This is a genomic window from Pedobacter sp. GW821-FHT01D05 (assembly GCF_059422505.1).
The window spans coordinates 666,813-782,155 of the sequence record NZ_JBWKXA010000002.1 but is presented as its reverse complement, the minus strand read 5'-3'; the positions used below and the strand labels follow the sequence as shown (position 1 = coordinate 782,155).

90 protein-coding genes (2 of these 90 cut by a window edge) are annotated in these 115,343 nt (G+C 38.5%); 36 read left to right on the top strand and 54 right to left on the bottom strand.

The window, feature by feature from the left end; all coding sequences use genetic code 11:
* From leuC to AC07VK_RS11425, 8 genes are all read left to right on the top strand, one after another.
* Positions 1-1,002: the 3' portion of a 3-isopropylmalate dehydratase large subunit gene (gene leuC, locus AC07VK_RS11460; RefSeq protein ID WP_492954801.1), read on the top strand. It extends 411 nt beyond the left edge of the window; the window shows 1,002 of its 1,413 coding nt (coding positions 412-1,413); its start codon lies beyond the left edge, outside the window; it ends in the stop codon at positions 1,000-1,002.
* Between the two features lie 25 nt (positions 1,003-1,027).
* Positions 1,028-1,381 (top strand): antibiotic biosynthesis monooxygenase family protein, encoded by a 354-nt coding sequence (locus tag AC07VK_RS11455; RefSeq protein WP_492954800.1) that lies wholly within the window; start codon positions 1,028-1,030, stop codon positions 1,379-1,381.
* Between the two features lie 121 nt (positions 1,382-1,502).
* Positions 1,503-2,090: a 3-isopropylmalate dehydratase small subunit gene (leuD, locus tag AC07VK_RS11450; protein ID WP_492960521.1), complete on the top strand. Its 588-nt coding sequence runs from the start codon at positions 1,503-1,505 to the stop codon at positions 2,088-2,090.
* A gap of 120 nt (positions 2,091-2,210) precedes the next feature.
* Entirely contained in the window at positions 2,211-3,680 is a 1,470-nt protein-coding gene (locus tag AC07VK_RS11445; RefSeq protein WP_492960519.1) for an ATP-binding cassette domain-containing protein, read from the top strand.
* A gap of 110 nt (positions 3,681-3,790) precedes the next feature.
* On the top strand, positions 3,791-4,882 hold the full coding sequence (leuB, locus tag AC07VK_RS11440) for a 3-isopropylmalate dehydrogenase (RefSeq protein ID WP_147224934.1): 1,092 nt from the start codon (positions 3,791-3,793) through the stop codon (positions 4,880-4,882).
* Between the two features lie 10 nt (positions 4,883-4,892).
* On the top strand, positions 4,893-6,053 hold the full coding sequence (locus tag AC07VK_RS11435) for a 2-isopropylmalate synthase (RefSeq protein WP_083488690.1): 1,161 nt from the start codon (positions 4,893-4,895) through the stop codon (positions 6,051-6,053).
* A 272-nt stretch (positions 6,054-6,325) separates the two neighbouring features.
* Entirely contained in the window at positions 6,326-7,576 is a 1,251-nt protein-coding gene (ilvA, locus tag AC07VK_RS11430) for a threonine ammonia-lyase IlvA (protein ID WP_492960517.1), read from the top strand.
* A gap of 242 nt (positions 7,577-7,818) precedes the next feature.
* Positions 7,819-8,169, top strand: coding sequence for a cupin domain-containing protein (locus AC07VK_RS11425; RefSeq protein ID WP_492960515.1), 351 nt, complete (start codon positions 7,819-7,821; stop codon positions 8,167-8,169).
* Positions 8,170-8,351: 182 nt separating this feature from the next.
* On the opposite strand, the gene AC07VK_RS11420 is transcribed toward AC07VK_RS11425, so the two are convergent.
* The gene (locus tag AC07VK_RS11420) at positions 8,352-8,912 is read right to left on the bottom strand and encodes a DUF4230 domain-containing protein (protein ID WP_492960513.1); all 561 of its coding nucleotides are present in this window, start codon (positions 8,910-8,912) and stop codon (positions 8,352-8,354) included.
* A 136-nt stretch (positions 8,913-9,048) separates the two neighbouring features.
* Here AC07VK_RS11420 and AC07VK_RS11415 point away from each other — a divergent pair, with 136 nt between their 5' ends.
* A complete protein-coding gene (locus tag AC07VK_RS11415; protein WP_492954794.1) occupies positions 9,049-9,459 on the top strand; it encodes a hypothetical protein in 411 nt (136 codons plus the stop codon).
* A gap of 63 nt (positions 9,460-9,522) precedes the next feature.
* Here the strand turns inward: AC07VK_RS11415 and AC07VK_RS11410 are convergent, their stop codons facing one another.
* Entirely contained in the window at positions 9,523-10,731 is a 1,209-nt protein-coding gene (locus tag AC07VK_RS11410; protein WP_492960511.1) for an ATP-binding protein, read from the bottom strand.
* Between the two features lie 92 nt (positions 10,732-10,823).
* Positions 10,824-11,816 carry an ABC transporter ATP-binding protein gene (locus AC07VK_RS11405; protein ID WP_492954792.1) on the bottom strand — a complete coding sequence of 331 codons (993 nt, stop codon included), beginning with the start codon at positions 11,814-11,816 and terminating at the stop codon, positions 10,824-10,826.
* Positions 11,817-11,948: 132 nt separating this feature from the next.
* On the opposite strand from AC07VK_RS11405, the gene AC07VK_RS11400 reads away from it, so the two are divergent.
* Positions 11,949-12,113, top strand: a complete 165-nt coding sequence (locus tag AC07VK_RS11400) for a DUF6364 family protein (protein ID WP_184463623.1) — start codon at positions 11,949-11,951, stop codon at positions 12,111-12,113.
* Positions 12,114-12,413: 300 nt separating this feature from the next.
* On the opposite strand, the gene AC07VK_RS11395 is transcribed toward AC07VK_RS11400, so the two are convergent.
* From AC07VK_RS11395 to hemA, 15 genes are all read right to left on the bottom strand, one after another.
* Positions 12,414-13,199 (bottom strand): outer membrane beta-barrel protein, encoded by a 786-nt coding sequence (locus tag AC07VK_RS11395; protein WP_492954791.1) that lies wholly within the window; start codon positions 13,197-13,199, stop codon positions 12,414-12,416.
* A gap of 94 nt (positions 13,200-13,293) precedes the next feature.
* Positions 13,294-14,049, bottom strand: a complete 756-nt coding sequence (locus AC07VK_RS11390; protein WP_492960509.1) for a hypothetical protein — start codon at positions 14,047-14,049, stop codon at positions 13,294-13,296.
* Positions 14,030-14,599, bottom strand: coding sequence for an RNA polymerase sigma factor (locus AC07VK_RS11385; protein WP_025146912.1), 570 nt, complete (start codon positions 14,597-14,599; stop codon positions 14,030-14,032). Before AC07VK_RS11385 ends, AC07VK_RS11390 begins: the two co-directional genes overlap by 20 nt.
* Before the next feature lie 353 nt (positions 14,600-14,952).
* Positions 14,953-16,110, bottom strand: coding sequence for a lipid A deacylase (locus AC07VK_RS11380; RefSeq protein ID WP_492960507.1), 1,158 nt, complete (start codon positions 16,108-16,110; stop codon positions 14,953-14,955).
* Positions 16,111-16,319: 209 nt separating this feature from the next.
* A complete protein-coding gene (locus AC07VK_RS11375; RefSeq protein WP_492960505.1) occupies positions 16,320-16,880 on the bottom strand; it encodes a CopD family protein in 561 nt (186 codons plus the stop codon).
* Positions 16,881-16,895: 15 nt separating this feature from the next.
* Positions 16,896-17,183: a type II toxin-antitoxin system RelE/ParE family toxin gene (locus AC07VK_RS11370; RefSeq protein WP_492954786.1), complete on the bottom strand. Its 288-nt coding sequence runs from the start codon at positions 17,181-17,183 to the stop codon at positions 16,896-16,898.
* The gene (locus tag AC07VK_RS11365) at positions 17,171-17,350 is read right to left on the bottom strand and encodes a hypothetical protein (protein ID WP_492954785.1); all 180 of its coding nucleotides are present in this window, start codon (positions 17,348-17,350) and stop codon (positions 17,171-17,173) included. Before AC07VK_RS11365 ends, AC07VK_RS11370 begins: the two co-directional genes overlap by 13 nt.
* Before the next feature lie 92 nt (positions 17,351-17,442).
* On the bottom strand, positions 17,443-18,468 hold the full coding sequence (gene hemE, locus AC07VK_RS11360) for a uroporphyrinogen decarboxylase (RefSeq protein ID WP_190326472.1): 1,026 nt from the start codon (positions 18,466-18,468) through the stop codon (positions 17,443-17,445).
* A 190-nt stretch (positions 18,469-18,658) separates the two neighbouring features.
* The gene (locus AC07VK_RS11355) at positions 18,659-19,174 is read right to left on the bottom strand and encodes a hypothetical protein (protein ID WP_492960503.1); all 516 of its coding nucleotides are present in this window, start codon (positions 19,172-19,174) and stop codon (positions 18,659-18,661) included.
* Positions 19,174-19,878, bottom strand: coding sequence for a response regulator transcription factor (locus tag AC07VK_RS11350; protein ID WP_025146905.1), 705 nt, complete (start codon positions 19,876-19,878; stop codon positions 19,174-19,176). The genes AC07VK_RS11355 and AC07VK_RS11350 overlap by 1 nt, the downstream gene beginning before the upstream one ends.
* Positions 19,879-19,886: 8 nt before the next feature.
* Positions 19,887-20,753 (bottom strand): sensor histidine kinase, encoded by an 867-nt coding sequence (locus tag AC07VK_RS11345; RefSeq protein ID WP_492960501.1) that lies wholly within the window; start codon positions 20,751-20,753, stop codon positions 19,887-19,889.
* Positions 20,754-20,870: 117 nt separating this feature from the next.
* Entirely contained in the window at positions 20,871-22,241 is a 1,371-nt protein-coding gene (gene hemL, locus AC07VK_RS11340) for a glutamate-1-semialdehyde 2,1-aminomutase (protein ID WP_492960499.1), read from the bottom strand.
* 174 nt (positions 22,242-22,415) lie between these two features.
* The gene (gene hemB / locus AC07VK_RS11335; RefSeq protein WP_492960497.1) at positions 22,416-23,384 is read right to left on the bottom strand and encodes a porphobilinogen synthase; all 969 of its coding nucleotides are present in this window, start codon (positions 23,382-23,384) and stop codon (positions 22,416-22,418) included.
* A 219-nt stretch (positions 23,385-23,603) separates the two neighbouring features.
* The gene (gene hemC / locus AC07VK_RS11330) at positions 23,604-25,184 is read right to left on the bottom strand and encodes a hydroxymethylbilane synthase (RefSeq protein WP_492954779.1); all 1,581 of its coding nucleotides are present in this window, start codon (positions 25,182-25,184) and stop codon (positions 23,604-23,606) included.
* A 347-nt stretch (positions 25,185-25,531) separates the two neighbouring features.
* Entirely contained in the window at positions 25,532-26,758 is a 1,227-nt protein-coding gene (gene hemA, locus AC07VK_RS11325) for a glutamyl-tRNA reductase (RefSeq protein ID WP_492954778.1), read from the bottom strand.
* A gap of 685 nt (positions 26,759-27,443) precedes the next feature.
* Between hemA and AC07VK_RS11320 the strand changes: the two genes are divergently transcribed.
* Together AC07VK_RS11320 and AC07VK_RS11315 are read left to right on the top strand one after the other, a co-directional pair.
* Positions 27,444-28,271: an alpha/beta hydrolase family protein gene (locus AC07VK_RS11320; protein ID WP_492960496.1), complete on the top strand. Its 828-nt coding sequence runs from the start codon at positions 27,444-27,446 to the stop codon at positions 28,269-28,271.
* 27 nt (positions 28,272-28,298) lie between these two features.
* On the top strand, positions 28,299-28,832 hold the full coding sequence (locus tag AC07VK_RS11315; protein ID WP_492960494.1) for a hypothetical protein: 534 nt from the start codon (positions 28,299-28,301) through the stop codon (positions 28,830-28,832).
* A 10-nt stretch (positions 28,833-28,842) separates the two neighbouring features.
* Here the strand turns inward: AC07VK_RS11315 and AC07VK_RS11310 are convergent, their stop codons facing one another.
* The 6 genes from AC07VK_RS11310 to AC07VK_RS11285 all read right to left on the bottom strand — a co-directional run bounded on the left by AC07VK_RS11310 (position 28,843) and on the right by AC07VK_RS11285 (position 35,854).
* Entirely contained in the window at positions 28,843-30,117 is a 1,275-nt protein-coding gene (locus AC07VK_RS11310) for a mechanosensitive ion channel family protein (RefSeq protein ID WP_492960492.1), read from the bottom strand.
* Between the two features lie 292 nt (positions 30,118-30,409).
* Positions 30,410-32,386, bottom strand: coding sequence for a (E)-4-hydroxy-3-methylbut-2-enyl-diphosphate synthase (ispG, locus tag AC07VK_RS11305; protein ID WP_492960490.1), 1,977 nt, complete (start codon positions 32,384-32,386; stop codon positions 30,410-30,412).
* Positions 32,387-32,746: 360 nt separating this feature from the next.
* Positions 32,747-33,358, bottom strand: a complete 612-nt coding sequence (locus tag AC07VK_RS11300; protein ID WP_492960488.1) for an RDD family protein — start codon at positions 33,356-33,358, stop codon at positions 32,747-32,749.
* Positions 33,359-33,462: 104 nt separating this feature from the next.
* Entirely contained in the window at positions 33,463-34,443 is a 981-nt protein-coding gene (locus AC07VK_RS11295) for a toast rack family protein (RefSeq protein WP_492954772.1), read from the bottom strand.
* A 5-nt stretch (positions 34,444-34,448) separates the two neighbouring features.
* Positions 34,449-35,144, bottom strand: a complete 696-nt coding sequence (locus tag AC07VK_RS11290; protein WP_492960486.1) for a PspC domain-containing protein — start codon at positions 35,142-35,144, stop codon at positions 34,449-34,451.
* Positions 35,145-35,164: 20 nt separating this feature from the next.
* The gene (locus AC07VK_RS11285; RefSeq protein WP_492960484.1) at positions 35,165-35,854 is read right to left on the bottom strand and encodes an SDR family oxidoreductase; all 690 of its coding nucleotides are present in this window, start codon (positions 35,852-35,854) and stop codon (positions 35,165-35,167) included.
* 146 nt (positions 35,855-36,000) lie between these two features.
* Between AC07VK_RS11285 and AC07VK_RS11280 the strand changes: the two genes are divergently transcribed.
* The 5 genes from AC07VK_RS11280 (at position 36,001) to msrA (ending at position 40,476) form a co-directional block, all read left to right on the top strand.
* Positions 36,001-36,735 carry an MlaE family ABC transporter permease gene (locus tag AC07VK_RS11280; RefSeq protein WP_057932019.1) on the top strand — a complete coding sequence of 245 codons (735 nt, stop codon included), beginning with the start codon at positions 36,001-36,003 and terminating at the stop codon, positions 36,733-36,735.
* Positions 36,735-37,487 carry an ABC transporter ATP-binding protein gene (locus AC07VK_RS11275; RefSeq protein WP_086547603.1) on the top strand — a complete coding sequence of 251 codons (753 nt, stop codon included), beginning with the start codon at positions 36,735-36,737 and terminating at the stop codon, positions 37,485-37,487. Before AC07VK_RS11280 ends, AC07VK_RS11275 begins: the two co-directional genes overlap by 1 nt.
* 105 nt (positions 37,488-37,592) lie before the next feature.
* A complete protein-coding gene (locus tag AC07VK_RS11270) occupies positions 37,593-38,474 on the top strand; it encodes an RsmD family RNA methyltransferase (RefSeq protein ID WP_131031678.1) in 882 nt (293 codons plus the stop codon).
* Between the two features lie 97 nt (positions 38,475-38,571).
* A complete protein-coding gene (locus AC07VK_RS11265; RefSeq protein WP_492954768.1) occupies positions 38,572-39,621 on the top strand; it encodes a hypothetical protein in 1,050 nt (349 codons plus the stop codon).
* A gap of 312 nt (positions 39,622-39,933) precedes the next feature.
* The gene (msrA, locus tag AC07VK_RS11260) at positions 39,934-40,476 is read left to right on the top strand and encodes a peptide-methionine (S)-S-oxide reductase MsrA (protein ID WP_492954767.1); all 543 of its coding nucleotides are present in this window, start codon (positions 39,934-39,936) and stop codon (positions 40,474-40,476) included.
* On the opposite strand, the gene AC07VK_RS11255 is transcribed toward msrA, so the two are convergent.
* Both AC07VK_RS11255 and pnuC read right to left on the bottom strand, forming a co-directional pair.
* On the bottom strand, positions 40,477-41,565 hold the full coding sequence (locus tag AC07VK_RS11255) for an acyl-CoA dehydrogenase family protein (RefSeq protein ID WP_492960482.1): 1,089 nt from the start codon (positions 41,563-41,565) through the stop codon (positions 40,477-40,479).
* 19 nt (positions 41,566-41,584) lie between these two features.
* Entirely contained in the window at positions 41,585-42,217 is a 633-nt protein-coding gene (gene pnuC / locus AC07VK_RS11250; RefSeq protein WP_492960480.1) for a nicotinamide riboside transporter PnuC, read from the bottom strand.
* 454 nt (positions 42,218-42,671) lie between these two features.
* On the opposite strand from pnuC, the gene AC07VK_RS11245 reads away from it, so the two are divergent.
* Positions 42,672-44,534: a Xaa-Pro dipeptidyl-peptidase gene (locus AC07VK_RS11245; RefSeq protein WP_492960478.1), complete on the top strand. Its 1,863-nt coding sequence runs from the start codon at positions 42,672-42,674 to the stop codon at positions 44,532-44,534.
* A gap of 171 nt (positions 44,535-44,705) precedes the next feature.
* Here the strand turns inward: AC07VK_RS11245 and AC07VK_RS11240 are convergent, their stop codons facing one another.
* The 3 genes from AC07VK_RS11240 to AC07VK_RS11230 form a co-directional block, all read right to left on the bottom strand.
* Positions 44,706-47,603, bottom strand: a complete 2,898-nt coding sequence (locus AC07VK_RS11240; RefSeq protein WP_492960476.1) for a DNA gyrase/topoisomerase IV subunit A — start codon at positions 47,601-47,603, stop codon at positions 44,706-44,708.
* A 1,013-nt stretch (positions 47,604-48,616) separates the two neighbouring features.
* Positions 48,617-50,302, bottom strand: a complete 1,686-nt coding sequence (locus AC07VK_RS11235; RefSeq protein WP_492960474.1) for a PNGase F N-terminal domain-containing protein — start codon at positions 50,300-50,302, stop codon at positions 48,617-48,619.
* 209 nt (positions 50,303-50,511) lie between these two features.
* A complete protein-coding gene (locus AC07VK_RS11230) occupies positions 50,512-51,000 on the bottom strand; it encodes a cytidine deaminase (RefSeq protein WP_492954761.1) in 489 nt (162 codons plus the stop codon).
* Positions 51,001-51,109: 109 nt separating this feature from the next.
* On the opposite strand from AC07VK_RS11230, the gene AC07VK_RS11225 reads away from it, so the two are divergent.
* From AC07VK_RS11225 to AC07VK_RS11215, 3 genes are read left to right on the top strand one after another with little or no spacing between them, the layout of a single operon-like run.
* Complete coding sequence (locus tag AC07VK_RS11225) at positions 51,110-56,140, top strand: translocation/assembly module TamB domain-containing protein (RefSeq protein ID WP_492960472.1); 5,031 nt, start codon at positions 51,110-51,112, stop codon at positions 56,138-56,140.
* Entirely contained in the window at positions 56,124-58,439 is a 2,316-nt protein-coding gene (gene tamL, locus AC07VK_RS11220) for a translocation and assembly module lipoprotein TamL (protein WP_492960470.1), read from the top strand. Before AC07VK_RS11225 ends, tamL begins: the two co-directional genes overlap by 17 nt.
* Positions 58,440-58,446: 7 nt before the next feature.
* Positions 58,447-59,469, top strand: coding sequence for a YihY/virulence factor BrkB family protein (locus tag AC07VK_RS11215; protein ID WP_057932033.1), 1,023 nt, complete (start codon positions 58,447-58,449; stop codon positions 59,467-59,469).
* A gap of 329 nt (positions 59,470-59,798) precedes the next feature.
* Here AC07VK_RS11215 and AC07VK_RS11210 read toward each other — a convergent pair whose 3' ends face one another.
* Positions 59,799-61,670, bottom strand: a complete 1,872-nt coding sequence (locus AC07VK_RS11210; RefSeq protein WP_492954758.1) for a DNA topoisomerase IV subunit B — start codon at positions 61,668-61,670, stop codon at positions 59,799-59,801.
* A gap of 411 nt (positions 61,671-62,081) precedes the next feature.
* Between AC07VK_RS11210 and AC07VK_RS11205 the strand changes: the two genes are divergently transcribed.
* Together AC07VK_RS11205 and AC07VK_RS11200 are read left to right on the top strand one after the other, a co-directional pair.
* Positions 62,082-63,419, top strand: a complete 1,338-nt coding sequence (locus AC07VK_RS11205; RefSeq protein ID WP_492960468.1) for an APC family permease — start codon at positions 62,082-62,084, stop codon at positions 63,417-63,419.
* A 69-nt stretch (positions 63,420-63,488) separates the two neighbouring features.
* Entirely contained in the window at positions 63,489-64,823 is a 1,335-nt protein-coding gene (locus tag AC07VK_RS11200) for an MFS transporter (protein ID WP_492960466.1), read from the top strand.
* An 81-nt stretch (positions 64,824-64,904) separates the two neighbouring features.
* Here the strand turns inward: AC07VK_RS11200 and AC07VK_RS11195 are convergent, their stop codons facing one another.
* Positions 64,905-66,617 carry a RagB/SusD family nutrient uptake outer membrane protein gene (locus tag AC07VK_RS11195; protein ID WP_492960464.1) on the bottom strand — a complete coding sequence of 571 codons (1,713 nt, stop codon included), beginning with the start codon at positions 66,615-66,617 and terminating at the stop codon, positions 64,905-64,907.
* Positions 66,618-66,632: 15 nt separating this feature from the next.
* Positions 66,633-69,863: a SusC/RagA family TonB-linked outer membrane protein gene (locus tag AC07VK_RS11190; protein ID WP_492960462.1), complete on the bottom strand. Its 3,231-nt coding sequence runs from the start codon at positions 69,861-69,863 to the stop codon at positions 66,633-66,635.
* Between the two features lie 598 nt (positions 69,864-70,461).
* Between AC07VK_RS11190 and AC07VK_RS11185 the strand changes: the two genes are divergently transcribed.
* Positions 70,462-71,763 (top strand): DEAD/DEAH box helicase, encoded by a 1,302-nt coding sequence (locus AC07VK_RS11185; protein WP_492954753.1) that lies wholly within the window; start codon positions 70,462-70,464, stop codon positions 71,761-71,763.
* A 341-nt stretch (positions 71,764-72,104) separates the two neighbouring features.
* Here the strand turns inward: AC07VK_RS11185 and leuS are convergent, their stop codons facing one another.
* A complete protein-coding gene (gene leuS, locus AC07VK_RS11180) occupies positions 72,105-74,933 on the bottom strand; it encodes a leucine--tRNA ligase (RefSeq protein WP_492960460.1) in 2,829 nt (942 codons plus the stop codon).
* 229 nt (positions 74,934-75,162) lie between these two features.
* On the opposite strand from leuS, the gene AC07VK_RS11175 reads away from it, so the two are divergent.
* Entirely contained in the window at positions 75,163-75,333 is a 171-nt protein-coding gene (locus AC07VK_RS11175; protein ID WP_492954751.1) for a hypothetical protein, read from the top strand.
* Between the two features lie 486 nt (positions 75,334-75,819).
* Here AC07VK_RS11175 and AC07VK_RS11170 read toward each other — a convergent pair whose 3' ends face one another.
* On the bottom strand, positions 75,820-76,248 hold the full coding sequence (locus AC07VK_RS11170) for a lipocalin family protein (protein ID WP_492954750.1): 429 nt from the start codon (positions 76,246-76,248) through the stop codon (positions 75,820-75,822).
* 199 nt (positions 76,249-76,447) lie between these two features.
* On the opposite strand from AC07VK_RS11170, the gene AC07VK_RS11165 reads away from it, so the two are divergent.
* From AC07VK_RS11165 to AC07VK_RS11120, 10 genes are all read left to right on the top strand, one after another.
* The gene (locus AC07VK_RS11165; protein WP_029275800.1) at positions 76,448-77,326 is read left to right on the top strand and encodes a cell division protein FtsX; all 879 of its coding nucleotides are present in this window, start codon (positions 76,448-76,450) and stop codon (positions 77,324-77,326) included.
* A complete protein-coding gene (locus AC07VK_RS11160; RefSeq protein WP_029275801.1) occupies positions 77,326-77,553 on the top strand; it encodes a DUF3098 domain-containing protein in 228 nt (75 codons plus the stop codon). Before AC07VK_RS11165 ends, AC07VK_RS11160 begins: the two co-directional genes overlap by 1 nt.
* An 80-nt stretch (positions 77,554-77,633) precedes the next feature.
* On the top strand, positions 77,634-78,428 hold the full coding sequence (locus tag AC07VK_RS11155; protein WP_492954749.1) for an undecaprenyl-diphosphate phosphatase: 795 nt from the start codon (positions 77,634-77,636) through the stop codon (positions 78,426-78,428).
* 235 nt (positions 78,429-78,663) lie between these two features.
* Complete coding sequence (gene truB / locus AC07VK_RS11150) at positions 78,664-79,395, top strand: tRNA pseudouridine(55) synthase TruB (protein WP_492960458.1); 732 nt, start codon at positions 78,664-78,666, stop codon at positions 79,393-79,395.
* Positions 79,392-80,252 (top strand): YitT family protein, encoded by an 861-nt coding sequence (locus AC07VK_RS11145; RefSeq protein WP_426325829.1) that lies wholly within the window; start codon positions 79,392-79,394, stop codon positions 80,250-80,252. Before truB ends, AC07VK_RS11145 begins: the two co-directional genes overlap by 4 nt.
* 12 nt (positions 80,253-80,264) lie before the next feature.
* Entirely contained in the window at positions 80,265-81,251 is a 987-nt protein-coding gene (locus AC07VK_RS11140) for a bifunctional riboflavin kinase/FAD synthetase (RefSeq protein WP_492954747.1), read from the top strand.
* Positions 81,252-81,960: 709 nt separating this feature from the next.
* Positions 81,961-84,174, top strand: a complete 2,214-nt coding sequence (locus AC07VK_RS11135) for a monovalent cation:proton antiporter family protein (RefSeq protein ID WP_492954746.1) — start codon at positions 81,961-81,963, stop codon at positions 84,172-84,174.
* A 104-nt stretch (positions 84,175-84,278) separates the two neighbouring features.
* Positions 84,279-85,313 (top strand): DUF2157 domain-containing protein, encoded by a 1,035-nt coding sequence (locus AC07VK_RS11130; protein ID WP_492960456.1) that lies wholly within the window; start codon positions 84,279-84,281, stop codon positions 85,311-85,313.
* 69 nt (positions 85,314-85,382) lie between these two features.
* Positions 85,383-85,991 (top strand): DUF1016 N-terminal domain-containing protein, encoded by a 609-nt coding sequence (locus AC07VK_RS11125; RefSeq protein WP_492960454.1) that lies wholly within the window; start codon positions 85,383-85,385, stop codon positions 85,989-85,991.
* 4 nt (positions 85,992-85,995) lie between these two features.
* Positions 85,996-86,418, top strand: a complete 423-nt coding sequence (locus tag AC07VK_RS11120; protein ID WP_492960452.1) for a secondary thiamine-phosphate synthase enzyme YjbQ — start codon at positions 85,996-85,998, stop codon at positions 86,416-86,418.
* A 6-nt stretch (positions 86,419-86,424) separates the two neighbouring features.
* On the opposite strand, the gene AC07VK_RS11115 is transcribed toward AC07VK_RS11120, so the two are convergent.
* From AC07VK_RS11115 to AC07VK_RS11095, 5 genes are all read right to left on the bottom strand, one after another.
* Positions 86,425-87,393, bottom strand: coding sequence for a YihY/virulence factor BrkB family protein (locus AC07VK_RS11115; RefSeq protein WP_492960450.1), 969 nt, complete (start codon positions 87,391-87,393; stop codon positions 86,425-86,427).
* Positions 87,394-87,553: 160 nt separating this feature from the next.
* Positions 87,554-88,873, bottom strand: a complete 1,320-nt coding sequence (locus AC07VK_RS11110) for an alpha/beta hydrolase (RefSeq protein WP_492960449.1) — start codon at positions 88,871-88,873, stop codon at positions 87,554-87,556.
* A 157-nt stretch (positions 88,874-89,030) separates the two neighbouring features.
* Positions 89,031-89,408 (bottom strand): DoxX family protein, encoded by a 378-nt coding sequence (locus AC07VK_RS11105; protein ID WP_492960447.1) that lies wholly within the window; start codon positions 89,406-89,408, stop codon positions 89,031-89,033.
* The gene (locus AC07VK_RS11100; protein ID WP_492960445.1) at positions 89,405-89,824 is read right to left on the bottom strand and encodes a VOC family protein; all 420 of its coding nucleotides are present in this window, start codon (positions 89,822-89,824) and stop codon (positions 89,405-89,407) included. Before AC07VK_RS11100 ends, AC07VK_RS11105 begins: the two co-directional genes overlap by 4 nt.
* 5 nt (positions 89,825-89,829) lie before the next feature.
* Positions 89,830-90,240 carry a transcriptional regulator gene (locus AC07VK_RS11095; protein ID WP_492960443.1) on the bottom strand — a complete coding sequence of 137 codons (411 nt, stop codon included), beginning with the start codon at positions 90,238-90,240 and terminating at the stop codon, positions 89,830-89,832.
* 143 nt (positions 90,241-90,383) lie between these two features.
* On the opposite strand from AC07VK_RS11095, the gene AC07VK_RS11090 reads away from it, so the two are divergent.
* The gene (locus AC07VK_RS11090; RefSeq protein WP_492953945.1) at positions 90,384-91,370 is read left to right on the top strand and encodes a GlxA family transcriptional regulator; all 987 of its coding nucleotides are present in this window, start codon (positions 90,384-90,386) and stop codon (positions 91,368-91,370) included.
* A gap of 529 nt (positions 91,371-91,899) precedes the next feature.
* Here the strand turns inward: AC07VK_RS11090 and AC07VK_RS11085 are convergent.
* From AC07VK_RS11085 to AC07VK_RS11015, 15 genes are all read right to left on the bottom strand, one after another.
* Positions 91,900-92,289, bottom strand: coding sequence for a LiaF transmembrane domain-containing protein (locus AC07VK_RS11085; protein ID WP_131031106.1), 390 nt, complete (start codon positions 92,287-92,289; stop codon positions 91,900-91,902).
* Between the two features lie 458 nt (positions 92,290-92,747).
* Positions 92,748-93,437, bottom strand: a complete 690-nt coding sequence (rpiA, locus tag AC07VK_RS11080; RefSeq protein WP_492960441.1) for a ribose-5-phosphate isomerase RpiA — start codon at positions 93,435-93,437, stop codon at positions 92,748-92,750.
* A 495-nt stretch (positions 93,438-93,932) separates the two neighbouring features.
* Positions 93,933-95,894 (bottom strand): hypothetical protein, encoded by a 1,962-nt coding sequence (locus AC07VK_RS11075; protein WP_492960440.1) that lies wholly within the window; start codon positions 95,892-95,894, stop codon positions 93,933-93,935.
* 11 nt (positions 95,895-95,905) lie between these two features.
* A complete protein-coding gene (locus AC07VK_RS11070) occupies positions 95,906-97,309 on the bottom strand; it encodes a 3-keto-disaccharide hydrolase (RefSeq protein WP_492953949.1) in 1,404 nt (467 codons plus the stop codon).
* 90 nt (positions 97,310-97,399) lie between these two features.
* Entirely contained in the window at positions 97,400-99,688 is a 2,289-nt protein-coding gene (locus AC07VK_RS11065; protein WP_492960438.1) for a GH92 family glycosyl hydrolase, read from the bottom strand.
* A 35-nt stretch (positions 99,689-99,723) separates the two neighbouring features.
* Entirely contained in the window at positions 99,724-100,395 is a 672-nt protein-coding gene (locus AC07VK_RS11060) for a basic secretory protein-like protein (RefSeq protein ID WP_492960436.1), read from the bottom strand.
* Between the two features lie 284 nt (positions 100,396-100,679).
* Positions 100,680-101,660, bottom strand: a complete 981-nt coding sequence (locus AC07VK_RS11055) for a basic secretory protein-like protein (RefSeq protein ID WP_492960434.1) — start codon at positions 101,658-101,660, stop codon at positions 100,680-100,682.
* An 80-nt stretch (positions 101,661-101,740) separates the two neighbouring features.
* Complete coding sequence (locus tag AC07VK_RS11050; RefSeq protein WP_492960432.1) at positions 101,741-102,712, bottom strand: hypothetical protein; 972 nt, start codon at positions 102,710-102,712, stop codon at positions 101,741-101,743.
* A gap of 58 nt (positions 102,713-102,770) precedes the next feature.
* Positions 102,771-104,603: a RagB/SusD family nutrient uptake outer membrane protein gene (locus AC07VK_RS11045; RefSeq protein WP_492960430.1), complete on the bottom strand. Its 1,833-nt coding sequence runs from the start codon at positions 104,601-104,603 to the stop codon at positions 102,771-102,773.
* 10 nt (positions 104,604-104,613) lie between these two features.
* Positions 104,614-107,835, bottom strand: a complete 3,222-nt coding sequence (locus AC07VK_RS11040; protein ID WP_492960428.1) for a SusC/RagA family TonB-linked outer membrane protein — start codon at positions 107,833-107,835, stop codon at positions 104,614-104,616.
* 128 nt (positions 107,836-107,963) lie between these two features.
* Positions 107,964-108,524, bottom strand: coding sequence for a discoidin domain-containing protein (locus AC07VK_RS11035; protein WP_492953956.1), 561 nt, complete (start codon positions 108,522-108,524; stop codon positions 107,964-107,966).
* Between the two features lie 729 nt (positions 108,525-109,253).
* Positions 109,254-110,129 (bottom strand): ROK family protein, encoded by an 876-nt coding sequence (locus tag AC07VK_RS11030; protein WP_492960426.1) that lies wholly within the window; start codon positions 110,127-110,129, stop codon positions 109,254-109,256.
* A 69-nt stretch (positions 110,130-110,198) separates the two neighbouring features.
* Positions 110,199-112,466 carry a GH92 family glycosyl hydrolase gene (locus AC07VK_RS11025; RefSeq protein WP_492960424.1) on the bottom strand — a complete coding sequence of 756 codons (2,268 nt, stop codon included), beginning with the start codon at positions 112,464-112,466 and terminating at the stop codon, positions 110,199-110,201.
* A gap of 110 nt (positions 112,467-112,576) precedes the next feature.
* Entirely contained in the window at positions 112,577-115,021 is a 2,445-nt protein-coding gene (locus AC07VK_RS11020; RefSeq protein ID WP_492960422.1) for a glutaminase family protein, read from the bottom strand.
* A 265-nt stretch (positions 115,022-115,286) separates the two neighbouring features.
* Positions 115,287-115,343, bottom strand: partial view of a RagB/SusD family nutrient uptake outer membrane protein gene (locus AC07VK_RS11015; protein ID WP_492960420.1) — the end only. 1,584 nt of this gene lie beyond the right edge of the window; only the last 57 of its 1,641 coding nucleotides appear in the window; the start codon falls outside the window, past its right edge — the gene reads right to left on this strand; the stop codon is at positions 115,287-115,289.

Below are 115,343 nucleotides of genomic sequence, written 5' to 3'. Positions count from 1 at the left end.
GGTGCAATTGCATTTGGTATCGGTACTTCGCAGGTAGAGCAGGTTTTTGCAACGCAATGTTTATTGCAGTCGAAACCTAAAACCATGAAAATTGAGGTAAACGGCGAGCTTGGAAAAGGTGTTGGCGCGAAAGACATTATCTTATATATTATTGCCAAAATCTCTGCCGCAGGCGGTACAGGTTATTTTATAGAATATGCAGGTTCGGCAATCGAAGCTTTAAGTATGGAAGCCCGTATGACGATCTGTAACATGAGTATCGAAATGGGTGCACGTGGTGGATTAATTGCACCAGATCAAACCACTTTCGATTACATTAAAGGAAGAGAATTTGCTCCTGCCGGCGAAGAGTGGGATAAAGCCCTGGCCTATTGGAAAACATTATATAGTGATGCTGATGCAAAATTCGATAGTGTTTTAACTTTCGATGCGGCAGATATTGCACCAATGATTACCTATGGTACCAACCCTGGAATGGGTATGGGTATTCACGAACATATTCCGGCCACTGGCGCACAACCAGAAAAAGAAAAACTTTCGTACCAGAAAGCGTTAGATTATATGGGCTTTGATGACGATTCTTCATTAATTGGGAAACCGGTTGATTATGTGTTCATTGGAAGCTGTACCAACTCACGCATTGAAGATTTACGCGAAGTTGCCGATTTTGTTAAAGATAAACGCAAAGCAGATAATGTGACTGTTTGGATTGTTCCAGGTTCAAAACAAGTTGAGCAACAAGCTAAAAACGAAGGTTTGGATAAAATTTTCGAAGCCGCTGGTTTCCAGTTACGCGAACCGGGTTGTAGTGCCTGTTTAGGAATGAACGAAGATAAAATCCCTGCAGGTAAATATTGTGTATCTACATCAAACAGAAACTTTGAAGGCAGACAAGGACAAAATGCACGTACCTTATTGGCCAGTCCGCTTACCGCAGCAGCAGCAGCCGTAACCGGAAAGATTACTGACGTAAGGGATTTTTTGGAGAAGGTTAACCCCTAAATCCCCTAAAGGAGACTTTAGCAAGATGAATAATAATATTACCAGCACTCAATTTAAAGCCCCCTTAAGGGGGTTGGGAATTTTAGAAGTTGCCATATTAAATGTAAAAGCCGGGTTATCGGCTGATTTTGAAAAAGCTTTTAGCGAAGCGCAAAAAATCATTTCTTCGATGGAAGGTTACATTTCGCATCAGCTTCAAAAATGTGTGGAGGTAGAAAATAAATATATCCTGCTGGTAAACTGGAAAACACTGGAGGCACATACCAAAGGTTTCAGGGGATCTGCAGAATACCAGGATTGGAAAAAGTTATTACATCACTTTTATGATCCTTTCCCAACAGTTGAACACTTTGAGATGGTAGAGGGTTGTAGGGCTTAAGGCGGAGGGTAAAAACTTAGAGCATAAAATTACCAGGATTAAGCAAAAGGCTTAAAGATTAAAGATAAAAAGTGGAATACAAGTCTCGCTACTTGGTACTCCCTACTTGATACTAATTGACATGAAAAAATTCACAAAATTAACATCGGCAGTAGTGCCTTTAAATATAGAGAACATCGATACCGATCAGATTATCCCTGCGAGGTTTCTAAAAGCGACCACCCGCGAGGGTTTTGGCGAAAACTTGTTCCGCGATTGGCGTTATGAAAACGATAACCAGCCTAAAGCTGATTTCGTAATGAATAACCCAACCTACAGCGGTCAGGTTTTAGTAGCTGGAAAAAACTTTGGTTGTGGCAGTAGTCGCGAGCACGCTGCATGGGCTATTCAAGATGCTGGTTTTGATGCAGTAATCAGCAGTTTCTTTGCCGATATCTTTAAAGGAAATGCTTTGAACAATGGTTTATTACCCATTCAGGTAAGTGACGAATTTTTGGCTCAGATTTTCAAAGCGGTTGAAAACAATCCAAAATCGGCCCTAGAAGTTGATCTGGAAAATCAAACGGTTACCATTGTAGAAACTGGTGCTCACGAATCGTTCGAGATCAATCCTTACAAAAAATCATGTTTGATAAACGGTTATGATGATATCGATTTCATCTTAGCCCAAAAAGAATTAATCACAGAATTTGAAGAAGGTAGAGGGTAGAAAGGTTGAAGGCCTGAAAAAGGTAAAAGACTAAAGCAGAAAGACCAAAACAGAAAGACTAAAGTAAAAAAATCCAGTGTAATCGCCTAATCAGTGTAATCATCCCGAAAGGAAAAAATAATGTTTAAACCATTTGTCTATATACAAAACCTAAACTTAAGTTACCGCAATAAAGCGGTGCTAAAGGATTTGTATTGGGAAGTAAATGTGTGCCAAAACTGGGTTTTATGGGGTGAAAGTGGCAGCGGAAAAACTTCTTTGGCTAAAGCCATTGCAGGTTTAATTCCTTCACAGGGCAGTATTGAAATCAATTACGACGCCCAAAGTAAATTACCGGCCGAAGTTTTATTTGTAGAAAGCTGGTATCAGTTTAAAAACCTCGAAGGTGTTGCAAACTTTTATTATCAGCAACGCTACACTAGCTTACAGGCCAATGATACTTTAACGGTACATGCAGAACTGGTAGCTTACGGCAAAGAAAAAGGACTTCATTTCGATTTGGTTGAACCCATTTTAGAAGCACTGGGCTTTACTACTTTTGCCAGTTCACAGCTAATCGAATTATCAAGCGGTGAACATAAAAAACTGCAGTTGGTTAAAGCCTTATGGTTAAAACCTCAATTGTTAATTATCGATCAGCCTTATACCGGTTTAGATAAAGCATCGCGAAAAAACCTGAATACACTTTTGGATCAGATTACAGCAGAGGGTGTACAATTAATTTTAATCTGTAACGATTTAGAATTCCCTGCAAGCATCGATTGTTTTGCGGAGATTATAGACGGGCAGATTGTAACCTCATTTTCAAGAGAAATTGGAGATCTTCCACCTGAAATACATAAAAGGAAAATCCCCGCTTTTTTAAAGGAGTCACCAATTTACTCATCAAATGATATGGTGAAAATGGTTGATGTTAACATCAGTTATGGCGAAAAACAGGTGCTGAAAAATATCAACTGGGAAGTTAAAGCTGGCGAAAAATGGTTATTGCAAGGTCCTAATGGCTCTGGAAAATCCACTTTATTGAGTTTAATAAATGGCGATCACCCGCAATCTTATGCCAACGAGCTTTATTTATTTGGTAACAGGCGTGGAACTGGCGAAAGCATTTGGGATATTAAGCAGCACATTGGTTTAATATCACCAGAGTTTCATTGGTACTTCGATGCCACTTCAACCGTTTGGAAATGTATTGCTTCGGGCTTTTATGATACCGTAGGCCTGTTTCAGCAATTGCCTTATACCAAAAGCGCACAAGTTGATGAGCTGATTGAATATTTTGGATTAGCCGAAAACAAAGATGAATTATTAACCGCACTTCCACTCGGCAAACAACGATTGGTATTATTAGCGCGAACAATTATAAAAAATCCGGAACTATTAATTCTGGATGAACCTTGCCAGGGTTTGGACCAACAGCAAACACGGTATTTTAACCAATTGGTTGATGAATTGTGCAGTAATGGGATGACCTTAATTTACGTTGGCCATTTTGAATCGCAGCTGCCAACCTGCATAGAAAAAAGAATATTGTTAGAAAAAGGCGAGGTGAAAGTCGTCGAAAGTTTAAACACAGAAATATTAAGCTGATGCAAGCTTAGCCACTGAAACACGGTGAACACGGAAACAAAATTTTTCTGTGATTTCTGTGCCTCCGTGGTAACCAATAAGCAAATTGCAAAGCAAAAGAGGAGTCAACAATGAAGAAGAACATTTTAGTAATACCTGGAGATGGTATTGGGCCCGAGGTTACCACTTGGGGAAAAGCAGCATTAGAGAAAATTGCCGAAATTTTTGGCCACGAATTTGTATTCGAAGAAGCTTTAATGGGCCATGCGGCTATTGAAGTTACTGGCGAGCCTTTGCCAGATGAAACTTTAGAAAAAGCAAGACAAAGTGATGCTATCCTTTTTGGCGCAATTGGTCACGCCAAATACGACAATGACCCAAGTTTAAAAGTTAGACCAGAACAAGGCCTGTTAAAAATCCGTAAGGAACTGGGTTTATTCGCTAATCTCCGCCCGATATTACTATTTGATGAACTTCTTCAAGCATCGAGCATTAAACCGGAAATTTTAAGAGGAACCGATATTTTGTTCTTCCGCGAATTAACCGGGGATGTATACTTTGGTGAAAAAACCCGCTCTGAGGATCGTAATACGGCTTCAGATTTAATGATTTATCACCGCTATGAAGTAGAACGCATTGCACATAAAGCTTACCAGGCCGCACAGCAACGTAACAAAAGATTATGTTCGGTAGATAAAGCTAATGTTTTAGAAAGTTCCCGCTTATGGCGCGAAACCGTTCAGGAAATTGCCAAACAATATCCTGACGTAGAAACAGAACACATGTTTATCGATAATGCAGCCATGCAGTTGATCAAAAACCCTAAAAAATTCGACGTGGTTTTAACCGCCAATTTATTTGGGGATATTTTAACAGATGAAGCTTCGCAGATTGCAGGTTCAATGGGTATGCTGGCTTCGGCATCTGTTGGCGAAAGCACAGGTTTCTTCGAGCCAATCCACGGTTCGGCACATGATATTGCAGGTAAAGATTTAGCTAATCCATTAGCCTCTATCCTATCGGCAGCGTTAATGTTAGAAATTGGCTTCGGACTAAAAGAAGAAGCCAAATTATTGGTTGATACCATCGACCAGGTATTGAAAGAAGGTTTTAGAACACATGACATTGCCGACCAAAATACAAACCGATTTAAAGTTTTAGGCACAGCCGAAATGGGCAAATTGGTTCTTAAATTCTTATCACAAAAATTAATCACTTCCTAAACTTAAGATTATGATTCACGACCCGAACAAAGTTTATATTTTCGACACGACATTGCGTGACGGCGAGCAGGTTCCAGGCTGCCAGTTAGATACAAACCAAAAAGTAGAAATCGCTAAATCACTTGAGCTTTTAGGTGTTGATGTGATTGAAGCTGGTTTCCCGGTATCTAGTCCTGGAGATTTTAATAGCGTAATTGAGTTATCAAAAGCAGTTACCAACCCGATTATCTGCGCGTTAACCCGTGCAAATAAAAATGATATCGACGTTGCTGCAGATGCTTTACGTTATGCAAAAAGACCACGTATCCACACTGGGATTGGTTCATCCGATTTCCACATTAAACATAAATTTAACAGCACCCGCGAAGAAATCTTAGAACGTGCTGTTGAAGCAGTAAGGTATTCGAAAAAATTTGTGGAAGATGTTGAATTCTATGCAGAGGATGCCGGCCGCGCAGATATCGAATTTTTAGCTAAAATGGTTGAAGCAGTAATTGCTGCCGGTGCCACCGTGGTAAATATTCCAGATACCAACGGTTATTGCTTACCAGACCAATATGGTTCGAAAATTCTTTTTTTGAAAGAGAATGTAAAAAATATCGATAAAGCCATTATCTCTGTGCATTGCCACAACGATTTAGGCTTGGCTACAGCCAACTCTATCGCAGGTTTACAAAATGGTGCCCGTCAGGTAGAATGTACCATAAACGGCATCGGAGAGCGTGCAGGCAATACATCTATGGAAGAAGTCGTCATGATTTTGAAAACACACAAGATTTTAGGCTTAAACACCCAAATTGATGCTACCCGTTTCTATGAAATGAGCCATATGGTGCGTAACCAGATGAATATGCCGGTACAACCAAACAAAGCAATTGTTGGTGGAAACGCATTTTCACATAGCTCAGGCATTCATCAGGATGGTTTCTTGAAAAACCGTGAAAACTACGAAATTATTAAACCAGAGGATGTTGGTTTCCCTGATGCAACCATTGTATTGACTGCAAGAAGCGGACGCCATGCCTTAAAACACCATTTAGACCGCTTAGGCCATAAATTGGAAAAAGATCATTTAGATATTGTTTACAAACAATTTTTGGTTTTAGCCGATAGTAAACAAGGTATTAACGATTACGATCTAAACCAATTGGTTGCTTTGCATTTGGCGTAAAAGCTGAAACGTTAAAGACTAAAGCGAATTGCCTTAGAAACTTTGAGGGGTGGTCCCCCTTTGGAGGGGCAGGGGGGGATTTAAGTTTGAAACACAAACCTTGCTTCCTAAACCTGATCCGATAGCTATCGGATGAAATGGGCATGAAGCGCAGTGGAATAAAATGTAAAGCAGGACTGCTGCAACCGATGGAACACCAAACCCTGCTTTACAAAAAAATACAAGTGAAATATTAGTCTCGATACTCATATCTCTCTTCTTGATACTAAATTATGAATACTACAACACCGAATACATTAGATTTTTTATCTGCATCGCAACGGTTAAAAGGCGTGGTAAAACGCACGCCTTTAGAGTTTAACGCCGGACTTTCTGCGCATTACAATGCCAATATTTATTTAAAGAGAGAAGACCTGCAGATTGTACGCTCATACAAATTACGTGGTGCCTACAATAAAATCAGCACATTGCCACAAGATGCATTAATTAACGGTGTAGTTTGTGCAAGTGCGGGTAACCACGCGCAAGGTGTGGCCTATTCATGCAAAAAATTGGGCATTAAGGGTGTTATTTTTATGCCAGAGATTACGCCGAAACAAAAGGTTAAACAGACTTACATGTTCGGTGGTGATCATGTTGAAGTGGTTTTAGTGGGCGATACTTTTGATGATTGTTTAAAAGAAGCTTTAGCTTACAGTGCAGAAAAATCAGCCACTTTTATTCCGCCTTTCGATGACGAAAAGGTAATTGAAGGCCAGGCAACGGTTGGTGTAGAAATTTACGAAGACCTACCTGATCTGGATATCATTGTAATGCCTGTAGGTGGTGGCGGTTTGGCATCAGGCGTGAGTGCTTACATGAAAACCGTTAAACCCGAAGTGAAATTGGTAGGTGTTGAGCCGCTAGGTGCACCATCAATGGTTACGGCGATGGAATACGGTGGTCCGTTTACCTTAGAAGAAATAGACCGTTTTGTGGATGGTGCCGCTGTAAAAAGAATTGGCCATATCACTTACGAATATTGCAAGGAACTGCTTGATCAGATGCATTTAATCCCTGAAGGAAAAATCTGCACAACCATTTTAAAATTGTATAACGAAGATGCCATTGTGGTTGAACCTGCCGGAGCACTATCTGTGGCTGCATTAGATCAGCTTAAAGACCAGATTGCTGGTAAAACGGTAGTTTGTATCGTAAGCGGTGGAAATAACGATATTGAGCGTATGCAGGAGATTAAAGAGAAATCTTTGCTTTTCGAAGGCTTGAAACATTATTTCATTGTACGTTTCCCACAAAGACCAGGGGCTTTAAAGTTATTCGTGAATGAGGTTTTAGGTCCACAGGATGATATTACCCGTTTCGAGTTTATTAAAAAAACAAATAAAGAAAATGGCCCTGCATTGGTTGGTATCGAGCTTTCTAATAAAAACGATTATGCAAGTTTATTACAACGCATGAAAGATTTTAAATTCGAAATTATCGAACTAAACCAAGACCAGACTTTGTTTGAATATTTGGTTTAAAGGTTTAACCGCAAAGCGCGCAGAGTTTTTCACAAAGCACACAAAGTATAATTTAATTCCTTTGTCATCCTGAGCCTGTTGAAGGATAACCGCAAAATCAAATCCGTCATTTCGAGCGAAGTGCAGCGAAGTCGAGAACCACGAAGTGCTCAGCGAAGCTAAATCTACCTCGAGACAGATCTCTCCATTCCACTGCGTTCCAGTCGAGATGACGATTTTTTTTTAACGCAAAAATATAAAATATGAATTTCAAAGACTTAAGCAACAAAGCATTAATTTCTGACAGCGATATTGATTGGGAAGATTTAGGAGCAGGCGTTAAACGCAAAATTATGGCTTACGATGATCATTTGATGCTGGTTAAGGTAGACTTTGAAAAAGACGCCATTGGCTCTATCCACAATCATCCTCACCTACAAATGAGTTACGTAGCAAAAGGAAGTTTTGAGGTTAGCATGGGCGATGATAAGAAAATTTTAAACGAAGGCGACGTTTTCTTTGCCCCGTCAAACGTATTTCATGGTGTGGTTTGCTTAGAAGCTGGATTATTGATCGATGTTTTTAATCCGTATCGGGAAGATTTTTTGAAATAAGACCGAGGCTGGCAGTTCAAGGTATGGTCATTTCGAGCGCAGTGCAACGAAGTTGAGAACTCGCAGGCTCAGCGAAGCTAAATCTGTCTTGAGATAGATCTCTCCGCTACACTGCGTTTCTGTCGTGATGACGGGATCTAGTGTGTCGATCGCGAGGAACCTTCCGCCTTAAACCTTCCACCTCATTCAAAGGTAAACCGCACATTCTTATAGCCCAATCCTTCTATAATCGGTTTAAGTACGGTTGTAGCATTGGTTTTAGTCTGTGTTAAAATACTCGATTTTTTAACCTCAGCAGTTACCTGTCTTTCGGCCGCTTTATATGCTTCATCTACCAAACCCGCTTCCCGAAAGAAAGCCATTTTTGTATCGTAAACACGCGAGTTTTTATGGTCTATTTTCACATAGCATATTTCGGGCTGTGGTAAATTTACTACAGCGGTGTCCGCATCAATATCAATATCTTCACGCGCAATTTTTGTTAAATCGATACAGCCTACCGCTTCGGCTTTAACAATCAATAAAACACTGGCTTCGGGTAAAAAGTCTGTTTTATTTTTGTGTTCTAAAACATCGCTGATCTGGTACCTTACCAGCTCCAATTTACCAATTGCCTCAATTTTTTCTACCAGAAGCTGATGTTTGCTTTCTACAGAGGTATTAATACTAAACTTTTTGGAGATAAATAAATACCCTGCTACGACTAAAATTAACCAGGGTAAGAGACGAAAAAAGAGCTTCATATTTTTAAAAAATAGGGTGCCTACATTTGTGTATTTAATCTGTTGCACAATAATTAATCCATAAATCTTCAATTATATTTTTTTGGCAACAGATTTGTAATACCAATATCACACACACAAATAAACACTAATCAACATGAAAAAACTTACCATCTTAATGCTTTGCATTGCCACACTAGGTCTGGCTTCCTGCAAAAAAGACACGATTGTTCAACCGGGCAATGCCATTTTAACTGTAGTTAAAGATATATCTACTAACGCGTGGGTATTAAGCAATGACGGAAAAACATTTACTGCAGATATTTCTGTTCCGGAAATAGATCAATATCATATTGATAATGAAGGCACCTTAGTTTACATTTCTTACAATAGCGGTGCAAGTTATATCGCGTTACCATTTGTTTATAATGTTGATGCATACAGCTTCGAAGTATATAAAGGCGGGGTATCTATCGACGTCCAAAGTTCAGATTACCAGGCAACAACTCCGATAAAACCTACATCAACAGTAAGGGTAAAAATAGTTCTTGTTGGAAACGATTTGTAGCTAGCACTTAAAATTCTAAAAAACGACTAATGTTCAATTGAACGTGGTCGTTTTTTTTATGTTCTAATTTTCCCACATTAAAAAGTCGCGGATGTAAACATGTTGTATCCCTTGATATGTATTCCCATTAAATTGACTATTGGTAATTACATATTTTGGATAGTTGTTGTCTATCAGAAGCAAGTTTTCAAATTCACGCTTGATGGTTGACTCATCTTCTAATTTTAAGGCTACCTGGACATAAATAAATTCACGTTTGCGCTCACCAATAAAATCAATTTCCTTTGTATTCATTGTGCCAACTTTTATTTTGTAGCCCAAATATAGGAGATGATTATATACTACATTTTCGAGTAGTTTGCCTAAGTCCTGCAGCCTATATCCAATAATGGCATTTCTAATGCCCGTATTTTCAAAATAAAATTTACTGCCTGTTTCAAAAATCCTTTTCCCAATAATATCATAACGGTCTACCTCATGAATAATATATGCATTTACCAAATACCCTGTATAAGTCTGTATTTGATTCGGTGCTATTTTTGTTTGTTGAGATTTAAGAAAATCACTTATTTTTTTGGCAGAAAACAAACTTCCAATATTATCTGCCAGGAAAAGAACAAGTTTCTCTAAGAAATTACTATTTCTCAGATTATATCTGGAAACAACATCCCTAAACAAAATAGTTGTATAAATGCTATTAAGATATTCAAATGCCTGCTCATTTAAAGTTAAATTAATCAGATAAGGTAACCCACCATACTTAAAATAGTGCTCCATATTTTTGTCACTATTCTTCAATTTATGAAACAATAAAAACTCAGAATATGACAAACTGTAAATGGTAAACTCAACATATCTCCCGCTTAAGTAAGTAGCCAATTCTCCAGAAAGCATTTTAGCATTGCTACCTGTAATGTATATATCATTATTTTGATCGAGTAAAAGTGATCTTAACGCTTTTTCAAAATCAGCAATATCCTGTATTTCATCTATAAAGATATAATTATGCAAATCAGGTTTTACTCTTGATAGGATGTAATCATTCAGATCATTTGCATTTCGAATAAAATCGAACTGTAAATCTTCTTTATTAATGTAAATAATATTTGCATCCTTATCCTGTCCAATAATATTGTTTATAATCTGAAAAATCAGATAACTCTTTCCCACCCTACGTTGCCCAGTTAATACCTTAATCAGGTTTTTACGTATGAAAGGTCGTATTTGGGATATGTATTTATCGCGATTTAAAATGTCAGCTGGTATATTCATGTTATAATTATAATTACAATCATATCAAATATACTAAAAAGTTATAATTATAATTATAACTTTTTAATTAAAACATAAAACTATAACTACAATTAAAACTCCAAAAAACGACTGATGTTCAATTGAACGTGGTCGTTTTTTTTATGCTCTCCCTTGTTCAGTTGCAAGGCACGAATGTTCACGCCATTTCTTTCTAAAAGCAGTTCATCATAAAAGCCTTTGTAGTACACATCCTTTACCTCATAGCGCCTACTGCTCCAACTATTGCTTATTTCGGCCCATTCGGGGTAAAACACAACGAATTCTTTTTCCGTTTTTAAACCAATTTTTTCGGCATCGGCTTTCGATAAAACCACAGCATTGCCTAAAATCTGAGCGGTGTAAATGTGTTTTGGGTGCTGGTAAATTTCTACCGGTTTTCCTGTTTGCAGCAGTTCGCCATTTTTCAGGATCAGTAACTGGTCGGCCAGGAATAAACCATCGGCTGGATCGTGAGAAACCAAAATTACAGTAACACCAGTTTCGGAGGCTACCCGTTTGATATCGGCACGCAGCTGATTTTTAAGTAAGGCATCAACCTGGCTAAAAGGTTCGTCTAAAAGTAAAACCTGTGTATCGGCAACCATTGCTTTAGCTATGGCCACACGTTGCTGCTCTCCGCCGCTCAGTTCGATAATTTTTTTGTTCTGGAGTGGCGAAATCCGGAGATGTTCCATAATCTGGAGCGTTTTCTCGGCTTTCGTTTTAAGATCGGTATTGGAGAGTTGTGAGGCAATATTATCGTAAACTTTTGCATAAATATTTAACGAAAAATCCTGCGTAACCATTTTCATCTGCTTATGGCCTGGAATGAGTTGTTCATCAGGGCCTTTAACCCTTTGATTTTCGAAAAAGATTTCACCTTCATCGGTTTTCAGCAATCCGTAAATGGATTTAAGTAAAGTCGATTTTCCACTTCCACTCTCTCCGATTATGGCCACTACATCGCCTCTTTTGATCTCGAAACTTACATTTTTAATCCCCCCGGCCTGTTCTGCCTGATATTGCTTGGTTAAGTTTTTAACGCTGATTATGGTATTGCTCACACGGTAAAGATAATAAAAAGGTGGAGGGTTTTGAGGTGGAAGGTATAAGGTTAAACCCGGTGTAATTGTTAATATTTTATTTAGAAATTCAGCGAAACTGTATTTATCTTTAAATCAACAAAATACAAAGACATGAAAGCTAAAATCACACTAACACTTGATGATGCTGTTATAGAGCAGGCCAAAATTTATGCGCAAGAGCAAGGTATAAGTTTGGATGAATTTATAGAGAATTGCTTAAAATCTTTAATCGATGAGAATAATCTTACCAAAACTTTAGAACCTGAATTCGATTAATACTTATGTATTTCGATCAGTTTTTTCCCTCTTTTTCTAACGCGATCGTCACCCTGAATTTATTTCAGGGTCTTTCATGCTAAAAAGATGTTGAAATAAATCCGATAGCTATTGGATCAGTATAAGGAATCGATCTGGACTAGACGTTTTTAAAACACTTTTAACAACTAATTACTGAATTTAAGCTTATATCAAAAAATCCTGTCTCGCCTAACCGAAACAGGATCTGTCTTATTTGTGTGTTGACGCCCTACATTTCCAAGAGGGTTTAATTAAGTCCCCTTTAGGGGATTTAGGGGTTTAGTTTAATCCGAAGGTAACCCCAAAGCTCATGTTTTTCAAGCCAGCTTGTTGAGCGGTAGTAAACATATCGTTAAAGTAATATTTGGTAAATAATCCTATACCACCATAGCCAAATCTAACTGTACCACCGTAACGAACTGATTGAAAGTGGTAGCTATCGTATTGTTTTTCTTTACCACGTTCTTCACTTACCTGTTTAATTTTTCCGTTTAGCAAAAAGCTAACCTCCGGACCTAAAACCAGGTAAAATCTTTTGCTGTTTTTGTTTTCGCTGGTACGGAATTCGAAGTTTAAGGGAATATGTACATAACTGCTCGAGAAACGGTTTTTTGAAAAATGTACAGGCGCCTGATCGGTATATACAAATTCGTTAGAATTTTTAGCAATAGTAATGTCTTTCCGCAAACGGATCAATGTCCAGTCGAACCCACCGGCTACATAAACCTTAAAGTTTGAATTAAAACGGTAGCCTAATTGCAGAACATCGAAAGAGAAAGTACTGGTTTTACCACCTTTATAATCCAAAAAATCGTTGTTTGGAGATAAGTTGAAGCTTCCATTATCGATTAACCTGGAGAAACCTAAATCAACCCTGGTAAAAGTAATTCCGCCCACAAAACGGCCTTTTTTAACTGAATCTGTAGATTTGGTTTTAATGATGATACCATGTCCTTCACTATAATCCATTTTCTTTTTGGTACTATCTTGTTGTGCAAAAGCACCTGGAGCCATAACACCGGCAAGCCCGCTTACCAAAAGTGTTGTATAAATTAGACGTTTCATATATGTGTGTTTGTTATGTTAATTGTTGTAAAGTTTAAATGTTTAATGTTAGACACTGTTAACTGATAATTGCCAACTGATCATTAAAAACTGTTTATTTCTTATTCCGTTTACCTATTTTAAATGGGCCTATATTGATCGATGCCAAAGAAGAATCATCATCATCTGTACGGAACTGGATCAGCTTATCTTTTCTTTTGTCCATTTTATTAACGATGAGGTTTACCACATCACCAACATTACGGATACCTTTATTTTGTTCGTTATCGTTAACAGGTTCATCCGTTTTAACTGGCGTTGCAACAACCGCAGTTACAACCTCTTCTTTTGGCTGTAAAATCGCCTCTTCAATTCTTGTTTTGATATCTTTTTTAGGTTCTTCTACTTTAGCTACAATTGTTTCTTGCTTTTGCATTTCAGGGGCTGTAACTATGTGCGGTTGCCCTATAACAGGCTTAACTTCTCGTTTCACCTTCGTTTTGGCAATAGCACTTACTGCCTTAGGTCGAACTGGCACAACTGGTGCGATATTTTCAACTGGTGCAACAATTGTAGCCGACGAATCTTTAACAACTGGCTCTTGTACCACTGGTTTCGCTTTTTCAATCGTGTTACTGGCCAATTGTTTACCTCCGCTGCTGGTATTTTGCTGTTGATATACCAAAACCCCAATCGTAGCGATCAATAATACAGCGGCCGCAGACAACCAATAAATCGGTATGATTCTTTTTTTCTTAGGTGTTATTTCGCTTTCAATGCTGCTCCATAAATCCCTAGAAGGTGTTACTTCTGCATCAGCAAAAGCATCCTTAAATAACTGATCAAAATCCTTATCCCGTATAGGTTGCATAACCAAATCCCTCCATTTTAATAATTTCTTCTTTTAATATTGCCCTTGCTCTCGATAGTTGCGATTTACTTGCACCCTCTGAGATCCCAAGCGTTTCTCCAATTTCTTTGTGCGAATAACCTTCAATTACGTACATGTTAAAAACCATGCGGTAACCATCTGCCAATTTTTGTATCACCTTCATTAAATCCTGCATCCCTAAAGTGCCAAAATCAAATCCGGTTGACGGTTGCTCGTAAGCTTCATCTATTTCTACCACATTTAAGCTGCGTAAATTTTTACGGTAACTTTCAATTGCAGTATTCACCATAACCCTTCTAATCCAGCCTTCAAAAGAACCATCGCCCCTGTACTCTTTTATTTTCTGGAAAATTTTAATGTACCCCATCTGCAGTACATCTTCTGCTTCCATCCTGTCTTTGGCGTAGCGCATACAAACGGCCAACATCTTCGATGCTGTTTGCTTGTAAAGCAACTCTTGCATCTTCCGGTCGCCAGCTTTGCAGCCTTCCATCAAATCGTTTATCGTATAGCTCCGCGTCAATTTCATTGTGTGTTTGTATATAGAAGATGGCGGATTACAAACAATGGTTGCATGAGGTGAGAAAAAAAGTTAAATAAAGTTAAAAACAGAATCATATCTATTGACTATCAAATAGATATGATTAAAATATTTTTTAAGAAAGATATAGATTTTTATTTGAAAATGAATATTCAGCATTTCATCGGGAGCAGCGGTCCCGCTATCCGCTTCAAAGCCTTGGTTCGTTCCTCACCTTCGTGTTTTTCGCTGTTATCGGGTTTAGTTGGCAGGGACAATGCTTAAATAACAAACCCCGTAGGTTTTAAAACCTACGGGGTTTGAAATTGTATGAACTTAATCACCCTCAACCTTTCCACCTTCTACCTTCCATCCTTTTTCACCTTAAACAATTTAAAATCCTGTTTGTAGGTTAAAAAGAATGAATGGTTAAACTGAAGTTGTTTATCGGTATTGTCTAAATCGATATGCGGTTCGAAACGAACATCAAGGTATAAATGTGGAATTAACTCTTTTTGGTAAGCATAACGCAATGAAACAATATTTCTTGCACTCTGCTTTAAGCCCGGACTGTACAGATTATCTGAAACCGATTCATAAAGCGGCATACCTTTAATTGAAATAAAGTTATTGCCTTTCCAATAAGAAGCCACCAAACTGCCCCATTTACTTTCTACACCTGCATTTAACCATAAACCAAAGCCACCTTCGTAAGCTTTTCTTTTATCAGGTGAAAAATCTTTATACACCGCAATATAATTGTCGGTATACACCTGTTTAATGTTGGTATTAATTGCTTTGTGCAGTTTTAACCCAGTCGCACCGTTAAACATGGTGGTAATGGGAATTTCTTTTAGCACATCAATCTGCCCACCTTGATGGAAAGCCAAAAATTGGGCAGGCAAACTAAATTTCCATCCATTACCTTCTGCAATGGTGCTTTCGGTAGATAAACCACCAATAATTTCTTCTTTGGCAGGATCACCCTTATAAATCATTTTCTGCCAGGCTATCCAGGCATCTAAAGTAAACTTCTTGCGCTCAACCAATAACTGTGTTCCATATTCAATTGGTGTGGTTAGGGTTCTTTCGAAATCGTATAATGGTTCGATGTACTTATGCTGAATATTACCTTCTAAACTTCCAAAAATTAAAGTAAGATTTCTTTTATGGTATTTTACACTGAACAAAGGCTTTGCATCGGAAATTCCGTTCCGCCCGAAATCCTTTCTGATAAAAGCACCAGCGGTAATCGCCAGATTAGGATGCGCGTAATAAACAATTTGAGGCTGCAACTGTGTTCCGTACAATGTATAACCATCGTGAAAATCGTTGGTATACTCGTAATTACGAACGTAGTTTAAATTATAAAAGTTGAAGTGAACCTCGTTGGTTAAGCTGCTATCGGGACGGATACGATTTTCGAAAGCCGATTGATCAAACTGTGCCGAAGCGAAATAAGTACTAAAAAGAAAAGATATTAAGAATAAGGTCTTTTTCAGACCTGTAGATGTAAACATGCGCTTGAATTTTATCGCCCAAATTTAGAATAGTTTTTTATTAAATTATCAAGTACAGGGTATCAAGTATCAAGAAGTCGGTGCAAGTTTACGCAAAGGAAACAAAGTTATTTACGAGTTGACCACCAAGGCACAAAGAACACAAAATTTTTTAATACCTTAATTACAAACAATATTCTTGATGCCCAAGTGACTTTGTGGCAGAATGATTATTCACCACGCTTTTTACGATAGTTCTTGTACAGCTTAACCCCAATCATAATGGCCATAGCTACACCCATTATACCAATTAAACCATAAATCCAGTTAATGGCACTTTTAAGAATGACCACAAATACAATGGCGATCATAAAAATGGTAGCAAGCTCACGCCATAACCTCAACTGAAAGCTGCTTAGCTTATATTGATTGTTTTTAAGCTGTTTAACGATGTTTTGGCAGATGAAATGATAAATGAGTAAGCTAACAACAAAACCTAGCTTAACCCACATCCAATCAGCTTGAAGCAAACCTTGGTTTAAAGTCAGCATAGATACACCTGCCAAAACAGAAATAATCATCGCTGGGGTGGCAATAATTTTCCATAAAGTAGCCTCCATTTTAATAAACTGTTTCTGGAGGATAGTTTTTTCAGGTTCGGGCTTATCGTTTGCCTCAGTGTGATAAATAAAAAGACTAAGGATATAAAACAATCCCGCCATCCAGCTAATTACAAATACAATGTGTACTGCAAGAAAATAGTGGTAATATGGCTGTAAGGTTTCTATCATTTAATATTTAGAGGATTATAGAAAGGGTTGAGCGGCATGATGAACGGTAATGATCTCAACAGTATCAATTCCCTTATCGAAAAAATAAATAATCCGGTAATTACCTTCTATAAGTTCACGGATTGCTTCATTATCTCTTTCAGGAACGATCCTTCCCAATTCGGGCATTTCCTTTAAAATTTTAGGTTTGTTAAAGAGTTTCTTAATTATAGCTGAAGCAAAGTTATGAGAATACTGACTATGAAAATTTGCAATATTATTTAAATCATCAATGGCTATTTCTGTCCAGACTATTTTAGCCATTTCTCTAATTTTTTCTCGGCCTCCTCTTCAGAATAAATTTTACCCGTTTGAACTTGATTCAATCCTGCATCAATTTTTTGAAGTAATAAAATCCTTTCAATTAATTCATCTGCAGAAAATTCATCTGGCATCTCTTTCAACGTATCTATAACTTCGATCTTCTTCATTAGAAAAATTTTAGGATAAGCTCTAGCCCTTATATATCCAAATATAACAATTTGTATTCGCTGTTCAAAGTCCCCTTTAAGGGATTTAGTGGTTAATACCTAAACTCCTTAACCACCTCAATTGCATACTTCACATTATCGAAAGGAATATCTGGCATTATACCATGTCCTAAGTTGAAGATAAAACCTTCAGTACCACGCATGCGCTCGAACAATTTATGGATCTGTGCCTTGATTACAGCTTTATCCGCATATAAAATATGTGGATCTAAATTTCCCTGTACAGCAATACCTTTTGGCAAAGCATTTTTAATATTCAATAAATCAGCATTCCAGTCAACCGAAATTACATCTGGTTTAGCTTCTGCCATAATTGGTGCAAAAACCGAACTTCCTTTACAGAAAGAAATCACCGGAATGTCTTTTCTGTTTAAGTTAGCAATGATTTCCTGAATGTAACGGTGAGAAAACTCCTGGTAATCATTCCAGGATAAAGCAAGTGCCCAGCTATCAAAAATCTGAACAGCATTAACTCCGGCAGCAATCTGAAGATTCAGGTAATCTGCCGTTACTTTAGCAATTTTAGCCAAAAGTTTATGCGCCAATTCTGGCTGATTGTGTATAAAGAGTTTGGTTAATTTAAAATCTTTAGAAGAACCTCCTTCAATTAAATAACTCATTACCGTAAATGGTGCACCTGCAAAACCGATCAATGGAATTCTGCTATCCAATCGTTGTTGAATCACTTTAATCGCATCAGCAACATACTGCAATTCGTCCAGGCAATCAACATTTAAGTTTTCGATATCTTTAGCGGTACGCACCGGATTTGCAAACTTAGGTCCAACGCCTTGAGTAAAACTCAAATCACCACCCATAGCCTCGCCGGTTACCAAAATATCACAGAATAAAATTGCGGCATCAATATCCAACAAATCAACGGGTAACATGGTCACATCTGCAGCAATTTCTGGGTTTTTACACATCTCTAAAAAAGAGTATTTGTTTTTAATTTCCCAATATTGTGGCATAAAACGACCTGCCTGACGCATCATCCATACTGGTGGGCGTTCGGTTTGTTTTGAAAATGCTGCGTCTAAAAATAAGTTATTCTTCATGATTGTATTTGGTGCCGCGTATCGTCACCCTGAATTTATTTCAGGGTCTAACTAAGGAAAGATGCTGAAACAAGTTCAGCATGACGACCGAGCTAAAATTTTAATTTTGCAAAGGTATAAATAAAAAAAAAACGAAGTACCTTTTTATTCCTAAACTGGTGCTTCGTTATTCAAAATGACAATATTAATATTATAATTTGCTGATTTCTTTTTCAATTTTAACGATAATGTCTTTCGAGCGTTGCGTTTCGGCAAGTTCTTTCGCCAATTTCGTATAAGCTTCTGCCCTTTCTTTATCTTTCTTCCGCAAAGCAAGGTTAGCCAAATGGATCAATACGTACGATTTTTCATTTTTACCTCCCACAGGAAAGCGGCTAGCCAACTGAAAGTGATACTCCGCCTTATCGTAGTCTTCTTCCTTCAAAGCCATATTGCCCTGCATAAATTCGTAATAACCCCTTCGGCTTTTGGCCAAGCGCTCTGGCTTAACCACCTCTGCCAATAGGGCTTTGGTTTTACCGAATTCGTTATTCTTAAAATGTTTCGATGCCATTAAAACTGAACTGTGCTTAAAATGACTCCAAACAACAAAGGCAAACAACAGCCCTGAAACAGCTGCCAGCTGATATTGATTGTAAAATACACAAACCAATGCAGCAAGCAAAAAAACTGCCATTAAAGCATATCTGCCCTTATTATTGTACATTAATGACTATCAGTAAATTTATAGCCTACACCACGAATTGAATGGAAATAAACAGGATTTTTTTGATCTGGTTCGAAATACTTGCGGAACGTTAAGATGAAGTTATCAATCGTTCTCGTTGATGGATAAACATCATAATTCCAAACGGTTTCTAAAATCTGCTCTCTAGAAACGGCATCGTTTTTACGCTCGATTAACAGTTTCAACAACATCGTTTCTTTTTTGGTTAATGGTGTAATGGTACCATCATCGTGTTTTAATTCGAAAGAGTTAAAATAAATTGTTTTATCACCGATTTTGTAAGAATTCAATTCTTTTAAATCATCAGATTTTAAACTGCGTTTAACCAAAATACCCACACGAAGAATTAATTCTTCTAAGTTGAAAGGTTTAACCAAATAATCGTCAGCTCCTTTTTTCAAACCTAACACACGGTCTTCCGACGTGTTTTTAGCTGTTAAAAACATAATTGGAACTTCTGCATTCTCTAAACGGATTGTTTCGCAAACCTGGAAACCATCCATTTCAGGCAGCATTACATCTAAAATAATTAGATTGAAGCGTTCTTCTTTAAAAATTTTAAGAGCGGTTTTGCCATCTTTAACGGCGTGAACTTTATAACCCTCAAGTTCCAGGTTTAATTTGATAGCATCTAACAAGTGATCCTCGTCTTCTACCAATAGAATTCTTAATTTTTGTGACATAATTGAGATTAACTAAATGTTACTTCAAAAATACTTCCTTGAGGCAAATTGTCTTTTACTGTAATATCTGCATCATGGTATTGTAAAACCTCTTTCACAATAAACAAGCCTAAACCTGTTCCTTTCGCTTTTCTGACATTCTCGTTACCAACACGGTAAAACTTATCAAATATCAACATTTTTTCGGCATCTGAAATACCTGGCCCCTTATCAATAACACTTAACTGAATATGTCCATCCACTTCGTTTAAATGCACATTTATCTCATCGCATGGGCTCGAATACTTTACCGCATTCTCTATCAAATTGGTTACAACTGACGATAAGGCAAATTTGTCACCCATTATCTGCAAATTTGGCTGAATTTGCGTACTTATTAATTGTTCATTGCCACAAGAATGAACCTGTAAACGATCGGTAATTTTATATACCAGCTCCGAAAAGTTAAATTTTTCTTTGGGAAAAGTGTAAGATCGGTTTTCAATTTTGGTGGCCAACAACATATTTTCGACCAGATCATCCAAACGCTCAATGTCTTTTAACGAATTATTTAATAATGAAGTTTGACGTGCTTTATCCAAATCCCGTTTAACAATTGTTTGAATAGAAAGTTTTATAGCAGCTAAAGGCGATTTAAGTTCATGTGTTATCGACATCAGGAAATTTTGCTGCTGCTCTCTTAATTTATCCTCACGTTTTAACGATTGATGCAGGAAATACCCGCCGATACAAAGCAAAAATAAAAACACCGAACCTTCACCCATAATCATCGTCATGCGGCTTGGTTGCAAACGCACCACCAGTGTTCCCCACGAAATGAGTTGAATGAGTGCGTAAAGCAATAATGCGTAAAATATAATTATAGATTTCTTCATTCGTCGATTTTTCCTTCGGGTTGATTACACAGATTTCTGGATTTCACAGATTGTTTTTCCCATGGTTCGTGTCTCCACGAACCATCATAAATCATTATGTCGTAGCTTAAAAAAGCCTTACTTCTTAAACACTAAATCTAATGCTTCAAAAATAGCACGTTTTGCTTTCTCCAATTCGATCTTAGTATGTGCTGAAGATACGAAACCAACTTCATATCCCGATGGCCCTAAGTAAATTCCTCTGTTCAATAATTCACGGTGCATAATTTTGAATTTCTCCATGCTGCCAGCATCAATATCATCGGCCGATTGGATTTTATCCTTATCAGTAAATGCAAACCAGAAGATTGAGCCAATGGTAAATACTTTAAATTTATAATTGCGTGCGGTTGCAAAACGCTGAATACTGGCTACAAATTCTTGTGCTTTCGCATTCAGATCTTTATAAAAGCTCGATTTGTTCAGTTCTGTTAATGTGGCGATTCCTGCTGCCATGGCCACAGGATTTCCAGATAGGGTTCCGGCCTGATACACACCACCATCAGGAGAAATATGCGCCATAATTTCGGCACGTGCACCATACATCCCAACAGGTAAGCCGCCACCAATAATTTTACCATAAGTAACAATATCAGGTGTAACACCATAATGTGCTGCTGCCCCTTCAAAACCTATCCTGAAACCGGTAATAACTTCATCAAAAATCAGAAGGGAGCCGTTATCCGTACAAATTTTACGTAAGAAATGAATATATTCTTCATCTTGAATAATCAAACCATTATTTGCCGGAATACCCTCAATGATTACCGCAGCGATTTGATCTTTGAACTGAGCAAAAGCTTGTTCAATAGCTGTTTTATCATTTAGGGGTACAACGATGGTTTCTTCAGCAAAAGATTTTGGCACACCCGCAGAAGAGGTTTCACCAAAAGTAACCAAACCAGAACCGGCTTTAACCAAAAGCGAATCGCTATGACCATGGTAACAGCCTTCGAATTTTAAAATCTTATCGCGGCTGGTAAAACCTCTTGCCAAACGTATCGCCGACATTACCGCTTCCGTCCCCGAACTCGTAAAACGTATTTTCTCAACAAAACGGTTGTTTTTAATAATCAGCTCAGCCAATTCATTTTCCAAAGCTGTTGGCGCACCAAAGCTCATTCCGTTCTGCATTACCTCGGTAACTTTATCGCGGATTTTAGAATTGTTATGACCTAAAATTAGTGGTCCCCAGCTACCACAGAAATCGATAAACTGATTACCATCAGCATCCCAGATAAAGCAGCCGTCACCTTTTTCTATAAAAAGTGGTGTACCATAAACAGATTTAAAAGCCCTTACCGGAGAGTTTACCCCACCTGGGAAATACGTTTTTGATTTCTCGTACAATTCGGCAGATTTTACTCTCGAAATATCAGGTTTACTACCCGTATTTACCGGAATATCAGCTTCGTTGCCTGAAAACATTTTCTTTAATGAATCTAACATTTTTGTTAAGGTTGAAGGCTAAAAGGTAGAAGGTAGAAGGCTCTGGGCGCATAACCCATAGCCAATAAGCCATCAATCTTTTACCTCATTATATTTGTAGGTTTTAGAACGAATTGTTAAGGATCTAGATTGTGGGGATAAGCCCTCAACCATTAAGCCTTCTACCTTCCGCCTCTAAAGCCAGTTGTTATTTAAAATATCTTTAATATGGTAAGTGGTAATAATACTTGCGCCTGCACGGGCAAAGGCATGCATGGTTTCCATTACTACTTTTTGTTCATCTATCCAACCGCGTTCGGCAGCTGCTTTTACCATCGAGTATTCGCCTGATACATTATAAACCGCAATTGGCAAATTGGTATCTTGTTTTAACCTTTGGATAATATCCAGATAGGCTAAACCTGGTTTCACCATTAACACATCAGCACCTTCTTGTTCATCCAGCTGCGCTTCTCGTAAAGCTTCCAACGGGTTTCTGAAATCCATCTGATAAGCCTTCCTATCGCCTTTGCTTGGTGCACAGTCTGCAGCCTCTCTAAAAGGACCATAGTATGCAGAAGCAAATTTTGTAGCATGGCTCATAATTGCTGCATTAACAAAACCGTTATGATCTAAAAGATTACGAATGGCCTCAATACGTCCATCCATCATGTCAGACGGGGCAAACATATCAGCACCAGCTTCAGCATGTGTTAAAGCCATTTTAGCGATTACCTCTACTGTTTTATCGTTTTGAACATAATCGTTCTCTAAAATACCGCAATGACCATGGGTAGTATAAGAACAAACGCAAACATCGGTAACTATATATAAATCGTCTCCGAATTGTTTTTTGAGCTCGCGAACCGCCGTTGGCACCAAAGAATGATCGTGATAGGCTGACTTAGCATCTTCCGATTTTTCATCGCCAACGCCAAATAGCATAATTTTGTTGAGTCCTTTTTTCATTCCGGCCTCAACATCTTTAACAAGGGTATCAACCGAATAATGGTTTACCCCTGGCATTGCATCAATGGCGTGGGTAACATTGCTGCCTGGCACTATAAAATAAGGGTACACAAACATATCTTTCGATAACCGGGTTTCGGCTACCATCTCTCTCACCAATGGGTTTTTCCTTAATCTACGCGGACGGTTTAACATTTTATTTGTATCAAGTATTTAGTATCAGGTATTTAGTATCAAGTATCGAGACCTGAATATCTTCTATTTTTCCTTACGTGGTGATTACACAGATTAGATGATTACACCGATTTTTGGATTTCGCAGTGGATATTTCTTGCAGGGGTAATCGGCTTTGCGCTTTAGTCTTTACCCTCTCAAAACCTTCGGCCTTCCAACCCTCTACCTTCCGCCTCAAACCTATCTTATCTCTATCCCAAAAACAGCTTCAGCTAATCCAATTTCATCAGGCGAATAAGGCAAAGCATATTTCACGCCCATTTCATCAAATTTCTTACCGGTAGAGTTTCCTATAGCAATTACCTGTTGGCCTGGTTCCAATAAATTATCAGCGAAATAGGCATCAACATTTGATGGACTGGTAAAAATCAGCACATCGGCATAACTTTGGTCAATATCATCTTCGATTACCGTTTCGTAAATCGGCAGATCGATTATTTTAGCATCAGCTGGCAATGATTTTTGAATCGATTGTAAAGAATCCTGTGCTCTTGGGAACAGTATTTGCTGACCACCAACCAATTGCGCAAAATCTTCAGCAACTTCGGTAATATCGCCACTCTCGCCAACAAAATCGGCAATATGGCCAAATTTACGCAAGGCATCTTCTGATCCTCTTCCTACCACGCCAAACCTTGTTTTCTTTGGCAATACCGGTTTTAAGTTGAAAAAATATTCAACACTATTGCGGCTGCTGAAGAAAACCCAGTCTACATGCCTTAAAATAAACTGATCTAAAACCGTTACTATCGGGAAGGTACGGATCAATGAACGTCCTTCTATTTCAATATTATTATTTTCTAATGCTCTACGGAAATAACTGTGCTCGCCAATTTCGCGTGAAATGAAAACCTTTGCTGGTTTCTTCCTTTCTACATTAAACTTGGCCACAATTTTTTCTGCCAAACCTTCGGTACTTTCTGCGCGTAAAAACAAACGTTCTGGAAAATGGTCGGCCGTTTCGGCTTTTGAAGTCCATATTTCGAATTTTCCGTTTTCTTTTTTGCAGTAACAGCCCAAAGGCATGTGGCAACCACCTTCGAAAAGGTTTAAAACCTTACGTTCTACAGTTACAGTCTCTGCCGTTTCAGGATCGTGCAATTTTTGCAATGCATCAAAAAGCTCGGTATCATTTTCCCTGATCTGAATAGCCAAAGCGCCCTGGGCGGGTGCCGGGATAAACTCGGTAGTTTCTAATTCTTCCACATGTAAATCGCTCACATCAAGATTTAAGCGCTTAACACCAGCTTTTGCGATCAGAATGGCATCATAATCTTCATCGCGAAGTTTTTGGATACGGGTGGGCACATTTCCGCGTAAATCTTCAACCTCTAAGTCAGGGCGTAAGCCCAGTAACTGGGCTTTGCGACGGTTGGATGAAGTGCCAACCATTGCACCTTTTTTTAACGAAAGCTTCTGCGAAACATCTACACAATCTTTTAAAATCAATAGGTATTCGCTTGCTTCTTCACGTGGTGGTAAAGCAGCGATAATCAATCCTTCAGGGTGTGTAGTAGGTAAATCTTTAAGGCAATGTACAGCCAGATCAATTGTTCCACCTAAAAGCTCCTCTTCCAATTCTTTGGTAAAAAAGCCTTTGCCTTCCAGTTTATCCAATCTTAAATTCAGGATTTTATCGCCCTGCGTTTTAATGATTTTTATTTCTGCTTCTATTCCAATTGCAGCCAATTCATCTTTTATATGATTTGCTTGCCATAAAGCCAGGTCGCTACCGCGTGTTCCAATGGTTAATTTCTTCACTATAAAGGTTAAATGAGTTGCAAATTTAATTTAATTAGTGGTTTATACCATGAATTGTTTAAAAATGAGACAGTGAGGTTACAGAATAGGGAATTTAAAGGATTTCTGTGACATTACACAATCGGTTTGTCATTCTGAGTGCAGCGAAGAATCTTAAGCCACACAACGCTCCCCATAAATAAAATTTAAATGTTATTTATATTAGATGGCAGTTAAACCATGTAAGAAATTAAGTTGAGTGCAAGAAAGATGCTGAAACAAGTTCAGCATGACGAAAAGGGAATTGGTTTCAGGATTTAGCTAAAAGACAAAAGATATCTGGGCTTAGTGTTTTTTGCGGTAAAACCTTAAGATTGATTGACCAAAATTTCTTTGGCCATTACCATCGGAACACTGATGTATTTTTTCTCCATGTAGTTCATTACACGTTCTAAAACTTCGCGTGAGGCTTCATCCATCTGACTAATTTCATCAGCAAACACGCCATTTATGGCTGTATTTTTGATTTCTTTAATCTTTCTTGGTACTTCCTGCATCGCCAGTTCGATACGGCGTTGTTTTAAAACAGAGAAAAATTCGGTGATGTTATTGCTGATAATTTCTTCGGCATGTACCAGTTCGTTATAACGTTCCTGGATATTTTTGCGTGCTACCTCTTTTAGCGATTCTACTTCGATATAATGTACAGGGTTGTTATGGATCACTGCAGGCGTAACATCATTCGGAATGGCTAAATCTACAATTACCTTTTTGCCCTGATCGCCGTTTAAAAGTTTGGCATATAAGGCTTCGTTAATAATTGCCTCCGTAGAGCCAGTACAGGTAATGATTACATCAAATCCTTCATTAAAATCTTCAAGTGCTGCTAAAGGATAAGCCTTACCACCTAGCTCTTGTGCCAAAGATTCGGCCTTAGAAAACGTACGGTTGAAAATCGAGAAATTCGAGTATTTATGTTTGTTGAGGTACTTTGCAATGTTCTGATTGGTTTCGCCAGCGCCAATAATCAAGATACGTGAGTTGCCACACATATTTAACTCTTTTAGTTTGCGGTAGGCCAATGAAACAACAGAAACGGGATTCTTTGAAATATTGGTGTGGGTATAAACTTCTTTTGCGGTTTTAACCACACGGTCCATAATCATACGCATGTAATCGCCAGTAAAACCTGCATCGCGGCAGTTTTCATAAGCTTTACGGATCTGGGCAAGAATTTCCTTTTCACCAACCACCAAACTTTCTAAAGAGCACGATGTTCTGAGCAAATGGTTAAAAGCTTCTTCGTTTTCGTATACCGTAACATTATCCAGAAAACGCTCCATAAATTCAGGAGGTAGGCCCATGTCTAAAACAGTAAGGAACCTGGTTACAAATTCCTTGTCGGTTTTCTCTTTGGTAAGGAAAACAAACTCCACCCGGTTGCAGGTTCCGATATAGAAAATTTCGCTAACGGGAAGTTCTGCCTGAACATTCTTCAACCTGCTATCTAAACTCTGATCACAAATAACTAATTTCCCTAAAGATTTCAGGTCGATGTGGTGATGCGTAAAAGCTATTACTTTTAAATATTCCAAGTGCTTCCGTTATTAACTATTATCGGGATACAAAAGTAACAGGGTGAACGCATGTGACTGTCATTAACCTGTAATTTACATCAATTTAGAACGGTTTTAAATAAAGAGCCCAAAGATTAATCAAACCATATTGATTTATATGAACAAACCAATCTGCATAATTTTCCTCTTGATTTACGCCCTTTTCTAGGTCCTGGCTAGATGTAACTACTTTTTATCCACCGCAGTATATTACGTTATTATGCCAAAATGGTTGCCTGCACCTGGCTTTTTAATTTATTTCTTAGGGATATTAGAAATCTTTTTTGGATTATATTGACCGGAAAGCTAGCGGTACTATTAATTATATTGATCATAATTGCATGAATAAGGTTGCCTTGGCGGTTATTGTTTATGATTGGGCCACGCATTATTACTTAAAGAATATTTATTATTCAAAATATTATATATCCTTTTTTTGAAGCGCAGTTCCGGTGCGAGTGGGAAGGGTACTGTCCTGCTGTACATTCCAATCCTTTTGGATAAACCTCGCTAAACAACAATTTAACCTATCCAAAAGGGATTTCCATTTCCATCAGGGCTATTATACTCACGGCTGTGGTCAATATCCTTCTATTCTAAACACAAAAAATGCACAACAAAATAAGATTTCGTAGGTTTATAATCTGTACCAATTCCTTAAATTATGATTACACAAAGCAATTTTAGCCTGATCGGTGCTGACAGAAAATTAATTATCGGCGATATTACTTTCGATGAGAAAAACCCTAATACGCCCATTGTACTTTTTGTGCATGGCTTTAAAGGTTTTAAAGATTGGGGGGCACACAATTTAGTAGCCAGGCATTTTGCCAGCAACGGTTACCGTTACGTTAAATTCAATTTATCGCATAGTGGTGTGCCAGTTGATGACCCGAAAGATGTAACCGATATGGATGCCTTTGCTAACAATACTGTATCGAAAGAACTTTTTGATTTAAATGCGGTACTCGATTTTATCGAAAAAGCATACGGTAAAGACACAAAGGTGAATCTGATAGGCCATAGCCGCGGCGGTGGATTATCGATCATTGAGGCTGCAAACGATTTAAGGATTAACAAACTGATTACCTGGAGTGCCATTGGTGATTTTACCAGCCTGTGGAAAAAAGAACAAGAAGCTGAATGGAAAAAGAATGGAAAAATCTTTGTGACCAATGCCCGTACGAAAGAGCAGATGCCTTTAAATGTTGGTCTATTGGAAGATCTGGAAGAGAATGAAGCAGCATTGGATATTATAGCTGCAGCAAAACGGGTAAACATCCCGTGGTTGATTATCCATGGCGATGATGATGTAAATGTTCCTTTTGAAACTGCACAAACTTTGGCAGAGGCCAATCCTGGCAGCAGGTTAGTTAAAATTGAAGGTGCTAACCATGTTTATGGTGCTACACAGCCCTACACCAACGAAACTTTACCACCGCTGTTGTTTAAGGTTTGCGAAAAGGTAATCACTTTTATAAGTGAAGTATAAATTAATTATCTTGGGCCATCATAAATTATGGCTCAAGATAGAATCAACTTCTCAGGCTTCAATCAAGCTCTATTTAAGAAGAGCTTAATTGGATTAACATTATTTTTCTGTTTTATCATTTTTCTTGACAGTAATTTCTCGCCCGTAAAATCAAATGCTGAATTTATTGTTGATTTTGAGGGCTATCGCTCCAAAAACAGAAAAGAACACATTTTTAGTGTTCAAACCCTTCATGAAAAATATAGGATACCACCTAAACTTTTCAATGAAATAAATGAGAAAGATTCCCTGCTAATCTATAGATCAAAAATAACCGGCATTATCTTATATTTTGGTTTGCGGAAACCTGATGTAACTATTGTTTGTAAAACCCGGTTTTTAAAGGATGATTTTTTTGGATTAGTTACCAGTGCTTTAGGTGTTTTTCTAGCGATAATTCTTTATTTTAACAGCAAACTAGAACAAAACGTCACCCTTCAAGGAATTTTAGTCTTTTTGATTATCATTTCTTTGGTTTTCCTAAGAAACTACTTTGGTGGAAATTATTTATGGGAGTTCTAATTTTTCAATACTAATCGTCCCCTCTTCTCACAAAATTGCGCATATCGCTGCCGCTAGGACTTTGGAAAATTTCCAGGTCGAAATAGGGTACAGCAGCTAATAAATGATCAAAAATATCAGCAGCCACTTCTTCGAAACGCTTCAATCCTTTTTCTTTCGAGAATACATAAATCTCAATCGGTAATCCGTTTTCTGTGGCCTGCAACTGGCGCACCATAAAGGTTAAATCGGTATTAATGTGTGGATTACTTTCGAGGTATTTCTCTGCATAAACCCTAAAAGTGCCAATATTAGTCATGTGGCGGCCGTTAACCAGATTATTGGGATTCACCGTATTTTCGGCATTATACCTTTCTATAAAAGCCTGTGTTTCTTTAAGGTAATCTTTCAAAAAATCGATACTCTGTAGTCTTCCAATCAATTCTTCATCGCAGAATTTAATACTCGAAATTTTGATGTTGATATGCCTTTTAATCCTCCTCCCCTCACTTTCTTCCATTGCCCGCCAGTTCTTAAACGACTCACTAACGATGGCATAACTAGGGACAATGGTTACCGTTTTATCCCAGTTACGCACCTTAATGGTAGTTAAATTTATTTCAGTTACCTCGCCATCGGCACCATACTTCTCTACGGTAATCCAATCACCTACCCTTACCAGGTCAATAGCGCTCATTTGTACGGAAGCTACAAAACCTAAAATCGGATCTCTGAAAACCAGAATAAAAACAGCGGTAACCGCGCCAAAACCACCAAAAACATAAAGCGGCGATTCGCCAAGAATAATCGACAGGATGAGTACAAAACCAACAATATAAAATACAATTTTGGCTACCTGTTTGTAACTTCTAATGGGTTTATCGGCATATTTCTTTGATGATTCCATAATGGATACCAAAGCATTAAGAAATGCATTTACAGCAAACATTACGGCTAAAACCATGTAGATTTTAGCAAATATTAAAGCATAAAATAACCCGTTTTTAAAATCGATAAAAAGATAAGGAACAACATTATAGATGATGTAGGCGCCAAATATTAAGGCAAATGCCCTGAACACCCTAAATTCAAACAGCGCCTTTTGCCAATCGGATTTGGTTTTTGCACTTTTTACCACACCGATAAAAAGCTGTCGGGTTAAAAATATGGTGATGAACAGAAATAAAATAACCCCAATAAGCCCTATAAAAAAATAAGAATAAATGAGTTCGCCACTGGCAAGGCCTTTGCCGGCGAGCCAGTTTCTAAGTTCGGTAAACAGGGATTGAAACTCGGGGATGTTCATTAAGGCAATTTAGGATTTATTGATCAGAAATTTAAATGGTTGTGTGACTTGTCCATAATGTATCATTAACCACAGATAAAGAGGAACACACAGATAAAATTCAAACTCCTCGGTCTGTATTCTCACATACCGAAATAAAAAACGAGTTAATTTATAAAAGTGGTTTGTGGGGACGCAAACCAAGGCGGATAATTTTAACTCCTCGGTCTGTGTCCCCACAGATCGAAAGTAAAAATATGTAAATTAAAATCTTTATACTGGTCTGTGAGGACACAGACCAGGGATAATTTAATTAAACCTTTTCTACCCAGTTGCCATCATCTTTAATGATGTCGATCAGTTCGTCTAAGGCATAAGCGGTAGTTACATTTTTCTTTACTACTTCTTTACCACGGTATAAAGTGATTTTATCAGGCCCGGTACCCACATAACCGTAATCGGCATCGGCCATTTCACCTGGTCCATTAACAATACAGCCCATGATACCGATTTTTATCCCTTTTAAATGGTCAGTACGTGAACGGATCAGTTGTGTAGTTTCTTGTAAATCGAAAAGTGTTCTTCCACAGCTTGGGCAAGAAATATATTCTGTTTTACTGATGCGTGTACGGGTAGCCTGTAAAATCCCAAAACTTGTAGAGTTAATCAGCGAAAGGTTTTGACCTCCTGCATCAATCCATACCCCATCTCCAAAGCCATCGGTAAACAAAGCGCCAATGTCGGTTGCAGCATAAAGCATTAAATGATCAGCATCTACATCCTGGTAGGTTCTCTTAATGATTACCGGAATCTGAATATTTTCCTCCTGCAAAGCCACAAAAAATGCCCGTTGTTCAGCCATTCCATGCACTGCTGATGTTTCGAGAATTAATACAACATTGGCTAACTGGTTAATTGTTAAATTGGTCAATTGCTTGGCATCAACTTGAACAAAGTTTAAAAATTCGTCTTTAGCTTCTGCCTCTTTAAAAGCTTCCAAAGAGAATAAAGGATGGCAGTTGTTTTTATCTTTAAGTTTTAACCAGGTTTCGTAATTGTAAACTTGCTTTAAATTCCCTGGAAAAGAGAACGATGGTAAATTATCACCTAAGAAGGCTAAATCGCAAGCCTGATCGGCTAAGTTATATTTATCTAAACCTGCGCTATAATTGTAACCAACTGAACTTAAAAAGTAAGGGTCTTTTAAATTTTCTTTCGAAACATCGATCATTACTACCGGATGGTGATGGCCACCAATATGCTGTACAGCAGTGGTAATGCGCCGATTGTACTCGTAAGGGCTATAAGTTTGGCGCTGGGCGTGAAGCGTTGGGAGGAGTGAAATCGACTCCTGACTTCCGGCTTCAGACTTCGGACTCCTTAAAGCATATCGGTCTGCCAAAGCCTTAGCAACTGGCGCTTCAAATTCAGGGTCTTCAGTTAAGGAAACACGGATAGTATCACCTAAACCGTCTTCTAATAGGGTTCCAATACCAACGGCTGATTTAATACGGCCATCTTCGCCATCACCAGCTTCAGTGACACCTAAATGTAAAGGATAATTCATCCCCTCTTTCGCCATGGTTTCTACCAATAAGCGATAGGCTTGAACCATCACCTGGGTATTACTGGCTTTCATCGAGATCACCAGGTTATAGTAATTCTGGTCTTCGCACATACGGATAAATTCCATTGCCGATTCAACCATTCCGCGGGGCGTATCGCCATAATGGCTCATAATCCTGTCTGAAAGCGACCCGTGGTTAGTGCCGATGCGCATGGCAGTGCCATACTCTTTACAGATTTTAACTAAAGGGATAAACTTTTTGTAAATCCTGCTTAACTCCGCATTGTAAGCATCTTGTGTGTATTCTAAATTTTCGAATTTCTTTTTATCTGCATAATTGCCTGGGTTAACCCTTACTTTTTCTACAATACGTGCAGCCATTTCGGCAGCATTAGGCGTAAAATGGATATCTGCAATTAATGGCACATTATAACCACGGAAACGTAGTTCTTTTTTAATATTGGCCAGATTTTCGGCTTCTTTAATGCTAGGTGCAGTGATACGAACATACTCGCAACCCGATTCTACCATGCGGATGGTCTGCTCTACAGTACCCAAAGTATCCATGGTATCGGTGGTTGTCATCGATTGAATCCGGATTGGATTGTGCCCACCTAAAGCAATATCACCTATGTTAACTTCTCGGGTTAAATACCTAGAATAAGCGGTTAAACTGTTGCAATATCCGCCTGCCAGATCATGTTTTGCCAATATATTTTCCATCTGTTTGCAAAGATAAGGATTGTTGGAATGTTTTGATGTTGTAATGTTGTAATTAAATCGCCCCGATCCTAATGGCAAAAATTCAAAGTTTTTTTTGGAAACGGAAGAGCCGCATTGCTTGGCAAATGCAGCCCTGCTTTCGGCTTTAGTCCCGATTAGAAGGAAATCGGGCGCTACCGCCTCAATCAGGTTTATTTTTTAACGGTGGGTGGGTTTGGCATCATTGCACCCGGCCCAGGTCATAAACGGGTGGAAGCGGCATCCTTTGACTGTCAGCCTGAGTGTAGCCGAAAGGCCAGCCAAAGATATAGCGTACAGCCCGGCTAACGAAAATAGTTGTATTGACTTCGCTTTTCTAACTTATATCAACCTGTCTTTTATCACCAGCGTATTGGCTGCAATATCGTGCCAGCATTGGTTTTTCTTATTGAGGAAACTGTACAGGTAACCAAAGAAAACTGGAATTACGGATAAGATTTTAGAAAAATTCCTCACCAGGGAAATTCCAAAAGAAACCCGGCTGCCTTCTAAATCGGTTACCTTAATATTGAGGAGTTTTTTACCGATAGTGGCCTGACTGGCTGATGCTTCGGCAATGCTGCCATAAATGAGCTTAATGATAAATATGGAGGGAAATGGGATTAAAAAAGCCATAATCCGCTGATCTTTACCTTCGATAAAAATATAGCTCGTTAAAATAATGATGCTATATATTCCAAAAATAATAAAATGATCAATTACCGAGGCCAACAACCTTTGATCGAAAGCTGCAAAATATTGGGGTGCTGTTTTTTGATAACTAAAACCCAAAAGCTCACGCAATTCGGGAATTGCATGAGCTTCTTTATAATCGTCCATTCCGGGCTTACGTATAAAAGTATTCGCACTGATGTTTAAATCTTTCAGTTCGGTTAAACTATATGGCCCTTGTGGCTTTCCATTAATTACAACTATATATTGATCAGGATTCATTAGATTGGATCAGGATTATGAGATTTTAGGATTGTAAGATCAGCATTTTATAAAGATTCCGTTAATGAAGCCTTACGCCTTCTACCTTCTAACCTTCAACCTCCCTAATATCTGCTTACTTCAAAGTTACTCAATCCGCCATCTAAATTGATAAAGATTTTTTTGGTTGAGGCCTTATAGTTTGAAGTTTCGTAAACACCATCGCTCAATTTTTCAAAACCATCGAAATCTTTGGCTGATAAACCTGTTTTGGTTTTAATTCGGCAACCTGAATTGGTAGGCACTTTAATTTTCACATCGGCCACCCCAGATTTCACAATTACGTCGGTTATTGGCAATAAATCTCCGAATTTAATATCCAGAGCTGCTGCTCCACCATCAAAGCGGAAGGTGCGAACTTTGTAATTGGTAAAATCAAAGTTTGCTTCGCCAGCGCCCAGTTTCATTAAAATATCCCAGTTGGCTTCTTTATTCAATTTAAAATTAACATCGTTACCGCCATCACCAAAATTCCACTTGCTCTTTTTATCTTCCATTTGGAAAGTAAGTACGGTAGCACTATCGGTAAGCAATTTCTTTAAAGAGAAGTTACCATGCCTTTTCTTCACGTCAGCATTAATCAACTCAGCTGTTTCACCATCAAGATTAAATGAAATGCCACCTCCAGAAATATTTAGTACCGTTTTTTTCGCATTATCTGCCGCTACAAATGGCTCAGACAAACTTAAATGATTATACGAAGTGTCGTTATCGTTATCATCATCGTTGTCGTCATCGTTATGTTCGATATTAATGTCGACATCTTTTTTAAAGTGGCGCCCCCACCAATTACCGCGTTCGGGAACCTGCTGCCCTTTATAAAAAAGGAACGATAAGGCTACCACTAAAACGCCAATAGAAATGATACTCCCAGTTTGCGAATTGTTTTTATTAAACAGGATATTTAAACCTGCTATGATTAAGAATACCGGCCAGAAGCTCCAAACGTTGCGCCAATAAAAATTGATTACGCCAAAGTTTTCGAGTAGAAGTACACCGCCAATAAAAAGCAGGATAATACCCCAAATTAATCTATCTAATTTCATTTTATTTATACTTGAGGGTTAGCGGATGTTGAATTATCATCTTTGTTAGCTGGTGTTGCAGGTTCATTTTCTACAATGGTTTCAGAAAAATCAGCTGTTTTTTGTTGTTCAGCTTCCTGTTGATGCTGAAAAGCAGCCCAGTCGTTCTTTCTTTTTGATTTGGCTATGATACTTACCCCTAAAGCAATAAATATCAATGGCCACATGTACCTGAATAAATTGCGGATACTAAACCAATCGGGGATAAAATCCATTTCCCGCATCAGGAAAAAACATCCTATCACTAGCAATACCAATCCGCCTATGGTGCGGCCGGTATCGTTAGATTTATTGAATTTATCGAAGTTGGGCTGTGTTTCGAAAGGTGTTTTCTGCCCGCCATCAACAGGTTGCGTCCAATTCTGGTTTCCCTGGTTCGCTGGTCCTGCAAAAGGATCGGCAGTTCCAAAGGGTTGTGCATTTGGGTTTTTCTTGCCAAAGTAATCGTTAAATTTAGAAAATCTTGCTGCCGGATCATCATTAACCGGAACAATAATCCACATTACTATATAGGCAACTAAGCCACCTCCAGCCATAAATATAGCCGATAATGCAAACAATAATCTAATTATGGTAACCTCCACCTGCATGTAATCTGCAAGTCCCGAAGCTACACCGGCAATCATCTTATCGTGTTCGTTTCTAAAAAGCTTCTTTTCCATAACGTTGTTCATTTTTGTGTTTAAAAATCAAGCGGAGTAATCAAAACCTCGTCTACATTTACCCCTTTACTTAAGTTTAAAATGGTAAACAAAGTTTCTGCAATATCTTCAGGCTGTACAAATTTTTCATCCGGAATTGTTGTTCCTTCCCAAGATGAAGTTTTAGTAGAGCCTGGCAAAAATGCAGTTACTTTAACATTGTGAGGTGCTAACTCTTGCCGCAATACATGATTAAGACTTAACATCGCTGCTTTTGTTACACTATAACTGCCTCCATTTTTTACAGGTGCTTTACTGGCCACCGAACAGATGTTGAATATATGGCCCCGCTTGGCCAACCGCATTTTTTTTCCGAAAAATTTACTGATGTAATAACAGGCATTTGTATTTAAATGCTGCTGTTTTTCGAAGGTTTCGTCATCCTCATCGAGCATGCTACCCGGCAAAAAAATCCCCACGTTGTTTACTAAAACAGCTACATGATCAAAATCTACATCGGTCGAATTTAAAAAAGCATACACTTCTTCTTTAACTGAACAATCTGCTACCTGGGTAAAAATAGCATGCCCATAAGGGGTTAATTCCTGTCGAAGCCTGTCGAGTTCATCTCTCCCCCTTGCTACCAAAACCAAATCGTACCCATTTTGGGCAAATTTAGTCGCAATAGCTCTACCAATTCCTTTAGTTGCACCGGTTATTACAGCTTTCATTGTTTATGGTTTAAATTTTGTTAACAAAAAACCATATTTATATTCAAAACCACGAATATTTTTACAATTAGCAAAGCGCTCCAACTTTTTTATCGTTTCTTTGTAGTATTATAAATGATCATTTAAATTAAGCAAATACATACGGAATGAATTTTACCAATTTCGGCAGATACATCCTGCTACTCAAGTCTGTATTCAGAAGGCCGGAAAAACTGAAAATTTACCTAAAAGAAATCGCCAAACAAATGGATTATGTTGGCGTAGGCTCTTTAGGTTTAATTGCTATTATCTCCACTTTTATTGGTGCAGTAATGACACTACAAATTGCTTTCCAGCTGGTTAGTGATTTTATTCCAAAAACAATTATCGGTTCTGTAAACCGCGACTCGAGTATATTGGAGTTAAGCCCAACCATTAGTGCAATAGTACTGGCAGGAAAAATCGGATCGGCCATTTCATCAGAAATTGGTTCGATGCGTGTTACCGAGCAGATTGATGCTTTAGAAATTATGGGTATAAATGCACCTGGATATTTAATTCTACCTAAAATTATTTCGGGCATCACCATGGTGCCCATGTTGGTAATCATTTCTATGTTTTTAAGCATTACCGGTGGATATATTGGCGGTTCTATTTCGGGTGCTGTTACTCCTGCAGAATATATTCAAGGTATAACAACTGATTTTAATCCTTACACCATCACAGTTGCTTTGGTAAAGGCATTTGTATTCGGTTTCATTATTACATCAGTTCCGGCTTACGAAGGTTTTTACGTTCGTGGTGGTGCTTTAGAAGTTTCGCAGGCCAGTACAAGAGCGGTTGTAATTAGCTGTATCTCTATTCTAGTTTGCGATTATTTAGTTACTCAACTTTTATTGTAATGATCGAAATTAAAGATATCTATAAATCTTTTTCCGGAAATGATGTACTACAAGGCATTTCTGGAAAGTTTGAAGAAGGTGTAACCAATTTAATTATCGGTGGTTCCGGATCAGGAAAAACAACGCTACTGAAATGTATGGTAGGTTTACATCAACCAGATTCGGGCTCGGTATTGTACGATGGCCGCGATTTTACGCCGATGACCTACGAACAGCGCATTGAAGTGCGTAAAGAAATTGGTATGTTGTTTCAAGGTTCTGCCCTGTTTGATAGTATGACAGTTGAAGAAAACATCATGTTTCCCTTAAATATGTTTACTGATCAGAGCAGAAAAGAAAAGCTTGAAAGAGTTGATTTTTGTTTGGAACGGGTAAACCTTGCAGGTAAAAACAAATTATTCCCGGCAGAATTATCGGGAGGAATGAAAAAACGTGTAGGTATTGCACGTGCCATTTCGATGAACCCGAAATATTTGTTCTGCGATGAGCCTAACTCGGGTCTAGACCCAAAAACCTCGATCGTAATTGATGAACTAATTCAGGAAATTACCGAAGAATATAAAACCACAACTATTGTGGTAACGCATGATATGAACTCGGTAATGGGGATTGGCGATTACATTTTATTCTTACACGAAGGGAAAAAATTCTGGGAAGGCAGCAATAAAGAAATTGCACATACCGATATTAAGGAACTAAACGATTTCGTATTCGCCAGCCGCTTCATGAAAGCTGCAAAAGATAAGTTTTAAACTAAATAAAATCGTCATTGCGAGGCACGAAGCAATCTCCTTCTGTATATTTATCGCATTAAGATTGCTTGGTGCCACACAATGACGGACTATACATAATAATACATGATACAATTACTTGCCCCAACCCACTGGAAAGATTATGAACTGATTGATTGCGGGGATTTTGAAAAATTAGAACGTTTTGGAAATGTAACCCTTATCCGTCCTGAACCACAGGCGGTATGGAAAAAAACATATTCAGAACAGGATTGGAAAAAAACGGCCAACATTACTTTCAGGGGCCGTTCGGCTACTTCTGGCGAATGGGTAAAGAAAAATCAATCTATTCCTGATCGTTGGCATGTAGAATATAAAAATGATGAAGTGGCCATTAAACTCCGCCTAGGTTTAACTTCTTTTAAACACGTGGGCGTATTCCCTGAGCAGGCAGTAAACTGGGATTTCATCTCTTCGTCGATTAAAAAATTTAAAACGCCACAGCCCAAAGTTTTAAATCTTTTCGCTTATACTGGTGCGGCATCACTAATTGCCAATGCAGCAGGTGCTGAAACCACGCACGTAGATTCGATTAAACAGGTAGTTACCTGGGCAAACGAAAACCAGGAGCTTTCAGGATTGAAAGATACCCGTTGGATGGTAGAAGACGCCTTAAAGTTTGTAAAAAAAGAATTAAAAAGAGGCAAAAAATACAACGGAATCATTTTAGATCCTCCTGCTTATGGCCACGGCCCTAATGGCGAAAAATGGAAACTGGAAGATCATATTCAGGAAATGATGCAGGATGTAGTACAGCTGCTGGATGAAAAAGAACACTTCTTAATCCTAAATACTTATTCATTAGGGTTTTCGTCGGTAATTGTAGAAAACCTAATCCGCACCTCATTCCCATCTGTTCAAAACCTCGAAACTGGAGAACTATTTTTACAGGCTACTTCGGGCATTAAATTGCCCTTGGGTGTTTTTGGTAAATTCTGTAATGTGTAAATGTTGATTACTTTATTTTAAACTACCAGATTTCCACCCTACTTTCATCAAAACAGATTCGGAAACTGTCTAAACTTTAATTATCTATATAATATCTATGAAATTTCCTCAATTAGCAGGCACACTAATACTTGGTTTTGCCGCAATCAGCTTATTTGCCAACTGTAATTCAGACGGTAAGAGCAGTAGCGGTATCGGTAAAATCTTCTCTTCTGATTCGACTAAAAAGAAAACAGACTCAACAGTAAACGTAATGAAACCGGTTGATCCAAAGCTTTACGATTCGTTGGTGAAAAAACTAGCAAACGGAGATACTACGGGAAGATGGCCGGTAAAAAAACAACCATATCCTTTAGCGGGCGCTATTTTACCTTTTAAACGCATAGTTGTTTATTACGGAAACCTACATTCGAAAAAAATGGGGGCACTTGGCGAATATGCACCTAAAGAAATGTGGCAGCGTTTAAATGCAGAGGTTAAACATTGGGAAAAAGCCGATCCTTCTACCCCTGTACAACCAGGCTTACACTATATTGCTGCAGTAGCAAGTGGAACACCAGGAAAAGACGGAAAATACATCAATAGAATGGGCAATAAACAGATTGATTCTGTTTTGAAAATTGCCAAAATGCAGCCTAACACGATCGTATTCTTAGATCTTCAGGTAGCTTTAAGTACCATTAAAGCCGAGTTACCTCATATTGCAAAATACCTTGAATTGCCATACGTTCACTTGGGTATAGATCCTGAATTTTCGATGAAAGACGGAACATTGCCTGGCAAAAAGATCGGCACCTATGATGCTGCCGACATTAACTATGTAACCGGATATTTAGCAGATATTGTTAAAAAATACAATTTGCCTCCAAAAGTATTTGTATTGCATCGTTTTACTAAAAAGATGGTAACCAATTCGCCTAACATTAAATTACGTCCTGAGGTGCAGGTTGTAGTGCATATGGATGGATGGGGTGAACCTGAATTAAAAAAAGGCACCTACCGCCATTTTATACAAGGCGAACCTGTACAGTTTACCGGCTTTAAATTATTTTACAAAAATGATTTAAAGAAAGAACCAAAGCGTTTGATGACTCCGGAAGAGCTGTTAAAGCTTACACCAAAACCGATCTATATTCAATATCAATAAGAATTTTAAAGCCTGTAATTCGATTACAGGCTTTTTTGTTTTCATGCTATATAGTATACACTTTGTGCTATATCTCCCGTTTAATTAAGTTGAACCACAGGTGCATCCAGATAAACACGGATTTTTAGTTCTGTACGGATCCTTTTTATGTATATCATCTTAAAGACATTAAAGTATTTACCCTAAATGCTGCCTAAACTGCCTCTACTTAAAACTTATAGGAATAATCGGTAATTAACCAATCTTTAATATCAAAAAAATGTCTTTTTTTGATTGATTAAAAAACTGGAATAGATTTTATATAAGGAGGATATGCAAACAGCAACATTTGGCGGAGGCTGCTTTTGGTGCACCGAAGCCGTTTTTCAAACGTTAAATGGAGTAAGCCAGGTTACGTCAGGCTACATGGGGGGAGATTTAAAGCATCCTACCTATATGGAAATCTGTAATGGCGATACCGGACATGCAGAAGTAATTCGGATCTCATTCGATGAAAATGTTATTTCTTTCAATGAGCTTTTATTGGTGTTCTTTAAAACCCATAATCCAACAACTTTAAATAGACAGGGTAATGATGTTGGTACACAATACCGCTCAGTGGTTTTTTACGTAAATGAAGATCAGAAAAAGCAGACGGAGGAAATGATCGAAGATTTAACCCAACAACATATTTTCGACAAACCCATTGCAACGGAAGTTTCCCCTATAGCCGAATTTTATGAGGCTGAAGATTATCATCAAAACTATTTTAGCAACAACCAGGGAAAACCTTACTGTGCATTTGTGATACAACCCAAACTGAATAAGTTTGCTACTGAGTTTAAAAATAAAATTAAGCCAGCGCTTTTGGAATAATTAAATTTCGAAAGTAAGTAAAGCATGTTGGCTTGCCGTATGAATATCTCTCCAAACCCTATTTATTTCCGATTCTTTTTTTGCAGCCTCTAAACCACAGTATGGGAATAAAGTAGCTGCCGATTTCCAACAGGCATGGGCCAATTTACGACTGATTGAACTCACCTCCATTAAAATATCTTCAGCAATTTCTCCTTCATTCATTAACTGCCTCCAGGATTTATCAAACATATGGTAAAATTTTGTACGAAGGCCCAGTACTTCTTCTTTACAACGGTTAAGTTCGCTGTTAAAAAACAAAATCTGCGCCTCGCTATATCTCCCCAAACCCGAACGGGAGTAAAAAGATTGCGCTACCAGTTTAATAAAGTGATTGGTCATTCCTAAACTATTTACCGTTAACGTAGTTTCTGCGAGTTGTAAAAAGGGATAATCAAAGCCAGAATCTGCTACTTCGATATGCTGGTTAATTTTAAAGGTTCTATTTTCGTCAACGTTTAAATCGCAAACTTCAAAAGCATGACTGCCTGTTGCCATTAAACCAAAGTAAGACCAACCGGGTAAAATATTTACTTCCTCTTTCTTAAGGATGAATGATTTAATTTCAGGTTCTCCGTTTTCATCCAAAACATCATCGCCATTTTCGTTCTTAAGCGTACAGTTGGCTGTAAATATAGTAGCGTGTAATGCACCACTGGCATAACTCCATTTTCCATTGAGCAGATACCCCCTTTGCGTTTTAATGGCTACGCCACCAACAGCACCGCTCCCGGCAAAACAAACTTTACGATCTGCAAAAATCTCTGCAGCCAATTCTGGATTTAAAAACCCTGCAAACCACCCTGCACCAGCACAAAGTGTAATGGTCCAGCCTAAACTCCCATCGGCCTCTGCCAATTCTTCTTCCAATCTTAAAATTTCAGGAAGTTTTTTATTCGGTCCTCCATAAATTTCGGGTACAAAAAGCTTAAACCAGTTTTCCTGATAGGCCAGTTCTAAAATTTCGGGATGAAGTTTACCCATTTCTTCAGAAAGCGCTGCATAAGCTTTTACTTTTTCCTGCCAGGTGATGCTTAATGTTTCTTGCATAATTATTTTTTTGCTTTGCCTAGGAAGGTAATTGAGCTAATTTGACGCGGCTTTTGTTAATGATTTTCTTCCAGTCTAAAAATCCAAATATGGCTACAGTGAACAAAAACGTAGTTAAACAGGCCATTAGTGGAAGCTTTTTATGAAATAGCAAAGGAATGGCCACAATATTAGAAATGTTCAAGAATATCCAGTTTTCTATTTTACGCTTGGCCAATAGCCACATACCTGCCCATGCAGTAGCAGAAACAAAGGCATCAAAAACAGGCACATCCGAATCGGTATAATGCCTCAATACAAGGTAAAGCACCCCGAAACCAATCACAGAAATTAAAATCGCAATGGTTAATTCTTTATTGCCCGACCATGAAACCTGGTTTTCTCCCTCCTGTTTTCTTTTCTTCCAGATTATCCATCCGTAAACGCTCATCACCAGATAATAAATATTTAAAAGCACCTCAGCATATAATTTAACGCCTAGCAATAAAAACATCCACAATAGAACAGAAATTATTCCTGTTGGATATAACCAAATGCTGTTCTTTTTTGCCAATAAAACTTCGGAGATCCCGAACCCCACAGCCAACCATTCGATTAATGAGGTGTGTAAAATCTGCTCCTGAAAAAGCTTAAACCAATCTTGAAAATTCATTTACAATAATTTGCCCTGCGGCCGGTAAAAATAATTAGATACCGTTTTCGGGGCGAAACAGTTTTGTAAATTTTAACCTCTTCCTACGGCGGCATTACCCGCATCAGGTTCATTTAAGGTTGAGGGCGGGAGGGCTTTAAGCTTGAGGGGAAACCCTCTGCCTTTTACTTTTCTACCTTTTGCCTTAAAATGGGTATAATCTCAGCAAATTGATGGCAACAGGCATTGCAACATCAAAAGCACCCCTTTGAGCAAAGCAAATATAAGAAATAATAATCAGTGGCCACCTATCTGTTCTGTTTCATCCAGATTATTAATATCACCACATGTATTTTAAAAATAGCATTATGTAACCATAATTAATTAATTTCGAAGCAGCAAATCTCAAAAAAAAACTTGTTTTTTGTTTACAACACAAAGGAAACAACCATAAACTATTTTAAATCTAAAAACCATGATAAACCTTAATTTAAAAAAAGGTAAATTATTTAAACTTCCTTTTTTATTATTTTCAGTGGCTTTTTCTGCTTTTGCACAAGAAAAAACTGAAGCGGCTAAAACCCTTCCTATATTTAAAGATGGCGAAGCACAGATTGTAAACTTGTTTGACACTCCCGACAAGTGGATCCGCACCGATTTATGGGTAGAAACAACATTTGATACCGATGGCGATGGAAAGCCTGACCGTATGCATGTTGATGTTACACGGCCTTACCAAACCGAAACCGAAGGATTAAAACTACCTGTTATTTATGAATCAAGTCCATATTACGCAGGAACAGCCGGAAATGATAAAGATGTATTTTGGGATGTAAAGCACGAAATTGGTGAAAAATCATCTATAGCCCGTGTACACCCTGAGGTAATACGTACCGGCAAAAGACCAATTATATCGAACTCTTTAATCAGAGAATGGGTTAAAAGGGGTTTTATTATCGTACACTCTTCTTCACCCGGCACTGGACTTTCACAAGGATCTCCAACGGTGGGTGGAATAAATGAATCGCTGGCTCCAAAAGCAGTGATCGAATGGCTTGGAGGGAAAGATAATGGTTACACTAGCCCTGATGGAAATGAAAAAGTTAAAGCTTACTGGAGTACGGGAAATGTTGGAATGACAGGAACTTCTTATAATGGTACCATCCCGCTTGCAGCGGCCACTACCGGCGTTGAGGGACTAAAGGCCATCATACCTATCGCACCAAATACCTCTTACTATCATTATTATCGTTCAAATGGCTTAGTAAGAAGTCCCGGAGGTTATTTGGGAGAAGATGTTGATGTTTTATACGATTACATACACAGTGGCGCAGAAGATAAAAGAGCCTATGCAAATAAAACAATAAGAGATGAAGAAATGGCCCAGGGAATGGATCGTGTAACTGGTGATTACAATAAATTTTGGGCAGGTAGAGACTATTTAAATGCCATCAAACCGATGAAAGCGGCCTTACTAATGTCGCACGGCTTTAATGACTGGAATGTAATGCCCGAACATAGCTATCGAATTTATAAAGCGGCTGAAGCCAAAGGTTTACCCGTACAGATTTTTTATCATCAGCAAGGGCACGGTGGCCCACCTCCAATGAAAATGATGAACAGGTGGTTTACGCGTTTTTTGTTTGGAATTGAAAACGGTGTGGAAAAAGATCCCAAAGCCTGGATTGTGAGAGAAAATCAACCAAACTCGAACCCAACACCCTACGCCGATTACCCAAACCCAGATGCCAGTAATGTAAAACTTTATCTGGGAGCTGGAGGAAAGAACCAAGGAAACCTATATATCAGTAAACCACAGAAACAATCTGCAGAAACTTTAGTAGATGATGTTTCTTTTTCGGGCAGTGACCTGGCAAAAGCTGAAAATTCAGAACACCGCTTGCTTTATGTAAGTACTACATTAAAAGAAGCAGTTCATTTATCGGGCCTAACACAATTTACAGTTAAGTTGGCCAGCAATAAACCAGCAGCCAATTTCTCTGTTTGGTTAGTTGCTTTACCCTGGACAGAGGGAAATGGCGCAAAATTAATGGACAACGTAATTACGCGCGGATGGGCCGATCCTCAAAACAATAAATCGTTAACTGAAAGTGCGCCTTTAATTCCTGGTAAATTTTACGAACTCAAATTTAATCTTCAGCCAGATGATCAAATTATACCTGCAGGTAAGAAAATTGCCCTGATGATTTTCTCGAGCGATAAAGAATTTACGCTTTGGCCAAAAGCCGGAACTCAGCTAACCATTGATTTAAATGCAACCACACTTACTTTACCTGTAGTAGGTGGAATTAGTGCATTTGAAAAAGCGATAAAATAGTACCGCTTCATTAAAATAAGTTTAGCCGATATAGCACCATCAATCACAAGATTGCTGATGCTATATTGGCTTTTATTATCTCCTAACTGTTATTTAACTGCGTTCACTTAAGAGTGCTCCTCCAAAGGAGTTCTTCTGAACACTACGGCGGGATAAAGATCTTGGTAATATTTAAAATAATCCCAGCTGCCCCTTATCGTCAATATCTATATCATCCGGATTGGTGATTTCGAAATCTATCTTTTTAACGGGTTTTTCTTCTACTTCGGGTTTATCTACAGTTTTAACTTCTTCTTTTTTAACAGGTTCGGCTTCTGGCTTAGGTTTTTCTACCAATGGCTTTTCTACAGTAACAGGTTTTTCTTTTACCTCTGGTTTATCAGGCTTAACCACAGGAACTTCTGCACGCTCGAATTTTGGTTTTGGTTGCGCTACAACAGGTTCATCAGTTACTTTTGCTTCAGGCCCTTCAACATCGCTTACTGTTTCTTCATTGTTCACTTCTTCATCAGCCGTTAACTCCTTACCCTCAATTTCTTCGATGTTGATTTCCTCTGGTTCCTCAACGGCTACCTCAGGCTCTTCTAACACCACTTTCTGTACGTCATGCGGCGATAATCGATTGCCATTTGCCTTTAGTCCTTTAACATCAATCAGTTCTGCTAAGGTTAAATCCAATGTTTCCGGAATTTGGGTTTTACCCTTTAAAACATCAACAATAATTTTCGCTGCCGGATTTGAAGTAAGGAACAACAACCTCGATTTTTGCTCTTCACTAATAAAAATGGTTTTCCTGCCATTAGCTTGCAGTTCGAATGTAAAACGTTTAATAAAATAATTTTGTGCCTTACCTTCAAAATGGACTGCAGCAAAAATCTTCTCCGGATCAAACTTCTGGATCAAGATCAGGCCATCATCAAAATGGTTACTCAATTCAAAAGAACTTAACTCGTAAAAGCCATCTTTGTGTACCTGTAAAATGCGGTCGTCGCCATCAAATTCGCCCAGGTATTTTCCACGGCCATCAACATTTAAGCGTTTTAATAAATCATCATACCAAATTTTTAGTCCTGATAAGGTAGAAACGCCTTTGCTCTTCAAGATGATCTTTTTGACCGGATATTTCGAAATGATATTCCCCTGCGATCCACGCCCCTTAATGGCCACTTCTGCAAAATCCTGATCGAACTGAAGCTTGCGCAATTTAGAATGCGGTTTCAGCGCAACATTCACTACTTCAGCCTCACCATTCGGGTTCGCGGTAAAATATAAAACCTTTGAGCCTTTCGATCCCTTGGTTAAATCGTATTCCTTATCGCGTGTTACCCCAACTACGGCAAACCTTTTAATATATGAAGTACCACTTGCACCATCTTTATAAATCATGTTGTAAATGGTACGCTCGTCGTTTTTCTTAAATACCTGGGCGTGAATAATGCCTTTGCCTACAAAGGTTTTATCGGCCACCTTGGTAATGATGCATTTACCATCTTCACGGAAAACAATTACTTCGTCTATATCCGAACAGTCTGCTACGAATTCATCTTTACGTAAACCCGATCCGATAAATCCATCCTCACGGTTCATATACAGTTTCACGTTCGCCAATGCTACTTTCGATGCTTCTACCCGATCGAACAAACGGATTTCGGTTTTACGTTCTCTTCCCTTTCCGTATTTATCCTTCAGTTTCTGGTACCAGGCAATAGCATAATCGGTAAGATGTTTTAAATGATTTTTAACCACCTTAATTTCATCTTCCAGATTTTTCATCTGTTCATCGGCCTTTTTCACATCAAAACGGGTGATGCTACTCATTGGCTTATCAATCAGTTTCTTAAAATCCTCAGGCAAAATTTCGCGGTAAAGCGACGGCTTAAACGGATCAAATAAAATGTGTAATACCTCAACTACGGTATCAAAATTGGTTGAGTTTTCATATTCAGGATTTTTATACATGCCCTCCTGAATAAATATTTTAAGTAAAGAACTAAAGAAAATCTTTTCCTGCAACTCGTGCAAGCGAATCTCCAGTTCTCTTTTTAGTAAATTTTTAGTGTGTTTTGTATTTTCAATCAGGATATCGTTTACACTCAAAAAGAGTGGCTTATCGCCTTGAATAATACAGGTATTTGGCGAAATCGATACCTCGCAGGCTGTAAAGGCATACAGTGCATCAATGGTTACATCAGGCGAAATACCCGGTGCCAGGTGCACTACAATTTCTACGCTGGCCGCCGTGTTATCCTCAATCTTTTTAATCTTGATTTTGCCTTTATCATTGGCCGATAAAATGCTATCGATAACAGAACCTGTTGTGGTGCTAAACGGGACTTCGGTAATCACCAAAGTCTTTTTATCCTTCTCGGTAATTTTCGCACGCACGCGGATTTTACCTCCACGCTGCCCTTCATTATAATTCGAGAAATCGGCCATACCGCCCGTAAAGAAATCGGGCAATATATTTGGGCGCACACCTTTCAGCGCTTCTATCGAGGCATCCAGCAATTCGATAAAATTGTGTGGCATTACTTTGGTCGCCAACCCCACAGCAATACCTTCAGCCCCTTGCGCCAATAACAAAGGGAATTTAACCGGTAAAGTTATTGGCTCGTTATTACGCCCGTCATAACTTAACTGCCACTCGGTAGTATCAGGGTTAAACACCACATCGTTGGCAAATTTTGATAAACGTGCCTCGATATAACGTGGTGCCGCAGCACTATCGCCCGTAACCGGATCGCCCCAGTTACCCTGCATATCGATCAATAAATCTTTTTGACCGATCTGCACCATCGCATCGCCAATAGATGCATCACCATGCGGGTGATATTTCATGGTATTACCGATTACATTCGCCGCCTTATTAAAACGTCCATCATCCATCTCTTTAAGTGAGTGCATAATGCGCCGTTGAACAGGCTTTAGTCCATCGTTAATGTGCGGAACTGCCCTATCGAGAATTACATAAGACGCATAATCGAGAAACCAGTTTTCGTATAAACCGTTGATTGGGGTTATGGTATGTTTGTGCTCTTCGTTTACGTTTTGATCTAATTCTTCACTCATTTATTTACAAAAATTGGCAGCCGTAAATATAATAAAAATGATTTCATAGAATGAAGAGAGGTTATTCACATTTCGGAATGGGAAATTTGTTTTTAATGACCTGACGTTTATGTATTGGCCACGGAGGCACGGAAACCACGGAGTATATTTCGTCATCTCGACCCTAGTGTTCCAATGGAATTCCTTTGGAGGAGAGATCTTAAAATTTAATTTAAATAATTTGATTCGAAGATCTCTCCTCGCCTCTATGGGCAGGCATTGGCGGCCTGTCGAAATCGAAAATTGTTTTAAGGGTTTTGGAAAGCAGGGGCCGGTAGGGTTTGTTTAGTGTTTCTTCCGGCTTTCCGATACGATCTTTTTTGCTCCAAGCCCCGCCTAAGGCAGCAAAAAAGGATCTCCTCTTCAATCCGGTTTAGAAAAATAGTTTCGTGCTGCTATTGAGGGTTGCACAGTGCATAGGGTCACCTCCAGCCCCTCCTTGAAAATAAGGAGAGGAGCTGGATTATGTGATAAGTTTAGCCCACACGTCATTCCCGCGCAGGCCTAACGTGTGGACACATCTTTATATCGTAGATTTATAGGGTGTTATGCTAAGCTAACTTTAATAGCCCATAGGTTTTACCGAAGAACGCTGTCAATCCCAAGTGGCAGGAGAATCAAAAAAACAGGTGCACAATAATATATTTAGCACTACCAAACCTGAAACGCAGTGGTTTTGTGTTCAATAATCATGATTCCCAGCGTTTAAAGGGTATTGAACACAAAACGAAGTGCCGCTGTTTTTTTGATGAGCCTGAGGCAGAGAGAAGCCACCTTGCCGGATTGACAAAGCGCTTTGGCTACTTTGGCGCTCCAAAGTAGCATGCCCCTGTGGCATAGAGCAGAAAAAACTTTATATTATCTGTGTCAATGCGGCAGGAAGTCGAATCAATAGAGAAATCTACAAGATAAAAGCTTTAATCATAGATTTCTCCACTGCGGTCGAAATGACAATTGTAAGAAAAATATTATAACTATTCTACACCTAACAACACACCCGAAACATTCCATGCGCTCGAACTCGAGCCCTCAGGTTTTCCCATCGGGATGGTTACTTTGATGGTATGTGCACCAGCTTTTAAATCGCCTAAACTGATCCATTCGGGATTGGTAACCGTGCCCAGGCACCAGTTAGAACGGCTTAAATCTGAGGAGGAAAGACCCGTTTCGAAATTTCCAGAGGCAGGATTCGATAACCGGTACGAACCACAATCCTGGCGCCATGGTGTAAAAGTGAATGTTTCTTTTTCATCCAGCCAGATGGTGTTTTTCCGGGGCACAAACTCATCGCCATTTCCCCAGCCACCATGGCCGGTTGTAATGTAGCGCAGTTTTGCATCTTTAAGGTCTTTTGCTAAGGTAAAGGAAACTTCCAATCCCTTATCGCTGCTAAACATGGTTGCATACTCCTGTCCAGCCATCTCCATCACATTTGTTGAATTAAACAAAGGCAAAATCACTTCTTTAGCTTCTTTCTCTCTTCCTCCATTATGCAGGGTTATATTTAAAGAAACTTTATGGCCACCTTTATCATAGTTGCCAATAAAAACGGCTACCCAAACTTCTTTTCCATTTATCAGCGGAAATAATTCAGAAACATCCTGTCTATAGTAAACTTTTTCAGCCCAATTTTTATCCTTCAATTTTAAATTATTGTATTTACCAATACCAAAAGGGGTAAAAAAGCGCATTAACTCTATAACGGGATTATAATTTGCTGTGGCCACAACCCCCTGGTATTTCTTTCCATTACCATTATCATAAACCGGTAGGTTTTTAACAGAATTTTTAAGTGCATCCATTAAACTGATCTGTTTATCGGTTGTGATGATAAATACCGATCCTGTTCGATCGTAGGCATCGCCGTTCGATTGCTCCGTTAAATCGACAAAAACATTGGGGCCGGACTGAAATTCAGGGAATTTAACTTTCCTGGCAATCACCGTTCCCCCCGCAAAGCGGAATACAGAATCGTTCGATTGTGGTTTATCTATAAAATTAATTGTTTCGTTATTAAAAACCCCCAGCGTGGTAAACCTGCTTTTCCAAAGCAAATCTTTATATGTTAATCCATCGCTTAGCTTAGCACTTATTTTTTGCAGATCGATCGGTTTCGAATTTTTAACTTCCTCAATTTTTGTAGCCGTTACAAAGCTACTACCGTTACGCACCTGTTCTAAAACCAAACCAAGGTTCTGGCCCAAACTGGTGGGTGCAGCTTTAATACCAGCATCGCTTGTATACCATAAATCTATTCTATTGGAATTGACAACCGTGGTGGCCTTTTTGCAGGTATAACCCAAAATCACTTTGGTTTCGTTGCTCAACTCAAAGGTTTGCTTACCAATTGCAAGGCTATCGGCCGTTGCAATCTGCTTATCTGTGCCTAAATCAGCAACCTGAAATAAAATCTGCGCTGGCTTAGCAACAATGCTCTGTTCGTAAGGATACTTTGCTTTATGATCGAGAACAGCAACATTGCTGATTAAATTCTGATTTGCTGAAGCGATTACCACAGTGGCATTACGGTCTTCTTTCGGCTTCCCATCAGCAGAACGGAAATAAACTATTTTATAAACTACATTACTTTTAAGAACGGTTTGGGCATTTGCGCCAAAAGAAATAAAAAGGGAGAAAATAAGGATATAGAGGTGTTTCATTGTGGTTTAAAAAAACCAAATATAGGGAATAAGACAAGAATATTATTTTAGCCTCATTTAAAGAGAAAAGTCGTCATTTCGACTGAAGCATAGTCCCAAACCTTCGGGAGAGAGATCTACCTCGATAGATTTAGCTTCGCTGAGCCTTCGGGTTCTCGACTACGTTGCACCCGATAGCTATCGGGGTCCGCTCGAAATGACGGCCGGCCCTATCGCTCCAACCGATCCTCTACAAAAGCAAAAGGCAGTAAACTCTTTACACTGGGTACTTTTAAAACCTCACCGTTTAAGCAATAAAAAATCACCTCAATCGGCGTATTTTGCTTGCGTTCAAACTCTGCCATCACCTGCAAACAGCCTCCGCAAGAAGTAACGGGCTTTAAAATCTCAAAATTATCAGTTTGGGCAGTAATAGCCATACTTTCAATAACTGCATTTGGATAGGTAGCGCCAATAGTAAAAAGGGCAACACGCTCTGCACAAAGTCCAGATGGGTAGGCTAAATTTTCTTGATTGCTACCCAATACCGTTTCGCCAGAAGCCAAACGGATGGCCGTACCAACCCTAAATTTAGAATAAGGAGAATATGAAGTATTTAAAGCCTTCTCGGCAAGCTCGCAAAGCGTTCTATCTGCCAATGTTAATTCTGTAATACTTTCGTATTGTTCAAAAGATATATTTAGATTTATTGAATTCATTTTTAACTAATTAGGAAACCGCCTATGTTAAATTTTTATAGCGGGCGAACAATTTAAGTTATTTTTTGTATTATTTAATAAAAACTGCCTTAAAATTAATTTTAATGGCATGCTTTTGGCATTTATCAAACACCAAACACGCTTAGCTTTGAATAAATACGTACGTAAAAGTCTAAAAATTTTATTGTGGGTAATTGCTTCCATCATCATCCTGGTTGTTGGTTTAGCCTTGTCTTTAAATATTCCGGCAGTTCAGAATTTTGTTAAAGACAAAGCCATAAATTACCTTAAAAACAAAACCAAAACTGAGGTAAGGTTAGAAAGCATTAAAATTGCATTGCCAAAAGACGTGGTTCTAAATAAATTCTATATCGAAGATCGCAAAGGCGATACCTTATTATATGCCGAAAAACTGGCGGTTGATATTAGCTTATTTAAACTCTTAAAAAACACCATTGAGGTTAACAATATTGAGCTGAAAAACATACGCGCAAATGTTAAGCGTATTAGTCCCGATACAACATTCAACTTTTCGTTCCTGGTTGATGCTTTTATGAGCGATCAGAAAAAGCCTGAAGAAAAAGTAGATAAAGACACCACCTCTACCCTTAAATTCTCTGTCGATAAAGTTTCATTTGAAGATATAGGCATTAACTATCGTGATGATGTAGCCGGTAATGACGTGAAATTATATCTCGGTGCCTTTAAAACTAAAATCAAAGATTTCGATTTAGCCAACCAGCATTATGTAATTAAAGAATTAAGTTTAGTAAACACTTCTTTACGTTATCTGCAACAAAAACCACTAGTTCACCTGGTGCAGCACATTACAAACAGTGTTGACAGCACCGAGAAAGAACAGGGCAAACTGCCATTAATAGAAGTGCAGAACCTCATTTTCAGTAAGGTAAAGGTAAATTACGACGATCAGTTATCCACTACCAAAGCCGTTGCCGATGTAAACGACCTGGGTTTGGTAAACCTTAAAGTAGATTTAACCAATAGTAAATATTCGGTTGATGATGCCCATTTAAATAAATCAAATATTCTTTTTGCTTTTAAACCAGCGCCAAGTAATGATTTAAAAAAAGTTAAAGATACCGTAGTACCTGAGAAATCTAATTTAGGCCTGATCATCAAAAACATCAGTTTAGCCGATAACAATGTACAGTTCGATAATGTTGGGGCAAAACCTGCTGCCAAGGGCATAGACTTTAATCACCTAAAAATTAACCAGCTCAATTTAGGCGCAAGTGATGTGTCTTATAGCGCTGCAGGTATAAAGGCCAATGTTAAAAATGGATCATTAAAGGAAAAAAGTGGCTTTGTACTGGATCAGCTGAGGGGCGATGCGGTGTATAACGACAAACAGATCAAACTGAGCAATTTCATTTTAAAAACACCTAATACTTCAATCGAAAATGCGACTGAATTAAATTTTACCTCGATGGAGGATTTAACCAAACATCCTGAACGCGTAAAATTGAATTTGGCCTTTAAGAACACCACCATCGGCTTAAAAGATGCTGGCTTTTTCAGCGATGCCATACCAGCCAATTACCGCAACGAAAAAATAAAACTGACTGCTGATGTTAATGGCTATCTGAATAACCTGAATATCCCAAAACTGCAGATCAGTGGGCTAAAAAATACGCAGATAGATATCAGTGGAAAAGCGAAAGGTCTACCTGACATCAAAAAAACTTATCTCGATTTAAATATTAAAAAGTTACATCTAACCAAAGGAGATATTTTGGTGGTTGTACCCAAAAAATCGCTGCCGCCTACGATCGAATTGCCAAATGTAATTGATGCGAAAGGCACATTTAAGGGTTCAATGACCGATTTTAACACTAACCTGAACATCAACACCGATATGGGTGGAGCAATTTTGGTAGCAGGTATGAAAGGACCAAAAGGTAAGGAAAGTTATAAGGCCAATATTAACTTAAACAACTTTAACGTTGGCAGGCTTTTAAAAATGCAACCGAAACTCGGTCGGATTTCGGTTAAGGCAAATGTGGCCGGCACAGGCCTCGATCCTAAAAAGATTAACGCCAAGTTTAACGCTAAGGTGATTAGTGCTTATTATAACAAATATACCTACCGTAATTTAAGCCTTGCCGGCAATTACAGCAACCAAAACATCAGCATTAAAAGTAGCATGCCCGATAGCAATGCGAACTTTAATTTAGATGCCAAAGTGAATCTGGCAGGAAAATATCCTGCGGTGAAAGCTGACTTAAACTTAAAGCAGGTAAACTTACAGGCATTAAACTTTAGTCCAACAGTATTAAGTGCGGCAGGTATAGTTAAAGTAAACCTCACTACCGCCGATGCTGATTATTTAAATGGATCGGTTGATATTACAGGCTTACAATTGGTAAAGGATAAACAAAGAATTAATGTTGATACGATTTCCATCCGTGCAAAATCGACCGCTACCGAAAATGAACTGACCTTAAAATCTGAAATACTATCAGCAAAAATTGATGGCAAATACCAGCTTACCAAAGTTGGCGATGCCATTATCAACGAAATTAATAAATACTATGCCTTTGGTACCGTTGCTAAAGTTCCCGACCAAAGGCTAAGGTTCTTCGTTCAGGTTTACGATTCTAAATTATTGAAGGAGTTTGTACCAGAGTTAACGGTATTTAAACAATCGCAGTTTTATGGATTGATCGATACGCAAAAAGACAGCTTACAGATTAAAGGGAATTTCCCACAGGTGGTTTATGGCGATTTTAAGGTAGATACTACGGTTTTAAACATCAATAACGATAACAATAAACTGGCTTATAGTTTAACCGTTAAAAGTCTCCAAAGCCCGGCCATTGCACTCTTTAATACAGAAGTAAGTGGCGATGCTTCGAATAATAATTTAGGCGTTAACATCTTCCTTCGCGATAGGCAGCTTAAAAACAAATACGTTATTGGTGGTACTTTCCAATCGATTAATAAGGATTTCAAATTCACTTTAGATCCGCAAAAACTATTGCTCGATTATCAAAAATGGGTGGTTTCGCAGGATAACTATATTCAATTTGGCGCATCAGGCATATTGGTTAACCAGTTCCAGATTAGTAACAGCGGTCAATCGCTTTCCATCAATAGTAATCCCACCGAACCAAATGCCCCCCTGGCTGTAGAATTTAAAGATTTCCAGCTAGAAACTTTAACCAAATTTGCAGAAACCGATACTACTTTGGTTGGTGGCCGTTTAAATGGAACCGCAAACGTTAAAGATTTGGCCGGCACGCCAAAATTTGAAGCAAATTTAACCGTCGATCAGCTGCGTTATCAAAAAGATCAACTGGGCACTTTACGTCTGGCCGTAAACAACAATACCGAAAATGCTTTCGAGGTAAATGTTGCTTTAACAGGCGTGCACGAGTTAAGGGTTAACGGCTTCTATTATACTGCACCAGAAAGCGCTTTAGATCTTAAGGTAAACATCGATAAGATTGAAATGAAAAATATAGAAAGTTTATCTGCTGGTCAGCTTAAACGTGGTACCGGAACCTTAACGGGCGCATTAACGGTTAAAGGTGCGCTAACAGCTCCGAAAATACTGGGCGATTTAACTTTCAATAATGCAGGATTTAATGTGGCTTATGTAAATTCATATTTCCGCATGCCTAACGAAAAGATTTCATTCACAAACGAAGGCATCAGTTTTAACAATTTTACACTCCTTGATTCCTTAAATCAGAAGGCAACCGTAAACGGAAAAATTTATACCACCGATTTTAAAAATTACCGTTTCGGTTTAGACATCCGAACAAACAATTTCAGGGCAATTAATTCGACCGCAGTTGATAATGACATGATTTACGGGACGGTATTCTTAACAAGCAATATTAAAGTACGCGGAGATTTAAACCAACCTGATGTGAACATGAACGTTAATGTGAATAAGGGTACAAAATTTTTCTTCGCTTTGCCTTCAAGTGACCCTGCGATTATTGACCAGGAAGGTATAGTACAGTTTATTGATGCCGATGCACCTCCTTTTAACGGACAAAAAGCACTTAAAGTTGATAGCATCAGTAAATCTCCGATTAAGGGATTAAACCTGGTGGCAACAGTTAAAGTAGATCCGGAAGCGGAACTGAATGTTGTTGTAGATCCATCTACTGGCGATAATTTAAAAGTTAGAGGTGATGCAGACTTAAATGTAACGATGGACCCAAGCGGTAAAATCAGCATGACCGGTCGCTATGAAATAGTTGATGGTTCATACAATTTAACGCTGGCTGTTGTAAAAAAAGAATTTAAACTGGTTAAAGGCAGTACCATTGTGTGGACAGGTGAGCCTACTTCTGCTACGGCCAATATTACGGCTTTATACGAAGTTAACGCTGCTCCCATCGATCTGTTAAACCAGCCGGATCTCTACGAGGCGAGAACAAAATTGCCTTTCCAGGTTTATCTGATGATAAAAGGCGAATTGTTAAAGCCAACCATTTCATTTAAGCTCGATCTGCCAGAAAATGAGCGTGGCGCTTTAAATGGCCAGGTTTATACCAAATTAATTAATGTAAACCGCGATGAAAGTGAGTTGAACAAACAGGTGCTTTCTTTACTTGCCCTAAACCGGTTTATTGCCAATAATCCTTTCCAAAGTCTGGCCGGCGGTGGTGGCGGTGTTTCTACCCTTGCCCGTTCGAGTGTAAGCAAACTGTTAACCGAACAATTGAATAATTTAACCTCCGATTTAATTCAGGGTGTTGATCTTAACTTCGGTGTAAATTCATCTGAAGATTATTCAACAGGTTCGATGCAGCAAAAAACAGATCTGGAGGTTGGCTTATCTAAAAAACTGCTAAACGATAGATTAACCGTTAGCGTAGGAAGCTCTTTTGCTTTAGAAGGGCCACAGGCACCAGGAGAAAAATCGACCAATATTGCCGGAAACGTAAACGTAGAATATGCACTTTCTGCCGATGGGCGGTACCGCTTAAGGGCTTACCGCAGAAACCAGAACGATATGATTATACAGGGACAGATTGTTGAAACAGGCTTAGGCTTTACCCTGGTAGTAGATTACAATAAGTTTAGAGAGATTTTTCAAAAGAAAAGAATCAGAAGAATAAGAAACATTGAACAGAAAGCACAAGATGAGAAAACTAACTAGACCACTTTTATTTTTATTGGCCTGTTTAGTTTGGGCGGCCTGCAGCAGTACCAAATCGTTAAAACCAGGACAGATTTTGTATACCGGTGCTGAAGTAAAAATCAATCCAGACTCATCGGGAAAAATTGACAATGAAAAACAGGTTAAAACCGATCTGGAAGCTAAAACAAGACCACGCCCCAATAAGTCTATACTTGGCATTAAATATAAACTGGGCATTTACAATCTTGCTGGCCAACCCAAAAAACCAAAAGGTTTTAGAAACTGGTTACGCAGACAAGGAGAACCACCTGTATTATTGAACGATGTAAAGCTGAAATACAACAATGATGTATTATCCAGTTACCTCATTAGCGAAGGCTATTTACAGGCAAATGTTACCGGCGATACCGTTATCAAGGAAAAAAAGGGTAAGGCCATCTATACTGCACTTACCGGACAACGCTATAAAATCAACAAGATTAATTTCCCTCCGGATACTGGGGTACTGACCAAGATCATCAATGCCAACAAAGACAAAACCTTGCTAAAAGTTGGCGATTATTATGACATCGATACCTACAAAAATGAACGGATCAGGATCGATAACGACTTAAAGGAAAGTGGCTATTTCTATTTCAGTCCTGATTATTTAATTATGCAGGTAGATAGTACTATAGGTAAAAACCTGGTTAATGTTTCGGTTAAGGTAAAAGATATTGCGCCCGATGCAGCATTAAAACCCTATACCATTAAAAACATCAATATATATCCTAATTATTCGTTAAGGCGAGATAGCACATTGAGAAAACTGAAACCCTTGCAGTATAACGATTTCAATATATACGATGACCGAAATACCTTTAAACCAAGGCTTTTCGATCGTTTAGTGTTTTTTCAAAAAGGCGAGCCCTATAACCGTAAAGATCATAACCAATCGTTAAACCGAATGGTAAATGTAGGTGCTTTTCAGGATGTAAGGGCCGAATTTTTACCCGTTGATAGTTTCAGAAACAATCAGCTCGATTTAAATATCTATTTAACGCCTTTAAAGAAAAACTCACTCACCTTTTCGGTTGTAGGAACGAGTAAATCAAACAATTTCGTTGGCTCAGAGGTAAAAGTAACGCAAACCACCAGAAACTTGTTTAGAAATGCAGAACAATTAGATTTGAGTGTTAGTGGTGGCTTCGAAACGCAAACCAAGGGAACTTCTCTAGGCAAAAACTCTTTATCATTAACTGCTGAAGGAAAATTGACTTTCCCGAGGTTTATTGTTCCCTTTTACAAACCGAATAGTACCAATGCTTTCATCCCGAAAACCATTGCCTCGCTTTCTTACCAGATGCTTAACCGTGGTTCTGAATATACTTTACATGCTTTTAAAGGGCAATATGGTTACAACTTTAAAGAGAATTTATACAAAGAGCATAATTTCAACCCCATATCGATTAGTTATGTTTCAACAAGTTTTCCTGATTCACTCACAGAAAAAAACATATACGAACAGAATCCATTATTAAGAACCACTTTAGAAAGCCAGTTTATTATTGGCAGTAACTATAACTTCACCTATACCAACCAGATGGAGGATAGCCGCAGAAATAATACCTATTTCTTTGGCGGGTTAGAAACGGGTGGTAATGTTTGGGGGCTGTTTACCCCAAAAGATGAAAATGGCCAACGATCTATTTTTAACAGACCATTAACGCAGTTTATCAGGGCAGAAGCCGATTTAAGGGATTATTATAAAATCACCAGAAACTTAATCTGGGCAAACAGGTTAAACCTGGGTTATGGTTATGCTTACGGTAACTCTACCTCACTCCCATTTGTTAAACAGTTTTTTGCTGGGGGCAGTAACGATATCAGGGCTTTTCCGGCCAGAACTTTAGGCCCTGGGACTTATAAAGTTCCGGATGATGCAATTTTTGCCGATCAGGGTGGTGATATTAAGTTAATGCTTAACTCAGAACTAAGGTTTAAGATAGTAAGTGTACTCTATGGTGCCTTATTTGTAGATGCCGGAAATATCTGGCTAAGAAAAGAAGATCTTGGAGAGCCCGGCAAACCTGAGACGGCAAGACTTGGATCTGGTTTTAAGCTAAAAAATGCCTTTAGCGAGCTGGCAGTGGGTACTGGTGCAGGCTTACGGGTAGATGTAAGCATCTTCGTAGTCCGCTTAGATGTGGCCTTCCCCGTACGTAAACCTTACCTGCCGGAAGGACAGAGATGGGTATTCGATGATATCGCCTTCGGCAATAAAGACTGGCGTAAACAGAACTTAATTTTTAACATTGGGATAGGATATCCGTTTTAATTTTTCTATGAGAGTTATCCATAAGATCAAACATTTCTTCATTGCGCTATATCATCTTTTCGTTGCTGCCGGGAAAGGTTTTATGGAAGATAGGGTAACTAAATTAAGTGCTTCGCTTGCTTACTACACCATTTTTTCACTTACTCCACTCATCATTATCATGCTATCTGCCGCTACCCTATTTTTTGGCGACAAAAGAAATGAGGAAACAAGAGGTCAGTTTTATGGGCAGGTTACGAAAATGGTTGGCAAAGAGGCGGCGACGCAAATCCAAGGTTTTGTAGAACATGCAAACAAATCCGGGCAATCTACCATTGGTTTAATTATTGGGATTTGTACATTGATTATTGGTTCAACTGCTATTTTTATTGAGATACAAGATAGTATCAACATGATCTGGAAAGTAAAGGCTGTGCCCAAAAAAGGCTGGATAAAAATGCTTTCTAACAGGTTATTGTCTTTCTCTTTAATTGTTTCGATGGGCTTTTTGTTGCTTGTTTCACTAGTGGTTAACACTGTAGTAGTTGGTTTGGGTTCTAAATTGGCCAACCTGCTTTCGCAAAGTAAGATAGATGAAGTAATCCCCGTTGCAAACGATACAATGGCCATTCTAATTTATATTTTAAACAATGTAATAACCCTTGCTGCCGTTACAGCGGTATTTGCTGTTATATTTAAGGTATTACCCGATGTGATCATCCGATGGAAATCAGCCATAATCGGTGCTTTATTTACTGCGGTTCTTTTCAGTTTGGGTAAATACCTGATCGGGATTTATATCGAAAAAGGTAATCCGGGCTCGGCCTTTGGCGCAGCCAGTTCCATCATTGTGATTTTATTATGGATTTATTATACCTCAATAATACTCTACTTCGGTGCCGAATTTACACAGGCCTATGCGGAAAAGTACGATAATGGCATTTCACCTAGTAAATATGCCGTGTTTACAAAAATTACTATCGTAGAGAAAAAGGTAGATGTATTGCCGCCACAACACCCGGAAGATACGGTGAATGTACCTAAAGAATAAGACGGTCGTCATCCTGAACTTGTTTCAGGATCTTTCCAACACGCGGTCGTCATTCCCGCACATGCGGGAATCTTAAAGCTATAAAACGGTTATAACCAAGAAAGCCATGCTTTAAAAGCTTAATTTCCTTTTTATAGATAAAGCTGGTTCGTGAAGGCACGAACCACGGCATAACAAGATAGATGCTGAAACGAGTTCAGCAGGACGCCAAGAGTGATTTAACCGCAAGCATTCAAACGCGATTGTCATCCTGAGCGGAGTCGAAGGATCTTTTCAACGCAACGCATTAAACAAAAAAGTCAAGTTCTTTTCAAACTTGACTTTCTCTTTTATGCTACTTCTTCAGTAATTACTTTAGGTTCTTCAGTTACCTCATCCTTTTCTATCCGTAGGTTACGGATAATGTGCTGCTGCCTATCAGGCGTATTTTTACCCATGTAATACTCCAGCAAACTTTTAATCGTCTGATCTTTCAAAATAACCGGATCTAACCTGATATCCTTTCCAATAAACAAACCGAATTCATCAGGAGAAATTTCTCCTAAACCTTTAAATCGGGTAATTTCTGGTTTATTGCCCAGTTTTTCGATGGCGTTTTTACGTTCTTCATCACTATAGCAATAAATCGTTTCTTTTTTGTTCCGAACCCTGAAAAGCGGCGTTTGTAGAATATACACATGCCCTGCTTTTACCAGATCGGGAAAAAACTGAAGAAAGAAGGTCATCATCAACAAACGGATGTGCATCCCATCCACATCGGCATCAGTTGCAATTACAATATTGTTATAATGTAATCCTTCTAAACCATCTTCAATATTTAAAGCATGCTGTAGCAGATTAAATTCTTCATTTTCGTAAACTACCTTTTTGGTTAGTTCGTAACAGTTTAGTGGTTTACCCTTTAAACTAAACACCGCCTGACAATCTACATCGCGCGATTTTGTGATCGAACCCGATGCTGAATCTCCCTCGGTAATAAACAAAGTAGTTTCGTAACGTTTCTCGTGTGTAGTATTAAAATGCACCTTACAATCGCGCAGTTTTTTATTGTGTAACGATGCCTTTTTCGCTCTATCGTTTGCCAGCTTCTTAATGCCCGCAATATCTTTACGCTCGCGCTCCGACTGCATAATTCTTTTTAACAAGGCATCAGCAACATCTGGATTTTTATGCAGATAATCATCCAATTCTTTTTTAACAAAATCGTTGATAAAAGTGGCTACCGATGGCCCTTCTGGTCCCATATTCTGCGAACCCAGTTTTGTTTTGGTCTGCGATTCGAACACGGGCTCCTGTACACGCACAGAAATTGCTGCAATAATGGATGAACGAACATCGGCTGCATCAAACTCTTTTTTGAAAAACTCTCTAACGGTTTTCACCACCGCTGCCCTGAAAGCCGCCTGGTGCGTTCCGCCTTGTGTGGTGTGCTGTCCGTTTACAAATGAGTGGTAATCTTCGCCATATTGTTGGCCGTGGGTCATCGCTATTTCAATATCCGGCCCAATCATGTGGATAATTGGATAACGGATTTCTTCTGGCTTATTAAATTTAGAAAGCAGATCGTAAAGACCTCTTTCTGAAAAATATTTCTGGTTATTAAAATTTACGGTTAAACCTGTATTTAAGAACACGTAGTTCCACACCATACTCTCTACAAAATCAGGGATGTAATGGTAGTTTCTGAAAATGGTTTCATCTGGATAAAAAGTAATCGCCGTACCATTACGCTGAGTAGTATCAATAATTGGCTGCTCATTTACAATTTCTCCTTTAGAAAATTCTACCTTTTTTGTTTTTCCATCACGGTACGATTGCACCGTAAAACTAGTAGAAAGTGCATTTACAGCCTTAGTACCTACCCCATTTAAACCAACAGATTTCTGGAAAGCATTGCTATCGTATTTACCACCGGTATTAATCTTGCTTACACAATCGATTACCTTGCCCAGTGGAATGCCACGACCGTAATCACGTATATTTACCTTTTGCTCAGAAACAGTAATTTCGATGGTTTTTCCGGTACCCATTACAAACTCATCGATAGAGTTATCTACAATTTCTTTTAACAAAACGTAAATACCGTCGTCCTGCGCAGAACCATCGCCAAGTTTACCAATGTACATCCCCGGACGAAGCCTGATGTGCTCTTTCCAATCTAATGAACGGATACTATCGTCGTTATAAATTACTTCTGCCATACTGTTTTTATCTGTTCTTCAATGAAAAACCCTGCATTTTTTTGGTTTGCAAAGCGATGAAGAATTTGTAGAAATAACCCTGATGATTGAAATAAAAATAATTTCAAATACGTTCTTCAGAATTATTATACAATAATAGATTTATTCTGTGAGGCTCGCAAAAGAAAATTTCCACATGTGAACAGTGAGTTGTATAGGGTGATGGTTCATGGTCTTTTTGTCAATAGCCTGATAATCGATGGCTCATGGCCAATAGGCTTATGGGCCATCAACCATGAGCGATCAAACTATGAACCATTTTTCCACATCCCCGGAAACCAATTATACCTAATTCAATAGCCCTCTTCAATCATTCCTCACTCAATCATTCAAATTTGCCTATCTTCAACCCAATATTCATAATTCTATTTAATGCAACAAAAGAAGCAACTTTCGCTATTCGATTTATCCATGATTGTGGTGAGTTTGGTTATTGGCATGGGCGTTTTCCGTACGCCTGTAAACGTAGCAGCTAAGGCACAAATTCCCGAACTGTTTTATTTGGCCTGGTTTATCGGTGGTTTTGTAGCCTTTTGTGGTGCATTAACTTATGCCGAAATTGGTTCCCGTTTTCCGGTAACAGGAGGGTACTATAAAATATTTTCAGCCGCTTATCACCCATCCATTGCCTTTGCCATTAATTGTATTGTAATCATTTCGAGTGCGGCATCTGTAGCGGCCATTTCGATTATTGGGGCAGAATACCTGAGTAAAATTATTTTACCTATCGATAAACAGAATGAAACCTACCGCGTTGCTATTGCCATTACCACCATTTTGGTGTTTTATTTCATTAACCTGTTAGGCTTAAAAGCGAGTTCTAAAACACAGAATGTGTTAACGGTAATTAAAATTGGGATGATTTTAACGCTCATCTGCGCTGTATTTTTCGGCGGACAAACACAAACCGTTACCCCGATCTTTAAAACAGCAACTGGTGCTTTACCAACCTGGTCTGATTATGGGAAAGCCTTAGGCCTGTGTTTAATTGCGGTTTCTTTTTCTTACGCAGGTTATGCGCAAACCATCAACTTTGGCGGGGAAGTTAAAGAAGCCAAAAAAGTAATTCCACGTTCAATTATTATCGGCTTAACCATTATTGTAATCCTTTATCTGGCGATCAACTATGTGTATGTAAAGGTCATCGGTTTTGAAGAATTAAAATCAGCGGAAAGCATAGCCGCGATACTGGCTTCGAAGATATTTGGTCCTGCCGGATTTAACGCACTTTCCATAATTATCTTTTTTTCGGTAATGGGTTATGTAAACGTAAATCTATTGAGTAACCCAAGAGCCATGTTTGCCATGGGCGAAGAAGGAGCACTGCCAAAAATATTCAGCAGGATGAACAATAAAACAGAGGTAATTACCATTAGTTTAACGGTTTTTACGTTAATTGCCGTTGTAATTATTTTCTATGCCAAAACCTTCGACAAAATTTTAAACTATACTATCTTTTTAGAAAGCATTAGCATGGCCAGTTCGGCAGCAACGATTTTCATTCTTAGAAAAAGAACGGCAGATCTTGATAAAAAAACCATCTATACTGTTCCTTTATATCCTATATTGCCTATCATATTTATTGCCGCTTATACTTTCGTGGCCTTTAGCATTTATGCTGATGACCCGAACGCGGCATTGAACGGATTATATATTTTTGTAGGCTTTCTGGTCATCTATTTTGTGAGCAGGTGGTTTAAGAAAAAATAGCAAACTGGGTATTCAAACCTCACAGGTTTTTGAAACCTGTGAGGTTTAGAAACAACTTTAAAATAATTAATGAACAAAACACTCTCCTTAAAACAAGAAATTGCTTACGCTGCTGGTATGATTGGATGGAGCACGATGACAAACATTATCATCGTAATGCTTCCCTATTTCTATCTTCCTCCAAGCAACGCTGGCCTGCCGCCTTTGGTACCACAGCTCGTTTTATTGGGTGCATTTAATATCCTTTCAATTATTGCTGCTTCAGGAAGGTTGGTGGATGCCATTTACGATCCGTTTATTGCCGCTAAAAGTGATGCATGCACCAATAAAAATGGTCGAAGGATGCCTTTTATGAAATGGGCAATTGTTCCTGCTATGCTTTTTTGCGGACTGGTTTTCTACCCGATCCAAAAAATGGAGACCCTGCATAATGCCTGGTGGTTAACCATCACACTTTGTTTGTTTTTTGTATCAGTTACCACTTATATTATTCCTTATAACGCGCTGCTGGCCGAAGTAACCAATACACCAAGGCAAAAAGTTAAGTTATCCAGTTATCAACAGGTTGGTTTTGTAATCGGAATCATTCTATCGGCCTGTACCAACAACTTTGCCGATCTGGTTGAGGCTCATTTTCATGTAGCCAACCGCAGCGAAGCCATCCAGATTGCAATATGGGGTTTGTGTATCTTATCCGGACTGGTAATGTTATTGCCAATTTCTTTCATCAACGAAAAGGAATTTTCGGTTGCAAAGCCTACTCATATCCCTTTATGGCCAGCAATTAAGAGTACCTTTAAAAACAGCAATTTTAAATATTACCTGATATCTGATTTTGCTTTTTATACGGCCCTGAGTATTATTTCAAGCGGTTTATTGTTTTTTTGTACGGTTTTGTTGGGCTTACCAGAATCAGAAGGCGGAAAATTTATGGGTGCAATGGTTTTTGCTTCCTTGCTATTTTACCCGCTGGTTAATTTTGGTTCGGCTAAAATCGGCAAAAAACCTTTTGTATTACTTGCCTTTGGCGTGTTGTGCTTAATTTTCGTTACCATTTTCTTTTTAGGCAAATTACCATTTGGCCCACACACACAGATTTACATCCTGGTACTATCCGCTTCGTTTCCATTAGCGGCACTTGGCATTTTACCTACAGCGATTTTAGCTGATATTGCGCAAAGAGATACTTTAGAAACCGGAGAAAACCACGAAGGTATGTTCTTCGCCGTCAAATATCTTTTTGTAAAACTCGGACAAACCTTAGGCATCGCCATTTTCGCCATGCTTACCATTTACGGCAAGGATCCTGGCAACGATTTCGGACTACGCCTAAATGGAATTGTAGGTTTCGGGCTCTGTTTAATTGCCCTATTATTTTTTAGCAGGTTTAAGGAGGAGAAATAATCCATCTGTAAAATAACTATAAAAAAAAACGCATGGAAGGCTAATGCTTACTCCATGCGTTTTCATTAAAACAAATCAGAATTAATACCCCGGGCTTTGTTTTAGGGTACCATTACTCCTATCAATCTGATCTTGCGGTAAAGGGAAATAATCATCTCTGGTTTCGATGGTAATGCCTTTTAAGTAATTAAAGTATCCACCTTCAAAAGAAAAATAACTTTCCAGTGTTTGTTTGGCTATGCCCCAACGTACCAAATCAAAGAAGCGGTGACCTTCTAATGCCAACTCTAACCTGCGTTCGAAACGCACCGCATTTCTTGCATAGGTATCATTTGGAAATGAGGTATACTGGCTAACTTTGTAAGCCGCCGCCGGAGTCCCATTTATATCACGAGGGGTAATTTTAGCCGCACGGGCTCTAACAGCATTAACCAATATTAAAGCTCTGCCCAAATCGCCTTTTTCTACTGCACATTCTGCCGCCATCAGGTAAACATCAGCTAAGCGGATCAGGTTTACGTTTAATCCGGTTACGTTGGAACTTCCCGGGGCTGTTCCGCTCGAAATCTGAGCCGCATCAATGGTATTCTTAACAGCCAGAAAAGGGCCGCCGTTGCTGGCGTCGCGAATCCAGGTATCACCAGGCATTAAACCCCAATCGCGATATGGAACGCCACGCCTTCCTATTGTCGATTCAATTCGTGGATCTAAAGGTAAAGTCTTATCTACGGTGTAGTTTGTTTTATCCGTTCCGGTTAATCCATAATCAGATTTATAGGGATTAGTACGATAGCTGCCATCCAGTAGCGGTAAGCCAAGGGCGTTTACCTTAAATGAGTTGGCCAGATCGATAGTTGGCTGGAAGAAACCGCAACAGTTAATCGGTGCATTACCATATGGAAAGTTGAGCATATCGCCCACGTTGCCGTTATCTCCGCCGGTACCATCTGTTCCAACTGAATGTTGAACAGACATAATGGTTTCAGGTCCGTCTTCTTTGGTGATATCAAAGTTGTCTGAATAGGGCATATCGATCAAACTTGGTTTTGCCAATATTACCGCATTTAACAGATCATAAGCCTCTGTATATTTCTTTTGGTATAAAAGTACCTTTCCAAGATAAGCCTGAGCAGCATATTTATCAACCCTACCTTTTTGATTTTTTGGTTTGGTTGTGCTTAAGTTGGCAACGGCAAACTGAAGATCATCTACAATATTTGGATAAATATCTTTATCATTTGGAACAAAAGCACCACTATTGGCCTCGGTAACATAAGGCACAACTTTAAATATACGAACCAAAAAGAAATAATAATGTCCACGTAACAATCTGGCTTCACCTTGAATTTCTTTTGCTCGGGCATCATCAAATTTGGCTGATCCCGAACCTGCCTGTAAGCTGGCAAGGACTTTTAGCGTACGGTTACAGCGTTGAATTCCTTCAAAACACCTGTTCCAAATATTCGATAAATTATCATTTGTACTGGTTGGCGAATGCTGTTCAATGGCATTCATGGGCGGCTGATCTCCTGTGCTACTCCCTTTATGGGCATTATCAGATGCAACCTCGCCAAATAGCCATTGGCTTGGTGCTGCCCCATAATTACCCCATGTTCCGTCTAAATTGCCATTAAGTAAGCTATAGGAGCCTATTAAAAGTCCTTCAACCCCCTCTTGGCTCATTAACTGTTCCTCGGTGAGTTCGCCCTGCGGTTGCAATGCTAAAAATTCCTTCTTGCAGGAAAACGTACTGCAAATTAATAAGGAAAGAAGAATATATTTTATATGTTTCATTTTGATAACTTTTAATTAAAATCCAACATTAATACCGATTAAAAACTGACGTGGTGATGGGTAAACACCCTGATCTACTCCTGGCGCCGAGAAGCCATCTACAATTTGACTGATCTCTGGATCCAATCCTGTGTATTTAGTGATGGTAAATACATTGGTTGCACTAACATACACCCTAATCTTATTGATGCCAGCATTTGGCCCAAAAGCCTTAGCTGTAGGGATGGAGTAGCCGATCTGCAAATTTTTCAACCTTAGAAAACTTCCATTTTGAATGTAATAACTTGAAGAAGCAAACTCCAGATCTGAGGCCCCGGCATAAGCCGAAGGAATCAGACTTGATGTATTGTTTGGGCTCCAGGCATCAAGTAATCTAACACTTTTAGCTCCATCAAAGGAAGGGAAATCTGTAAAATAGCGCGTAGCTTCGAATATATCATTTCCTTTTACACCATATAAGAAAGCTGAAATATCAAAATTCTTGTAAGATGCGTTCAAATTTATACCATAAGTAAAATCAGGATGTGGACTTCCAATAATGGTCCGATCTTTTGGATCAATAATACCATCACCATTAATATCCTGATAACGTAATCCACCAACCCTGGCACCTGAATAAGAAGGGCTATTCTGAATATCAGCAGTACTTTGATAAATTCCTGCGGTTTTATATCCAAAAAATGAACCCAGTGGCGCACCCTCTTGTAAAACACTGGTTTGTAAGCTCCTATAATTGCCATAAACCTGATTGAGAATACCTGGTGCCAACCTTACGATTTTATTGTTATTTTTGGAGAAATTTGCACCAATATCAAATTTAAAAGGGCTATCAGCGCTTCTTCCATAATGATAAGCGACATTAAATTCGACCCCTTTATTGCTCATATCGCCAATATTTACAAAAGGTGAACTTCCCATTCCCACAATACTTGCTGGTAGCGGTACCGGGTAAAGCATATCAGTCGTTTTCTTGTTGTACCAATCTACCGATCCATCAACAGCCCCACCTAACAAAGTAAAATCAAGACCAATATTTAAAGAATTTACAGCTTCCCATTTTATGTCAGGGTTTTGATAGGCATTTTGTCGCACACCAGTGGTAAGACCATTACCGCCACCAAGCGCATAAGCTGAATTAACAATAGAACTTTGAAATCTATTGATATACTGATACCCCGGTATCCGTTGGTTTCCGGTTTGCCCGTATCCAACACGAAGTTTCAAATCGCTAACCCAATTGAGACTTTTCATAAACTCCTCTTCCGATAACCTCCAAGCCACACTTGCTGCCGGAAAATTACCATACTTATTAGCAGAACCGAAGTTAGATGAACCATCCCTACGGATGGTAAAACTGGCGAGATAACGATCATTAAAGGAATAATCGAGCTTTGCAAACACGGAAAATAGTGACCCTATTGCTCCGGTACTGGCATTGCTAATGTTTGAAGAACCTGTATTTAAATAATAATAATCCGGATTACCTAAAAGAAAGAAATCATTTCTTCCACCAGTTAATTGTCTGGTTCTGGATCTGATCGCTTCAGTACCGATTAATGCATTTAAACTATGTTTTTCAGCAAATTTTTTGTTATAATTTAAAGTATTAGTCCAGGTCCATTCTGTATTATATCCCTGAGTTTCGCTTAAATTATTTGAGTTATTGCCTTCAGAGAATTCCAAATTTGGATAACGCATAGATAAACTATTATAATTCTCGTAACGTATCCCAAAATTGGTTTTTAATACTAAACCCGGAATAATATCACCCTCACCGAAGATATTCCCAAAAAAGAAGTTGTTTTTATTAACATTATCCTTTGCCCTGAATAGAAATGCGAGTGGATTCTCTGCATTTCCCAACTGGCTACCACGGCTACCGGCAAAGTTTCCGGCAATGTCGTAAACAGGGATAATTGTTGGGATCCGGTATGCCCATCCTAAAGCACTTCCCTGATCCTGATAACCACCGGGAGTATTCGGGTTAACGCCAAATCCAACACCCTCAGAATAACTGTATTGCGCATTTTCTCCAAAACGCACCCTTTTATTAAAAGCAGATATCGCCGTATTCGATCTAAAACTATAACGTTTAAAACCGGTGTATTTTATCGTTCCTTTTTGGTTCAAGTATCCGGCACTAATAGAATAGGTTGCATTGTCTGAACCACCCAGCGCACTAATATTATAATTCTGAACTGGTGCAGATCCGGTTATCTCATCAAACCAATTGGTACCTTGTTTATTTGCTTTTGTAATTTGATAAAACAGATTTGGATCACGGCTATAATTGTACTTAGAAGGATCCGCATCTGCGGCAGTAACATTCTGACCAAGTTTTAAACCTGCCACCAAATATTCAGGCAATACTGGTACTGTGCCCGAACCATAGTTATCTCCGGCAGCAATAGGCTTTCCGGCATTAGTATACCCATTAAATACATATTGTGCATACTGTTGGGGGTTCATCATTTTCGGGAAGCTATTTTTTCTTGGCGATTGCGTGCCATAGTAAGAATCGAGCGTAATTTTTGGTACTCCGGCTGAGCCTTTTTTAGTGGTAATGATTACCACACCATTATTTGCTCTTGAACCGTAGATAGAAGCCGAAGATGCATCTTTCAATACCTGCATACTTTCGATATCATTCTGGTTAAGCCATGATAATTTACCTTCAAAAGGAACGCCATCGATAACATAAAGTGGATCGTTGTTATTAATGGTACTAAAACCGCGGATTCTGATCTGTGGTGTTGAACCTGGAGCCCCGTCATTTACAATTTGTACACCTGTTGCTTTTCCTTGCAATGCTTCCACAGCACTTGCTGCCGGCTGGGCCTTTAACAGTTCCATGCTTACCACAGCCACTGCGCCGGTTAAATCTTTCTTCCGTTGAGCAGAATAACCAGTCACTACAACCTCTGTAAGGTTATTATTGTTGGCTTGTAATACAATTGAAATGTTCGTTTGGGTACCCACGGTTACTTCTTTACTGCCGTAACCAACAAAAGAAATAACCAACACATCGGTAGGTTTTACGCTCAGTGAGAAGGCTCCATTTGCATCAGTAGAGGTACCACCACTACCATTTTTAATTTTGATTGTGGCGCCAACTACAGGCAGTTTATCATCACTGGCGATAACTTTACCAGTAATTTTTGATTGGGCCATTGCACCGAGGGCAAATAACATCCCCAAACACAAGAGAAGAAAGCTCCTCTTGATACAAGATAGATTTTGTTTCATAGGTTATAAATGATTAGGTGAAATAATGCGTACTCAATACGGCTGATGTACTTCTAGGTCAATAAGCTAGCAGTATCAGTTTATCTCCGTCAGTCATGACGACGTGGTTAAGTGGTTCAGTTTTTTGCCGGATTATGCCAGTGCACCAAAAAAGGCAGGCACGCAAGAAGAATGGATTTCTCCCGAAGAATAGTAGTTTTTTTCTCATAAGTAAGTGGTTAGATAGGTTGCCGGGTATTTGATTGATGATTTACATAATGATATTTTTTTAAATAAATAATGAATTAGTGTATAACATACACTATATTAAAATTAAATATACATATAAAAATAATAATACTACAAAAAATACATAAACAAACAGACTAAAAAATACTAACTAAATTGATTAATGCATTAGACCAGTAGCAGATATGAATAATAGATAATGATTTGAGGTTACATTTATCAATTAGTAAATTCTCATACATTTTTTGTATCTTTGCCGCCGAAGCAGGAATAAGGGCTTGCCATTCTGAATGGCATATTCTCTCCGCAAGTTAGTCCTTCAACAATTGATTGTTCTAGCTTCTTCGATAAATATTACACAGAAACATACATGTTATTCAAAGAATTAAACCTCATTGAGCCAATTTTAAAGGCCCTTGAGACCGAAGGTTATACACAACCTACACCAATACAGGAGCAATCCATCCCAACGATATTAAAAGGTAAAGATTTATTAGGCTGCGCACAAACCGGCACCGGAAAAACCGCTGCCTTTGCCATCCCCATGTTGCAGCTATTGCACGAAAAACACGTCAACACTAAAGCAACCAAAAACATAAAGGCTTTAATTTTAACGCCAACACGCGAGCTTGCCATCCAGATTGAAGAGAGTTTTAAGGCTTATGGCCGTCATTTAAATTTACGCCATTTAGTAATTTTTGGTGGTGTAAATCAACACTCGCAGGTAGAAGCTTTAAGAAAAGGTGTTGATATTTTAGTTGCAACACCCGGCCGTTTATTAGATTTAATGAACCAGGGTTTCATTAGCTTAAATACCATCGAATTGTTCGTATTGGATGAGGCCGATCGTATGCTCGATATGGGCTTTATTCACGATGTGAAAAGAGTTGTAGCTAAATTGCCTGCAAAACGCCAGACTTTATTTTTCTCGGCAACCATGCCTGATGAAATCCAGAAGCTGGCAAATACGATTTTATCTAGTCCGACAAAAGTAGAGGTTACCCCTATTTCTTCTACTGCCGAAACAATTGTTCAATCGGTTTATTTTGTTGATAAACCGGATAAGAAGAAATTATTGATCCATCTTTTAGAAGATAAAAATATCCAAACGGCGCTGGTTTTTACCCGGACCAAACATGGTGCAGACCGTATTGTTAAGGATTTGGCCCATGCTGGTATTAAGGCCGCTGCCATTCACGGCAATAAATCGCAAAATGCCAGACAAAGGGCATTAACGGATTTTAAAGACAGGAAAATCCGTGTTTTGGTAGCTACCGATATTGCTGCACGTGGTATTGATATTGATCAGTTATCGCACGTTTTCAATTTCGAACTGCCAAATATCCCCGAATCTTATGTACACCGGATTGGCCGTACAGGCCGTGCTGGTGCAAACGGGATTGCCATTTCTTTCTGTGATGCGGAAGAAAACGAATATTTATTGGATATTCAAAAACTGATTAAAATTACACTTCCGGTTGTTGATGACCATCCTTATCCATTAAGCTGGGAAAGTATGCTGGCTAAAAACCAGGTTAAACGTAAACCACAAGCCCAATCTAAAGGCGGTGGCGGTGCTAAAAAAGGTGGTGATGGCAATATGAGCGGCAAACCACGCAATGCCAGCAACAACAGAAGATTTGGCGGGAACAGAAAAAGAGGAGAAAGATAGGATTTTGAGGTTGAGGGCTGGAAGGTTGAGGGTTAATTTATCTTTAACAATAAAATCCTGAACGATTATATAGCTGAATAAGCATTTTATTTACAAAATAATATCCACGCACTCGTCATTTCGAGCGCAGCCGAGAACCCGAAGAGGCTCAGCGAAGCTAAATCTGCGAAGTAGACCTCTCCATTTCACTGCGTTTCAGTCGAGATGACGACCGTTCTATTGGATCTGTCCCAGAAACACAAAAAACCCGGATTACGAAATGTAACCCGGGTTTTTATATTTCTAGCTTAGGCAAGCGCAAGGAAAACCCTCCACCCTATTACCTTCTGCCTTCTACCGCTCTACACCACTACATTAATAATCTTTCCTTTAACGAAAATGATCTTTTTGGTTGGTTTCCCATCCAAAAATTTCAGGAATTGCTCATCGGCCAATAAAATGCTTTCTACCTCTGGCTGCGCTAAAGTTAAGCTCAAGTTCAGGTTCATTTTCATTTTACCGTTGATTGAAACCGGATAGGCGAACTCATCTTCTACGAGATACTCTGGTTTAAATGTTGGGAAAGCCGTATACGATAAAGTTCCGGCTTCGTTACCTAACAATACCCAAAGCTCTTCGCAGATATGTGGCGCATAAGGTGAAAGGATAATCACCATATCTTCCAAAATCTGACGGTTTTTGCATTTCAGGTCGGTTAACTCGTTTACTGCAATCATGAAACTCGATACAGAAGTATTGAACGAGAAACGCTCGATATCGTCCTGCACCTTTTTTATAATTTTATGCAGCGATTTTAACTCGGCTTTTGTAGGCACAGCATCGTTTACGTGGAAAGTCCATTCTTCGTTATGGAACAAACGCCAGAATTTACGCAAGAACTTAAATACACCTTCAATACCGTTCGTATTCCAGGGTTTACTCTGTTCTAACGGACCTAAGAACATTTCGTACATCCGCAAAGTATCAGCTCCGTAACGTTCAATCAAATCATCGGGATTAACCACGTTGAATTTTGATTTTGACATTTTTTCTACTTCAACACCGCAAATGTATTTCCCGCCTTCAAGAATAAATTCTGCGTTGGCATATTCTTCTCTCCAGGCTTTGAACTTAGCGATGTTTAAAGTATCGTTTTCAACAATGTTCACATCAACGTGCAATGCTGAAGTTTTGTATTCTTTTCTTAATCCAGCTGATACGTAGGTATTAGTAGGTTTTCCGTTCTCATCGTTAATGCGATAAACAAAATTACTTCTCCCCTGGATCATACCCTGATTAATCAGTTTCTTGAAAGGTTCTTCTTCCTTGGTATAACCCAAATCTTTCAAAAATTTATTCCAGAAACGGCTGTACAATAAGTGACCGGTTGCATGCTCTGAGCCACCAATGTACAAATCCACATCTTTCCAATATTCAACAGCTTCCTTTGAAGCAAAATCGTTATTGTTATTGGCATCCATGTAACGGTACCAGTACCAGCTGCTTCCTGCCCAACCCGGCATGGTGCTTAACTCATAATGTCCGCCATCTTTTGGAACCCAGTCTTCGGCCCTGGCCAAAGGTGGTTCACCAGTTTCGGTAGGCAAATATTTATCAATTTCTGGAAGCAACAGCGGCAATTCTTCTTCTTTTACCAAATAAGGTAATCCATCTTTAAAGTAAACCGGAATCGGCTCACCCCAATAACGCTGGCGACCAAAAATCGCATCACGCTGACGGAAGTTTACTTTTGCTTTCCCTACTTTCTCTTCTTCCAACCAGTTGTTCAAAAATGGAACAGCTTCTTTATAAGTCATTCCGTTTATGAAACCAGAATTAATGTATTTCCCTTCTTTGGTTGGATCTGCCTGAACATCAATATCCTTTTGTCCGTCCAAAATCTGGATAATTGGTAAATTAAAATGCTTCGCGAATAACCAATCGCGTTGATCGCCACTCGGAACGCCCATTACCGCACCAGTTCCGTAACCTGCCAACACATAATCGGCAATCCATAACTGTACGCGTTCGCCACTTACAGGGTTAATTACATAGGTACCTGTAAAAGCACCAGACACCGTTTTGGTATCGGCCATACGGTCTAATTCTGATTTCTTTTTAGTTAAAGCGATGTAGTTTGCAATGTCCTGTTTTTGTTCTGGAGTAGTTAATTCTGCAACCCACTCGTGCTCCGGAGCCAAAACCAGGTAAGAAACCCCAAAAATGGTATCTACACGGGTTGTAAAAACTTCTATATATTTTTCAGTTTTCAGTTTTGAGTTTTCAGTTTCTTCAACTGTCAACTGTGAATTGTCAACTGCAAACTTCACTGATGCTCCAACGCTTTTACCGATCCAGTTGCGCTGCATTTCTTTAATCGGCTCGGGCCAATCGATGGTATCCAAACCTTGCAAAAGCCTGTCAGAATAAGCGGTAATCCGCATGCTCCATTGCATCATTTTCTTTTGCTCAACAGGAAAACCGCCACGTTCCGAGAAACCATCTTTTACCTCATCATTCGCCAAAACGGTTCCTAAAGCCGGGCACCAGTTTACAGTACTCTCGCGAAGATAAGTTAATCGATATTTTAACAATTCAACCTGTTTCTCTTCATCGGTAAAGGTTGCCCAATCGCTCGGCATAAATTCTTTAGTATCTTCATCACAAACTGCTTTAACATCAGCTGTACCAGAGGCATTGAATTTTTCGATCAAAGTGGTAATATCTTCTGCCCTATCGTTTTCGATATTGTACCACGAGTTGAACAATTGCATAAAAATCCACTGTGTCCATTTATAATAAGATGGCTCGCTGGTGCGTACCTCTCTGCTCCAATCGAAAGAAAAACCAATTTGGTCTAACTGCCTGCGGTAGGTTGCAATATTTGCCTCGGTGGTAATGGCTGGATGCTGTCCGGTTTGTATAGCGTATTGCTCTGCAGGTAACCCAAACGAATCGTATCCCATTGGATGCAATACGTTAAAGCCTTTAAGGCGTTTATATCTTGAAAAAATATCTGATGCAATGTAACCCAGTGGGTGACCAACGTGCAGACCTGCTCCTGATGGATAAGGAAACATATCTAACACATAATATTTTGGTTTTTCAGAATTGCTTTCGGCTTTAAACGTTTGATGATCTGCCCAAAATTTCTGCCACTTTTGTTCTATTTCTTTGAATTGGTAATCCATTGCCAGTTTTAAATTTTTAAAGGGGCGAAAATACGGAAATTAAGGGGCTTAAAAAAGCAGATTCAAGATAATATTTTACCAACAGAAATGCAGAATTAGAAGAGGTTAGGAATAAAATTTGGTGTTTTTTGTGCAGTCAGGTGTTACCATCTGACTGCACAAAGAAACTAAATCCAAGTAAATGCATTAATTTATTATTTAGTATCTTCGTATACCAAAAATGAGTGTTATGACACATCTTACAATTGAAAATAAGAAATACGTACTCATCCCAGAAGAAAGTTACCAAGAGTTACAAAAAAATGCAGCTTTAAAACATCATCCTGAAAAAACATTTTCTATTAATGAAGCGCGGGCTCATAGTAAAAAGTTAATCAGGAAATGGGCGGCAGAAAAATAACAATTAAGTAATCTGTTGCAGAAAGTATTGCAGAAGTTTCTTGGTATTTAGAATCTGAGGGTCTTCCTGCCACAGCAGAAAAATTTGCTGACGACATCTATGATTTCATTGAAAAATTAGGAGACAGCAGAAAAAGATACAGAACTTGCAGGGAACCACAAAGAATTTTGATGGGCTTTAAATGCATTTCTTACAAGAAAAAATATACTATTGTTTTCATCGAATTGGATACAGAGATCGTTGTATGCGAATTTATTCCATCGAAAATGATTTACTGGTAATTTCTTATCTCCGATTATGCATAGTGCAGTCAGATGTTACCATCTGACTATCGATTATTTTAAAATAAGAGAATACTTAGAATATGTTTTTTTAGTGTCAGTTGGAAACAACTGACACCATAATTAGCCGCCCACATCACCACAAAAAAATGCGCCATTGATGTTAAAAACCAATGGCGCAGCAAATAATCGGGGGATTAAGATCTTATCTTGATAAAGAATATACTTTAGTAACGTTTGTTTTATCAATTTTAGCAGTAAACTCTAATTTATTTGCAGTAATGCTATTTACTTTACAATAATTCAATCCGTCGTTAATATCCATACTGAACTGATCAGAGTAAATGATCACATAAGTTCCGATTGTTCTGTTACCAGATAAACTCAACTCTACCTGATCATCGTTATTTGATTTGTAGTCAACATAATCACTTGTTGTACCATAGGTAACAGTTCCATTAATTTTTTTCGGATCTTTCAATGTTTCTTCAGCAGTGTAGCCAGAAGTTACGATTTTATTTAACGTCCATCTCCCTAACATCTGGGCTTTTAAAGAAGTATCATCTTTCTTACAAGAAATAATTGTAGAGGCGATAAGTAAGAATAGGCTCAGAATAGTAATTTGTCTTTTCATAGTTAAATTTAGTTTTAAGATATCCATAATTAACGCCGTTTCAACAAATTTCGTACCGCGTTTTCAGAAAAAGTAAATTTAATTAAAGAATTAATACTCAAACTAAAAGCAAAAGCTTTCCGTTAATATTCATTTAGCAATCATTAATTGGTGTTTATCAGGTATAATTTATATTTTCGCAGAAACAAAAATGAAATACATGGAAGAATTCGAAGTAAGTGATGCATCTAAGAAAACCAAAACCGTTTATATCTCCACTATAATCAGTATTGCATTGGTTTTATTAATGCTGGGGCTGCTTGGTTTGGTACTTGTACATGCCAAAAACCTGTCTAACTACGTTAAAGAAAACATTGTTTTAAACATTATTGTTGATGAAGGTGCCAAAGAAGCCGATGTTTTAGCGTTTCAGAAAGAGTTAAATGCCAACCCTGCTGTAAAACAAACTCAATATGTAAATAAAGAGCTTGCAGCCAGAAATTTAACACAGGATTTAGGTGAAGATTTTGTTAACTTTTTAGGTTACAACCCGCTAACTTCTACCTTCGATGTGTATTTAAAAGCAGAATACGCGAACAATAAAAGCATCGATGCCTTAAAAGCAAGTATTTCTAAAAATCCTGTTGTTAAAGAAGTGGTTTATCAAAGCTCTTTAATTGATATGGTAAACAAAAATATCAGCACCATTGGCTTAATTATTTTAGCCTTTGCCGCGCTACTACTAATCATCTCTATCGCACTGATTAACAACACAATAAGACTAGCAATCTACTCACAGCGCTTTTTAATTAAAAGTATGCAGCTGGTTGGTGCAACAAAAAACTTTATTCGACGTCCTTTCTTACTGTATGCTGCTTTGCATGGCTTAATTGCTGCATTTATTGCCATCATAATTTTATTGGCAACTTTAATTTATGCCCGCAAAGAGGTACCTGAGATTATTATTTTAAATAACTACCAGGAATTTGGCTTCGTATTTATAGGCCTTTTAATTGTGGGTATTTTTATAACAGGCATTAGTACATGGTTTGCAGTAAGCAGATATTTACGTTTAAAATCTTATCATCTTTATAGATAATGGCAGAAAAAAAAACAGGTCCGGTTGTAAAGGACGTTAAAAGCGAATTGGTTTTCACCAAAAAAAACTATCAGTTATTGTTAATCAGCATTGCAATTGTAGCCGTTGGTTTTATATTAATGATGGGTACCACTGGTGATATTTATGACTTCAGAAGAACCTTATTGGCACCGATAGTGGTGTTGGCGGGTTTTGCTTTTGGCATTTATGCTATCCTAAAAAAATAATTTTATCCTAAAGGACTATACTTAAAGACGCTTAATTTATTGGTTAAGCGTTTTCTTTATTTCTTATCTTTTCTAAAAATATGAACTCTTTTGAAGCCATTGTCCTTGCGATTGTTGAAGGATTAACTGAATTTTTGCCTGTATCGAGCACCGGACATATGATTATAGCCTCGTCTTTTATGGGCATTGCATCAGAACCATTTGTAAAGCTTTTCACTATTGTGATACAATTGGGTGCAATACTTTCAGTGGTTGTACTCTATTTCAAAAGATTTTTCAAATCGATAAATTTCTACATTAAATTACTGGTTGCATTTATCCCAGCTGCCATATTTGGTCTGTTATTAAGCAAGAAGATAGACGAATTATTAGAAAGCCCAATGGCTGTTGGTATTTCGCTATTAGCTGGTGGTATTATCTTATTATTTGTAGACAAATGGTTTAATAAACCAACCATTAATGAAGAGGAGGAAGTAACTTATTTAACGGCACTGAAAATAGGCTTCTTTCAGTGTATTGCCATGTTACCGGGTGTATCGCGCTCGGGAGCCACTATAGTTGGTGGTATGAGTCAGAAATTAAGCAGAAAAGTTGCAGCAGAATTTTCATTCTTTTTGGCTGTACCTACCATGTTTGCTGCAACAGCAAAAAAACTTTACGATTTTTATAAAGAAGGGCACGCTATTACCCATGAGCAGACTAACCTTTTAATTATCGGTAATGTTGTTGCTTTTGTAGTGGCACTTTTGGCGATAAAAAGTTTTATCGGATACTTAAACAAAAATGGTTTCAAGGTTTTTGGATGGTATAGAATTGCTGCTGGTTTAATTATTATCATCTTATTGCTGAGCGGACACAACTTACAGATTATATAGTCCAGGAATATTAACCACAGATTTACACGGATGATGTTGTATCATAAAAACAATTCCTTCTAAGATTATGTCATGTTGAGCCTGTCGAAACACCTTAAAAGGTATTTAAATAAGTCCTTCGACAAGCTCAGGATGACAAATCTATAATTATGACATAACCTTATACTTTGTATCTGTGGTTAAAAAAAACTTAAGCAACCGACATTGAATCCGTATCTTTGCGCAAAAAAGATTTGTGAGTACCGAAAATTCAAAATTCAAAGATTTCAATTTTGCTGAAGGCGAATTGCTTTTAATCAACAAACCATACAAGTGGACTTCATTCGATGTGGTGGGCAAAATCCGTAATTCTTTAAAACCATTAAAGCTTAAGGTTGGTCATGCCGGCACTTTAGACCCACTTGCTACAGGGCTGTTAATCATCTGTACAGGCAAACTGACTAAACAGATAGATACTTTTCAGGCTGAAGAGAAAGAATATACCGGCACCATGATTTTAGGTGCTACTACCCCATCGTTCGATATGGAAACGGAAGTAGATCAAACTTTCGACATCAGCAACATCACCGAAGAAGATATATATGCGGCATGCCAACCATTTATTGGCGATATAGCGCAATATCCGCCTGCACATTCTGCTGTAAAGGTAAATGGCGAACGTTTATACGTAAAAGCAAGATTAGGTGAAGAGGTAGAGCTGCGTAAACGTTTTGTAAATGTTCCAGCGTTCGAAATTACACGGATCGAATTGCCAGAGATCGATTTTAGGATTGTATGCAGTAAAGGCACTTACATCCGCTCGTTAATATCCGATTTTGGTAAAACTTTAAATAGCGGGGCTTATCTTTCTAAACTTACCCGTACCCGGAGCGGAAACTTTTTGCTTAAAGATGCGTTTGAGGTATTAGAACTTGTTAATTATATTCGTAGCAAGAAAGAAGAAGCTAAAACTGAAGCAGAGGCATGAACCGCATCAAAAACAAGAACATCAGGTTTATAAAAGAAATTCTTTTAATTATTGCAGGTGTAACTTCGGCATGTTTTGGCTTAAAAAGCTTTTTAATGCCCAGTCACTTTATCGATGGTGGTGTTACAGGTATTTCCCTTTTGTTAAGCACCTTAACAGGCTGGAATTTATCGTACCTTATTGTAATTATCAACATTCCCTTTGTAATTTTAGGTTACAGGCAGATTGGTAAAGGCTTTGCCCTTAAAACCGCTATTGCCATTGCTGCGCTCTCGTTAGCCTTAATTTTTCTTCCCTTTCAACCCATTACCCACGATAAATTGCTCATCGCATTTTTCGGCGGATTATTTTTAGGCGGTGGAATCGGACTGGCCATGCGCGGTGGCTGTGTAATCGATGGAACAGAGGTTTTAGCGCTTTACATCAGCAAAAACAGCATTTTAACCGTTGGAAATATCATCCTGATTTTAAATATCATTATTTTCGCCTTCGCAGCTTATTTCTTAAATATCGAAACGGCACTGTATGCCATTCTAACGTATTTATCGGCATCAAGCACGATCGATTTCATTGTAAACGGCATAGAACAATACACGGGCGTTACCATTATTTCGGAACATCAGGAAGCCATAAAGGGATTCATTATTAACGAAATGAAACGAGGGGTGACCATCTATAAAGGCGAAGGTGGTTACGGAGAAAAGAAAGATATCGATATTATTTTTACCGTTGTTACCAAACTAGAAATGAGCAAATTACAAACCGCTATACGACAGATTGATTCGGATGCCTTTGTAATACAACAACAGATTGCCGATTTAAAAGGCGGGGTAGTAAAACGCCATGCCTTACATTAATTTTCCATTCCATTGAAGATATACAATAACCTTTCGGATTTTAAAAAATTAGATAACGCCATTGTAACCATTGGCACTTTTGATGGCGTACATTTCGGACACCAAAAAATTATTAAACAACTGGTACAAAAAGCAAAAGCCGATAACGGAGAAAGCGTAATATTAACTTTTTTCCCGCACCCGAGAATGATTATCGATCCTGAAAACCAGGATTTGAAGATGATTAATACCATTAATGAAAAGGCTGAAATTTTAAAAAGTTTAGGAGTAGATCATTTAATCATCACACCATTTACCAGAGATTTCTCTAATCAACTGCCTGAAGATTATATCAAAAATACATTGGTGAATAACATTGGCACCAAGCATATCATTATTGGTTACGACCACCGCTTTGGCAAAGACCGTTCTGGAAATTTAAGCGATTTAAAGGCCGCAGGTTTACATTATGGTTTTAGTGTGGAAGAAATTATGGAGCAGGATATTCATGATGTTGCGGTAAGCTCTACCAAAATCCGTCAGGCATTACTCGCTGGAGATGTAAGTTTAGCTAACGACTACCTTGGCTATCCTTTTTCTATTTTTGGAAGGGTAATTAAAGGCGATAAAATCGGAAGAACAATAGGTTTCCCAACAGCCAATATCTTTGTAGAAGAAACTTATAAACTGATCCCCGGCGACGGCATTTACGCAGTAACAGTAGAAATGGAGTCCGAAGTCCGAAGTCCGGAGTCCGATGTCCTAAACCCTAAACCCTCAACCTTAAACCTCCAACCTTACAAAGGTATGGCCTACATCGGGCAACGCCCAACCATTAACGGAATGACCAGAAACATTGAGGTTAACATCTTCGATTTTAATCAGGAAATTTATGGACAGGATATTAAAATGAATTTTTTGAAATTCTTGCGTCATGACGTGAAATTCACCGGATTAGAAGCTTTAACTGTGCAGTTACAAAAAGACAAGGAGGCTACTTTAGCTTATTTTAACAAGTAAAGTTATTTTTAGCTCATCCAACGCTATCGTCATCTCGACTGGAACGCAGTGAAATGGAGAGATCTATCTAAACAGATTTAGCTTCGCTGAGCACTTCGTGGTTCTCAACTTCGTTGCACTCCGCTCGAAATGACGGTAATTCGAGATGTGAGTGATTTTACAAACTTAATTTTAGTAATCCAAGTCAAAAGGCTATTTATTTCTGTTAAATCCAATTTTCCTTTCAAAAAAGCCTCATTTTCGTTATATTAGCGGCAATGAGGCTTTTTTACATCATCTTTTTTCTCTCTATCTCCATTAATTTTGCGGCTTTCGCATCGCAGGAAAAAAGAAATGATGTGCCATTAAAAAACACCAAAATAAGTTTCATTTCAAGCAAAAAAAAATTCAAATCCAATTCTGATTTCAATCAGGACAGTGAAAGTCTGCAAAAAGATTTCATTAACAGTTCAATTATAAAAATATCTTCCAGTGCATTTGTACTGATCACTTTTTTGCTGTTCCTTTTTTTTAAGAACAAAACCATCAATACAAAAGTTGTAATCAGGAGATTAAAGCATAATTATTGGTATTTGTTTAAGATGCTCTATCCAAAACATGTTTTTTGGTAAGTAATTTCATTTTTAACCACAAATGTGGTGCTTTCAATAAAATGCCGAGTAATAATACTTGGAAATAAATTATTTAATCACAATACCCATTTTTATAGATGCATTTACCCGATTTAATTGCCGATTTAGGATTAATCCTTGCTGCAGCAGGGATAACTACCCTCATATTTAAACGAATTAAACAACCCCTGGTTTTAGGTTACATACTGGCCGGCCTGCTGGTTGGCTCACATTTAGATTTTTTCCCTTCTGTTACCGATACAAAAAGTATCAATATTTGGGGCGAGATAGGTGTAATTTTCCTTTTATTCAGTCTTGGCTTAGAGTTCAGTTTCAAAAAACTGGTTAAAGTTGGCGGTTCCGCCTCCATCACAGCGATTGTAAAAGTCCTTTTTATTATTCTGGCGGGCTACTTAGTTGGTAAAGCAATGGGCTGGAAGGACATGGATAGTTTATTTCTGGGGGGAATTTTGTCCATCTCATCAACAATGATTACCATTAAGGCCTTCGAAGAACTTGGTTTAAAACATAAAAAGTTTGCAGGTCTGGTTTTTGGTGTTTTAATTGTTGAAGATCTGGTGGCCATCTTGTTATTGGTGCTATTTTCTACCTTGGCAGTAAGTCAGCAATCGGCAGGTACCGAAATGCTGTATTCTATCTTAAAACTGGCTTTCTTCTTAGTGCTTTGGTTTTTAGGTGGAATATTCTTAATTCCCTCGTTCCTTAAAGCAACCAAAAAATTAATGAATGATGAGACCATGCTCGTGGTATCATTAGGTTTATGTTTGGTGATGGTATTATTGGCCGATAAGGTTGGCTTCTCTCCTGCCTTGGGTGCGTTTATAATGGGCTCTATTTTAGCCGAAACCACACAGGCAGAAAGAATAGAACACTTAACCAAATCGGTAAAAGACTTATTTGCCGCAGTTTTCTTTGTTTCGGTTGGTATGCTGATTGATCCTTCTATGCTGGTTAAGTATTGGGTTCCAATTTTAGCCGCTACTGTGGTTATTATCTTCGGGAAAATCATATTTACCATTTTAGGTGCGTTGTTATCCGGTCAGCCGTTAAAAACTTCGGTACAATCAGGCATGAGTTTGGCGCAAATTGGTGAGTTTTCATTCATCATTGCCTCATTAGGCTTAACCCTTAAAGTAACCAGCGATTTCCTTTATCCTATTGCGGTAGCAGCAGCAGCGATCACTACATTTACCACACCATATCTGATTAAACTATCTGAACCTTTTTACCAGTATTTAAACCGTGTTTTACCTAAAAAATGGTTAGATGGAATCGAAAGGTACAGCTCCAGTACCGAAGGAATTACCACATTAAGCGATTGGAAGGTTTTATTGAGGTCTTATATTTTTAATACCATTATCCACTCCGTAATTATCATTGCGATCATCTTTTTAGCCTACAGGTACGTTCAGCCTTTTATTGTGAGCAATATTTCCAATAGTTTAACTTCTATTATTATCAGTGTAGTGGTTTCCTTTATTTTAATGTCGCCGTTTTTATGGGCCTTATCGATCAGAAGGATTCAACGAACAGCCTATTCTCACCTTTGGCTGAACAAAAAGTATACCCGAGGACCGTTAATTGCGATCGAATTTTTCAGAATAGCCTTAGGTATTTTCTTTGTAGGTTTTTTAATGTACGAGTTTTTTGATACCTGGATTGCAGCTGTAATCGCATTGGTTTTGATCATCATCGGCATGGTTATTTTCTCCAGGAAACTACAATCGTTTTATGATAAACTGGAAAGACGTTTCATGTTGAATTTAAATGCACGTGAAAATCAAAAACCTGATATTTTACCCTGGGATACCCACTTAACTGAACTCACTGTTTCCCCTGAATCGGAAGTAGTTGGAAAAACACTTACCGAATTAATGATCAGGGAAAAATATGGCGTTAACATTGCTTTAATAGAGCGTGGAAGAAATAACATTCCAACACCTGGAAGAGATGAGCGGCTTTATCCAAACGATAAACTGCTATTAATTGGTGCTGATGATCAATTGGCGGCTGTTAAAGCACTTTTAGAAGTTGATGCTCCAGAAACAGCTGAAGAAAATAATTTCCCGAATAAAGAAATGACCTTGCAAAAGGTAGTTGTCCATGCAGAATCGCCTGTTTATGGATTAAGTATTAGAAATGCAGGCATCCGCGAAAAAGCACAGGCCTTAATTGTTGGTATAGAAAGAGGTACGGATCGGATATTGAATCCTTCTTCAGACTTTGTATTCGACAACGGTGATGTAATTTGGATTGTAGGCAATAACAAGAAGATTAAGGAAGTTATATAGATAGTCCTGAGTCTTTAGCCGGTAGTCTTTAGTCAGTTTAGACTTCTGACTAAGGACTTTTGACTAAGGACTAAAAAAACCTATCTTCGTGTATAACCTAACCTATGAAAGTCGATAGAGAAAAGAGTGAGTTTCTTGATGATATGATTGAGCAATGGCAAAGTGACGGCTTAATTAATGATGAAACAGGCGATAAACTCCGTAAAAGTTATGAAGCCAAAAACTTCGACTGGTTACGCCTGGCACAGTATGCTTTTTGGGTAGCTTTGGCTTGCGGTTTTATTGCGCTTGGATCGCTCCTCATCGATAATTCGATCTTAAACTATTTAAAACGGGTTTACAATACACCTAATATTGTTATCGCTATTGTTTCTGGCGGATTGGCTGCGTGGCTTTACATCCTGGGTTTTAATCGGAAGAAGAAGCTGGCGCATTTAAAGTTTAGCAATGAGGCTATCGTTTTTTCTGCAATTTTACTCACGGCGAATGCTATTGCTTATTTCGGAAAGGCGATGGACAATGGATCTGGCAACTTCTCCATCCTGATTTTAATATCTGTTTTTATTTATGGTGCCTTAGGTTATATCTTCAATTCGCGTTTAATCTGGGTTTTTGCGTTGATATCTTTAGGTGCCTGGTTTGGTACTGAAACAGGTTATTTAAGCCGATGGAATTATTACTTCCTTGGCATGAATTACCCTTTGCGCTTTGTGGTTTTTGGAGCTGCATTAACCGCAGCATCTTTCATTATGAAAGCTTTCCCCAAAACACAAAACTTCTTCCAGGTTACTTATATCGCAGGAATGGTTTATTTGTTTGTATCTCTTTGGGCCTTATCCGTATTTGGCAATTTTGCCAGTTTAGAAGAATGGTACAAGGTTAGGCAGCTAAACCTATTTTATTGGGCATTAATTTCAGGAGCCATTTGTGTAGCGAGTACTTTATTTGGTTTAAAATACCGTGATGATATTGCCCGCGAATTTGGCATTACTTTTCTCTTTATTAATCTCTACACACGCTATTTCGAATACTTCTGGGACAGTTGGCATAAAGCTTTGTTTTTTTCGGTCCTGGCAGCGTCTTTTTGGCTAATAGGCAGAAAAGCAGAGAAAATATGGAATGTAGAGTTTTTGAAGTAATCTCAAAAACTACTTCATTTGATAAAATGCTTAATTTCATAAGATTGAATTTATTCTATTGTAGTAAAAATGCAAATTGAAAAGCAAAATTTATATACTAAAGTTATTGAACTGCTTAACCAAGCGAGGCAAAATGTAGCCCAAACCATTAATAATACAATGGCTACAGCTTATTTCGAAATCGGCAGAATGATTGTTGAAGAAGAGCAACAAGGAAAAGAAAGAGCAGAATACGGTAAACATATTTTAAATGAGCTTTCTGAAAAATTAGTTACTGAATTTGGCAAAGGTTTTTCGAAAAGAAATTTAGAACAAATGCGCCAGTTTTATCTAACTTATTCAATTGCGCAGACACTGTCTGCGCAATTGGGGAAAGATCAGAAAGCACCTTACGAATTCAAAAATGAAGAAATTGCTGGTATCGTATCTCGTAAATCTATAAATCAGCAGACACTGTCTGCGCAATTCAAACTTACATGGTCTCACTACCTTAAGTTAATGAGAATAACCGATGTAAACGAACGTAATTTTTACGAAATAGAAGCGATAAAAAATAATTGGAGTTTACGCGAGTTGCAGCGCCAATACGATTCAGAAAACAACGAACAAATTTTCGCAAGTAAATATTTAACGGTTTTACCTAGCGAAAAGGATTTCATTAAAATTATTGAGAATTAATTCAATGAAAATATACCAGCAAGCTTTAGCCCTTAAAGAACGAAGAAGAGGTTTCCATATCATTACCGATGAGGTTGAGGATGCCTTACCTCAAATTGACGAGATTAACATTGGCATTTGCCAGGTTTTTATACAGCATACGTCTGCTTCGCTTACCATCAACGAAAATGCAGATCCTACCGTTCGGATTGATTTTGAAATGTTCTTTAATAAAACCGTAAAGGAAAACGATCCCGATTATGAGCATGACTATGAAGGATCGGATGATATGCCTGCTCATTTAAAGTCAGCACTTTTGGGCAGTTCTGTTACCATTCCGATTAGAAACGGTAGGTTGGCGCTGGGTACCTGGCAGGGTATTTATCTTTGCGAGCATCGCAACCATGGCGGCCAAAGAAGATTAATCGTTACAGCCTGGGGAGAATAAATAACTTTAAGGTTTCTTAACCTCTTTTTTAATTTCAGGATGGTTATCCTGAATGGATTTACGCCCGGTTTCTATCTCAATTTCTTTTGTGGTTACCGCATAATGAGAAGGATAAATTTCAGAGCCAAAAGCAACTGCATAAGCCTTGGTAAATTCGGCACCAAAATATAAAATGATAGAAGAGTAATAAGTCCATAAAAGTACAACTACTAACGAGCCTGTTGCGCCATAGGTGCCACCAACATTGCTTTGCCCTATGTAAAGCGAAATGGCAAATTTGCCAATCATAAATAGTAAAGCAGTAACTATTGCACCAGCTATTACATCACGCCATTTTATAATTGCATCAGGTAATACCTTAAATATTACGCCGAATATTAAGGAGATAACAGCCAAGGTTACAATCTGATTAAGGATGTAAAATACAATAACTGATATTTCGGCGAAGCGGGCCTGCAAACGGTCGCTAAAGGCATCGAGTACAGAGGTGACCGCTAATGAAACCAGCAGTACAAAACCTAAACTGATAATTACAGAAAATGATAAGAAACGGTTTTGTAATAGTTTAACCCACCCTCTTTTAGGTTTAGGTTTTAAACCCCAAATGGTATTAATTGAATCCTGGATATCGCCAAAAACGGTAGTTGCCCCAATTAATAGGGTTATAATCCCAATAATTAAAGCAATGGTACTTTTTCCATCCAAATAGGCATTTTTAATTAACTGTTGTAAGGAAACGGCCGATTCTCTGCCTAAAAATCCTTCGAGCTGTGCATAAACCTGCCCTTCGGCTATTTCCCTCCCTAAAAAAATACCGCACAAAGAAATAATAACCACGAGCAGCGGCGCCATAGAAAACACTGTATAATAGGCTAATGAGCCGCTAAGCTTCGTTACTTTATGATCATTAAATCCTGTAAACGATGCTTTTAAAATGCCCCATATTCCTTTTAAAGTGATTTTATTCTTTGCCATAAACAAACTATTTAAGATGAGATGCCCTAAACTTAAACCGCTTATTTTTTGAATTGTTTGTTAATTAATTAATGAAAACAGCATGCAAAGAAACCAAATGCACAAAAAAAGCTCCGATTTTTTGTCGGAGCTTCATTTTTTATCGATTAGATAATTTGTATTATTTGGCCTTAATCCATAAGGCAATATCGTTAACTAAAGTTTCGGATACACTTACCGCTGCCTGATACTGGGCCATTGTACCCTTCTCAGTCTGAGAGCTTAACAGGTGATTTAAGTCTGGATAAAATTTAAGCACCACATTTTTCTTTTTACTCAAGGCAGCATTCCATAAATCAAAATCTACTTTGCCCACCTGAAAATCATTTCCTCCCTGCAACACGTATATTTTAGGTTTCGAAAGGCTTTTTGCTACAGTTACCTGATTGTAGGTGTTTAAATCTGTCCAATATTTTGCAGGCAGTCCTAAAATTAATGAATCAGGCTTTATGGTAGTTCCCAACTGCGAAATTCTACTTTTATCAATTTCCACGTAAGCATCTGCCAGTTGTTTCTTAAAGGCAGCTGTTGTATCGTTAGCCTGATCGAACATGTACTTATTCTGATCAACAATAATATCTGTTAATTTTCGGGCAGGTGCTGCTGCCAAAATAATCCCTGCTAAATCAGGTGTAAGTGCTGCCATTTTAGGTGCCAGCATCCCGCCTAAACTATGTCCAAAAACATAAACAGCTTTAGGATCAGCACCAACAACCGTTTTCGCCAGCGCTATGGCCGCGCTTGCATCATCCAATACCTCTTCTTTTACAGTAAATGCTTTGTTAAATTCATTCGGGTAGATTAAGGTTCGTTTCACATAACGAACAGAAGCAATTCCTTTAGCGGCTAAACCACCAGCCAAATCTTTAAAGGGTTTATTCGCACCGACGGTTTCATCCATATCTGCCGGACCAGAACCATGCACAAAAACCACTACAGGGAAATTTTTAGCATTTTTTGGTGTAGTGATAATGGCGGCCAATTGTTTTCCTGCCGGCCCAATATACACCGATTTTTCCTTATATAAACTGGTATCAACATAGGTTGGTTTTAAATAAGCGGCGGCCTTTCGGGAAGGTGCCAGGAAGATTCCGACGATTTTCTGCTGTTTATTAAAACCTAAAATAAAGTTCTGATTACCATTCGCAAATTTACCCTCTACCGTTACTGCGAAAAACTCGCCCTGGGATTTACTTTGAATGGCATCTAACGATTCTGCCTTTCCATATTTTGTTCCAATATCTCCCCAAAGTTTCTTTAAACTTTCTTCTGTTAACTTCGTTTTTAAAGTATCATCAAAGAAAGCGTGTGCATCTTTAAATTTCTCTTCCTGCAAAAGTTTAAAAAAGTCGTTTGCACCGTTGAACAGCTGGATCACATTTTGAGAAAATGCGGTAGTTGTAAATAATAAAGCAATTATAAATAAAAGGCTTTTTTTCATCCGTGTTTTGTTTTAATGGTAATGAGATTTCATGACTTTATCTTTTTTTAATCTAAAAAATCATGATGGTTTCATGTATTGTGTTTGGTTTTTTACAATACCCAAAGTTAACAATATTTGGTTCTGAAAAGCCGCTACCTAAACTAGCCGTTTAGTTTTAACTAATTTTAACATTTGATGCCAGTTTCTTCCACAAAATGTATGGAATAAACATAATTATCAGGGCAATAAGCGGAGGAATTAAAAGTGATATGCCATCGCCAACAAATGCCCTGGAGGCAAAGGCGCCAATAAAATTAATGGCAAAACCTGCGTATGCCCATTCTTTAATGGTTTCAAATTTATTTTGAAGGATGGATGCCGCCCCAAGCAGTTTGGCAATACCAACGATGATGAGCAGATACATCGGATAACCAAGGTGTTTAAGCACTTCTTTGCCTGCTTCCTGTTGAGTAATTCCGCCAACGCCATCCATAATCATCATTAAGGCAAAAATAATGGTGGCAATCCAATACCACGTTTTTAACTTCTTCATATTGATCTGTTTTTATCGTAATTAATTAACCAGTTATTCCCAAAGCGATCTGTTAAATCGCCAAAAAGTGCTCCCCAGAATGTTTCCTGTAACGGATGTAAGATCTTCCCTCCTGCTGAAAGTTTATGGTAAAAAGCCTGTGCCTCTTCTTCCGTATTACAATTCAGCATCATAGAAATCGAATTTCCCTTAATTAACCCGCGTTCTTCTACCAGATCTGTTGCCATAATTACCAAATCATCTTTAGCCAAAACAGCATGCATAATACTCCGCTTCATAATATTGGGCATTTTATCAACAATAACCGATTCTCCAATGGTTTCGAGGGTCAATTCTCCCCCTAAACAATCCTGATAAAAAGTCATTGCTTCACGGCAGTTGCCGTTAAAAGTGAGATATGAATTTATACTTGCCAATTGATTTATTTTTTGATGCCTACCATTAAGCGCACATCGGTTTCATTAATATACATTTCAAGGCAATAGCCATCAGGATCGATGTTAGGCTGCTTGAGCAATTTTTCGAAGGTCTTCCCGATCTGGCTAACATCTTTCATAAAATCGGGAACCAGTTCACTGATAAATGTTCCTTTCTTGATGGTAAAGGTTTCAATGCCAAATTTCTCAGCTTCGCCAGCTCCTATTTCTTCAGCGGCAGCCTTATAAATAATCTCCCGCTTTTCGTTAGGCCTGCTTATTCCAAAATACCTGCGTTGTTTATCAAGGGGAAACAGGGCATGAAGTTTTTGATGTGCCGCTAAAACTCCATTGGGGAAAGATTCGGCAGTAATGCACATTACCTTAATATCCTCATTTAAAATATATGCTTCCATTGTCATTATCGGCATTACCGCTTTAAAAATTTAAAGTAAACGATTAACAACACAAACATACGGGCAGAAACTAACAAGCTAAATATGTAGAAACGACAATTGCGGGGGTTGTTTACGACAATTGGCCTCGTTATATTTGAATTATGAAACATGTATCTATCTTAATTCCAGAGACTGCCGTGATTGAAGCCATTGCAGATCCCCGCTATTTGTTTACCGCTGTTAACGAATTTTTACAGGCATCGGGCAAGCGCCCACTTTTTAAAGTTGAGCTTATAGGGATGACTAAAGAGATAAGACTTAACAATAGTCTTTTTTCTGTACACGCCGATAAACTATTACATGAGGTTGAGCATACCGATCTTATTTTTGTGCCAGCCATTAGCGGCAACATAGGTTATGCCATGGAAGCAAATCAGGATTTACTACCATGGATTATAAAACATCATGCTAAAGGTGCAGAAGTAGCCTCGCTCTGTATGGGTGCATTTTTACTGGCTGCAACTGGTTTGTTAGATGGACGGAAATGTTCAACACATTGGCTGTTTGCCAACCAGTTTAGAGAGATGTTTCCTGAAGTAGAGCTGGTTGATGGTAGTATTATTACCGATGCTCAGGGTTTATACTCTAGCGGTGGTGCAAACTCTTACTGGAACTTACTTTTATACCTGGTTGAAAAACATACGGATAGAGATACCGCCATTTTAGCAGCGAAATACTTCGCTATCGATATCGACCGCGAAAGTCAGCTGGCTTTTATGATGTTTCAGGGACAGAAGGGGCATGAAGATGCAAAAATTAAAAAAGCGCAGGAATTTATTGATGGCAATTACCAAGATAGGATAACAGTAGATCAACTGGCCGATATGCTGGCATTGGGTAGAAGAAGTTTTGAGCGGAGATTTAAAAGTGCAACCAAAAATACAGTAATCGAGTACATTCAAAGAGTTAAAATTGAGGCCGCCAAGCGAAGCTTCGAATCGAGCAGAAAAAACATAACTGAGGTAATGTTTGACGTGGGGTATACAGACACAAAATCATTCAGGGATGTTTTCAAAAAAATAACCGGTTTAACCCCGATTGAGTACCGGAACAAATACCATAAAGCTGTACCTGTTTTGCAGGTTTAAATAGAATTGCAAAAAAATAAAAAAAAATTAAGCTGCACACAATATATTCTATTTATAGCGTTTATGTATGTGAGAGCGTTAATTTAGATGACGGGGATACTGCCTAAGGGTGGAATCCCCGTTTCTTTTTTGTTTGTCATCCTAAGGGGTAATTTATTATATAAAAGTCAATATGAATGGCAGGAGATTCTTTTTCCGGTAATAAGGTGCGAGGAATCGTCATTGCGAGAAGGCTTTTTCAGCCGACGAAGCAATCTTACAACGCTCGCTATTAGCCTGCGCTTTAAGATTCCCGCCTACGCGGGAATGACGACCATTCTATTGAGGTCCGTCAATGGTAACGTAGTCGAAGGATCTTTTGAACAGATTTCTCCGTTCCGCTTCACTTCATCCGATAGCTATCGGATCGAAATGACGATTAAATAGCTAAATAATCTATCTTGCATTTCTAGGCACATTTGTTTCAAATAAAAAAAGGGGCATTGTTAAAAAATGTCCCTTTTTAAAATATATGATGGAGTTAAGAATTTTAGCTTTCTTTATCAGTAAAATCAACTGGTTTCTTTTCAAAATACTGATCGAAGTTTTGCACTTTTTTAGGTTTTAGAATTACATACAGTCCTAATCCGATTAATATTAAAGCTGTGCTGATTCTTGACAGATCGAAATCAAAAATGCTTATCGCTTTAAGGGTAAATAAGCCACCTATTATCGTTAATGCTAACCAGCTGCTGCCCTGGAAGTTTTTACGGTAACCCATCCACAAACCTACACCTAACATGATGGTGTGCCATTTCAATATCCAGTGTGGAACATCTATCCCTGAGTTTCTTAACAAGAACACCGAACCGATTGCTATGATTAAAACACCTAAACCAAATTGTTTATCTGCGTGATTTTTTTTGATTAAATTTTCCATGACTGTTTGTTTTTATGATTCAAATGTATCACGAATACCAATGCTGGAGAACGGCTTTTCCCTTAGTTGTGATATTTTATCGGTGAGTGAAATAAAACTGTCGGTGAAAAAATTATGAGAATTTAAGGTTGGGAGGATTTATCGGTGAAAATGTCAGTTTTGCCACGGAAACACAAATAACACGGAATTGAACTTAATTCCCTTGACTCCTTAATGGTTAATATTGCTCACTATTAAGAGATTAAGGTCATTAAGAGAAATAACCTCAATTATTAGGCTGTATCGTCATTCCTCTTAGCAATGACGAAATGAGGGACACAAATAAACCAATGACTAATGAACCATTAAAAGATTGCTTCACACCGCCAATCCAACCAAGCTCTTCAGTTTGAAATGAGGTATTGGGATATGAACTAATGACAAATAAACCAATGACTAATGAACCAGCAAACCAACTATCATTCGAAAATGATAATATCCGTTCCTTCACTCATGATTACTTTTGAAGTGATGTTAATGAATAAGCCATGGGCCAATAATCCGTTAATCTGATTGAGATCAGAAGATAGTTTTGCAGGATCATCGATGAGGCCAAAATCGGCGTCTATAATCAGGTTACCATTATCGGTAATAAATGTTTTGTTATCTACAGACCTCAATATACCCTTGCCACCGAGTTCATGAATCTGATCCGACACATATTGATAGGCCAATGGAATTACCTCAACAGGAACAGTAAAAGCACCCAGCTTTTTAACTTTTTTCGAAGCATCGGTAATGATGATGGCATTTTTACTCAGTGAAGCGATTATTTTTTCTCTAAACAGTGCGCCGCCCCCACCTTTAATCAGATCGAGTGATTCTGTAAATTCGTCGGCCCCATCGATACTGATGTCAATTTTGCTTAAACGCCCAAGATCAAGAATTTCGATGCCAAGAGATTTTGCGAGTTCTTCCGTTCGGATGGAACTTGCAGCAGCCTTTATCTTAAGTCCATCTTTTACACGTTTACCTAATTCCTTAATGGCAAAGGTTGTGGTAGATCCCGTACCCAGGCCTACTACATCGCCATCTTTAACAAATTTTACTGCAGCCAGGGCAGCCGCCAATTTTTCTGCATTTTGTTGGGTTTTATCTGTAGTAGCCATAAGGTAAAAATAGGTTTAAATGATAAACATCGCAAAAACGAAAAAAAAATTACGGCTGATGCAATAAATCGTTTTTATAGCGTTTATGTATATGAGAGCGTTAATTTAGATGATGGGGATTCTGCAATAGTGGAATCCCCATTTCTTTTTCTCATGAATTATGTCATCCTGAGCGTAGTCGAAGGATCTTTTCATTTAATAGACCCTGAAATAAATTCAGGGTGACGGGCTAACTTGAAGATTTCTCCATTTCGCTATGCTTCATCCGATAGCTATCGGATCGAAATGACGACGACCCGCAACAACAGAACTACCCTATACAAATCAAAGCGAAAAAATTTCATTCACAATACAATAAATCTTATTTACATCGTTTATGTATATGAGAGCGTTAATTTAGATGATGGGGATTCTGCAATAGTGGAATCCCCATTTCTTTTATAACAAAAAAACGGCTGGTATTTCTACCAACCGTTTCCTAACATTTAAACTCACTTATTTATTTAAAGAATTTATCCATCCTGCAATTTTTAAAGCTTCTGCTTTGGTTACTTGCGGCATTGGAGGCATTTCAGTTGAGTAACCCGGCCAGTTTTGTGGTTGTGGGTTGTGGATCAACTGAAATATTTTCTCTGCTGAATACTTACGTTTTGCAATTTCAACGAATGGCGGGCCAATTTGTCTTTTGGTTTGATTGTGGCAGGCCAGACAAGTATTTTTTGTTAATAAACCCTCTACTTCTTTAAAGGTAGGTGCTTTAGCCGTAGTTGTAGGCTTAGCTGGAGTAGCCGCTCCTTTTGCTCCAGGTGCTTTTCCAGTTGTTGCCTTTGGTGCAGCTGTTTTCTTAGCAGGAACATTTACCGGTGCCGCTGAGTTTTTAGTACTCACTTCGCTGGCAGAAAGTTTATTTCCATCAGGAATCTGGTTCAAGGTGTAATAAGCTACCGGATGAACTAAAGAGTAAAAACCATCTTGCGATCTTAAACCATCTAATGTTAAGGTATGGATATAATATTGACGAAGGTTTTGTACAATAATCCTGGCTTTTAATCCATCTGCCGAAACTTTAACGCCAGAGATTTTTAATTTCTCGGTGTTTACAGGTGGCGAACCATACACCGGGTGATATTTGTAAATAAAGCTTTCTGCATCATATGAAGCTAGATCTTCTGCCGATTTACGATCAACAGGCATGGTAAACTCCACTTCAAAACCATCAGGCATTGCCCTAACAGCTTTCATTTCGAAAGGGGTTTTATTGTTGTACACCAGTCTTTCTAAACCTTCGTTGGCATCACCTGCCGATCCCCAGCCACGGTTGGTTTCTCCAACAAACAACGAACCATCTGTACCCCATTCTAACCTTAATACTCCTGAACGGAAACCCTTACGGAAAAGGAAAGCAGCGCCTTGTTCCTCACCTTTCACCGTCTCCATAAAAATCCTCGAAATAATACTCATTCCCTGATCGCCAACTAAAATCTGACCAGCGAACGGGCCAAACGTGTTTGCAGGAATTTTAACAGGTTCTGCAGAAGAGATCCCCAAAATACCATAAGGCAACCAAACTGATGGCAAACGTAATTCAGGGAATACTTTCTTCATTTCGAATAAGGTTTTGAATGTTTCGTTTACCCTATTCTCTGGTTTAATGTATCTTCCTTGTTCGTTTTTGGTTCTGCGTTCGTCTATTTGCGAGTAAAAGAAATCTGACTGCAGTTTAACCGGAGAGTTAGGTAAGTTGGTCCATCTTAAACTGGCCGGATGCCCCATAAAATCGCCTTTATTTACTTTCCATAAACCACCAGAACCTACCCAGTCGCCTTGATTTTCGGTATAATAAAACTGTCCATCAATACTACCAATACCCGCTGGCGAACGGAAACCCGCAGCATAAGGGCTCATTTTACCATCTTCGGTAATGTTCATGGCCCAACCACGCATCGGCACACGGCTTTCTGCTCTCCACCATTCTTCATCGCCAAAGGCCACGTTTCCGGTAACCATAAAAGTACCATCGGGCATTAACTTTGGCCCAAAACTATATTCGTGGTAATGACCGCTTAAAGGCCATGCATAAATGGTTTCGTATACATCGGCTTTGCCATCCTGGTCCTTATCAACCAATTTGGTCAACTCGCCGCGCTGTGCCACATATAATGCACCATTTTTATAGGCAATGCCCAAAATTTCGTGCAAGCCATAAGCAAATCTGCGCCAGTAAGGCTTGGCACTTGTAGGGTTTTCTACAATGTACACTTCTCCCCTACGGGTAGAAATGCCCAAATCACCATTTGGCAAAGTAATCAGACCACCAACTTCTAAAATAGGGCCTTCGGGTACGCGTACTTTATTTATCCTGAAAAAATCTTCTTCTTTCGGTGTTTCTTGTGCAAAAACTGTAGTAAAGCTAAAACTTAATGCCAGTATTGCTAATTTTTTAAATGTATTTCTCATTGTCATTCCAATTAAAACAAAATGGTATAATTTAACTTAGTTCCAATAGCTACGATAACTTCTTTTTTGCCATCAACTTCTCTGATTACTGGTTTAGCAGTTCCTTCAGCAAGTTGTATATAGTAAGATTTATCATCAATCAGGTATAAACCTTTAGCTACTTCTTCGACATTAGAAGCAGTTGCCAATAGGAAATATAGGTCTTTTGATGCTTTATCAACAGCAATCTCTCTCGTTAAACCTTGTCCATTTTCCATCACCTTAACCGCATCGGTAACATTTGTTCCATTAATGATGTACTTAAACTCCGGACGGTCTTGTTTATCCATTACATACCCTTTAGTTCTGAAACCAGTACCAGCTGTATCAGCAATCCATTTATCCTGATCGTTCGCTAATTTTGAAATGGCTAAAATTGGCTTTTTAGTAAAACGGGTAACACTGCCCAAAGCACGTGAAGTACCATTTCCACGGCCATCCCACATTGGGGTAGCATCGATAAAATTGCCATGCCATCCCTGTAATAATGTACCATTATCTAAATCGTAGCTATAAGCAACTTTTTCTGGTCCGCCTACCGAAATAGCATGTACCGAACGTACCCTTGGCGCAACATCAACAAAACTTCTGATCATGTTGTTGCTTGCCGCTTCAATGTAAATTGGATCTGCCCCACCGTTTTGGTTGGGTTTTGGAATTTCTGAAAGTTCGTCAATCTGGATATTTCTGAACGCTACCGAACCATGATCGCCCTGTAAACGTAAAGGTCCTTTTGCTTTCTCAGCTCCTGCAGCTCCTCTGGTTGCACCAAATAGCTCAACATTTTCGTGAATCAGTACACCGTTTAGTTCGGCACTGATGATTTTAGCATTTTGCGTTTTCTTTCCTGATGCATCAAATTTTGGTGCCTGGAAGATAATTTTAATGTGCTGCCATAAACCTGGTGCTTTACTTGCATTCTGACGGGGAGCAACACCTCCAAACCCTTTTTCGGCTTCGGGTTTGCTATCGTCCCAACGTTGATAAATACCACCATTGTTTGATGAGCTTGGGTTTTTCAGTCCCCATGCATCGTCTATCTGAATTTCGTAATTACCTTGAAGATAAATACCAGAATTTGTTCCTTTTGCGGTTAAATAATCTAATTCTATAGCTACGTCGCCATACTCGTTTACGGTATATAAATCCGAACCCGCTTTTTTTGCGGTAGATTGATTAATTAATATCCCTTCACCTTTGGTTGTTTTTAAAACATTTTCGGCGTTTAGGTCGGCCACCACATTTTGGGCGAGTGACCATGAATTTGAAGGATTTTTAAAGGCTGAAAGATCTTTGAGATCAATACGCTGGCCAAATGCCAACAGGGTTCCGCAAAGCCAGAAAATGGCTGTAAAACCCGTCTTTGAGATGTTCATATACTTGGTTTGTTAGTTTTAGCCTAAAGCTAGATATTTCGTTTAAAATCCATCGGATAAATTGCTTTACCCGATGGATAATTATTTTCTCTATTTTTCTGTTGATAATGAATAAGGGAAATCAGCTGGGTTTGAACCTCTGGTTTTATTCGGCATTGCTGTCATATTGAAATTTAACACCGCACCTTTTTGCAAACCACTGTGGCTGATCCAGTTTTTAGAATATGGTTTACCGTTCATTTGTAACGACTGAACATAACGGTTGTTATCGCTATTGGCTGCCGCATTAATCACCACAGTTTTACCACTTTCTAAAGTAATGGTTACCTTTTTAAACAAAGGAGCACCTAAAACATACTGATCAACCGCTGGTGTTACCGGATAGAAGCCCATTGCAGAGAAAACATACCAGGCAGAAGTTTGTCCGTTATCTTCGTCACCACAATATCCATCGGGAGTGGCTTTATACATTCTGTTCATGGTTTCTCTTACCCAGTATTGTGTTTTATAAGGCGCACCACCGTAGTTATAGAGGTAAATCATGTGCTGGATCGGTTGGTTACCATGTGCATATTGGCCCATGTTTGCAATCTGCATTTCGCGGATTTCGTGAATTACACCACCGTAAGCGCTTTCATCAAATACGGGAGGCATCGAGAAAACTGAATCCAGTTTAGTTACAAATTTACTATGGCCACCCATCAATTTAGCTAAACCGTCAACATCCTGAAAAACCGACCAGGTATAGTGCCAGCTATTACCTTCGGTAAATGCACCGCCCCATTTAAATGGGCTGAACGGGCTTTGGAAAGTTCCATCCTGATTTTTGCCACGCATTAAACCCGAAGCCGGATCGAAAAGATTCTTGTAGTTCATGGCTCTTTTCTTATAAATATCGATCTCTGATGCTGGTTTACCCAAAGCTCTTCCCAATTGGTAAATGGTAAAATCATCATAAGAATACTCTAAAGTTTTAGCTGCATTTTCATTCTTTTTCACATCGAAAGGCACATAACCCAATTCGTTGTAATATTTAACACCATCACGGCCAACAGCTTCCATAGGTCCTTCATTGTTTGCGCCATGTTTTAAGGCCTGCCATAACGTTTCGATGTCGTAACCACGCATGCCCTTAATATAAGCATCAGAAACTACCGAAGCAGAGTTGTTACCCACCATAATATTTGCGTAACCCGGACTGCTCCACTCTGGCAGCCAACCGCCTTCTTTGTAATCGTTGATTAAGCCTTGCTGCATTTCCTTATTAATTGAAGGATAAACCAGGTTTAAGAAAGGATATAATGCCCTAAAAGTATCCCAGAAACCCGTTCCAGCGAACATATATCCTGGCAAAACCTGTCCGTTGTAAGGACTCCAGTGTACAATCTGGTTTTGTGCATCAATCTCGTATAATTTATTGGGAAAAAACAACGTGCGGTACATTGCCGAATAGAAAGTACGCGTCTGATCTATAGTACCTCCTTCAACCGCAATTTTACTTAAGGTTTTGTTCCAGGTTGCTCTACCTTTTGCTTTCGTAGCGTCGAAACCATCGTTGGCTAATTCTCTTTTTAGGTTTAAATCAGCCTGTTCAAAGCTGATAAATGAAGAGGCCACTTTTGCAATTACCTGCTCTCCTTTTTGTGTGGCGAAACCAATAACAGCGCCAGCATGATCTACCGTTAATTCTAAATCTTTATCATTAAGTTTTTTATCATCCCAGGTTTTGGCCAACTTGAAATCTTTGTTGAAATAGATGACAAAATAATTTTTGAAATTTTTAGGCAGTGGGCCACGGGCATATTTAGTGGTATAACCAATAATTTTCCTTTCTGCCGGAATAATTTTAATGTACGAGCCTTTATTCTGTGCATCTACGACCACATAAGCACTATCTGTTTTAGGAAAAGTAAACCTAAACTGTGCAGCACGTTCTGTTGGGGTAATTTCGGTGGTTACATCAGCATCTGCCAAATAAACGCTGTAATAATATGGTTTAGAAACCTCTGCTTTATGGCTGAACCAGCTTGCGCGGTCATCATCTGTGAATTTTAATTTACCTGTAACGGGCATAAGCGCAAAAGCGCCGTAATCGTTCATCCAGGGCGAAGGCTGATGTGTTTGTTTAAAGCCACGGATTTTGTCGGCATCGTAAACATAAGCCCATCCATCGCCGTTTTTACCAGTCTGTGGCGTCCACATGTTCATTCCCCAGGGCAAACCAATTGCTGGGTAGGTGTTTCCGTTAGATAGTGATGGCTTGGATGCTGTTCCCATTAAAGGGTTTATCCAATCTACCGGATCTGTAATTTTGCCTATTGTTTGCGCGAAACTGGTTGACGCCGCAACACTCAATAAAGCGATAAATAATCTTTTCATTTGTTGTGTTTGTGTTTTATATGCTTGTATTTATTTTAAACTTCCGAATTTTTAACGTAATCTGCCCAAAGTGCATCTAAATCTTTACCCGTTAATTTTGTCCAGATATCTTTGGTATAAGTATGATCTCTTAAAGAAGCATCAACGGTTTTAATAATGCCTGGTTTCACACTTTTCTCCATCCAGGCAAAAAAACCTGCAGTAATGCGATAACTATTTTTATAGCTATGATCTGGCTTTAAAGCTGGTAACGACCATTTAGCACCGGCATTATCGACCCCGAATTTATAGCGGGCATAATCGGCAATACCTTCTGTTAACCAGCCCGGGCCAACGCTTCGGCCATAGTCTTGTACAATGTGCATTACTTCGTGGGTTACGACATCAATATCTTCAGGATGTTTCACCATCCAGATCGAACTGAAGGTTACTTTACCATCAGCAGTTGCCGCTACCCCTTTGTAAGCCGTATCTACAAAAAATTTCACTTCTTTTATGGTGGCTGGATTATACTCTTTTGCTAGTTTTGGGTAAACTTCGAAAAAAGTTTTGATTAAGCGCTTTTTCAATTGAGGATCTAATTCCTTAAAATTGCTCTCGAACGATAAGGCATAACCACTCTTCTTTGTTATGTCCTGTGCTTTTAAATGAGCTGAAAAAGCCATAACAAGCATTACGAAAATCGAAAAAGTAAATATTTTTTTCATCTGTTTATATTGGTATTGGTGAATGGATTTTACTTTGGTTAGCATGTTTAGTTCTGCAAAATAAATATAATATGTAAAACGATTTAGTAAATGATCAAAAATTTTACTTTAGTGATGATTATTTTTACAAAACAGCGTGTCGTCATTTCGAGCGAAGTGCACCAGGGTTGAAAAATTTTGCTGGATGGATCGCTCCTCCAAAGGAGTTGCTTTGGAACATTTCACTGCGTTTCATCCGATAGCTATCGGATCGAGATGACGACCTTTCCATCTAGATAAATTTCTTATTTTTTGCTGCTATAAGTAAGGCTTACCTTTTGCTGTTCTTTACCGTAATCTTCCCAAAGCTGGTCGACAGTTTTTCCGGTTAGGGCTGCCCAAGACTGTTCGTTGTATTGATGTGCCCTTAACTGTTGATCTAAAGTAGCAATTAAGCCTGGTTTAACATTTTGCTCCAACCAGGCAAAAAACCTGGCGGTAATGCGATAACTATTTTTATAGCTCTGTTTTGCATTATAGTCTGGCAAACTCCATTTCGAGCCTACATTATCAACACCATATTTATAGCGTACATAATCGGCAATACCTTCGGTTAGCCAAACCGGGCCGGCACTATAGCCATATCCCTGCACAATATGCATGGTTTCGTGTGTTACCACATCGATATCGGTTGGATGTGCTTTCATGTAACCGGCACTAAATAAAATTCTGTTTCCGCTTGCTTCTGCAACCGCTTTGTATGCTGTATCTACCACAAAAAGTACATCGTGTGTGGATTTATCGTTAAATGTTTTAACTAAGGTTGGATAGATTTCGAAATAAGTAGCAATTAACTTTTTTCTTACCGTTGGATCTAAATTAGGATCTTTGCTGATAAAGGTTAATTCGTAACCTTTGTGTTTTTCTTTGCTATAAGAAACCCAGTTTTTTGCAAGTGCATCAAATAATTCTTTTTCGATTTTAGCTTGCGATTTACCTTTTACCCACCCGCTGTTTACCTTAATTTCTCCTGCTTTGGCTTTTATTGTTGGCGTTTCTTCTGTTACCAGGTCTAACACTACACTTCTTTTGGTACGGTATCCATCTGCCTGGGCAAATTTTGGATAGACCTGAAAAAAAGCTGCCTTAAGTTTGGCATCTACGATAGCATTGGTAGCACTGTCTTTATCGTTAATGGTAATTTTGTATTCTCTTTCTCTATTCTGAGCAAAAGTATTTGCACCTATAAAAGATATAAATGCGAGAAATAATAACTTCTTAATCATGATTTTTTGTGTGGGTTTTGAAAAGTAGAAATGATCTTGCTGTTGGCAAAATCATTTCTATGGGTTTATTATATTGTAATTTAATAAGTAATAGCTGGAAAATCGATTTTAGCTTTGGCCAGCATTGGCACCCAGTCTGCTCCTTTTTCGTCTTTCGATCCAAAAGCTGTTAATGCAAGTGGTGCCAAATCTGCTTTCGCTGCCCCGCTCCAAAAGTGAATAAATTCACCGAAATTCATTTTTCTGGTATATTGTTGATAGCTTTTACCTTGTACAGTGAGTTGTTGTTTAGGAAATTGTTGAGACAACAAGGTAAAGAAACCATTTAAAACCTTTGCTTTACCGTAGTTTTCATAAATTGGAAGAAACCAATTCTTGAACCATTGTGTTCCTGCCTTAGGATAACTGTCGGTAACGGTCATCATTTTATTGTACCAACGTTGTGCATCAGCGGTTCTATTTAAGCCTAAATACACATCGTATTGATAAATCTCCATCCACTTACTATCATGCCAGATATCGAAAGCCGGCGATTCTTTTACCCCTTTTGATGCGCCTTCTACAATGTGGCCAATTTCATGCGTAGATAAATCAATGTCATTATCAATGCCAGTGGTCCAGGCATCAAGGCTACTAGCGCCGCAATCGGTTACGTTTCTATAATCGTGACCTGCATCCAGATAAGTACCCGGGTGCCCCCCACTATATTTACCTGCATGATAAATTACAAATAAGCGGCTATCATCTCCGAATTTACCATAAGTTTTTTTTGTATAGTTCCAGGCTTCGGCCATATATGTTTTTGGCCAGGCAACAGTTGGTTTAACATCGCCGTCGTAATAAACCACTACGCTGGTATCGTAATAAATACGGTTTAACAATTGAACATGTTCAAACCAATGCTCCTTCCATGTTTTAGGTGGTGCATCTGGCGGATCTACGCTTTCTACGAACGGAGGCGCTGGCTTTACGGTTTCTAATGGTGCTTTTTTACTGTTGCAAGCTAACACAGCAAATAGTACAATTGCTGATAACGGTAAAATATTTTTCATAGCGCTAGTATTAATTGTTTAAAAAAAGCACCGGGTGAAACACCCGGTGCTATGCATTTTACCAGCCTGTATTTTGTACAATTACAGGAACTTTTTGAATTTCGCCATTTGGTATCGGCCACAAATAGTGTTTCTTTTGGAAAACCCTGTTTTCTACAACCACAGGCGTAAAAAATGCCGGTGCGTTTTGCGTGATATTTAAACCTCTGATTTGCGTATCAGTTGTTTCGGCAATTTTCCACTCTCTGGTGTAAAAATAACGGTCTAACTCGAAAGCAAGTTCAACGCGTCTTTCTCTGCGGATGGCTTCTCTCATGTTTGCGGGAATGGCAATTGCACCAGCACCACTGCCATAAGGGGCAATACCAGCTCTGGTACGAATTCTATTCAGGTAAATCAAAATATCAGGATCTGATGGATTTGTTTCCTGTAAAGCTTCGATATAATCCAGGTAGATTTCGGCTAACCTGATTACAGTAAAAATTGGTCTTCCTGTTGTCCAACCTGCAACGGTTAAGTGTTTTCTTGAAGTATAACCCGTTTTGGTATAATCGTTATTCGCAATTGCGCCTTTACCTGCATTACCACTATTGGTGAAATCGGTAATGATATTTGATTGCGGATTAATCCATTTACGACCGCTGTAAGTAATGCTCGAGTAAAAACGAGGCTCACGGTTTACAAACATATTGCTTATCGCTCTTGGTGTATTTTGATCATTGGGATCTGGTGCTTGATAACTAGAGGTTCCATTGGCAGTGTAAGTTGGGTCACTTTCTATAGGTAGGCCATTCGCGGTAAAAAATGCATCAACCAACTGTTGAGATGGTGATAAAAAAGAACCGCCTTTATCTCCACCGGAAGCACCATTATGATTGGGTGCCAAAGAATATTGATAAAATGTTACGTCGCCACCTCTACCGAAGATGATTTCAGAATTCCAACCGTTTAAAAACACATCTCTTGTAGCGATAAAAGCCCTGTTGAATGCCGTGTTTGGTAAGCCAGATGGCGTTGCTGAAACGTTATAAAGCGCATAGCTAGAATAATTTGGGTTATCTAAAAATGCTTTTGCAGCAGTGGCTAATCTAGTCCATTTTGCAGCGCTGTATGTTTGGTTAATTAATTGTTTTCCATCTGGATTTCTCAAACCAGCGTAATCAGCATTCCCATTAAATAATGGGCGGGCGGCAGTTAACAACGTTTTAATTTTGTATGCATCTGCAACTGATGCCGTGATGTGACCAAAATCTTCGTTTGCCTGTGGCGTAGCTGGAAGACCAGCAGCCGCAGCAGTAAGCTCACTTACTACATAATCAACACATTCATCCATCGAGTTACGTGGTTTACTGATTGCCTCAAGCGGTGCATCAGACTGAATTGGATCATTACCCAATAAAACTACCGGACCATATTGTCTGATTAAATGATAGTAATAAATTGCTCTTAAAGCTCTTGCTTCGTTAAAGTAACGGTTAACAATATCTATACCGCCAATATTACAATCTGTACATCTGGTAACGTTTGCCATAAAAGTACTGGCTGCCTGAATACCGCGGTAATAGTTTTGCCAGTGATAATTTACCTGTGCGCTGGTTGCATCCCAGGCACCTGTGTTTACGTTTTCGGTAAAGTTTGGCAACGTGTAATCTGCCTCATCAGAAGCGGCAGTCCATGGACCAATATTGCCTGCTGCACTTGCCGAACGATCTTGATTTTGTTCTGGCAAAGTAGAATAAACATTGGCTAAGGCCTGATCTACAGTGTTCTTCCTTTGGTATAGTTGCTCAAAGGTTAACCTGTCGTCAGGTACTTGATTCAAAAATTTCTTACAGCCATAATTGCCTACTAGCAGCAATGCACCAACTGTATATATAAGTGTTTTTTTCATTCTTTTAATTTTAGAAATTAGCTGTTAGACCTAAAGAATAGTTAGAGGTTAAAGGGTAACGGGTACCATTATTTGTGTTAAGCTCAGGATCCCAAAGTTTAAATTTGCTAATGGTAAATACGTTGTAACCCATTCCATAAATTCTGAGACGTTTGATACCTAATTTTTTGATGCCCTCTTTTAAAGTATATCCAAAATCAGCATTTTTCAATCTTAAGAAACTGATGTCGCGAAGCCACCAGGTACTTGCCTGATAGTTGTTATTGTTTGTTCCACCGTAAGATAAACGCGGATAAACTGCATCCTGACGTGGGTTGGTTGGTGTCCAACGGTCTGCAGCAACGGCTAACATGTTACCCAAACCGCCAGAGTTTGCGAATGATGGAATACCTAAAATGATATCTGCATTATCCTGACCTTGGAAGAATAATCCAAAATCGAAATTTTTATAGGTTAATGAGAAGCCGAAACCATAAGTTGTGCTAGGAAGATCTCCCCTACCAATGATTGTTCTATCGAAAGAGTCGATTTTTCCGTCACCATTTAAATCCTTGTATTTGATGTCACCTGGCATTAAAGTACCAAATTGAGTTGCACTTGCATTAATCTCTGCCTGGCTATCAAATAATTTTTCAGCAATATAACCTACACGAGTGGAAGCCAAAACGTTAAATCCACGCTGTTCCATCCAAGGGTAAGCCTGTGGAGCCTGATCGTTTTCGATTACTTTATCTTTGTTGAAAGTAACGTTCGCTCTCAAATTAAGCGACCAATCTTTACCCAATTGAGCATCATATTGAATGGTTCCATCGATACCTTTATTTTCTACGATACCCAAGTTACCAATTGGCGTGTTAGCCAAGCCAATATAATTTGGCACTGTTCCTCTGGAAATGAACTGATTTTTTCTACGTTCCTGAAAGAAATCGACGATTAATGATAAGTTATTGTTCAATGTTTTCAGCTCGAAACCTAAATCCTGTTTACGCGTTTCTGCCCAGGTTACATCTACCCCATAAGCTGTGACACCCAAGCCACCTGTAGTTGTACTGTTACCTGGCGTAATGTTTCCGTTCTGACCAAAAGTATAACTAGGAGAACCACCAACCTTGGTTAAATAATAGAAACGATCACTTTCGTTCTGTACGTAGTTTCCGCCACTACCACCACTACCTACAATACCATCAGAATAGCGGAATTTAACCATTTGAATGGCATTTTTTAATGGCTCAAAGAATTTTTCGTTTGACAATAGCCACCCCACACCAAATGCCGGGAAAAACCCGTAGCGCTTATCTGGTGCAAAGTTTTCAGAACCATTATAACCTACGTTTGCCTCGAAGAAGTACTTATCATCATAGGCGTAAGTTGCACGACTGGCAATACCTTGTAAACGATAAGGTAGAGAAAGCGTTAAGTTACCAGCGAATGGCGTAGTATTATCGTTTTGATTATACAACAATAAACCCGTTACGGCATGTTTACCAAAGGTACGGTTGTAATTAATAGCAGCTTCTAAGTATATTTTTTTATCACCACCATTACCAATACCATAGTTTAAGAATTCCTGACCTTGAAGGATTAACCCGTATTTGTAACCCGAAGCTGGGTTTCCAGGTACGATATATGGATCGCTTGGGTTAATTCTATACAAACTTTCTCTTCTTGTTCTGTTCACCGAGCTATTGGTGTTCACATCAAAAGAGAACATGGTTGTGGCTGATAAGCCCGGTGTAATTTCTTTCAAATCCTGGGTTAAACGAATGTTAGAATAAAGCTGGGTGCTGTATCCTACTCTGTATCCATTTCTGGTTACATCACCATAAGGGTTACGTTGATCGGCCTGCGGGCTGATACCTGGCAAACTTCCATTCGGATATAAAACCGGGAAAGAAGTTGGGTTGATTAAAAAAGCCTGGTTAAAAATATCTTGAGCCAATAAGTTACTTGGATAACTGGTTTGCGCTAAAATACCCTTAATACCTAAATCCAACTTGGTGGTCCCGGTAATATCCCAGTTTAAATTGGCACTTACATTATAGCGTTCAAAATTCTGTTTAGCGGCATCATTTACAGCTTCATCTGTTTTGAATAAACCATTTTCGCCATAATAACCTAATGAAACATAGTATTTTGCATTACTTACACCACCCGATAAATTGGCGGTAACGGATCTGTTTCTACCAAAATCCCTATAAATAGCATCAAACCAATCTACATTTGGATAAAGGATTGGATCTGTACCCGCTTGTGTTTTTTGAATGGCATCGATAGAATAAGCTGGTGTAAAAGCTCCTGCAGCACCAGCTCTTAAATAATCAGAATATTTAGCTTCGTTGGCTAAGTTCATATAATCTACCCCATCAATCAAATCGGGCTTTTTAGTGAAACGGCTAATGCCTTCGTAATATTCAACATTGATACGAGGGGCGCCGATTTTACCTTGTTTGGTATTGATTAAGATTACGCCGTTTGCACCACGAATACCATATACAGCAGTTGCAGCTGCATCTTTTAAAACGGTGAAGTTTTCTACATCGTAAACACTGATATCGTTCAGGTTACGGTTTGGAACACCATCAATAATTACCAACGGACCCCTATCATTCGCAGTTAGCGATGATACACCACGAATAAAAATATCAGATCCAGTAGCACCTGGCTCACCATTTCTCGATACGTTTACTACACCTGGTATACGACCAGCCAATAACTGACTCATACTAGATACTGGTTGTCTTAACTCAGAAGCTTTAACCGAAGATTGCGCACCAACCAAACTTTCTTTTTTCTGCGTACCGAAACCCACAATTGCCACCTCTTGCAAATTAGCACCTGCGGTTTCTTTTAAACGAATATCGAGTACCGTTTGGGTACCTACTGTAATTTCCTGGGTATCGTAACCCACGTAAGTAATAATAAGAACGGTATTTTGATCAGGAACCGTAATGGTAAAAGCTCCATTTACATCAGCAGCTGCACTGATAGAGCTGCCTTTTACTTTAACACCTGCCCCTGGCAACGGTGCACCTGTTTCATCTTTAATGATACCGCGTATCACAATATCAGCTTTAGCTTGATTAACTGAAACCGAACTGCTTATATTAATCGCTGAAGCATTAGCTGTTGCATAAAAACTGCTGCTTAAAGCTAAAGTAAAAGCGATAGCCTTAAAAGCACAATCTTTAAGCCTGAGCCTGCTCCCAGTTAAATTTGTATTTTTTTTCATCATAAAATTAGTTTGTTGTTAACAGAAATACTGTTGGTCTATTGATCAGTTGAAATAAATTTTATAGCCTACCGATTAATCCGGCAGAATAAATCTTAGTATGGTTATTTACAGCACAGTTTAACTGCAAATTACTGTTGCTCCTCAGGCACTTCAATTACGCGCCACTCAGATAACTGGAACAAAGAGCCGTTATTATTTGCCGTGATACTAAGCCTATAATATTTATACAGGACTTTGTTTTTGAAATTGTAGGTTTTAGTCATGTTACGGCCCGAAAATGTTTCACCTGTTCTCGTATCAAGATCTACCCAGCTGCTACCATCTGTAGAACCGCTTAATTTCCAGTTTTTAGGATCCCTATCAGGAGCATCGCCACCTGATGTTAAAGTATATGATGCCACTTGTTGAGGTGAAGGGAAGCTTAACTGGATATAAAGGCTCGACTGATAAGGATTGATCAGGAATTTCGAGTTAATATCATTATCCACTACCTTTAAAGATCCTTCTCCGGCAGAAGCCCCACCAGAGTTCTCTACGTTAACAGAGAGTGCGGCTTTTGCCGTTACATCAACTTTGGCTTTCCAGGTGAAAAGATCCACTGCAGGATATTCTTCTTTACCGCATCCAAAAAGTAAAGCCAGAGCAATACAGAGTCCGAAAGTGCTCCTGGTCATTTTTAAAAGATTCATAATTGATTAATTTATAGTTTGTTGGTTATTAAAATGTGCAATAGTTAATCGCAGATCAATGAATGATCAGGAATTTTAATTGATTTTTCAAGAATGTCTGATAGTTCTGAAGCCTTCTTCCGACACCGCACATATTCTACAGTAAAAACCCGTATTGAGACATAACCCCGTCTTAATACTAGTTACTTTAATTAAAATATCACGTAGCCTGCGGCCATACCAAAGCTGATTCAGTATTTTATTTATAAATGATTATTTAGTTTGTTTTGGTTTTTCCGTTGAAGATAGATCGGGGATAAATTATCATGTAAATTTTACTTCATTTAGCTCCTCCTTGTATTTCTGTATAAGTAGTTAGTTGCTTATTAGTTAAACTAAAACGTTTTAGTATCCCTTGATAAAAAAAAGCCTTGATTTTCATCAACACTTTACTACCTATTAAGTGATTGTAATCACTAAAACACTAATACTAAAACGTTTTATTAAACAATAATAAGAATATTATTGCAAACGAAAAATTTATTTCGATTTTTTTGAAAAAATAAACCAAAATAAAGCTAATTACACTAAAAACAAATGAGATACACACAAAAAAGGAGACACAAAATAGTATCTCTTCGTGTTAAAGAGCAAAAAACTGCAGAATTAATTGATTAAATTACAGTTCTGCAGTTTTTTCTTAAATAATCTATTCCAAACAATGAGATTACGACTATTAAAACCTAAAGTTTAGGTCAAACTTAAATCACAACAGCTGGCCGCACCAATTAATGCAGCATGTTCTTTCAGTTCTGAGATTTTAATTTCTGTTTCAACCCCATTACCTTTAAGTGTTGCAATTAATTCAGGGGCAAATGCACTAAACGATTGCGCAATATTACCGCCAACGATCACCGTATCAATTTTATGCTGTTTAATAATCGGAATTAAAAACTGAGCCAGGTTATAGCCAAATTCCATAAAAACCATCGTCGCAAAATGATTGGTTTCTACAATCGCAACCAATTCTTTAACGCCTTCTACGTCTTCACCACTCAATTGCTTAAAACGTTTTACGAACCAGCGCGTAGAAAGGTAATCTTCAGCAATTCCGTCTAAAAATTCAGAGTTCCACAAGTCTGCATCATAAGCTTTAAAGTTTAAACAAAGTGAAGATCCAAGTCCGGTTCCTAAAGTTAATCCCAATACGTTTGCATTTCCTTTTGCTGCGCCGGCAAAAACCTCTCCTTGTAAAAAACCTGCGGCATCGTTTATAAAGTGGATATTCTCTGCCGGAATATCCAATCTTTCAGACAATTCTTCTTTTACATTGATCTGGTAAAGTGATTTAAACTTTTCCTGATCTTTAATTAATGAAATACCTTCGCTATAATTAAAAGGACCTGGCATGGCAATTCCAACATTCCGGGCACCATTTTTAATATTTTTAAAAGCCTTATTGATGATATCGCACCATGCCGATAAAATCACTTCCTTACTCTCCTGCGAATTCACAGGGCTACGTTTGATAGAATCTTTAACCAAAGTTCTTGTTTCTAAATCCACCAATGCGGCCGTAATATGCGAGCCGCCAATATCTACACCTAATGCAACAGGCTTTTCCATTCTATATATATTTCTGTTATCTATTCTTTATTAATCTGAATTAATTCGCCAAAAGTAGCAATTCAATCTTTATTTACTCATTGAAAATGGCTTATCTTCTGCTAATAACCCTCTATTTAACGAAGGTTTAACATTCATCTCTAATTTTAACACCCCACCTTTTAATAAATCGCTATGATTTATAAAATTTCTGGTATAATTTTTACCATTTAAGCTTGCCGATTTGATATAAACATTGGCAACATTATTGGCAGGCGCCTCAATGACGAATTTTTTGCCATTTTCTAAATTAATGGTCGTTTTTTTAAACATTGGGCTTCCTAAAACGTACTCGCCTGTACCTGGTGTTACGCTATAAAACCCTAATGCACTTAACACATACCACGAAGAGGTTTGTCCCTGGTCTTCATCTCCCGGATAACCATTTTCTGTCGCATCGTACAGTTTATGCATCACCTCCCGGGCATAAAATTGTGCTTTCCAGGGTTGGTTGGCGTAATTATACAAATAAACCATATGCTGTATGGGTTGATTTCCATGTGCATATTGCCCCATGTTGGCCATCACCATTTCGGTCATTTCGTGAATCATGCCACCATACGAACCTACATTTACTTTATTGGGTTCGCTGAAAACAGAATCGAGCTTGGCGATGAAATTATTGTTCCCTCCCATCAAATTAATTAAACCTTTGGTATCTTGAAAAACCGACCATTGCCAGTGCCATGCATTTCCTTCGGTAAAGGGGCCACCCCACTCGGTTGGATCGAAATTTGGCGACCATTCTCCTGCGGCATTCCTCCCTCTCATAAAACGTGTAGAAGCATCGTAAACATTTTTATAATTGAACATCGGTTTTTCAAAAACTTCCATATAATGTTTATCGCCGATCATTTTAGCCAAATGGTAAGCGCAAAAATCATCATAAGCATATTCTAATGTTTTAGCGGTTGCTTCCCTGTATTTTGGATATGGCACATAACCCAATTGATTATACTCGGCTACGCCATCCCTACCATTTGCCGGACCCCATGGCCCTTTGTTCATTGCTTCGTGATAATAGGCATCCAGCGCCTTTTTCGGATCAAACGTTCTGATTCCTTTTGCCCAGGCATCGGTTAATAAAGAAATGGCGTGGTTCCCAATCATACTTCCTGCTTCGCTAGGGAAAGACCACGATGGCAACCAACCACATTGCTCATATGCATCGAGCATGGCCTGCATATAACGACCGTGCATTTCTGGCTGCACCAGTGTGTTTAGCGGAAATTGCGCACGGAAGGTATCCCAGAAACCCGTATCGGTAAACATATAGCCATCATGCACTTTACCGTCATACGGACTAAAGTAATATGGTTTTCCGGCTTCATTTATTTCATAAAACTTTCTGGAGAACAAACTTGCTCTGAAAAAGCAGGAGTAAAAAGTCTCCATGTCTGCTTTTGATCCGCCTTCTACTTCTATCTTACCCAGCGATTTATTCCACACCGCAGCAGCATGGGCTTTGGTATCTTCTAAAGTCTTATCATTGCCGAGTTCTCTTTTTAAATTAAGTTCGGCCTGTTGTAAACTAATATAAGAAGAAGCGGTTTTCACCTGTACCTTTGCCCCCGATTCGAACTGTACAAATGCACCTTTTCCCAGTCCTTCAGCAGAAATAGAATCTTTTGCAATGGTATTACGTTTGTTCTCCCAAGTACCGTAAGATTTGATTGGTTGATCGAACTGGATTACGAAATAACTTTTCCAGCCTCTCTTAAAGCCTTCGCCATTGTTTACCCAGCCTGTTATTTTATTTTCTTTGGGATGGATCTGAACGCCGCTTAACCTGTTATATCCATCTAAAATTAAAAAGCTTCTTTTGCCTTTCGGATAACTGAACCTAAGGTGCGCACCACGCTCTGATGGTGAAATTTCGGTGGTGATATCGTTTTCGAAGGTTACTTTATAATAGTTTGGTTTAGCAATCTCATCCTGATGACTAAACTTAGTTTCGCGTTTATCTTCATTTACAATCAGTTCATCAACCATTGGCATTAAAGAAAATACCGCATAGTCTCTCGTCCACGAACTGCATTGATGCGCTTGCTGAAAGCCTCTGATTTTATCTTTAAAGTACTGATATTTCCAACCATCGCCATTTCTACCCGTTTGGGGTGTCCAGGTGTGCATGCCAAATGGTAATGCCGTTGTTGGATAAGTATTCCCTCTGGTGAGTTCGTGTTTGGAATTTGTGCCCTGAAGTGTATTAACATAGTGAACCCAATCTTTCTGCTGCGCCAATAAGCCTTTGGCAGCAAGGCAGCATAAAATGGATGCGATTAATTTAAGTTTCATTTGTTTGTGTGTTTATTCTTTCCAGCTGATTAACCAAAGCCAGGCTGTATATTTAAAAAAATCAGCATTTGCAAGCCTATATGGGTGCTTGCAAACGCTGATTTATATTGTTACTTCATATTCCATTTATCGGCTAACATTTTGATGAAATAACCGCCAACAACACTTCTTGCCTGAAAGCCTGTCATTTTTCCATTGGTGGTTTCATGCCAGTCGCTCAATGGCACTTTACTTTCTGTTTCGGTAGCAAAACGATATATCGGGCTTATAAATTTTTGAAAATCGGCTTCGTTATCGGCCAAGGTAGCTGTCCACATAATCCAGTCAGATTTGGTATAAGTTCTACGGCTATCCAATGGTAATCCGAAATCTTTTTGTTTAGTTAAATAAAAGTTAATCTCCTTTTTATATACTTCTTTAGGGAAAAGATCAAGTTTTAAAAGTTTGTCCCAAACGAGGTTGTACTTCTGGCTCCAGGTATTTTTATCATTAAAGGTTAAAGCGTAATGATTGCCATCATCAGCAAGTTTCATCCAGTTCTGAGCCATTTGTAAGGCTGCTGTTCTGTATTTTGTAGTCACATCGGTTTTACCTAACAATTGCGCCATTTGTGCGTAAGCACCTAAAGCTACAATGGCCTTTACCGATAGATTTGAATTTCTGGCCAAATGCCCCGCAAAATCGTCGGTACATAATTGATTGGCCGGATCGAAACCTTCTCTTAGTAAATAATTTGCCCATACAGACATTACCTCCCAATGTTTCTCCGCATACTTTGCATTACCTTCAGCTTTGGTAATGGCAGCCGTTAAGATGATCATATTGCCAGCTTCTTCTACTGGCATATCTTCACCATAGGTTTGGCCGTTGGCTAAGGGATAAGTACCTAAATCGTGTGCAGCAAAAGGTTTCTTCCATTTTCCACTTTCTGAATAATAGAAAATACCATTTAACATTCCTTTTAACAATTCGGGATTGTACACCAAAAATTGCGGCGCTGACGGATATGTTACATCAACCGTATTGATTGAGCCATTACTAAAATTCTCTTTTGATAGGAACAGGATATCGCCATTTGGGGCATAGACAATTTTGTGTGCTGCAATAGCCTGTCTATAAGCTAATTTACACATATCAGCATATTCTTTTCCACCAGCTTTTTCGGCATCGGCGTATAATTTAGCATCAAAAACGGTGCACTTGATTTTTAAAGAAGCGTATTGGGTATTCGCCTCGGCCAGCTGATCTTCAAATTGCTGCGAACCGGCCTGTCGCCAAACGGGCTGCAGTTTTTCGCCAAAGTATTCAACCGATTTTAGGTCATCGTAACCCAGCATCATATATTTATCTACCGGGGTTGAAGAAACCGAACCGAAAGGAATAATACTGCTTAGGTTTAGGTTTTTCGAATTTAAAACCTGTGTTTGTGTTGGATATTTGGAACCGGTGAAACTTTTTAAGCTTTCGTTCTGCGTAGCTATAAACTGAGTGGCATTAAACCGGGCAGGAACGGCCACGTATAAATAACCCCAATCGATACGCAGATCATCGCCTCTTTTCTTTAACACCGGTTGTTCTACCGTTCCTGTTTTTAAGATAGAGAGGTTGTTTTTCGAACGCTTCCAGGCCGATACACTTTGGTTTGGTGTATTTACAGCCAGATTTGATGACGCGCCAAAGAAAATATCCACACTGTGCGGCTTGGCATCGGTAGATTTTACGGTGTAATTGATATAACTGATGGGCCTTGCCGTTAATTTAATATCATTGAGTAATAATGGAGAGGTAAAAGCTACCTGTAGTTCTACATGGCCGCAGTTAAAAGTATATTTGGTAGTGGTAGCCTGAAGGGATACATTGGTTTGAGTGGCGGGAGCAGTTTTTACCTGATCTGCATCTTCTTCTACAATCCCGGCATCTAAATGCCTGCCACCGGCTGTGTTTTTGCAATGGATGGCCAATACATTTTTTCCTGTTTTTAAAATCCCATCTTCAATTGGCAAATAGATATAATCAGAAACCCATCCGTTCTTTTTGTAAATTACTTTACCGTTTAAATAAACAATTACATTATCATCGTGATTGAGTTTTAGGTATTTTTTTGCGGCTGATACATTGGCGATATCGAAGGTTCTTCTGAAGTAAAGATCATCGCTATTCCATTTTGTTTTGGCAGAATGATCATCTCCAAAAGGAGCTTCAGCTTTTTTCCAGGTATTATCGTTATAACTGTTGCTTTCCCAGTCTGCTTCAGGCTTATCAAAGCTGTAACTAGCCTGATATTTTAGCACATCGGCAGTTGGGAGTATTTCTTTAAAGGTTTTGCTTTCTTCGCCTAAAAACCGGTAAAATTTACCGTCTACTTTTATAATGCCCAGCAAAGATTGCTCCCTCCCTGTCCAATGTTTAGTTACCGATTGGTTAAGTCCATCGCCGAAAGACCAAATACTGAAATAAGCATCGTGTGTAATTAATGGATAAGCAGGTGCTTTGTCTTGTGCTTTTGTAATTAAATTAAAAAAAAGACAAAGTGCTACTAAGGAAAGATTTCTCATAATTAATATTTGGTTTCATTCATAAATCGTTTTACCTAATTCTATCGCTTAATTTTCTAATTCTGACAACAGAAAAAATGTAAAAATCACCGCTAGATTAAATGGATTATTGCTGTTTGGTAGTCGATTAAAGTAAAACGTTTTACTAATTCAATATTAGCAAAAAAATATTCATCTTTTACCCCTTAAATCCGTAACATATAGGTTACAAAGAGCTTAATCAAAAAAAGGTGTCCAATTTTTGGACACCTTTTTTTGATTTTTATTAATAACCAGGATTTTGTTTTAGATTGGTATTAAGTGTTAATTGCCTTAAAGGAAT

Excerpts from the sequence above, each read along its gene's own strand:
- AC07VK_RS11455 (WP_492954800.1), top strand. The coding sequence starts at position 1,028 with ATGAATAATAATATTACCAGCACTCAATTTAAAGCCCCCTTAAGGGGG.
- leuD (WP_492960521.1), top strand. The coding sequence starts at position 1,503 with ATGAAAAAATTCACAAAATTAACATCGGCAGTAGTGCCTTTAAATATA.
- AC07VK_RS11445 (WP_492960519.1), top strand. The coding sequence starts at position 2,211 with ATGTTTAAACCATTTGTCTATATACAAAACCTAAACTTAAGTTACCGC.
- leuB (WP_147224934.1), top strand. The coding sequence starts at position 3,791 with ATGAAGAAGAACATTTTAGTAATACCTGGAGATGGTATTGGGCCCGAG.
- AC07VK_RS11435 (WP_083488690.1), top strand. The coding sequence starts at position 4,893 with ATGATTCACGACCCGAACAAAGTTTATATTTTCGACACGACATTGCGT.
- ilvA (WP_492960517.1), top strand. The coding sequence starts at position 6,326 with ATGAATACTACAACACCGAATACATTAGATTTTTTATCTGCATCGCAA.
- AC07VK_RS11425 (WP_492960515.1), top strand. The coding sequence starts at position 7,819 with ATGAATTTCAAAGACTTAAGCAACAAAGCATTAATTTCTGACAGCGAT.
- AC07VK_RS11420 (WP_492960513.1), bottom strand. The coding sequence starts at position 8,912 with ATGAAGCTCTTTTTTCGTCTCTTACCCTGGTTAATTTTAGTCGTAGCA.
- AC07VK_RS11415 (WP_492954794.1), top strand. The coding sequence starts at position 9,049 with ATGAAAAAACTTACCATCTTAATGCTTTGCATTGCCACACTAGGTCTG.
- AC07VK_RS11410 (WP_492960511.1), bottom strand. The coding sequence starts at position 10,731 with ATGAATATACCAGCTGACATTTTAAATCGCGATAAATACATATCCCAA.
- AC07VK_RS11400 (WP_184463623.1), top strand. The coding sequence starts at position 11,949 with ATGAAAGCTAAAATCACACTAACACTTGATGATGCTGTTATAGAGCAG.
- AC07VK_RS11395 (WP_492954791.1), bottom strand. The coding sequence starts at position 13,199 with ATGAAACGTCTAATTTATACAACACTTTTGGTAAGCGGGCTTGCCGGT.
- AC07VK_RS11390 (WP_492960509.1), bottom strand. The coding sequence starts at position 14,049 with ATGCAACCTATACGGGATAAGGATTTTGATCAGTTATTTAAGGATGCT.
- AC07VK_RS11385 (WP_025146912.1), bottom strand. The coding sequence starts at position 14,599 with ATGAAATTGACGCGGAGCTATACGATAAACGATTTGATGGAAGGCTGC.
- AC07VK_RS11380 (WP_492960507.1), bottom strand. The coding sequence starts at position 16,110 with ATGTTTACATCTACAGGTCTGAAAAAGACCTTATTCTTAATATCTTTT.
- AC07VK_RS11375 (WP_492960505.1), bottom strand. The coding sequence starts at position 16,880 with ATGATAGAAACCTTACAGCCATATTACCACTATTTTCTTGCAGTACAC.
- AC07VK_RS11370 (WP_492954786.1), bottom strand. The coding sequence starts at position 17,183 with ATGGCTAAAATAGTCTGGACAGAAATAGCCATTGATGATTTAAATAAT.
- AC07VK_RS11365 (WP_492954785.1), bottom strand. The coding sequence starts at position 17,350 with ATGAAGAAGATCGAAGTTATAGATACGTTGAAAGAGATGCCAGATGAA.
- hemE (WP_190326472.1), bottom strand. The coding sequence starts at position 18,468 with ATGAAGAATAACTTATTTTTAGACGCAGCATTTTCAAAACAAACCGAA.
- AC07VK_RS11355 (WP_492960503.1), bottom strand. The coding sequence starts at position 19,174 with ATGTACAATAATAAGGGCAGATATGCTTTAATGGCAGTTTTTTTGCTT.
- AC07VK_RS11350 (WP_025146905.1), bottom strand. The coding sequence starts at position 19,878 with ATGTCACAAAAATTAAGAATTCTATTGGTAGAAGACGAGGATCACTTG.
- AC07VK_RS11345 (WP_492960501.1), bottom strand. The coding sequence starts at position 20,753 with ATGAAGAAATCTATAATTATATTTTACGCATTATTGCTTTACGCACTC.
- hemL (WP_492960499.1), bottom strand. The coding sequence starts at position 22,241 with ATGTTAGATTCATTAAAGAAAATGTTTTCAGGCAACGAAGCTGATATT.
- hemB (WP_492960497.1), bottom strand. The coding sequence starts at position 23,384 with ATGTTAAACCGTCCGCGTAGATTAAGGAAAAACCCATTGGTGAGAGAG.
- AC07VK_RS11320 (WP_492960496.1), top strand. The coding sequence starts at position 27,444 with ATGATTACACAAAGCAATTTTAGCCTGATCGGTGCTGACAGAAAATTA.
- AC07VK_RS11315 (WP_492960494.1), top strand. The coding sequence starts at position 28,299 with ATGGCTCAAGATAGAATCAACTTCTCAGGCTTCAATCAAGCTCTATTT.
- AC07VK_RS11310 (WP_492960492.1), bottom strand. The coding sequence starts at position 30,117 with ATGAACATCCCCGAGTTTCAATCCCTGTTTACCGAACTTAGAAACTGG.
- ispG (WP_492960490.1), bottom strand. The coding sequence starts at position 32,386 with ATGGAAAATATATTGGCAAAACATGATCTGGCAGGCGGATATTGCAAC.
- AC07VK_RS11300 (WP_492960488.1), bottom strand. The coding sequence starts at position 33,358 with ATGAATCCTGATCAATATATAGTTGTAATTAATGGAAAGCCACAAGGG.
- AC07VK_RS11295 (WP_492954772.1), bottom strand. The coding sequence starts at position 34,443 with ATGAAATTAGATAGATTAATTTGGGGTATTATCCTGCTTTTTATTGGC.
- AC07VK_RS11290 (WP_492960486.1), bottom strand. The coding sequence starts at position 35,144 with ATGGAAAAGAAGCTTTTTAGAAACGAACACGATAAGATGATTGCCGGT.
- AC07VK_RS11285 (WP_492960484.1), bottom strand. The coding sequence starts at position 35,854 with ATGAAAGCTGTAATAACCGGTGCAACTAAAGGAATTGGTAGAGCTATT.
- AC07VK_RS11280 (WP_057932019.1), top strand. The coding sequence starts at position 36,001 with ATGAATTTTACCAATTTCGGCAGATACATCCTGCTACTCAAGTCTGTA.
- AC07VK_RS11275 (WP_086547603.1), top strand. The coding sequence starts at position 36,735 with ATGATCGAAATTAAAGATATCTATAAATCTTTTTCCGGAAATGATGTA.
- AC07VK_RS11270 (WP_131031678.1), top strand. The coding sequence starts at position 37,593 with ATGATACAATTACTTGCCCCAACCCACTGGAAAGATTATGAACTGATT.
- AC07VK_RS11265 (WP_492954768.1), top strand. The coding sequence starts at position 38,572 with ATGAAATTTCCTCAATTAGCAGGCACACTAATACTTGGTTTTGCCGCA.
- msrA (WP_492954767.1), top strand. The coding sequence starts at position 39,934 with ATGCAAACAGCAACATTTGGCGGAGGCTGCTTTTGGTGCACCGAAGCC.
- AC07VK_RS11255 (WP_492960482.1), bottom strand. The coding sequence starts at position 41,565 with ATGCAAGAAACATTAAGCATCACCTGGCAGGAAAAAGTAAAAGCTTAT.
- pnuC (WP_492960480.1), bottom strand. The coding sequence starts at position 42,217 with ATGAATTTTCAAGATTGGTTTAAGCTTTTTCAGGAGCAGATTTTACAC.
- AC07VK_RS11245 (WP_492960478.1), top strand. The coding sequence starts at position 42,672 with ATGATAAACCTTAATTTAAAAAAAGGTAAATTATTTAAACTTCCTTTT.
- AC07VK_RS11240 (WP_492960476.1), bottom strand. The coding sequence starts at position 47,603 with ATGAGTGAAGAATTAGATCAAAACGTAAACGAAGAGCACAAACATACC.
- AC07VK_RS11235 (WP_492960474.1), bottom strand. The coding sequence starts at position 50,302 with ATGAAACACCTCTATATCCTTATTTTCTCCCTTTTTATTTCTTTTGGC.
- AC07VK_RS11230 (WP_492954761.1), bottom strand. The coding sequence starts at position 51,000 with ATGAATTCAATAAATCTAAATATATCTTTTGAACAATACGAAAGTATT.
- AC07VK_RS11225 (WP_492960472.1), top strand. The coding sequence starts at position 51,110 with ATGCTTTTGGCATTTATCAAACACCAAACACGCTTAGCTTTGAATAAA.
- tamL (WP_492960470.1), top strand. The coding sequence starts at position 56,124 with ATGAGAAAACTAACTAGACCACTTTTATTTTTATTGGCCTGTTTAGTT.
- AC07VK_RS11215 (WP_057932033.1), top strand. The coding sequence starts at position 58,447 with ATGAGAGTTATCCATAAGATCAAACATTTCTTCATTGCGCTATATCAT.
- AC07VK_RS11210 (WP_492954758.1), bottom strand. The coding sequence starts at position 61,670 with ATGGCAGAAGTAATTTATAACGACGATAGTATCCGTTCATTAGATTGG.
- AC07VK_RS11205 (WP_492960468.1), top strand. The coding sequence starts at position 62,082 with ATGCAACAAAAGAAGCAACTTTCGCTATTCGATTTATCCATGATTGTG.
- AC07VK_RS11200 (WP_492960466.1), top strand. The coding sequence starts at position 63,489 with ATGAACAAAACACTCTCCTTAAAACAAGAAATTGCTTACGCTGCTGGT.
- AC07VK_RS11195 (WP_492960464.1), bottom strand. The coding sequence starts at position 66,617 with ATGAAACATATAAAATATATTCTTCTTTCCTTATTAATTTGCAGTACG.
- AC07VK_RS11190 (WP_492960462.1), bottom strand. The coding sequence starts at position 69,863 with ATGAAACAAAATCTATCTTGTATCAAGAGGAGCTTTCTTCTCTTGTGT.
- AC07VK_RS11185 (WP_492954753.1), top strand. The coding sequence starts at position 70,462 with ATGTTATTCAAAGAATTAAACCTCATTGAGCCAATTTTAAAGGCCCTT.
- leuS (WP_492960460.1), bottom strand. The coding sequence starts at position 74,933 with ATGGATTACCAATTCAAAGAAATAGAACAAAAGTGGCAGAAATTTTGG.
- AC07VK_RS11175 (WP_492954751.1), top strand. The coding sequence starts at position 75,163 with ATGACACATCTTACAATTGAAAATAAGAAATACGTACTCATCCCAGAA.
- AC07VK_RS11170 (WP_492954750.1), bottom strand. The coding sequence starts at position 76,248 with ATGAAAAGACAAATTACTATTCTGAGCCTATTCTTACTTATCGCCTCT.
- AC07VK_RS11165 (WP_029275800.1), top strand. The coding sequence starts at position 76,448 with ATGGAAGAATTCGAAGTAAGTGATGCATCTAAGAAAACCAAAACCGTT.
- AC07VK_RS11160 (WP_029275801.1), top strand. The coding sequence starts at position 77,326 with ATGGCAGAAAAAAAAACAGGTCCGGTTGTAAAGGACGTTAAAAGCGAA.
- AC07VK_RS11155 (WP_492954749.1), top strand. The coding sequence starts at position 77,634 with ATGAACTCTTTTGAAGCCATTGTCCTTGCGATTGTTGAAGGATTAACT.
- AC07VK_RS11145 (WP_426325829.1), top strand. The coding sequence starts at position 79,392 with ATGAACCGCATCAAAAACAAGAACATCAGGTTTATAAAAGAAATTCTT.
- AC07VK_RS11135 (WP_492954746.1), top strand. The coding sequence starts at position 81,961 with ATGCATTTACCCGATTTAATTGCCGATTTAGGATTAATCCTTGCTGCA.
- AC07VK_RS11130 (WP_492960456.1), top strand. The coding sequence starts at position 84,279 with ATGAAAGTCGATAGAGAAAAGAGTGAGTTTCTTGATGATATGATTGAG.
- AC07VK_RS11125 (WP_492960454.1), top strand. The coding sequence starts at position 85,383 with ATGCAAATTGAAAAGCAAAATTTATATACTAAAGTTATTGAACTGCTT.
- AC07VK_RS11120 (WP_492960452.1), top strand. The coding sequence starts at position 85,996 with ATGAAAATATACCAGCAAGCTTTAGCCCTTAAAGAACGAAGAAGAGGT.
- AC07VK_RS11115 (WP_492960450.1), bottom strand. The coding sequence starts at position 87,393 with ATGGCAAAGAATAAAATCACTTTAAAAGGAATATGGGGCATTTTAAAA.
- AC07VK_RS11110 (WP_492960449.1), bottom strand. The coding sequence starts at position 88,873 with ATGAAAAAAAGCCTTTTATTTATAATTGCTTTATTATTTACAACTACC.
- AC07VK_RS11105 (WP_492960447.1), bottom strand. The coding sequence starts at position 89,408 with ATGAAGAAGTTAAAAACGTGGTATTGGATTGCCACCATTATTTTTGCC.
- AC07VK_RS11095 (WP_492960443.1), bottom strand. The coding sequence starts at position 90,240 with ATGGAAGCATATATTTTAAATGAGGATATTAAGGTAATGTGCATTACT.
- AC07VK_RS11090 (WP_492953945.1), top strand. The coding sequence starts at position 90,384 with ATGAAACATGTATCTATCTTAATTCCAGAGACTGCCGTGATTGAAGCC.
- AC07VK_RS11085 (WP_131031106.1), bottom strand. The coding sequence starts at position 92,289 with ATGGAAAATTTAATCAAAAAAAATCACGCAGATAAACAATTTGGTTTA.
- rpiA (WP_492960441.1), bottom strand. The coding sequence starts at position 93,437 with ATGGCTACTACAGATAAAACCCAACAAAATGCAGAAAAATTGGCGGCT.
- AC07VK_RS11075 (WP_492960440.1), bottom strand. The coding sequence starts at position 95,894 with ATGAGAAATACATTTAAAAAATTAGCAATACTGGCATTAAGTTTTAGC.
- AC07VK_RS11070 (WP_492953949.1), bottom strand. The coding sequence starts at position 97,309 with ATGAACATCTCAAAGACGGGTTTTACAGCCATTTTCTGGCTTTGCGGA.
- AC07VK_RS11065 (WP_492960438.1), bottom strand. The coding sequence starts at position 99,688 with ATGAAAAGATTATTTATCGCTTTATTGAGTGTTGCGGCGTCAACCAGT.
- AC07VK_RS11060 (WP_492960436.1), bottom strand. The coding sequence starts at position 100,395 with ATGAAAAAAATATTTACTTTTTCGATTTTCGTAATGCTTGTTATGGCT.
- AC07VK_RS11055 (WP_492960434.1), bottom strand. The coding sequence starts at position 101,660 with ATGATTAAGAAGTTATTATTTCTCGCATTTATATCTTTTATAGGTGCA.
- AC07VK_RS11050 (WP_492960432.1), bottom strand. The coding sequence starts at position 102,712 with ATGAAAAATATTTTACCGTTATCAGCAATTGTACTATTTGCTGTGTTA.
- AC07VK_RS11045 (WP_492960430.1), bottom strand. The coding sequence starts at position 104,603 with ATGAAAAAAACACTTATATATACAGTTGGTGCATTGCTGCTAGTAGGC.
- AC07VK_RS11040 (WP_492960428.1), bottom strand. The coding sequence starts at position 107,835 with ATGATGAAAAAAAATACAAATTTAACTGGGAGCAGGCTCAGGCTTAAA.
- AC07VK_RS11035 (WP_492953956.1), bottom strand. The coding sequence starts at position 108,524 with ATGAATCTTTTAAAAATGACCAGGAGCACTTTCGGACTCTGTATTGCT.
- AC07VK_RS11030 (WP_492960426.1), bottom strand. The coding sequence starts at position 110,129 with ATGGAAAAGCCTGTTGCATTAGGTGTAGATATTGGCGGCTCGCATATT.
- AC07VK_RS11025 (WP_492960424.1), bottom strand. The coding sequence starts at position 112,466 with ATGAAACTTAAATTAATCGCATCCATTTTATGCTGCCTTGCTGCCAAA.
- AC07VK_RS11020 (WP_492960422.1), bottom strand. The coding sequence starts at position 115,021 with ATGAGAAATCTTTCCTTAGTAGCACTTTGTCTTTTTTTTAATTTAATT.